This window comes from Streptomyces albidicamelliae (assembly GCF_025642175.1).
GTDB classification, from domain to species: domain Bacteria; phylum Actinomycetota; class Actinomycetes; order Streptomycetales; family Streptomycetaceae; genus Streptomyces; species Streptomyces albidocamelliae.
Genome location: NZ_CP106795.1, coordinates 4516385 through 4628480, shown reverse-complemented (window position 1 = coordinate 4628480; position 112096 = coordinate 4516385). Strand labels below are relative to the sequence as shown.

General features: G+C 71.2%; 104 protein-coding genes, 2 tRNA genes and 4 pseudogenes (1 of these 110 only partly in view). 48 read left to right on the top strand and 62 right to left on the bottom strand.

Translation table 11 applies throughout. The features are described 5' to 3' along the window. Window positions 1–564, top strand: the 3' portion of a protein-coding gene (locus tag N8I86_RS21325; RefSeq protein ID WP_020940795.1) for a TerD family protein. The gene continues 12 nt to the left of window position 1, outside the view; only the last 564 of its 576 coding nucleotides appear in the window; the start codon falls outside the window, past its left edge; it ends in the stop codon at window positions 562–564. 89 nt (window positions 565–653) lie between these two features. Here the strand turns inward: N8I86_RS21325 and N8I86_RS21320 are convergent, their stop codons facing one another. Then, window positions 654–2045, bottom strand: a complete 1392-nt coding sequence (locus N8I86_RS21320) for a M1 family metallopeptidase (protein ID WP_263278458.1) — start codon at window positions 2043–2045, stop codon at window positions 654–656. A 69-nt stretch (window positions 2046–2114) separates the two neighbouring features. Here N8I86_RS21320 and N8I86_RS21315 point away from each other — a divergent pair, with 69 nt between their 5' ends. Further along, the gene (locus N8I86_RS21315) at window positions 2115–2615 is read left to right on the top strand and encodes a hypothetical protein (protein ID WP_073887964.1); all 501 of its coding nucleotides are present in this window, start codon (window positions 2115–2117) and stop codon (window positions 2613–2615) included. A gap of 14 nt (window positions 2616–2629) precedes the next feature. On the opposite strand, the gene N8I86_RS21310 is transcribed toward N8I86_RS21315, so the two are convergent. Next, window positions 2630–3319 (bottom strand): pentapeptide repeat-containing protein, encoded by a 690-nt coding sequence (locus N8I86_RS21310; protein WP_185091290.1) that lies wholly within the window; start codon window positions 3317–3319, stop codon window positions 2630–2632. A gap of 112 nt (window positions 3320–3431) precedes the next feature. Here N8I86_RS21310 and N8I86_RS21305 point away from each other — a divergent pair, with 112 nt between their 5' ends. Both N8I86_RS21305 and N8I86_RS21300 read left to right on the top strand, forming a co-directional pair. After that, window positions 3432–4403, top strand: a complete 972-nt coding sequence (locus N8I86_RS21305) for a zinc-binding dehydrogenase (RefSeq protein ID WP_263278457.1) — start codon at window positions 3432–3434, stop codon at window positions 4401–4403. A gap of 83 nt (window positions 4404–4486) precedes the next feature. Further along, complete coding sequence (locus N8I86_RS21300; RefSeq protein WP_263278456.1) at window positions 4487–6004, top strand: MFS transporter; 1518 nt, start codon at window positions 4487–4489, stop codon at window positions 6002–6004. A 53-nt stretch (window positions 6005–6057) separates the two neighbouring features. Here the strand turns inward: N8I86_RS21300 and N8I86_RS21295 are convergent, their stop codons facing one another. The 3 genes and pseudogenes from N8I86_RS21295 to N8I86_RS21285 all read right to left on the bottom strand — a co-directional run bounded on the left by N8I86_RS21295 (window position 6058) and on the right by N8I86_RS21285 (window position 8320). Then, on the bottom strand, window positions 6058–7464 hold the full coding sequence (locus N8I86_RS21295; protein WP_123437178.1) for an NAD(P)/FAD-dependent oxidoreductase: 1407 nt from the start codon (window positions 7462–7464) through the stop codon (window positions 6058–6060). A 10-nt stretch (window positions 7465–7474) separates the two neighbouring features. Further along, window positions 7475–8129, bottom strand: a pseudogene (locus N8I86_RS21290) (rhomboid-like protein). Between the two features lie 117 nt (window positions 8130–8246). Beyond that, a tRNA-Thr gene (locus tag N8I86_RS21285) sits at window positions 8247–8320 on the bottom strand. A gap of 218 nt (window positions 8321–8538) precedes the next feature. Between N8I86_RS21285 and msiK the strand changes: the two genes are divergently transcribed. From msiK to N8I86_RS21270, 3 genes are all read left to right on the top strand, one after another. Then, entirely contained in the window at window positions 8539–9675 is a 1137-nt protein-coding gene (msiK, locus tag N8I86_RS21280; RefSeq protein WP_263278454.1) for a diacetylchitobiose ABC transporter ATP-binding protein MsiK, read from the top strand. 206 nt (window positions 9676–9881) lie between these two features. Beyond that, complete coding sequence (locus tag N8I86_RS21275; protein ID WP_073887952.1) at window positions 9882–10340, top strand: hypothetical protein; 459 nt, start codon at window positions 9882–9884, stop codon at window positions 10338–10340. Window positions 10341–10407: 67 nt separating this feature from the next. After that, a complete protein-coding gene (locus N8I86_RS21270; RefSeq protein ID WP_073887951.1) occupies window positions 10408–11139 on the top strand; it encodes a nucleotidyltransferase family protein in 732 nt (243 codons plus the stop codon). 92 nt (window positions 11140–11231) lie between these two features. Here N8I86_RS21270 and N8I86_RS21265 read toward each other — a convergent pair whose 3' ends face one another. The 7 genes from N8I86_RS21265 to N8I86_RS21235 all read right to left on the bottom strand — a co-directional run bounded on the left by N8I86_RS21265 (window position 11232) and on the right by N8I86_RS21235 (window position 18156). Then, on the bottom strand, window positions 11232–12962 hold the full coding sequence (locus N8I86_RS21265) for a DoxX family protein (RefSeq protein WP_263278453.1): 1731 nt from the start codon (window positions 12960–12962) through the stop codon (window positions 11232–11234). Window positions 12963–13090: 128 nt separating this feature from the next. Beyond that, window positions 13091–14032, bottom strand: coding sequence for a 23S rRNA (guanosine(2251)-2'-O)-methyltransferase RlmB (gene rlmB, locus N8I86_RS21260; protein ID WP_073887947.1), 942 nt, complete (start codon window positions 14030–14032; stop codon window positions 13091–13093). A 99-nt stretch (window positions 14033–14131) separates the two neighbouring features. Beyond that, window positions 14132–15532 carry a cysteine--tRNA ligase gene (gene cysS / locus N8I86_RS21255; protein WP_263278452.1) on the bottom strand — a complete coding sequence of 467 codons (1401 nt, stop codon included), beginning with the start codon at window positions 15530–15532 and terminating at the stop codon, window positions 14132–14134. 60 nt (window positions 15533–15592) lie between these two features. Further along, a complete protein-coding gene (locus tag N8I86_RS21250) occupies window positions 15593–15997 on the bottom strand; it encodes a PPOX class F420-dependent oxidoreductase (protein ID WP_073887944.1) in 405 nt (134 codons plus the stop codon). A 118-nt stretch (window positions 15998–16115) separates the two neighbouring features. Beyond that, complete coding sequence (ispF, locus tag N8I86_RS21245) at window positions 16116–16610, bottom strand: 2-C-methyl-D-erythritol 2,4-cyclodiphosphate synthase (RefSeq protein ID WP_263278451.1); 495 nt, start codon at window positions 16608–16610, stop codon at window positions 16116–16118. Beyond that, complete coding sequence (gene ispD, locus N8I86_RS21240; RefSeq protein ID WP_073887941.1) at window positions 16600–17352, bottom strand: 2-C-methyl-D-erythritol 4-phosphate cytidylyltransferase; 753 nt, start codon at window positions 17350–17352, stop codon at window positions 16600–16602. The genes ispF and ispD overlap by 11 nt, the downstream gene beginning before the upstream one ends. Before the next feature lie 321 nt (window positions 17353–17673). After that, entirely contained in the window at window positions 17674–18156 is a 483-nt protein-coding gene (locus N8I86_RS21235; RefSeq protein WP_003953493.1) for a CarD family transcriptional regulator, read from the bottom strand. 638 nt (window positions 18157–18794) lie between these two features. On the opposite strand from N8I86_RS21235, the gene N8I86_RS21230 reads away from it, so the two are divergent. After that, window positions 18795–19460, top strand: coding sequence for a copper chaperone PCu(A)C (locus N8I86_RS21230; protein WP_263278450.1), 666 nt, complete (start codon window positions 18795–18797; stop codon window positions 19458–19460). A gap of 102 nt (window positions 19461–19562) precedes the next feature. Here N8I86_RS21230 and N8I86_RS21225 read toward each other — a convergent pair whose 3' ends face one another. Both N8I86_RS21225 and N8I86_RS21220 read right to left on the bottom strand, forming a co-directional pair. Next, window positions 19563–20243, bottom strand: coding sequence for a two-component system response regulator PhoP (locus N8I86_RS21225; RefSeq protein WP_030342036.1), 681 nt, complete (start codon window positions 20241–20243; stop codon window positions 19563–19565). Continuing rightward, a complete protein-coding gene (locus N8I86_RS21220) occupies window positions 20240–21490 on the bottom strand; it encodes a two-component system sensor histidine kinase PhoR (protein WP_073887935.1) in 1251 nt (416 codons plus the stop codon). Before N8I86_RS21220 ends, N8I86_RS21225 begins: the two co-directional genes overlap by 4 nt. Window positions 21491–21732: 242 nt before the next feature. Between N8I86_RS21220 and phoU the strand changes: the two genes are divergently transcribed. Further along, entirely contained in the window at window positions 21733–22422 is a 690-nt protein-coding gene (phoU, locus tag N8I86_RS21215) for a phosphate signaling complex protein PhoU (RefSeq protein WP_073887933.1), read from the top strand. A 105-nt stretch (window positions 22423–22527) separates the two neighbouring features. Here phoU and N8I86_RS21210 read toward each other — a convergent pair whose 3' ends face one another. The 5 genes from N8I86_RS21210 to N8I86_RS21190 form a co-directional block, all read right to left on the bottom strand. Further along, the gene (locus tag N8I86_RS21210) at window positions 22528–22683 is read right to left on the bottom strand and encodes a hypothetical protein (RefSeq protein ID WP_185091292.1); all 156 of its coding nucleotides are present in this window, start codon (window positions 22681–22683) and stop codon (window positions 22528–22530) included. Between the two features lie 167 nt (window positions 22684–22850). Next, the gene (locus N8I86_RS21205) at window positions 22851–23309 is read right to left on the bottom strand and encodes a GAF domain-containing protein (protein ID WP_263280134.1); all 459 of its coding nucleotides are present in this window, start codon (window positions 23307–23309) and stop codon (window positions 22851–22853) included. Further along, on the bottom strand, window positions 23276–24049 hold the full coding sequence (locus N8I86_RS21200) for an STAS domain-containing protein (protein WP_263278449.1): 774 nt from the start codon (window positions 24047–24049) through the stop codon (window positions 23276–23278). The genes N8I86_RS21205 and N8I86_RS21200 overlap by 34 nt, the downstream gene beginning before the upstream one ends. A 284-nt stretch (window positions 24050–24333) precedes the next feature. Continuing rightward, entirely contained in the window at window positions 24334–25071 is a 738-nt protein-coding gene (locus tag N8I86_RS21195) for a GAF and ANTAR domain-containing protein (RefSeq protein WP_073887930.1), read from the bottom strand. Beyond that, window positions 25071–26081 carry a GAF and ANTAR domain-containing protein gene (locus tag N8I86_RS21190; RefSeq protein ID WP_263278448.1) on the bottom strand — a complete coding sequence of 337 codons (1011 nt, stop codon included), beginning with the start codon at window positions 26079–26081 and terminating at the stop codon, window positions 25071–25073. Before N8I86_RS21190 ends, N8I86_RS21195 begins: the two co-directional genes overlap by 1 nt. A gap of 189 nt (window positions 26082–26270) precedes the next feature. Between N8I86_RS21190 and N8I86_RS21185 the strand changes: the two genes are divergently transcribed. Then, window positions 26271–27017, top strand: coding sequence for an FG-GAP repeat domain-containing protein (locus tag N8I86_RS21185; RefSeq protein WP_263278447.1), 747 nt, complete (start codon window positions 26271–26273; stop codon window positions 27015–27017). A gap of 108 nt (window positions 27018–27125) precedes the next feature. After that, window positions 27126–27341 carry a hypothetical protein gene (locus N8I86_RS21180; RefSeq protein ID WP_073887905.1) on the top strand — a complete coding sequence of 72 codons (216 nt, stop codon included), beginning with the start codon at window positions 27126–27128 and terminating at the stop codon, window positions 27339–27341. A 290-nt stretch (window positions 27342–27631) separates the two neighbouring features. On the opposite strand, the gene N8I86_RS21175 is transcribed toward N8I86_RS21180, so the two are convergent. From N8I86_RS21175 to N8I86_RS21145, 7 genes are all read right to left on the bottom strand, one after another. Further along, window positions 27632–29146 carry a restriction endonuclease gene (locus tag N8I86_RS21175; RefSeq protein ID WP_263278446.1) on the bottom strand — a complete coding sequence of 505 codons (1515 nt, stop codon included), beginning with the start codon at window positions 29144–29146 and terminating at the stop codon, window positions 27632–27634. Window positions 29147–29691: 545 nt separating this feature from the next. Continuing rightward, window positions 29692–30048 carry a hypothetical protein gene (locus N8I86_RS21170; protein ID WP_263278445.1) on the bottom strand — a complete coding sequence of 119 codons (357 nt, stop codon included), beginning with the start codon at window positions 30046–30048 and terminating at the stop codon, window positions 29692–29694. A gap of 1442 nt (window positions 30049–31490) precedes the next feature. Beyond that, a complete protein-coding gene (locus N8I86_RS21165) occupies window positions 31491–32153 on the bottom strand; it encodes an MAE_28990/MAE_18760 family HEPN-like nuclease (protein WP_263278444.1) in 663 nt (220 codons plus the stop codon). Further along, the gene (locus tag N8I86_RS21160; RefSeq protein ID WP_263278443.1) at window positions 32154–33323 is read right to left on the bottom strand and encodes a DUF262 domain-containing protein; all 1170 of its coding nucleotides are present in this window, start codon (window positions 33321–33323) and stop codon (window positions 32154–32156) included. A 293-nt stretch (window positions 33324–33616) separates the two neighbouring features. Then, window positions 33617–33994 (bottom strand): hypothetical protein, encoded by a 378-nt coding sequence (locus N8I86_RS21155; RefSeq protein ID WP_263278442.1) that lies wholly within the window; start codon window positions 33992–33994, stop codon window positions 33617–33619. Continuing rightward, window positions 33994–34422: an ATP-binding protein gene (locus tag N8I86_RS21150; protein WP_263278441.1), complete on the bottom strand. Its 429-nt coding sequence runs from the start codon at window positions 34420–34422 to the stop codon at window positions 33994–33996. The genes N8I86_RS21155 and N8I86_RS21150 overlap by 1 nt, the downstream gene beginning before the upstream one ends. A 46-nt stretch (window positions 34423–34468) precedes the next feature. After that, window positions 34469–34876: an NUDIX hydrolase gene (locus N8I86_RS21145; RefSeq protein WP_263280133.1), complete on the bottom strand. Its 408-nt coding sequence runs from the start codon at window positions 34874–34876 to the stop codon at window positions 34469–34471. Between the two features lie 109 nt (window positions 34877–34985). Between N8I86_RS21145 and N8I86_RS21140 the strand changes: the two genes are divergently transcribed. From N8I86_RS21140 to N8I86_RS21130, 3 genes and pseudogenes are all read left to right on the top strand, one after another. After that, complete coding sequence (locus N8I86_RS21140) at window positions 34986–35774, top strand: GntR family transcriptional regulator (RefSeq protein WP_020940620.1); 789 nt, start codon at window positions 34986–34988, stop codon at window positions 35772–35774. Between the two features lie 161 nt (window positions 35775–35935). Continuing rightward, a pseudogene (locus N8I86_RS21135) lies at window positions 35936–36255 on the top strand (SCO3933 family regulatory protein). After that, window positions 36255–36685 (top strand): annotated as a pseudogene (locus N8I86_RS21130) (FtsK/SpoIIIE domain-containing protein); the annotation flags it as partial. The pseudogenes N8I86_RS21135 and N8I86_RS21130, both read left to right, overlap by 1 nt. 662 nt (window positions 36686–37347) lie before the next feature. Here the strand turns inward: N8I86_RS21130 and N8I86_RS21125 are convergent. Beyond that, a complete protein-coding gene (locus N8I86_RS21125) occupies window positions 37348–38109 on the bottom strand; it encodes a phosphoglyceromutase (RefSeq protein WP_073887903.1) in 762 nt (253 codons plus the stop codon). A 216-nt stretch (window positions 38110–38325) separates the two neighbouring features. On the opposite strand from N8I86_RS21125, the gene N8I86_RS21120 reads away from it, so the two are divergent. The 4 genes from N8I86_RS21120 (at window position 38326) to N8I86_RS21105 (ending at window position 43800) form a co-directional block, all read left to right on the top strand. Further along, window positions 38326–40023 carry a stealth family protein gene (locus tag N8I86_RS21120; RefSeq protein ID WP_263278440.1) on the top strand — a complete coding sequence of 566 codons (1698 nt, stop codon included), beginning with the start codon at window positions 38326–38328 and terminating at the stop codon, window positions 40021–40023. A 13-nt stretch (window positions 40024–40036) separates the two neighbouring features. After that, window positions 40037–41893 (top strand): stealth family protein, encoded by a 1857-nt coding sequence (locus N8I86_RS21115; RefSeq protein WP_263278439.1) that lies wholly within the window; start codon window positions 40037–40039, stop codon window positions 41891–41893. 90 nt (window positions 41894–41983) lie between these two features. Then, window positions 41984–43240, top strand: coding sequence for an MDR family MFS transporter (locus N8I86_RS21110; RefSeq protein WP_263278438.1), 1257 nt, complete (start codon window positions 41984–41986; stop codon window positions 43238–43240). Window positions 43241–43326: 86 nt separating this feature from the next. Further along, window positions 43327–43800: a carboxymuconolactone decarboxylase family protein gene (locus N8I86_RS21105; protein ID WP_073887899.1), complete on the top strand. Its 474-nt coding sequence runs from the start codon at window positions 43327–43329 to the stop codon at window positions 43798–43800. Window positions 43801–43827: 27 nt separating this feature from the next. Here N8I86_RS21105 and N8I86_RS21100 read toward each other — a convergent pair whose 3' ends face one another. After that, complete coding sequence (locus N8I86_RS21100; RefSeq protein ID WP_073887897.1) at window positions 43828–44253, bottom strand: DUF2000 domain-containing protein; 426 nt, start codon at window positions 44251–44253, stop codon at window positions 43828–43830. 49 nt (window positions 44254–44302) lie between these two features. On the opposite strand from N8I86_RS21100, the gene N8I86_RS21095 reads away from it, so the two are divergent. Further along, window positions 44303–45097: an AraC family transcriptional regulator gene (locus N8I86_RS21095; protein WP_263278437.1), complete on the top strand. Its 795-nt coding sequence runs from the start codon at window positions 44303–44305 to the stop codon at window positions 45095–45097. Here N8I86_RS21095 and N8I86_RS21090 read toward each other — a convergent pair. The 3 genes from N8I86_RS21090 to mshA all read right to left on the bottom strand — a co-directional run bounded on the left by N8I86_RS21090 (window position 45079) and on the right by mshA (window position 48700). Further along, complete coding sequence (locus N8I86_RS21090) at window positions 45079–46725, bottom strand: glycoside hydrolase family 55 protein (protein ID WP_263278436.1); 1647 nt, start codon at window positions 46723–46725, stop codon at window positions 45079–45081. The two genes, N8I86_RS21095 and N8I86_RS21090, sit on opposite strands and share 19 nt — an antisense overlap. A 144-nt stretch (window positions 46726–46869) precedes the next feature. After that, window positions 46870–47370, bottom strand: a complete 501-nt coding sequence (locus N8I86_RS21085) for a type III secretion system chaperone family protein (RefSeq protein WP_123437196.1) — start codon at window positions 47368–47370, stop codon at window positions 46870–46872. Further along, complete coding sequence (gene mshA / locus N8I86_RS21080; protein ID WP_073887890.1) at window positions 47363–48700, bottom strand: D-inositol-3-phosphate glycosyltransferase; 1338 nt, start codon at window positions 48698–48700, stop codon at window positions 47363–47365. Before mshA ends, N8I86_RS21085 begins: the two co-directional genes overlap by 8 nt. Before the next feature lie 276 nt (window positions 48701–48976). Between mshA and N8I86_RS21075 the strand changes: the two genes are divergently transcribed. From N8I86_RS21075 to N8I86_RS21065, 3 genes are all read left to right on the top strand, one after another. Next, entirely contained in the window at window positions 48977–49762 is a 786-nt protein-coding gene (locus tag N8I86_RS21075; protein WP_198960335.1) for a class I SAM-dependent methyltransferase, read from the top strand. Window positions 49763–49987: 225 nt separating this feature from the next. Further along, entirely contained in the window at window positions 49988–51082 is a 1095-nt protein-coding gene (locus tag N8I86_RS21070) for a C40 family peptidase (RefSeq protein WP_263278435.1), read from the top strand. A 295-nt stretch (window positions 51083–51377) separates the two neighbouring features. Further along, entirely contained in the window at window positions 51378–52679 is a 1302-nt protein-coding gene (locus tag N8I86_RS21065) for a PP2C family protein-serine/threonine phosphatase (RefSeq protein ID WP_073887885.1), read from the top strand. 88 nt (window positions 52680–52767) lie between these two features. Here the strand turns inward: N8I86_RS21065 and N8I86_RS21060 are convergent, their stop codons facing one another. The 3 genes from N8I86_RS21060 to N8I86_RS21050 all read right to left on the bottom strand — a co-directional run bounded on the left by N8I86_RS21060 (window position 52768) and on the right by N8I86_RS21050 (window position 54378). Then, on the bottom strand, window positions 52768–53106 hold the full coding sequence (locus N8I86_RS21060; RefSeq protein ID WP_382985681.1) for a DUF2516 family protein: 339 nt from the start codon (window positions 53104–53106) through the stop codon (window positions 52768–52770). 108 nt (window positions 53107–53214) lie between these two features. Then, entirely contained in the window at window positions 53215–53817 is a 603-nt protein-coding gene (locus tag N8I86_RS21055) for a hypothetical protein (protein ID WP_073887883.1), read from the bottom strand. Between the two features lie 75 nt (window positions 53818–53892). Continuing rightward, complete coding sequence (locus tag N8I86_RS21050; protein ID WP_073887881.1) at window positions 53893–54378, bottom strand: helix-turn-helix domain-containing protein; 486 nt, start codon at window positions 54376–54378, stop codon at window positions 53893–53895. Window positions 54379–54534: 156 nt separating this feature from the next. Between N8I86_RS21050 and N8I86_RS21045 the strand changes: the two genes are divergently transcribed. Further along, window positions 54535–56934, top strand: a complete 2400-nt coding sequence (locus N8I86_RS21045) for an excinuclease ABC subunit UvrA (protein ID WP_263278434.1) — start codon at window positions 54535–54537, stop codon at window positions 56932–56934. Between the two features lie 25 nt (window positions 56935–56959). On the opposite strand, the gene N8I86_RS21040 is transcribed toward N8I86_RS21045, so the two are convergent. The 6 genes from N8I86_RS21040 to N8I86_RS21015 form a co-directional block, all read right to left on the bottom strand. Then, window positions 56960–57445, bottom strand: coding sequence for an HAD domain-containing protein (locus N8I86_RS21040; RefSeq protein WP_198960290.1), 486 nt, complete (start codon window positions 57443–57445; stop codon window positions 56960–56962). 40 nt (window positions 57446–57485) lie between these two features. Next, window positions 57486–59516, bottom strand: coding sequence for a HelD family protein (locus N8I86_RS21035; RefSeq protein ID WP_263278433.1), 2031 nt, complete (start codon window positions 59514–59516; stop codon window positions 57486–57488). A gap of 50 nt (window positions 59517–59566) precedes the next feature. After that, complete coding sequence (locus N8I86_RS21030) at window positions 59567–60199, bottom strand: TetR family transcriptional regulator (protein WP_263278432.1); 633 nt, start codon at window positions 60197–60199, stop codon at window positions 59567–59569. A gap of 10 nt (window positions 60200–60209) precedes the next feature. Continuing rightward, window positions 60210–62441, bottom strand: coding sequence for an aminoglycoside phosphotransferase family protein (locus N8I86_RS21025; RefSeq protein WP_263278431.1), 2232 nt, complete (start codon window positions 62439–62441; stop codon window positions 60210–60212). A 220-nt stretch (window positions 62442–62661) separates the two neighbouring features. Beyond that, window positions 62662–63327: an HAD family hydrolase gene (locus N8I86_RS21020; RefSeq protein WP_241840720.1), complete on the bottom strand. Its 666-nt coding sequence runs from the start codon at window positions 63325–63327 to the stop codon at window positions 62662–62664. Between the two features lie 83 nt (window positions 63328–63410). After that, on the bottom strand, window positions 63411–64289 hold the full coding sequence (locus tag N8I86_RS21015; protein ID WP_263278430.1) for a FadR/GntR family transcriptional regulator: 879 nt from the start codon (window positions 64287–64289) through the stop codon (window positions 63411–63413). Between the two features lie 160 nt (window positions 64290–64449). Here N8I86_RS21015 and N8I86_RS21010 point away from each other — a divergent pair, with 160 nt between their 5' ends. Then, window positions 64450–64638, top strand: a complete 189-nt coding sequence (locus N8I86_RS21010) for a hypothetical protein (protein ID WP_073887869.1) — start codon at window positions 64450–64452, stop codon at window positions 64636–64638. Here N8I86_RS21010 and N8I86_RS21005 read toward each other — a convergent pair. The 3 genes from N8I86_RS21005 to N8I86_RS20995 form a co-directional block, all read right to left on the bottom strand. Continuing rightward, window positions 64633–65547 (bottom strand): winged helix-turn-helix domain-containing protein, encoded by a 915-nt coding sequence (locus tag N8I86_RS21005; RefSeq protein ID WP_263278429.1) that lies wholly within the window; start codon window positions 65545–65547, stop codon window positions 64633–64635. The two genes, N8I86_RS21010 and N8I86_RS21005, sit on opposite strands and share 6 nt — an antisense overlap. Window positions 65548–65889: 342 nt before the next feature. Then, on the bottom strand, window positions 65890–67122 hold the full coding sequence (locus N8I86_RS21000) for a GNAT family N-acetyltransferase (protein ID WP_263278428.1): 1233 nt from the start codon (window positions 67120–67122) through the stop codon (window positions 65890–65892). Window positions 67123–67205: 83 nt separating this feature from the next. Beyond that, window positions 67206–67838, bottom strand: coding sequence for an RsiG family protein (locus tag N8I86_RS20995; protein WP_073887864.1), 633 nt, complete (start codon window positions 67836–67838; stop codon window positions 67206–67208). Window positions 67839–67998: 160 nt separating this feature from the next. Between N8I86_RS20995 and dtd the strand changes: the two genes are divergently transcribed. Continuing rightward, window positions 67999–68424 (top strand): D-aminoacyl-tRNA deacylase, encoded by a 426-nt coding sequence (gene dtd / locus N8I86_RS20990; protein WP_123439624.1) that lies wholly within the window; start codon window positions 67999–68001, stop codon window positions 68422–68424. A gap of 215 nt (window positions 68425–68639) precedes the next feature. Here dtd and ygfZ read toward each other — a convergent pair whose 3' ends face one another. The 3 genes from ygfZ to N8I86_RS20975 are packed head-to-tail and all read right to left on the bottom strand — an operon-like array spanning window position 68640 to window position 70643. Beyond that, on the bottom strand, window positions 68640–69605 hold the full coding sequence (gene ygfZ, locus N8I86_RS20985) for a CAF17-like 4Fe-4S cluster assembly/insertion protein YgfZ (RefSeq protein ID WP_073887862.1): 966 nt from the start codon (window positions 69603–69605) through the stop codon (window positions 68640–68642). 9 nt (window positions 69606–69614) lie between these two features. Continuing rightward, window positions 69615–70052 (bottom strand): Fur family transcriptional regulator, encoded by a 438-nt coding sequence (locus N8I86_RS20980; protein WP_073887860.1) that lies wholly within the window; start codon window positions 70050–70052, stop codon window positions 69615–69617. A 15-nt stretch (window positions 70053–70067) separates the two neighbouring features. Then, complete coding sequence (locus N8I86_RS20975; protein ID WP_073887858.1) at window positions 70068–70643, bottom strand: heme-binding beta-barrel domain-containing protein; 576 nt, start codon at window positions 70641–70643, stop codon at window positions 70068–70070. A gap of 280 nt (window positions 70644–70923) precedes the next feature. On the opposite strand from N8I86_RS20975, the gene N8I86_RS20970 reads away from it, so the two are divergent. Then, complete coding sequence (locus N8I86_RS20970; RefSeq protein WP_123437209.1) at window positions 70924–71286, top strand: DsrE family protein; 363 nt, start codon at window positions 70924–70926, stop codon at window positions 71284–71286. Window positions 71287–71302: 16 nt separating this feature from the next. On the opposite strand, the gene N8I86_RS20965 is transcribed toward N8I86_RS20970, so the two are convergent. Beyond that, window positions 71303–71566 (bottom strand): DUF3099 domain-containing protein, encoded by a 264-nt coding sequence (locus N8I86_RS20965; RefSeq protein ID WP_073887854.1) that lies wholly within the window; start codon window positions 71564–71566, stop codon window positions 71303–71305. A 131-nt stretch (window positions 71567–71697) separates the two neighbouring features. On the opposite strand from N8I86_RS20965, the gene N8I86_RS20960 reads away from it, so the two are divergent. The 4 genes from N8I86_RS20960 (at window position 71698) to N8I86_RS20950 (ending at window position 74037) form a co-directional block, all read left to right on the top strand. Next, the gene (locus N8I86_RS20960; protein ID WP_263278427.1) at window positions 71698–72444 is read left to right on the top strand and encodes an LmeA family phospholipid-binding protein; all 747 of its coding nucleotides are present in this window, start codon (window positions 71698–71700) and stop codon (window positions 72442–72444) included. A 197-nt stretch (window positions 72445–72641) separates the two neighbouring features. Then, window positions 72642–72722, top strand: a complete 81-nt coding sequence (locus N8I86_RS39390; protein WP_350751515.1) for an Ms5788A family Cys-rich leader peptide — start codon at window positions 72642–72644, stop codon at window positions 72720–72722. A 126-nt stretch (window positions 72723–72848) separates the two neighbouring features. Continuing rightward, window positions 72849–73694, top strand: coding sequence for a sulfurtransferase (locus tag N8I86_RS20955; protein WP_073887850.1), 846 nt, complete (start codon window positions 72849–72851; stop codon window positions 73692–73694). 55 nt (window positions 73695–73749) lie between these two features. Continuing rightward, a complete protein-coding gene (locus N8I86_RS20950; protein WP_073887848.1) occupies window positions 73750–74037 on the top strand; it encodes a DUF1416 domain-containing protein in 288 nt (95 codons plus the stop codon). An 88-nt stretch (window positions 74038–74125) separates the two neighbouring features. Here N8I86_RS20950 and N8I86_RS20945 read toward each other — a convergent pair whose 3' ends face one another. Genes N8I86_RS20945 through N8I86_RS20935 form a run of 3 tightly spaced genes read right to left on the bottom strand, consistent with a single transcriptional unit; the run spans window position 74126 to window position 76490 of the window. Further along, entirely contained in the window at window positions 74126–75328 is a 1203-nt protein-coding gene (locus N8I86_RS20945; RefSeq protein ID WP_263278426.1) for a hypothetical protein, read from the bottom strand. A gap of 4 nt (window positions 75329–75332) precedes the next feature. Next, complete coding sequence (locus N8I86_RS20940) at window positions 75333–75587, bottom strand: MoaD/ThiS family protein (RefSeq protein ID WP_263278425.1); 255 nt, start codon at window positions 75585–75587, stop codon at window positions 75333–75335. A gap of 51 nt (window positions 75588–75638) precedes the next feature. Further along, a complete protein-coding gene (locus N8I86_RS20935) occupies window positions 75639–76490 on the bottom strand; it encodes an alpha/beta hydrolase family protein (protein ID WP_263278424.1) in 852 nt (283 codons plus the stop codon). Window positions 76491–76670: 180 nt separating this feature from the next. Here N8I86_RS20935 and N8I86_RS20930 point away from each other — a divergent pair, with 180 nt between their 5' ends. From N8I86_RS20930 to N8I86_RS20905, 6 genes are all read left to right on the top strand, one after another. Then, window positions 76671–77450: a winged helix-turn-helix transcriptional regulator gene (locus tag N8I86_RS20930; protein ID WP_073887840.1), complete on the top strand. Its 780-nt coding sequence runs from the start codon at window positions 76671–76673 to the stop codon at window positions 77448–77450. Between the two features lie 106 nt (window positions 77451–77556). Then, entirely contained in the window at window positions 77557–78582 is a 1026-nt protein-coding gene (locus N8I86_RS20925; protein ID WP_073887838.1) for a LacI family DNA-binding transcriptional regulator, read from the top strand. A gap of 120 nt (window positions 78583–78702) precedes the next feature. Next, window positions 78703–79791, top strand: a complete 1089-nt coding sequence (locus N8I86_RS20920; protein ID WP_263278423.1) for a S1C family serine protease — start codon at window positions 78703–78705, stop codon at window positions 79789–79791. Window positions 79792–79807: 16 nt separating this feature from the next. After that, the gene (locus N8I86_RS20915; RefSeq protein ID WP_073887836.1) at window positions 79808–80050 is read left to right on the top strand and encodes a hypothetical protein; all 243 of its coding nucleotides are present in this window, start codon (window positions 79808–79810) and stop codon (window positions 80048–80050) included. Window positions 80051–80140: 90 nt separating this feature from the next. Beyond that, the gene (locus tag N8I86_RS20910) at window positions 80141–80875 is read left to right on the top strand and encodes a response regulator transcription factor (protein WP_073887834.1); all 735 of its coding nucleotides are present in this window, start codon (window positions 80141–80143) and stop codon (window positions 80873–80875) included. Further along, window positions 80872–82488 (top strand): sensor histidine kinase, encoded by a 1617-nt coding sequence (locus N8I86_RS20905; protein ID WP_263278422.1) that lies wholly within the window; start codon window positions 80872–80874, stop codon window positions 82486–82488. Before N8I86_RS20910 ends, N8I86_RS20905 begins: the two co-directional genes overlap by 4 nt. A 6-nt stretch (window positions 82489–82494) precedes the next feature. Here the strand turns inward: N8I86_RS20905 and N8I86_RS20900 are convergent, their stop codons facing one another. Beyond that, the gene (locus N8I86_RS20900) at window positions 82495–82974 is read right to left on the bottom strand and encodes a MarR family winged helix-turn-helix transcriptional regulator (RefSeq protein WP_263278421.1); all 480 of its coding nucleotides are present in this window, start codon (window positions 82972–82974) and stop codon (window positions 82495–82497) included. Window positions 82975–83078: 104 nt separating this feature from the next. Here N8I86_RS20900 and N8I86_RS20895 point away from each other — a divergent pair, with 104 nt between their 5' ends. From N8I86_RS20895 to N8I86_RS20885, 3 genes are all read left to right on the top strand, one after another. After that, entirely contained in the window at window positions 83079–83948 is an 870-nt protein-coding gene (locus N8I86_RS20895; protein WP_263278420.1) for an NmrA/HSCARG family protein, read from the top strand. 364 nt (window positions 83949–84312) lie between these two features. Continuing rightward, window positions 84313–84987 carry a Crp/Fnr family transcriptional regulator gene (locus N8I86_RS20890; protein ID WP_073887802.1) on the top strand — a complete coding sequence of 225 codons (675 nt, stop codon included), beginning with the start codon at window positions 84313–84315 and terminating at the stop codon, window positions 84985–84987. Between the two features lie 184 nt (window positions 84988–85171). Then, on the top strand, window positions 85172–85993 hold the full coding sequence (locus N8I86_RS20885; RefSeq protein WP_263278419.1) for a nucleotidyltransferase domain-containing protein: 822 nt from the start codon (window positions 85172–85174) through the stop codon (window positions 85991–85993). A gap of 67 nt (window positions 85994–86060) precedes the next feature. Here the strand turns inward: N8I86_RS20885 and N8I86_RS20880 are convergent, their stop codons facing one another. From N8I86_RS20880 to N8I86_RS20865, 4 genes are all read right to left on the bottom strand, one after another. Beyond that, window positions 86061–86891 carry an MBL fold metallo-hydrolase gene (locus N8I86_RS20880; protein WP_263278418.1) on the bottom strand — a complete coding sequence of 277 codons (831 nt, stop codon included), beginning with the start codon at window positions 86889–86891 and terminating at the stop codon, window positions 86061–86063. Beyond that, a complete protein-coding gene (locus tag N8I86_RS20875) occupies window positions 86888–87817 on the bottom strand; it encodes an NUDIX hydrolase (protein WP_263278417.1) in 930 nt (309 codons plus the stop codon). Before N8I86_RS20875 ends, N8I86_RS20880 begins: the two co-directional genes overlap by 4 nt. Window positions 87818–87883: 66 nt before the next feature. Beyond that, entirely contained in the window at window positions 87884–88348 is a 465-nt protein-coding gene (locus N8I86_RS20870) for a RidA family protein (RefSeq protein ID WP_093475967.1), read from the bottom strand. After that, on the bottom strand, window positions 88345–88503 hold the full coding sequence (locus tag N8I86_RS20865; protein WP_009189813.1) for a DUF4177 domain-containing protein: 159 nt from the start codon (window positions 88501–88503) through the stop codon (window positions 88345–88347). The genes N8I86_RS20870 and N8I86_RS20865 overlap by 4 nt, the downstream gene beginning before the upstream one ends. A 254-nt stretch (window positions 88504–88757) precedes the next feature. Here N8I86_RS20865 and N8I86_RS20860 point away from each other — a divergent pair, with 254 nt between their 5' ends. Beyond that, window positions 88758–89735 (top strand): ArsA family ATPase, encoded by a 978-nt coding sequence (locus N8I86_RS20860; RefSeq protein ID WP_073887794.1) that lies wholly within the window; start codon window positions 88758–88760, stop codon window positions 89733–89735. Then, window positions 89732–91099 carry an ArsA family ATPase gene (locus tag N8I86_RS20855; RefSeq protein ID WP_073887793.1) on the top strand — a complete coding sequence of 456 codons (1368 nt, stop codon included), beginning with the start codon at window positions 89732–89734 and terminating at the stop codon, window positions 91097–91099. Before N8I86_RS20860 ends, N8I86_RS20855 begins: the two co-directional genes overlap by 4 nt. Window positions 91100–91551: 452 nt before the next feature. On the opposite strand, the gene wblA is transcribed toward N8I86_RS20855, so the two are convergent. Then, window positions 91552–91890, bottom strand: coding sequence for a transcriptional regulator WblA (wblA, locus tag N8I86_RS20850; RefSeq protein ID WP_185091300.1), 339 nt, complete (start codon window positions 91888–91890; stop codon window positions 91552–91554). Between the two features lie 542 nt (window positions 91891–92432). On the opposite strand from wblA, the gene N8I86_RS20845 reads away from it, so the two are divergent. Beyond that, the gene (locus N8I86_RS20845) at window positions 92433–94772 is read left to right on the top strand and encodes a transglycosylase domain-containing protein (protein ID WP_073887790.1); all 2340 of its coding nucleotides are present in this window, start codon (window positions 92433–92435) and stop codon (window positions 94770–94772) included. A 240-nt stretch (window positions 94773–95012) separates the two neighbouring features. Here the strand turns inward: N8I86_RS20845 and N8I86_RS20840 are convergent, their stop codons facing one another. After that, window positions 95013–95480 carry a GatB/YqeY domain-containing protein gene (locus N8I86_RS20840; protein WP_123437219.1) on the bottom strand — a complete coding sequence of 156 codons (468 nt, stop codon included), beginning with the start codon at window positions 95478–95480 and terminating at the stop codon, window positions 95013–95015. A 94-nt stretch (window positions 95481–95574) separates the two neighbouring features. Here N8I86_RS20840 and N8I86_RS20835 point away from each other — a divergent pair, with 94 nt between their 5' ends. The 3 genes from N8I86_RS20835 to N8I86_RS20825 all read left to right on the top strand — a co-directional run bounded on the left by N8I86_RS20835 (window position 95575) and on the right by N8I86_RS20825 (window position 97626). After that, a complete protein-coding gene (locus tag N8I86_RS20835; RefSeq protein WP_123437220.1) occupies window positions 95575–96501 on the top strand; it encodes a metallophosphoesterase in 927 nt (308 codons plus the stop codon). Window positions 96502–96728: 227 nt separating this feature from the next. Further along, the gene (locus tag N8I86_RS20830) at window positions 96729–97487 is read left to right on the top strand and encodes a Pr6Pr family membrane protein (RefSeq protein WP_263278416.1); all 759 of its coding nucleotides are present in this window, start codon (window positions 96729–96731) and stop codon (window positions 97485–97487) included. A 65-nt stretch (window positions 97488–97552) separates the two neighbouring features. Then, window positions 97553–97626 (top strand) — tRNA-Pro (locus tag N8I86_RS20825). 551 nt (window positions 97627–98177) lie between these two features. On the opposite strand, the gene N8I86_RS20820 is transcribed toward N8I86_RS20825, so the two are convergent. Beyond that, window positions 98178–98393, bottom strand: a complete 216-nt coding sequence (locus tag N8I86_RS20820) for a hypothetical protein (protein WP_263278415.1) — start codon at window positions 98391–98393, stop codon at window positions 98178–98180. 356 nt (window positions 98394–98749) lie between these two features. After that, window positions 98750–99307 (bottom strand): hypothetical protein, encoded by a 558-nt coding sequence (locus tag N8I86_RS20815; protein ID WP_263278414.1) that lies wholly within the window; start codon window positions 99305–99307, stop codon window positions 98750–98752. Window positions 99308–102986: 3679 nt separating this feature from the next. Here N8I86_RS20815 and N8I86_RS20810 point away from each other — a divergent pair. Further along, a pseudogene (locus N8I86_RS20810) lies at window positions 102987–103860 on the top strand (IS110 family transposase); the annotation flags it as partial. A 574-nt stretch (window positions 103861–104434) separates the two neighbouring features. Next, window positions 104435–104800, top strand: coding sequence for a hypothetical protein (locus N8I86_RS20805; RefSeq protein ID WP_263278413.1), 366 nt, complete (start codon window positions 104435–104437; stop codon window positions 104798–104800). 165 nt (window positions 104801–104965) lie between these two features. Here the strand turns inward: N8I86_RS20805 and N8I86_RS20800 are convergent, their stop codons facing one another. From N8I86_RS20800 to N8I86_RS20790, 3 genes are read right to left on the bottom strand one after another with little or no spacing between them, the layout of a single operon-like run. Beyond that, window positions 104966–105424 carry a hypothetical protein gene (locus N8I86_RS20800; RefSeq protein WP_263278412.1) on the bottom strand — a complete coding sequence of 153 codons (459 nt, stop codon included), beginning with the start codon at window positions 105422–105424 and terminating at the stop codon, window positions 104966–104968. Then, entirely contained in the window at window positions 105421–109704 is a 4284-nt protein-coding gene (locus N8I86_RS20795) for a DUF6531 domain-containing protein (RefSeq protein WP_263278411.1), read from the bottom strand. The genes N8I86_RS20800 and N8I86_RS20795 overlap by 4 nt, the downstream gene beginning before the upstream one ends. Beyond that, window positions 109694–110059, bottom strand: coding sequence for a hypothetical protein (locus N8I86_RS20790; RefSeq protein WP_073887779.1), 366 nt, complete (start codon window positions 110057–110059; stop codon window positions 109694–109696). The genes N8I86_RS20795 and N8I86_RS20790 overlap by 11 nt, the downstream gene beginning before the upstream one ends. Before the next feature lie 216 nt (window positions 110060–110275). Between N8I86_RS20790 and N8I86_RS20785 the strand changes: the two genes are divergently transcribed. Further along, window positions 110276–111736: an FG-GAP-like repeat-containing protein gene (locus N8I86_RS20785; RefSeq protein WP_263278410.1), complete on the top strand. Its 1461-nt coding sequence runs from the start codon at window positions 110276–110278 to the stop codon at window positions 111734–111736. The last annotated feature ends 360 nt before the right edge of the window (window positions 111737–112096 follow it).

Sequence of the window (112096 nt, the reverse complement as noted above, 5' to 3'; positions counted from 1 at the left end):
CTGTCCAAGGGTGGCAACGTCTCGCTCACCAAGGAGGCTCCGGGCCTGACCGCCGTCACCGTGGGCCTCGGCTGGGACGTCCGCACCACCACCGGCACGGACTTCGACCTGGACGCGTCCGCCATCGCGGTCAACACGCAGGGCAAGGTCTACTCGGACGCGCACTTCGTCTTCTTCAACAACAAGCAGACCCCGGACAACTCCATCGTCCACACCGGTGACAACCGCACGGGTGAGGGCGCGGGCGACGACGAGGCGATCAACGTCAACCTGGCCGCGCTCCCGGCCGACATCGACAAGATCGTCTTCCCGGTCTCCATCTACGACGCGGAGAACCGCGGCCAGAACTTCGGCCAGGTCCGCAACGCCTACATCCGCATCGTCAACCAGGCCGGCGGCGCCGAGATCGCGCGGTACGACCTCTCCGAGGACGCCGCGACCGAGACGGCCATGGTCTTCGGCGAGCTGTACCGCAACGGCGCGGAGTGGAAGTTCCGCGCGGTGGGCCAGGGCTACGCCTCGGGCCTGGTCGGCATCGCCCAGGACTTCGGCGTGAACGTCTGAGCCCCACCCGGCTCTACGCCGAGGGGGACACCCCGGCACCGACGGAAGCCCCGGCCACACGTTCCACGGCCGGGGCTCCCGGCGTTCCCTCACGGGTGGGCCGGCTTGCCGTCCCCGTACAGCCAGTCCCGCCAGATCCCGCGGAAGTCGTGGCCCGGCGCCCGCTTCTCCACGTACGCGGTGAAGTCGGCGGTGCTGACGCTGCCGTGGCGGTGGGCGGCCGCCCAGCCCTTGAGGAGGTCCCAGAACGCGTCGTCGCCGATCTCCTGCCGGATCTTCTGCAGGACCATGGCCCCGCGCTGGTAGACGGGGCTGTCGGAGATGTGCGCGGCGCTGGACGGCTTCGCCGGCGGGAAGGCCCAGACTTCCTCGTGGTCACCCTCGTAGTACTCGTCGAAGGTCTCCTGGACGCTCTTGCCGCCGAAGTCCTCCCGGTACAGCCACTCCGCGTAGGTCGCGAAGCCCTCGTTGAGCCACATGTCCCGCCAGCTCCTCGGGGTGACCGAGTCGCCGTACCACTGGTGGGCGAGTTCGTGTACGAGGGTGGAGGTGTCGGGGGCGCCCGGGAAGACCGGACGGGTCTGGGTCTCCAGGGCGTACTGCGCGTCCTCCGGGCGGTCGACGACGGCACCGGTGGAGGAGAACGGGTACGGCCCGAAGTTGTACTCCTCCCACTTGATGATCGCGGGGATCTTCGCGAGCACCTTCTCGCTCGCCTTCGCCTGGGTCGGGTCCACGGCCGTGAGGACCGGCAGCCCGTGCGGGCCCTCGGTCCTGGTCATCGTGAAGTGCCCGACGGCGACGGTCGCGAGATAGCTCGCCATCGGCTGCGCCATGTGCCAGGCGTACGTCGTGCGGCCCCCCTTGGTGCTCCGGCTCGTCAACTCCCCGTTGGACACCGCCTGGAGGCCCTTCGGGACGGTGACCGTGATGTCGTAGGCCGCCTTGTCGGACGGATGGTGGTCACCGGGGAACCAGGTCATGGAGCCGACGGGTTCACCGAGGCCGAGGGCGCCGTCGGCGGTGGGCAGCCAGCCCTCCGCGGAGCCGTCGGGGTCGGTGAGGGTGCGCGGGGTGCCCGAGTAGCGCACGGTCGTGCGGAACGTCTCGCCCTCGCTCAGGTCGTCGCGGGGCCGGACGGTGAGTTCCTGCCCGGCGCGGCTGAAGCGGGCCTTCCTGCCCTCGACGGTGACCGACTCGACGCGCAGCCCGACGAGATCGAGGTCGAAGGCGGACAGGTCCTCGGTGGCGCGGGCGGTGATGACGGCCGTACCGGTGAGGTGCCGGCTCGCGGGGGTGTAGTCCAGAGTGAGGGCGTAGTGGCCGACGTCGTAACCGCCGTTGCCCGCCTTCGGGAAGTACGGATCGCGTACGCCGGAACCGCCCGGGGTGCCGTGCACACCGCCGTCGCACGCCGTGCCGGTGAGGGCGAGGGCCAGCAGTGCCGAGACGGCCGGGACCAGCCGTAAGGATCTGGACATGTCAGAGATCCTATAGATCCGCGGGCACCGGACCGGGGCCGCGGTGGCGGCCGTGACACCATTCCTGTCGTGCTCGACATCGGCTACGCCCTCTCCAACCGATTCCCCGACCCGCCGCAGACCGACTACCGCCGCGCGGACGTCCACGCGCTGCGGCACGACCTGTTCTGCGGAGACGTCTACCTCGCGGACACCACAACCGACCGGGAGCTGTCCACAGCCTGGGGATGGGTGCCGGTGCTCGACTTCGCGTGGGCGCTGTGCGACATCGCGGAGCGGCTGGACCGGGACCCGATGGGCTCCCGCGCCGCCCGCCCGCAGCGGGCGGAGCTGGACTTCACCGAGTCCTCCGACCGCATGCTCTTCGAGCGCCGCTTCGGCTGGGTCGACATCACCTCCGACTGGAGTCCGGCCGAGGAGTCCCCGCTGTCCTTCTCCCACGCCGAACTCCGCCGTGAGGCGCGCGACTTCCTTCAGGACCTCGTCGCGGACCTCACCGACCTCCACGACGACCTCGCGGAGAACCCGGCGATCTGGACCCTCCAGGCCCGCTTCCCCCGGGTGAAGTGAGCGCGGCACGTCCCTCACTCCACCCGGATCCCCAGCTCGGCCGCCAGGAACGGGGCCAGGTCGAGCAGCTGCCCGGTACTGATCACCGCCCCGGACAGCCGGTCGAGACCGCGCACGATCTCCAGCGGGACGGCCCCGCGCAGATCCACGTCCGTCAGCGCCGCGCCGCCGAAGTCGGCCCCCTTCAGGGCGCAGTCGACGAACTCCACCCGCTCCAGACTCGCGCCCGCGAAGTCCGGCTCGACCAGCACGCAGGAGTCGAAGACGACGTCCCGCAGACGGGCCTCGCGCAGGTTGAGGTAGTCCAGCTTGCCGCCCCGGACCACGACCCGCTCCAGCACCGCCCCGTGCAACTGCGTCCCGCCGAGGCGGGCGTCGACCAGCTCGACGTCCCGGAACGTGGACTCGGCGAGATGCGTACCGACCCCCCGCAGCCCGGTCAGCACCGAGTCCAGTACCCGGGCCCGGCCCAGCGCCGTCTCGTCCACCACGCACCCGGTCAGCGCGCAGTCCATGAACCGGGCGCCCACCCCGTCGTGCCCGGCCAGGTCCGCCTCACGGAACTCCAGCCCGTCGTAGTCGCCGTCGGGCTCCAGCCCACCCCCGGCCCAGGGCCGAAGGGGCGGCAGCCTCAGCTCCGGCCGTCGCGCACCCTTCACCCCTGCACGGGCCGCCGGCCCGCCGCTCGTCGCTCTCCTCGCCATGCCCTCATGCTGCACCCCGCCACCGACAACGCCCGGGCCCGCCCTTGACCTCAAGTGCGCTCGAGGTCGGAGGGTGGCCGGTGGAAACGCAGCCACCTCACCGGGGGGTCCCATGCACGCCGTCCGTCTCCACGCCTTCGGCCCGGCCGAGAACCTGATCCACGAAGAGGTCGCGGACCCCGTCCCCGGCCCCGGGCAGGTGCGCGTCGCGGTCGCCGCGGCCGGGGTGCACCTGCTGGACGCGGCCCTGCGGGAGGGCCACCCGGGTCCGCTGCCCGCGCCGCCGGTCCTGCCGACCGTGCCCGGCCGCGAGATCGCGGGCACCGTGGACGCCCTCGGCGACGGCACCGACGCCGGCTGGCTGGGCCGGCGGGTGGTGGCCCACCTGGGCACCGTCCCCGGGGGCTACGCCGAGCTCGCCGTCACCGCGGCCGACCGCCTCCACGAGATCCCGGAGGGCCTGGACCCCGCCGCCGCCGTGGCCATGATCGGCACCGGGCGCACGGCCCTGGGGATCACGGGGTTCGCGGAACCGGGACCGGACGACGTGGTGGTCGTACCGGCCGCGGCGGGCGGCATCGGCACGCTGCTGGTGCAGTACGCCAAGAACGCCGGGGCGACGGTCGTCGGGCTCGCGGGCGGAGCGGACAAGACCGCCCGCGTCCACGCGAACGGCGCCGACCTCGCCGTGGACTACACCGCCCCCGGCTGGCCCGCCGAGGTCCGCGCCCGCCTCGCCGGACGGCCGGCCACCCTCGTCTACGACGGCGTCGGCGGCACGGTCGCCGAAGAGGCGGTCGCCCTGCTCGGCCCCGGCGGCCGGCACCTCCTCTTCGGCTGGTCCGCGGAAGGCGTCGGTACCGGCCGGGGCCATGTCGTCGACGGCCTGACCGAGAGCGTCCTCGGCCCCCGCATGCTCCGGCGGGCGGGCGGCCTGCGCGCGCTCGAACGGCGCGCCCTCGACGAGGCCGCCCGCGGCCGGCTCCGCCCGGCCGTCACCCGCTTCCCGCTCGCCGAGGCCGCCGCCGCGCACCGGGCGCTGGAGAACCGCCGTACGACGGGAAAGGTGGTGCTGGAGCCATGAGGCACCGGCCCCCGCCCGGCACCCCCGCGCACCACGTCCTCCACCCGGATGCGACACGCCCCGATCCGTGGTCTTCTGGCCGGATGAGTACCGGCCGAACGGGTGAGACCGGAGACCCCTCCGCGACCACGGCGAGCGGCACCGATCCGCACCGGTGGTGGGGCCTCGTGGTCATCGCCCTCGCCCAGCTGATGGTGGTCCTCGACGCGACGATCGTGAACATCGCGCTCCCCTCCGCCCAGCACGCCCTGCACATGTCCGACGGCAACCGGCAGTGGGTCATCACCGCCTACACCCTGGCCTTCGGCGGCCTGCTCCTCCTCGGCGGCCGCATCGCCGACCTCGCCGGACGCAAACGCACCTTCGTCGTCGGGCTCATCGGCTTCGCCGCCGCCTCCGCACTCGGCGGCGCCGCCACCGGCTCCGGCATGCTCTTCGGCGCCCGCGCCCTCCAGGGCGCCTTCGCCGCCGTCCTCGCCCCCTCCGCGCTCAGCCTGCTGACCACGACCTTCACCGACCCCCGCGAACGCGGCAAGGCCTTCGGCATCTACGGCGCCCTCGCCGGCAGCGGCTCCGCGATCGGCTTCATCGTCGGCGGCCTGCTCACCGAATACCTCAACTGGCGCTGGTGCCTCTACGTCAACGTGCCCATCGCCGTCGCCGCCGTCCTCGGCGCCTCCGCCCTGCTCCACGACCGCCCCGGCCACACCGGCGCCCGCCTCGACATACCCGGCGCGGTCCTCGGCTGCGGCGGCCTCGTCGCCATCGTCTACGGCTTCAGCGAGGCCGAACCGCGCGGCTGGACCGACCCGCTCGTCCTCACCCTGTTCGCGTCCGGCGCCGTCCTGCTGACCGCGTTCACCTGGTGGCAGAGCCGGGCCCCCCATCCCCTCCTGCCGCTGCACATCGTCCGCGACCGCAACCGCGCCGGCTGCTTCCTGACGATGATGCTCGCCGTCATCGGGATGTTCGGGCTGTTCCTGTTCATGACCTACTACCTGCAGGTCATCCTCGGCTACTCCCCCGTCAAGGCCGGCCTGGCGTTCCTGCCGCTCACCGCCGCCATCATCACCGGGTCCACCCAGATCTCCGCACGCCTGCTCGGTCACGTGGCCCCGCGCGTGCTGATGGTCCCCGGCCAGCTCCTCGCCGCCTCCGGCCTGCTGCTGCTGACCCGGATGACCGTCCACTCGTCCTACGCCGGCGAGATCCTGCCCGCGCTCGTCCTGCTCGGCCTCGGCATGGGCCTGACCTTCATGCCGGTCTTCGCCACGGCCACCGCCGGCGTCGCCCCGCGCGACGCCGGAGTCACCTCCGCGACCGTCAACACCTCCCAGCAGGTCGGCGGCTCCATCGGCACCGCCCTGCTGAACACCGTCGCCACCACCAGCAGCGCCGCCTACCTCACCGCCCATCTGCACGACCCTGCCCGCAGGGCCGCCGTGGTCCCCGAGGGCGTGGTGCACGGCTACACCGTCGCCATCTGGTGGGCGGCCGGCGTGATGCTCCTCGCCGGACTGGTCGCCGGCCTGATGGTCACCGCCAGGGCCCCCGGGCACGGCGCGCCGGCCGAGGCGCCCCTCCCCGAATCGGTGACCTGAGAATCGGTGCCTGACCCGCCGTCCGCCCCGGAACGCCTTCCCGGGGGGCGCCGTCAGCCGCGGCCCGCCACCCGGTCCGCGAACCTCGCGAGCCGGGACGACTCCACCGCCGGACGCAGCCGCTCCCGCCGGTCGGCGGTGCGGTAGGTGGCGTACATGCCGTGCACCCCGAGCCAGCGGAACGGCTCCGGCTCCCACCGGCGCACCTTGTGGTTCACCCACGGCAGCTCCGTCAGCTCCGTGCGGCCGCCCTGCCCGGAGTCCTGCTGCACCAGGTCGCGCAGGGTGCGGGCCGCCAGGTTCGCGGTGGCGACGCCCGAACCGACGTAGCCGCCCGCCCAGCCCAGACCCGTCGAGCGGTCCAGGGTCACCGTGGCGCACCAGTCCCGCGGCACCCCCAGCACCCCCGACCAGGCGTGCTCGACCCGCGCCCCCACCAGCGACGGGAAGAAGCGGGTCAGGATCTCCCGCAGCGCCTCGACCGTCGCCGCCTGCGTACGCCCGTCGTTGTCCGTCCGCGAACCGAAGCGGTACGGCACCCCGCGCCCACCGAGCGCGATCCGCCCGTCGGCCGTGCGCTGGGCGTACATGTAGGCGTGCGCCATGTCCCCCAGCGTCTCCCGCCCGTCCCAGCCGATCGCCGCCCACTGCTCCTCGGTCAGGGGCTCGGTCGCGATCATCGACGAGTTCATCGGCAGCCACGTCCGCCGCTGTCCCTTCAGCGACGCGGTGAAGCCCTCCGTGCAGCGCAGCACGTACGCGGCCCGCACCGTGCCGTACGGGGTGACGGCGTGCCGGGGGCGGATCTCGGTCACCGGCGTCGACTCGTGGATCGTCACCCCGAGCCCCTCCACGACGGACGCGAGCCCCTTCACCAGCTTCACCGGATGCAGCCGCGCACCGTGCGGCGTCCACGACGAGCCGACCGCGTCCGCCACCCTGATCCGCGCCGCCGTCTCCCGCGCGCCGAACAGCTCCCGGTCCTTCTCGCCGTACGACAGCTCGTGCTCGTGGAACTCCCTCAGCCGCGCCAGCTGGGCCGGCGTCGTGGCCACCTCGAGCACACCGCCCCGGTGCACGTCCGCCTCGACGCCCTCCGCGGCGGCGACCGCGATCACCTCGCCGACGGTGTCGTTCATCGCCCTCTGCAGCCGCACGGCCGCGTCCCGGCCGTGCAGGCGCGCGTACCGGTCACGGCCGGCGATGCCGTTGTACAGCCAGCCGCCGTTACGGCCCGAGGCGCCGTACCCGCAGAACTTCTGCTCCAGCACCGTGATCCGCAGGAAGGGGGCCGCCTTCTTCAGGTAGTACGCGGTCCACAGACCCGTGTATCCGCCGCCCACGACGACCACGTCCGCCGACGCGTCCCCGGACAGCGGCTCCCGCACCGCCGGAAGACCGTCGTCCGCGTACCAGAAGGAGACCCCGCCGTTGACGACACCGCTTGCCGAGCTGCTCATGCCCGGGACGCTAACCCGTCGGACCGACCGGTGTCTCCTTCGGATTCCGTGCTTTTCCGCCGCCCCCGGACCAGCGGAAAGCAGCCCAGCCCGATCAGCACCGCGACGAAATGACCGAAGTCCGTGAAACTCGGCTCCGCGGCCAGCGGCAGCCCGAAGAACACCAGGACCGCCGCCAGGTACGCGTACCGCCAGGGCGCGGGAATCCGGTACGTGAGCACCGCGATCACCCCCGCCAGCGCGTAACTCACCCCGATGTCCAGGGTGTTGACCGCCGAGCGCGGAGCCACGCCGTCCCGGATCGCCATCAGCAGCACCCCCTCGCTGATCAGCGTCGCGAGCACGTGCGACAGCGCGCACACCGCCAGCCACCGGGGCGTGCCCAGCCAGCGCTCGGCCGGCGCGTGGAACACCGAGTACAGCACCGCGTACGGGATCCAGTGCCCGCTGTCGATCCACATCGCGCTCGCCACCAGCACCCGCACCGGGGTGCGCGACAGTTCGTGGATGTTGGTCGAGCGCTGCCGCAGGAAGTGCTCCTCGAACTCCGGCGACATGTGGTGCAGCGCGACCGTCGTGAGGAACAGGATCCCCAGCCACACGTACGTGCCGGGAGCACCGCGGACGTAGGCCCACACCCTGCTCATACGCCGGTGAATTCGCATGAGCCGATTCACGCACGCCGGTGTCGCCCGGCTCGTCATTGACATCCCCGGCACCCCGCCCGAGCGCACCGGCCACAAAAAAGCCCAGGTGAGAAGGCATCCCACCTGGACCACTCGAGCCCCCTGTCGGATTCGAACCGACGACCTTCGCTTTACAAGAGCGGCGCTCTGACCAGCTGAGCTAAGGAGGCCTGCACGGGCCTGAGCGGCCGTGCCTGTGCAGTCTACCCACGTCCCGCTGCGGCCCCGTCGGAAAATCTCGGTGAACTTCACAGGGGTGCGGGTGCTGACAGACCTGGTGGGCGGCAGGTACCGTCCTGACCCAGTTCACGCGTGTGGACTACACCAACCACCTTCCTACAACGGATCGTCCGGCACGTTCCTGCCGGTAGAAGGGGGCCCATTCACCATGGCCACTGTCACGTTCGACAAGGCGACCCGGATCTACCCGGGTTCCACCAAGCCCGCCGTCGACGGTCTCGACATCGCGATCGAGGACGGCGAGTTCCTCGTCCTGGTCGGCCCGTCGGGCTGCGGCAAGTCCACCTCGCTCCGGATGCTCGCGGGGCTCGAGGACGTCAACGGCGGAGCCATCCGCATCGGTGACCGCGACGTCACGCACCTGCCGCCCAAGGACCGGGACATCGCCATGGTGTTCCAGAACTACGCGCTCTACCCGCACATGTCGGTCGCGGACAACATGGGCTTCGCGCTGAAGATCGCCGGTGTCAACAAGGCGGAGATCCGGCAGAAGGTCGAGGAGGCCGCGAAGATCCTCGACCTCACCGAGTACCTGGACCGCAAGCCGAAGGCGCTCTCCGGCGGTCAGCGCCAGCGTGTCGCGATGGGCCGCGCGATCGTCCGCGAGCCGCAGGTCTTCCTCATGGACGAGCCGCTGTCCAACCTGGACGCCAAGCTCCGTGTCTCCACCCGCACGCAGATCGCGTCGCTCCAGCGCCGGCTCGGCATCACCACCGTCTACGTCACCCACGACCAGGTCGAGGCCATGACGATGGGCGACCGCGTGGCGGTCCTCAAGGACGGTCTGCTCCAGCAGGTCGACTCGCCGCGCAACATGTACGACAGGCCCGCGAACCTGTTCGTCGCCGGCTTCATCGGCTCCCCGGCCATGAACCTGGTCGAGGTCCCGATCACCGACGGCGGCGTGAAGTTCGGCAACAGCGTGGTCCCGGTGAACCGCGAGGCGCTGACGGCCGCCGCCGACAAGGGCGACCGCACGGTCACCGTCGGCGTCCGCCCCGAGCACTTCGACGTGGTCGAGCTGGGCGGCGGGGTCGCGGCCACCCTCTCCAAGGACGCCGCGGACGCCCCGGCGGGTCTCGCGGTCTCCGTGAACGTCGTCGAGGAGCTGGGCGCCGACGGCTACGTCTACGGCACCGCCGAGGTCGGCGGCGAGGTCAAGGACCTCGTCGTCCGCGTCAACGGCCGTCAGGTGCCGGAGAAGGGCTCCACGCTGCACGTCGTGCCGCGGCCGGGCGAGATCCACGTGTTCTCCACGTCCACGGGCGAGCGACTCTCCGACTGACCTTCCGGGCGGCGCGTCGGCGCCGGCACCGGCCGAAGGGGCCCCGCGGATCACCGCGGGGCCCCTTCGCGGTCGCGACATACCCCGGCGCAGCGATCATTTCGGACGGGCCGCGTCAACCCCTTACCCGGAAAGAAGCGCCTTCTCATCCCCCGAAGGGGTGACTAAATGTCGCCAAATCATTACCCCGCGCTACCCTCACACGCGTGAAGCACTCCACCACCCCTCAGACGCGACGCGGCCACCGGGGCGGCCCTGCCCGCCGGATCGGCCGCACTCTCGCCCTCGTCCTGCCCGTCGTCATGGTGCTCTCCGGAACCCTCGCGGTCACCCGGGTCAACTGGTCGGGGAGCCCCTCCAGCTCGGTGCTGGCCGCCTCGGACGTCTCCGCGGCGGCGCCCGTCAAGGCCGTCTCCCACGCCCCCCAGGACGTGCTCCGCGACCGGCTGATGTCCGAACTCCAGGACAAGAACCCGGGGGTGGTCCTCACCCACCTCCAGCAGGCGGTCAACGGACACCCCTCCCTCGCCCGGCACTGCTCCTCCATCGCCCGCGCGCTGGGCCAGGCCGCGGTGCGCATCTACGGCGCCTCGCGCGCCCAGTCGTACGCCCGCCCGGTGTGCGACACGGCCTTCGCCTCGGGTGTGCTGACCGCGCACAGCTGAGCCCCGGCTCCCCGGGGAGCGGGTCACCACCGGCGTACGGCGGTGGGGCGCCACGTACAGTGCGGTCATGACCCATCCGAACGCCGCGTCGCGCCCCACTCAAGCCGTGGTCCTGGCCGGTGGCCAGGGCTCCCGGCTGCGTCCGTACACCGACGACCGGCCCAAGCCGATGGTCGAGATCCCCGGTACGGGGACTCCGATCATCGGCCATCAGCTGTCCTGGCTCGCCGAGGAAGGCGTGACGGACGTGGTGGTCTCCTGCGGCCACCTCGCCGAGGTCCTGCAGAAGTGGCTGGACTCGGCCGACCTGCCGGTCTCCGTCACCACCGTCGTGGAGAGCGAGCCCCTCGGCCGCGGCGGCGGCCTCAAGTACGCCGCCGCACACCTCCCCCACCCGGACCGGCCCTGGTACGCCACCAACGGCGACATCTGGACCCGCTTCTCCCTGCGGGACATGGCCGACTTCCACACCGAGCGGGACGCCGTCGCCACCCTGGCGCTGGCTCGTCCGCGCCTGCCCTGGGGCGCGGTGAAGACCGACGGCTTCGGGCACATCACCGACTTCATCGAGGCACCGCCGTCGACGTTCGAGATCAACGCCGGCGTCTACGTGTTCTCCCCCGAGTTCGCCTCCCTGCTCCCGGAGCGGGGCGATCACGAGCGGACGACGTTCCCCCGGCTGGCCCGGGAGCAGCGGCTGGCCGGGTTCCCCCTTCCCCAGGGTGCCTACTGGCGGGCCATCGACACGGCGAAGGATCTGACGGAGGCGGCCAAGGAGCTGGCGGCGCTGGGACGCTGAGAGCGGTCGAGCCGAGAGCGATCGCGCCGGGAGCGGTCGCAGAGGGCCCCGTACCTGTCCGGTACGGGGCCCTTCGCGGTGTTCCGGTGCTGTCAGCCCAGCAGGCCGCCCACCAGGCCCGGCTGGCCCGTGGAGGAGCTGCCGCCGGAGGTGCCGGTACCGCCGGTCGAGGAGGTACCGCCGGAGGTGCTGGTGCCGCCGGTGCTGGTCGGGCCGGCCGTGGTGCTCGGGACGCCGCCCGTGGGGGAGGTCGGGCGCGGCGGGGTCTGGCCCGTGGTGCCCTGGGTCTGGCTCGGGGCGGCCGTCGTACCGCCCGCGGTCCGGGTGGCGCCCGGGGTCGTCGCCGCGCCCGAGGGGCTGGCACCGGCCGTCGCGCCGCCGGTGGGCGAGCTGGACGCGGACGGCGCCTTGCTGTGCCCCTTGCCGGGTTCCTCCGGGAGCGTGGCGCCGGGCAGGTTGTTGCGCGGGGCCTCGCCGGGGCCGGGGACGACGACCCGGCTGGAGTCCCGGACCGCGCCGCCGAGCAGGGAGCCGAGGAGCAGGGTGAGTCCGACGGTGACGGCAGTGATCAGCGCGCCGCGCCGCAGGACGAAGCGGCGCAGGTCCCAGATGTCGGCGCGGGGCCCGAGGCGTCGCCAGGCGCTGCCCGCCAGGCGGCCGTCCACGGAGTAGACGGGGGCGCCGGCGATGATCAGCGGCGACCAGGCGGCGAGGTAGATGATGTCGGGGGCGTCGTACGCGGGGACCGTCTTCCAGCTGACGGTGACGATCAGGGCGGCGGAGAGCAGGACGCCGAGCACCGCGGCCACGCGCTGCCAGCAGCCGAGGATGGTGAGGACGCCGACCACGACCTGCAGGAAGGCGATCACCAGCCCGGAGCCGACCGGGTGGTGCAGGGCGAACTGGCGCAGCGGCTCGGCGACGTCCCAGGGGTGCAGGGTGTTGAGCCAGGTGACCATGGAGCCGCGCTTGCCGCCGTCGAAGTAGACGGGGTCGCACAGCTTGCCCATGCCGGCGTAGATGGAGATGAAGCCGAGGAAGATGCGCAGCGGGAGCAGGACGACGCCGAGGTTGAGGCGGCGGCCGGGGTAGTAGGCGTGCCGGGCCGGGTCGTCCCCGTGGCGCCTGGTGGTGGCCGGGGCGTCGGTGTCGGTGTCGGTGTCGGAGTGGCCGGTACCGTCGTCGTACCCCTCGTAGCCCTCGTACCCGTCGTAGCCGCCGTGGTCGCCGTAACCCTCGTAGCCGTCGTAGGGCCCGAAGTCGTCGGCCGCGTGGGGAGGTTGGTCGTAGGCGCCGCCGACGGTGCGCATGTGCGGCAGGAGGCGGGTGCCGTCGGCGTCGGGGGCCGTGCGCTGATGGCCGACGACGGGGGTCTCGACGGTCTGGTCGAGGGTGTCGTAGGCGTCGGCGTAGCCGGTTCCGAGGCGCGGGATGACCTGGGTGGCGCCGGCTTCCGGTTCCTCGGCGTGGCGGACGCTGCTGCCTCGCACGGCCTGGAGGAGCCGGTGGGCGCCGGTGTCGTCGGGGGCGGACTTGCCGCTCCACACGACGGGACGGCGGCGGCCGGCGGCTGCGCCCGGCCGGGCCGCCGCGCCCATGGCGGGCATCCGGGCGGAGTCCTGGGTGGCGCTCAGCTGCCGGGCGATCCGCGGGGATTGGCTGCGCCTCGCCGATGCGCCCAGCTGCACGCGGAAGCTGGCGTGATTGACGATGACCTGCGCCGGATCGCTCGGCACCTTCACCATGCTCAGCGCGGGAGCGTCGTCGAATCCCGACGAGCGGTCCCCCGTGGGTGTGCGGGGTGTTCTGGTGTCCACACTCATCTAACCGAGTGACGTGGAGATAGGACACTGCTTTGACCGCCCGGATGTGTCCGGACCCCGTCAAAGCCGTCCCGAACACCACAGGGACACCGTAATTACCCCGCACAGGTGAACTTCCGGACGGGTGTTCAGCTCCGCCTGCGCGCCGCCTCGTACAGCACGATGCCCGCGGCCACACCGGCGTTGAGCGACTCGGCGCCGCCCGGCATCGCGATGCGCACCCGGTGGTCACAGGTCTCGCCGACCAGCCGGGACAGGCCCTTGCCCTCGCTGCCGACGACGATGACGACGGGACCGTCCAGGGCCTGGAGGTCGCCGAGTTCGACCTCGCCGTCCGCGGCCAGGCCGACCACGGTGATGCCGGCCTTCTTGTACGCCTCCAGGGCGCGGGTCAGGTTGGTGGCGCGGGCGACCGGCGTACGGGCGGCCGTACCCGCGGAGGTCTTCCAGGCTCCGGCGGTCATGCCGGCCGAGCGGCGCTCGGGCACGACGACGCCGTGGCCGCCGAAGGCGGAGACGGACCGGACGACGGCGCCGAGGTTGCGCGGGTCGGTCACGCCGTCGAGGGCGACGACGAGCGGGTCGGCGCCCTCGTCGTAGGCGGCCGCCACGAGGTCCTCGGGGTGCGCGTACTCGTACGGCGGGACCTGCAGGACCAGGCCCTGGTGGTTCAGGTTGTTCGTCATGCGGTCCAGCTCGGGGCGCGGGGCCTCCATGAGGTTGATGCCGCCGCGCTCGGCGGCGAGCTGGAGGGCCTCGCGGACACGCTCGTCGTTGTCGATGAACTGCTGGACGTAGAGCGTCGACGCGGGCACGCCCTCGCGCAGCGCCTCGACCACCGGGTTGCGGCCGACGACCAGCTCGGAGGCGGACCTGCCGCCCCGGCCGCGCACCACGGGGCGGCGCGTGGTCTGCTTCGCCTTGGCGTTGGCGATGCGGTTCTTCTTGTGTCCCTTGCGCATCTCGGCGGGCGGGGTGGGGCCCTTGCCCTCCAGGCCCTTGCGCCGCTGGCCGCCACTGCCGACCTGCGCGCCCTTCTTGCCGGACATGCGACGGTTGTTCGCGGCCATGATCTACCTGTCTCTGTGGTGCGTGCGGATGTCTACGTCTATGCAGTGTGCCGCCCGGAGGTCCGGGCGGCACAATCGATCACCGGATCGACGACGGTCTCAGCGCGGCCCGAGGGTCCAGCGCGGGCCCTGCGGGCCGTCCTCGATGACCACTCCGGACTGGTTGAGCTGGTCGCGGATGGCGTCGGCGGTGGCCCAGTCCTTGCGGGCGCGGGCGGACTCGCGCTGGTCGAGGACGAGGCGTACGAGGCTGTCGACCACGCCGTGCAGGTCCTCGCCCCGGTCGGCCTCGCCGGCCCAGTGCGGGTCGAGCGGGTCGAGTCCGAGGACGCCGAGCATGGCCCGCACCTCGGCGAGCCGGGCCACGGCGGCGTCCTTGTCGTCCGCGGCCAGCGCGCTGTTACCCTGCCGGACGGTGGTGTGCACGACGGCGAGCGCCTGCGGGACGCCCAGGTCGTCGTCCATCGCCTCCGCGAAGGCGGGCGGGACCTCGGCGGCGGGCTCGACGACGCCGCCGGCCTTCTCCATCACACGCTGCACGAAGCCCTCGATGCGCGCGAACGCCGACTCGGCCTCGCGCAGCGACTCCTCGCTGTACTCGATCATCGAGCGGTAGTGCGGGGTGCCGAGGTAGTAGCGCAGCACGATGGGACGCCACTGCTTGACCATCTCGCTGACGAGCACGCTGTTGCCGAGCGACTTGGACATCTTGTCGCCGGCCATGGTGACCCACGCGTTGTGCACCCAGTACCGGGCGAACTCGTCGCCGTAGGCCTTGGCCTGGGCGATCTCGTTCTCGTGGTGCGGGAAGATCAGGTCGAGGCCGCCGCCGTGGATGTCGAAGGCGCTGCCCAGGTACTTGTGCGCCATCGCCGAGCACTCCAGGTGCCAGCCGGGGCGGCCGGGACCCCACGGGGTCGGCCAGGTCGGCTCACCGGGCTTGGCGGACTTCCACATGGCGAAGTCGCGCGGGTCGCGCTTGCCGGTCTCGCCCTCGCCGGAGGGCTGGAGCAGGTTGTCCAGCTCCTGCCGGGACAGCTCCAGGTACTGCGGGAAGGAGCGCACGTCGAAGTAGACGTTGCCGTCCGCCGCGTAGGCGTGGCCGCGCTCGATGAGGCCCTGCATCATCTCGGTCATCTCGGTGATGTGGCCGGTCGCGCGGGGCTCGTAGGTGGGCGGGAGGCAGCCGAGGGCGGAGTAGCCGTCGTTGAAGGCGCGTTCGTTCTCGTAGCCGATCGACCACCAGGGCCGGTTCTGCTCCTGGGCCTTCTTGATGATCTTGTCGTCGATGTCGGTGACGTTGCGGACGAACGTCACGTCGTAGCCGCGGTGGGCGAACCAGCGGCGCATGATGTCGAAGTTGAGGCCCGAGCGGATGTGCCCGATGTGAGGTGCCGCCTGCACGGTGGCACCACAGAGGTAGATCGAGACACAACCCGGCTTGATCGGGGTGAAGTCACGGATCTGCCGGGCGTTGGTGTCGTACAGGCGAATGGTCACCACTCCAGGGTAGTGGGCGCGGGGCCGTGCCATGTGCCCACTACCGCGGAATGCCGCGCCTCACATCATGCCGACGACCTTGCGCGGGGTGATGCGGACGACCACGCGCTCGGCGTCGTCGGCCGACGCCGGATTGAAGTCCGCGTACTTCTGGCCCGTGTACTTCTGGCTCAGCTCGTCGATGAGCGCCTGGCCGCCCTCGGTCGTCATCTCGGCCGTGCCCCGGATCTCGGCGTACTCGTAGGGCTGCTCGGGGTTCATGACGACGACCGTCACCCGGGGGTCGCGGTCGAGGTTCTTCTTCTTGCGGCGGTCGGCCGTGGTGGAGAACAGGAGGGCGTCACCGTCGCGCTTGACCCAGACCGGGGACATCTGCGGGCTGCCGTCGGGCTGGATGGTGCCGACGACGATGAACACCTTTTCGTCGAGCAGGGACTTGAGCCGGTCGGAGAGGGCGGCGGACATGGGTACCTCCGGTAAGCCTCGGGTCATCGGTGACTCGTCGGTGACTCTCCGGGTACCCTCGCACGCTCCCGGCTCACCCGCACCACAGACACCGGGCCGGCCGCCCCTCCCGACGCCGTCAGCCGGTGCGGACCACCAGTGCGGTCGCCACCGCCATCAGGCCCTCGTCGCGGCCGGGGAAGCCGAGGCCGTCCGTGGTGGCGCCGGACACCGACACCGGGGCGCCCGCCGCCTCGGAAAGGATCTTCTGGGCCTCGTCGCGCCGCTTGCCGATCTTCGGGCGGGGTCCGACGACCTGGACGGCGACGTTGCCGATGGTGTAGCCCGCCGCGCGGACGATCCGGGCCGCCTCGGTGAGCAGGGTGGTCCCCGGCGCGCCGGACCACTCGGGGCGGCCGGTGCCGAAGTGCTGTCCCAGGTCGCCGAGCCCGGCGGCGGAGAAGAGGGCGTTGCAGGCGGCGTGGGCGACGACGTCCGCGTCGGAGTGGCCGGCCAGCCCCGGTCCCTCGCCCTCCCACTTCAGGCCCGCGCACCACAGCTCGCGGCCCTCCTCGAAGGCGTGGATGTCGGTGCCGATGCCGACCTGCGGCAGGAGCGGCCGGTCAGAAGCCATCGTTGAGCCTCCTGCGGGCGAGGACCGCCTCGGCGAGGACCAGGTCGAGCGGGCGGGTGACCTTGAAGGCCTCCTCGTGGCCGGGGACGGCCACGACCGTCAGCCCGAGCTGCTCCACCATGCTCGCGTCGTCGGTGACGTCCTCGGTGACGGTCTCGTGGGCGCGCAGCAGCGTCGCCCGGTCGAAGCCCTGGGGCGTCTGCACCGCGCGCAGCCGGGCCCGCTCGGGGGTCGCGACCACGGGTTCCGGGTCGCCGGCCGTGGCCGCGGGCGCGACCTCCTTGACGGTGTCGGCGAGCGGCAGCGCGGGGACCACGGCGGGAGCGCCGGCGCGGACGGCCTCGACGACCGCGTCGACGGTGTCGACGGGGACGAGCGGGCGGGCCGCGTCGTGGACGAGGACGACGCCGTACTCGGGCGGCAGGGCGTCCAGGCCCAGCCGGACCGACTCCTGGCGGGACTCCCCGCCGGGGACGACCAGGAAGTCCGTCCGCTCGGGCAGGGCGTGCGCGTCGAGCAGGGACTTGACCTCGGCGGCGCCGTCCGGCGGGGCGACGACGATCACCAGGGAGACGTGGCGGGACGCGGCGAGCGCGCGGACCGCGTGGATGAGCATGGGCGTGCCGTTGAGGGCACGCAGCGCCTTGGGGGCGCCCGGGCCGAGGCGTACGCCCCGCCCCGCGGCGGGAATCACGGCGGCGACGGCGGTCTGCGCGGGCGAAGGGCGCGATTCGTCAGACATCGGTTCCTGTCAGGTTTGTGTGCTCGACCCAGGTGGGTATGGCCTGGAGGAGTGCCGGGCGCCAGGCCTTGACCGGACCCTTTCCGTGACTCTGGTCGAGCCGTCCGCCCGGGCCCGGCACGTCAAGTATCGGGGGACTTCCCCCGAGGTGTACGGCGGCTCGGTGCACGGATGTGCGGCGTGCCCGGCCGGACCCGGCGAGAAGGCCGTGCGCCGGGTACGAACATGCCGCAGCGCCCGGCGACATTTCCGTGTCATCGGGCACCGCGGCATTTCACTGTGCTGAGCGTGCTGCCGGCGACGGGTCGCCGACGCCGCGCGTCAGGAGGCGAGCACCTCGTCGAGCAGGGCCTCGGCCTTGTCCTCGTTGGTGTTCTCCGCGAGGGCCAGCTCGCTCACCAGGATCTGGCGGGCCTTGGCGAGCATGCGCTTCTCACCGGCGGAGAGTCCGCGCTCGCGCTCGCGACGCCACAGGTCACGCACGACTTCCGCGACCTTGATGACATCGCCGGAGGCGAGCTTCTCCAGGTTTGCCTTGTAGCGACGGGACCAGTTCGTGGGCTCCTCGGCGTACGGCGCGCGCAGCACCTCGAAGACCCGGTCCAGCCCGTCCTGACCGACCACATCACGCACGCCGACGAACTCCGCATTGTCCGCTGGCACACGTACCGTCAGGTCACCCTGGGCGACCTTCAGCACCAAGTAGGTCTTGTCCACGCCTTTGATCTGGCGAGTTTCGATAGCCTCGATCAGCGCGGCCCCGTGATGGGGATAGACCACGGTGTCGCCAACCTTGAACGTCATGTGACAGGTACCCCTTCCGTGGCTATCCAGGGTAACACGGATACGGCGTCTTCTGAATGGCGTTTTCGCAGGTCAGGGCATATCTCGGGGCTTGACAACAACAACCGGAACGTGCTGCGAGGGGCTTGCGGAAGCGGGTATTCGCAGGTCGGAGGGGCTCTCCGGGCGGGGTGAAACGCGTACGTTACACACGTCGGGAGCCGGCCCCAAGTGGCTGAACATCCCGTTTTGTCCGGTTCCACACGTGCGACTTCCGCTACTCCGTTCGGTGACGGGAGGTGGATGTGAGACGAATCCAGAATTGATCAACGGCTGCCGGCCGGGTGGCGCGTGATCGATATCGGGGCGGTCGCGCATTCCTTCACCGGCGGTTTTTGCGCGCCGGATCGGAAGCCGACTCGCGGGGCCTTTGTGAGAGATCGCCGTCGCGTTATGTGAATGAAGGACGAGCGGCCCGCAATGTGACTGGAGAGTCACTTGAGGCCCGTGGGGTACCCCCACCCGGAGGGAAGCCCCGTGCTTGGGGGAGGGTCGGGTGCCGTCGCCCCGGAACGGCTCGGTAACCTAAGGCCCGCTGACAGACACTTAGGGTGGCTTTATCAGGAAGCCGCCCGCGCGTTCAAGGAGTTGCCGCCGCCGTGAGCAGCAGCCTTCGACGCGGCGCCCTCGCCGCCTCCGCCATCGTCTTCTCGATCGCCTCGCTCGCCGCCTGCGGTGCCGGCAACGACGCCCAGACCCTGGAGATCAAGCCGGACAACGCGGCGACCAGCGTCGGCGACATCAAGATCCAGAACGCCACGATCATCACGCAGCCCGATCTGAAGTCGACGGGTCCGGCCGTGATCTCGGCGACCGTGTTCAACTCGGGCACCACCAGCCAGACCCTCGAGTCGATCGCGATCCCCGGCTCCGGCGAGACCGTGAAGCTCACCCCGGCCAAGGGGCAGAGCCTGACCGTCCCGGCCGGCGGCTCGCTGGTCCTCGGCGGCAAGGACAACGCCTCCGCGGTGATCCCCAGCGGCCGTGAGGCCGTGCAGGACGGCAACGCCCAGAAGGTGACCTTCACCCTCAGCAAGACCGGCGAGGTCGGCCTGGAGGCCTTCGTGGTCCCGGCCACCAGCTACTTCGACAAGTGGGGCCCGAGCGAGATCCCGTCCGCCTCGGCGACCGCCGGCGCCCCGGGCGCGACCGCGTCCGGCAGCGCCAAGCCCGGCAAGGGCGGCAAGACGACCCCGTCGTCCTCCGCCACCGGCACCGCCGTGACCCCGAGCGACTCGGCGTCCCAGTCGTCCGCCGGCAACTGAGCGGCCGTACCCGTACGACGGAGGCGGCACCCCGACCGGGGTGCCGCCCTCCGTCGTACGACCGTGCGCGCGGGCTCGGGAGCGCCGGCGCCCGCCCGCGGCCTACGGCTCGAACTTGTAGCCCAGGCCGCGGACCGTGACCAGGTAGCGCGGGGCGCCCGGGTCCGGCTCGATCTTGGCCCGCAGACGCTTGACGTGGACGTCGAGGGTCTTGGTGTCGCCCACGTAGTCGGCGCCCCAGACCCGGTCGATGAGCTGCATGCGGGTGAGGACGCGGCCCGCGTTGCGCAGCAGCATCTCCAGCAGGTCGAACTCCTTGAGGGGCAGGTCGACCTTGGAGCCGGCGACCGTCACCACGTGCCGGTCGACGTCCATGCGGACCGGGCCGGCCTCCAGGGCGGCCGGGGTGACCTCCTCCGGCTCGCCCCGGCGGCGCAGCACCGCGCGGATGCGGGCGACCAGCTCGCGGGAGGAGAAGGGCTTGGTGACGTAGTCGTCGGCTCCTATTTCGAGACCGACCACCTTGTCGATCTCGCTGTCCTTCGCGGTCACCATGATCACGGGGACGTTGGAGCGGCCGCGCAGCTGACGGCACACCTCGGTGCCGGGCAGCCCCGGCAGCATCAGGTCGAGGAGGACGAGGTCGGCGCCGTTGCGCTCGAACTCGTCGAGTCCGTCGGGGCCCGTGGCCGCGACGGCGACCTCGAAGCCCTCCTTGCGGAGCATGTACGACAGGGCGTCGGAGAAGGACTCCTCGTCCTCGACGACGAGCACTCGGGTCACGGAAGGACCTCCGGGGCGGGAAGCGGTTCGTACGGGGATGACTCGGTGGTGCCGGCCTCGTCGTCGAGGTCCGGATGCTGCTGGGCACGGTCGCGGGCGGCACCCGCCTCCGGCAGCTTGAGGGTGAAGGTGGAACCCTGGCCCTCGGCGCTCCAGACCGTGACCTCCCCGCCGTGCGAGGCGACCACGTGCTTGACGATCGCGAGACCCAGACCGGTGCCGCCGGTGGCGCGGGAGCGGGCCGGGTCCACGCGGTAGAAGCGCTCGAAGACGCGCTCCTTGTCCTTCTCGGAGATGCCGATGCCCTGGTCGGTGACCGCGAGCTCGATCATGTCGCCGCCGCGAGCGGTGACCCGGCGGGCCGCTATGCCGACCCGGGTGCGGGCCGGGGAGTAGTTCACGGCGTTCTCGACCAGATTGCCGAGGGCCGCGGCCAGCTGGCCCCGGTTCCCCCAGACATGCAGGTCGGCCGTGCCCCCGGCGGCCATGGTGATCTGCTTGGTGCCCGCCTGGTGGCGGCAGCGGTCCATGGCCTCGGCGACCAGTTCGTCCACGCGGACGGGTTCGGCGTCCTCCAGGGGGTCGTCGTTCTGGACCCGCGACAGATCGATGAGCTCCTGGACCAGGTTGGTCAGCCGGGTCGCCTCGATCTGCATCCGGCCCGCGAAGCGCTGCACGGCCTCGGGGTCGTCGGAGGCGTCCATGACGGCCTCGGAGAGCAGGGAGAGCGCGCCGACCGGGGTCTTGAGCTCGTGGCTGACGTTCGCGACGAAGTCGCGTCGTACCGCCTCGATGCGGCGGGCCTCCGTCAGGTCCTCGACCAGCAGCAGGACCAGGCGGGAGCCGAGCGGGGCCACGCGGGCGGAGACGGCGAGGGCATCGCCGCGTCCGGTGCCCCGGCGGGGCAGGTCCAGCTCGACCTGGCGTATCTCACCGTCCCGCCTGGTGTCCCGGGCCATCTGGAGCATGGGCTCCACGGCGAGCTTGCCGCCGCGGACCAGCCCGAGGGCGTAGGCGGCGGAGCTGGCTTTGACTACGGCGTCGGCCTCGTCGAGGACGACGGCAGAGGAGCGGAGCACGGACAGTACGGTGTCCACGCCGGGCGGGAGTACGGGATCGGTGTGCAAGGAAGTCCTGGTGGGTCGCTTCTGGTCGCGTTCGCTCCAGCGGAACGCCAGCACGGCGATGACACCGGTGAGCACCCCGGCGATCGCTGCCGCTGCGGCGACCGCCGCGTTCACGTCCATGCCTCAAGGTTAGGCATGCCGTACGACCTGGCCACAGCCATGGGAGTGCGACCTCGAACACTCGTCGCCCAGAGTTCACCTTGGAGCCAGTACCGGTTCATTTGCGGTGGCAGAAACGGACGCGTCCGGGGCAGAACGTGGGAGCGTGGGGATCGTGGGGGTTCGCACCGCCGGTCTCAGCACGGGCGCGCGAGGTGCCACGGCCCCGGCACCCCGGAACACACGTAGGAGAGGGAACCCTGATGCGGGACGCGTACCACGAGGAACTGGACTCGATCGGCGACGGACTGGTGGAGATGGCCCGGCTGGTCGGGTCGGCGATCGGGCGCGCCACGACCGCCATCCTCGACGCCGACCTCAAGCTCGCCGAGAGCGTCATCGAGGCGGACCAGAAGGTCGACGAACTCCACCACGACCTGGAGGCGCGGGCGATAGCCCTGCTCGCACGCCAGCAGCCGGTGGCGACGGACCTCCGTATCGTCGTCACGTCGCTGCGCATGTCCGCCGACCTGGAGCGCTCCGGCGACCTCGCCCAGCACGTGGCGAAGCTGGCCCGGCTGCGCTTCCCCGCCCGGGCCGTGCCGCAGGACCTGCACGCCACCATCCTGGAGATGGGCCAGCTCGCGCAGCGTCTGATGGCCAAGGCCGCCGAGGTGATCATCACGAAGGACGTCGATCTCGCGCTCCAGCTGGAGCAGGACGACGACGAGATGGACCTCCTGCACCGCACCCTCTTCCAGCACCTGATCGACGACCGCTGGAAGCACGGCATCGAGACGGCCGTGGACGTCACCCTGCTCGGCCGCTACTACGAGCGGTACGCCGACCACGCCGTGGCCGTCGCCAAGCGCGTCGTCTACCTGGTCACGGGCGAGCACGCGGACGAGCTCCAGGCGGACATCAAGCCGGCCACGGGCGTCGAGGGCGCCTAACCCTCCGGGGGCCGGGGCGGGTCTCCTCCCGTGCGGGGCACGACGAAGGGCCGGTGCGAAGCGTGTTCGCACCGGCCCTCGCGGACGGTCGTACCGGTCGTTCGGTCAGCCGCACTGGCACGGGTTGCCGGACTGGCACCCGCAGCCGCAACCCGAGCCGCAGCCGCACGCGCCGAACAGCGGCAGGCTCTTGATCTCGGCGGGCTGCTGGGTCTCGCGCTCCTGCGTGGGGTCCGGGTTGGTGCTGGGGGATTCGGCCATGGGTCCCTCCTGGACGCTGGGGCAGGGATGCCCTCGCTCATTCCATGCCCGCTCCCCTGGGCGCATCAACGGCGCACAGAGGCGCCCACGCCTCTCCCCTTCGAGCCCCCACCGCCGAAAGCTCCGGCTCCCGGTGGCGCCGAAGGCGCGGTGGCGCGGTGGCGCGGTCAGGCCGGCGGCGACTGCGCACGCCGGTGCAGATCCTCCAGCGCGTCCTCCAGCCTGCTCCCGCGGTACCAGTCCAGCCACTCCCCCGCCTCCCGCGCGACTCCGTCCAGCGCGTCGAGTTCCCCCGGGGTGTAGGTGTGGCCCGGGCGGGTGTGGTGGGTGGACACCATGCCTTGCGGACCGCCGGCGACACCCGGGATGGGCGTGCACTGCACGGAACGGATGTGCACGGCGAGCACCGCGGCCCGGGAGGGTTCGTCGAAGACCGAGGCGGTCGCCACGTCGTCCACCACCACGCGCGCGCTCTTGCGGGCCGCCTGACCGCAGGCGGTGGTGGTGTCGTCGACCACCGCGAAGAAGCGCACGAACTCGGCGGGGTATCCGCAGTGCGACTCCATCCGCAGGGTGTGGTCGTCGGCGTCGATCAACTGCACGTTGGCCATGTCGGTGTGCGTGATCCCGCAGACCGCGTCCCGCAGCGCGTCGAGGAAGGCGGACAGCGACAGCGTCCGGTCCCGCGGCCCGCTGACGAAGCGGACTGCGGGCGGGGCGGCGGGGCCGTCGCCGGGGAACCACTTCTCGCCGGGTCGCGGCGGTGGCGTGTGCGCGACGGCGGCCGCGAGCTCGACGGTGCCAGCCCGTGCTCCCGGGCGACGGACCGCAGCAGCCCGCGGGCACGGGTCGGGCCGCGCAGGCCGTAACGCTCCGTCAGCACGCCCTCGGCCCGGGCGTCCAGGGCCCGGCCGTGTACGGCGTGCCGCAGCCGCAGGGCGTCGGCGCGCAGGTACCGGTCGGTGAGGTCCGGGTCGGTCCCGGCGGGCGCGGCGACCGCGGCGGCGATCACCGCGGCGAGTGCGGCGGCCACCGACGCGTACTGCTCCGGCGCCGCCCGGTCCTCGGCGGCGCGGGCGAGTACGGCGGCGGCCTGCGCCGGACACCCGGCGAGGCGCAGGGCGCGGCCGTGCGCGGCGCCCGTCCGCGCGGCACCGCACAGGACCTCGGCACCGGCGGACGACAGCAGGCGCAGTCCGCTGAGGTCGACGACGAGCTGCGCGGGGCCCGCGGCGGCGAGCGCGGCGGCGAGTCCGTCACGGGAGGCGGCGTCCACGACACCGCTGAGCGCCAGGACCGTCAGCCGGCCACCGGCGAGTCCGGGAACGGCGAGGTCGGCCACGGTGTCACAGGTGAAATGCTGCATGACCGCGCTCCCCGCGTCGGGAGGCCGCGTGATCCGGCGGATCTCGGTGGACCGGGCACATCGTCCCGGCCCTTCTCAGCGTAGTACCGGTGGGCGGGTTCGGAACGGGCCGTCCGGCCCACAAGCGGCTGGGCGGACGGGGACCGGGCAGGCGCCGTCCCTCCTCGCGGACGCGCTGTCACCTCGCGCGGGCGGGCCGTCACTTCCTGCGGGCGGGCCGTCACTTCATCGCGGGCGTGCCGTCACCTCGCGGGGGCGTGCCGTCACCTCGCGCGGGCGGGGCGTCACTTCTCGCGTGCGAAGGTCAGGATGTCCGCGGCGGGGAGTGCGCGCCGGACCACGGAGTGCGCGGCGTCGACGAGGCGCCGGTGGTAGCGGTCGGCGTAGCGGCGCAGCGCGGCACGCGCCTCGGCCATGGAGAGGTCACCGGATTCGGCGAGCATGCCGGTGGCCATGTCGACGGCCGCCTTCGCGGCGAGAGCGCCCTGGACGCGGTTGCTGACGTCGGAGGGCCGCAGCCGCTCCGCGCTCCAGTTGACCAGGGCGAAGGCCGTGACGTCGGCGAGCGCCTGGGCCACCTTCAGGTCGGTCCCGGGCAGCCCGCCGGGCCGGCGCAGCAGGAGGTTGACGGCGCCGACGGTCTGCCGGTGGACGCGCAGGGGCAGCCCGTGCACGGACCGGTAACCCTGCCGGACGGCGTACGGGGCGACCTGCGGCCACCGGTCGTGGCTGTCCTCCAGGTCCGGGACGTCGATGCGGCGGCCCTCGCGGAAGGCGTCCACGCACGGGCCCTCGTCGGCCTGGAGCTGGAAGAACTCCAGGAAGGCGGCCTGGTCCTCGGTGACGGCCAGCGGTCGCAGGTCGCCGCGTGCGGAGACCACCATGACGCCGGCCGCGTCCGCGCCGGTGAGACCGACGCAGCTCCCTGCGAGGCGCTCGACGAGCACCACCGGGTCGATGTCGTCGGCGAGGGTGTCGGCCAGCCCGACGAGCGCCTCGGCGAGCTGTTGTTCACGGCCCATCACCGTTCACCGTCCCTTCCCTCGTCCTCGCCGTCACGCCCGCTCCCACCGCCGTGCTGCCCGCCCCCGCCGGTGTCCCGGCCTTCGTCACCGGCGTACGGTCCGCCGTCGCCGGCCACGCGCCATTCGTCACCGGCGTACGGCTCACCGGCGTACGACCGGCCGTCACCGGCTGCCCGTCCGTGGCCGCCGGCGCCGTCCCCGCTCGGACCCGGGCCGTCCGGCTCCGGACGGAAGCGGAGCTTGCGGGCGAGGACTTCACGGGCCAGCTGGCTGACCGTACGTCCCTCGGCGAAGGCACGGGCCCGCAGGCGGTCCAGCGCCTGCTCGGGGTCCACGTCGAGCTGCACCATCACCATGCCGACCGCCTGGTAGACCTCGGTGTGGTCGGCCTCGGAGGCCGCCACCCAGGACGCTACCTCGTCCTCCGCCTCGTCCTCGGCGTCGGCGTGCGTCGCTGCCTGCAGGCTCATCAGCGCGTAGGTGACCGCGTCCCGCACCCACAGCGCGGTCCGCAGATCCTGCTCCAGCAGTCCGCCCACGCGGTCGCTGTACAGGTCGAGCGTGCCGACGGCGGCGCCGCTCACGCCGAGCGGCAGGGAGAACACGGCGCGGACGCCGAGGCCCACGGCCTCGTGCGCGAAGATCGGCCAGCGGCGGGCGTCGGGGCCCTGGGTGAGGTCGGCAGCGACGACCGGGGCGCCCTGTTCGAGGGCGGTCTGGCAGGGGCCGTCGCCCACGGTGTACTGGAGCTCGGCCAGCCGGGCGGCCACCCGGTCACTGGCGCACCAGGTGATGCGTACGCCCTTGCCGCCGGAGATCGACACCGACGAACCGGTGATCGGCAGCAGCCGGACGCACGCCTGGCACAGGGCGCCCGGCACCCGTCCGGGGTCGTCCGCGCCGCGGGCGGCGGCGCCCAGCGTCTCGCTGACCCGGAGCCAGGCCTCCGTCTCGGGCGGCAGACCACCCCCGGCCGGGAAGGAGGACTCCTCGGGCGGCATGGTCATCACCCCCCTCGCGGCTCACGATCAGCAGACATGATCCACCAGTATCCCGTCCGGCCCGCCGGTTCCGGGGCCATCCGCACACCGAGTTCCCAGCCCACGGGAATTAACAGTGCGGTTCCACCGTCGCGCACGTTCGAGGCGGCCCCTAGGATCTGCTCGATTCCGGCTCCGGGGAAAGGCGGGCACATCGTGCGTGGTGGGGGACGAACCGCCTGGCGGGCCTGCCGGGTGCCGGCACTCGCCGTGTCGCTGGCCCTGCTGGCCGGCTGCGGCGACGGCCGGGGCGATCCGCCCGCGCGCCCGGACGCCGGGCACCAGACGGGGAGCTGCGTGACCGCGACCGGGGTCCTGGTGGCCGACCTGGACGGTGACGGCACCACCGACCGCGTCTCTTCCTCTTATACCGGCGCGGACCTGACCGTCACCTTCGGCGCCGGGGGCGGCCGGGGCACCGAGGTGGGGCCGCGGGACCTGGTCGGGGACCGCGGCGAGGACGCGGAGGACGTGGTGGCGGTCGTGGCCGACTTCGACCGGGACGGCTGGAACGACCTCTTCATCGCCGCCACGGACGCCTTCAGCGGCGACAGCCCGATCGAGCCCGCCGTCTCGGAGGTGCGGCTCGGACCGTTCTCGGCACGCGGCAGGGGACAGAGCGATCACCACGTCGACCTGACCGAGCCGCGCGCGGCCGCCGTCGCCGACTACGACCACGACCGCTACCCGGACCTCGCGGCCTACGGCCACGCGGGCGACGGCGTCTACGCGACGACGGCCCGCCTGGGTGGCGCGCAGGGGCTCGACCGGACGTCGGACGACACCAACGGGAAGTACCTGAAGGAAGCCGAACAGACCGACCGGCAGACCCCCGCCTACATGCCCAAGGCCGACCTGAAGACCTTCTACCCGACCTGCACGGGCACGACCGGCGAGGACTGACCGGCCCGCGCCCGGCGGCACTGCCGCCCGAATGGCGCGTGCCACCCATCTGGGTGAAGATCAAGGTGACCAGTGCCCGATCGAGGCAATCCGCGAAAGGGGAACCACATGGGCATTCGACGAATCCTCGCAGCCGTCTTCGCCACGGCAGCCCTCGCCGGACTCGGCCTCACCGGCGCCGCCACCGCAACCGCAGCCACCGCGCAGGGCGCCCCGTCCTACGTCACCCCTTCCCAGTGCCGGGACGGCGGCGGAACACCCGCGATCAACGAGATGGGCAACTACTGCAAGGGCGGAACACACAACGGGGAGCAGGTCGACTGAACCACCGAGGCGCCCCGCGACCCACGTCGCGGGGCGCCACCACGCGAGGCCGGGGAATCCCCGCCCGGGCGCTCCACGCGGAGGACGCAGACCAGGGTCATGATCGCGCAGGCTACTTCTCCTTGCCCTGGGTCTTGTCGGGGATCTTGACGACCTGCGTTTTCGCTGCTCAGAAGCGGTGGGCACGTGCGCCTGATGGTCGTCGTTGGTCGTCGTTGGCCACTGCCGAGCGGCCTCGGACGGCCCAGGGACGGCCCAGCTCCTCGGGCTGTGTGGGCGGCCCGCCGGCCTCAGCGTGAGGGGCGCCTCTTCGGGGGAACCGGGCCCGGGATCACATCCTTGCCAAGGTGTTCCTTGATTAGGTACTTGAGTTCCGGTCCTTCGATGAGCTGGAGCCGGCCATGTTGGCGGGCAAAGTCGTGGCTGGCCCTTCCGAACCACGATGTGGTGATCAGGACCCCCTTGGCGGCCCGTTTGTGCTCGACCACTCCGGCGAGCGCCTGGACGGACTCCACGCCCACGAGCTTGCTGTAGCGCTTCGCCTGAATGATGCACTCACCGTTGAAGACGGGGTCTTTGCTGACGGCCACCGCGTCAACGCCCTCGTCTTTGGACGCCTGGGTGTTCCAGGCCTCCATGCCGATCGCCTCGAACAGTTGGCGAATCAGGTGCTCGAACTCGGTGGGCGCCAGCTTCACCAGCACGGGCCTGCTGTCCAAGCCAGCGACTACGTCCATGCTGTCCATGAGCCGGTACTTCGACAGGTCGAACTCGACGATGGGGCGAATCGGTTCGAGATCGTAAGGGTTGGGAGACACCAAAGCGTTGAGTCCCCTGAGGCACTGCGCTGGATCAACCTGACTGAGGCGGAGCTTCCCGAACTGCTCCCTGCTGGCGCTGAGCGTCACTAGACAGGGTGAGACCTCCTGACCGGTGGCCCGGTCGATGGTTCTCACATGGCCGTTCAGGATCACGCCATTGATGATCCGGTCTGGATCGCTCGTCAGGACCTCGTGAACTGTCCTCAGGGCGACTTGGGCTAGGACGGAGGCGTAGATCTCCTTGCGCTCCTTCTCCGGACGAGGCAGCACGGTCGTCTCGTCTCGATTCTTCACGTACCGGTAGCCCCGCGCCGTAGGAACGATTTCCTCAGGGGGCAAGTGGATCTCAACGAGTACGTCACCGGTGGCTGGCCGGAAGGCGATCCGATGCTCGTGGGGGAAGCCCACTGGATACTCCGACGCATCCAGAACCGCCCCCAGATGAGCCTCGACCGCCGCGGGCTCCCCGAGCCTGTACGCCTCGCGCTCCTCGTCCAGCTTCGAGTTGAAGGCCGCCACCTCGTCAAGGGCCTGCGCTTCGGCCTGGCGATGCTCGGCACGCTTCCGCTCCAGCGTTGCCAGCCGCTTCTGCTCGGCTCGCCTGTGGCGATCTTGTGCCTCGGTGAACCGCACACGCGCCTCGGCAACCTCAGCTTCGTAGCGCTTCCTGCCAAGACCTAGGACAGCGGCCAGACCGCCAGGCTCCGGTGGTGCGAACTCCTCCCAGCGCGGTGAGGGCTCCGGACGAGACCACGGACGCTCGTCTAACTTCTTCGGCGTGTAGGTCCTCCGCCGGCGCTCAAAGGTCGTTGGCGGATCACCCACCAACGCGTCGCGGAGCAACTGCCCGAGCTGCTCGACCTCGTGCTCGACTCCGATTGTGCGCACCTGCGCCTGCTCGGCCTGCTGCTCCTGATACGCGGCCTTCCGCTCGCGTTCCTGCCGCTTGCTGGCCGTTTCAGCGGCCTTCCGTTGCCGCTCCACTCGCCGGGCCTTTTGCTCCTGGGCACGTCGTAACGCTTGCTGCTGCCGCTGATAGTCGGTGCCTCGGCCGCTACCCCGTTGCGCCACCTGCTTACCCCTCCCCTGGCCCTACTCCGCCACAGGGCTGCATTCCCCTTCCACATCGCAGAATCACGCAGGGCAAGGGCGTCACCTCAGACCGACCGCTCGGTGCATCGCTGACTCAGGTCGTCTGTAACTCGACCGACGACGGTCAGCCACGATGGCGAGTCTGCCGACCGACCGGGCGCGCGTGTGCCTCGCTGCACCCCCACCGGCCTCAGCCACGCTATTGGTGCCGTCGACCACAGCAATCCGCGACGGCGGCGGCCTGGTGATGAGACCTTGGGACCGTGACTTCTTCGTCCCGAAGCAACTTGGGCTACGCCTTTGCCTGGGCCTGGTGCAGCTCTCACCTGCGCTGATGGTCCGCTGACGTCCGCGCTCGTCCGCCGTTGTTCGCTGGCGTTGTCACGCAGTTAGACACTCACCTTGGACGTGACTTGGCTGCGGCATGGCCATACTCGTCAGCTCTGCAAGTGGCTGGCCCACAGCGCCTTAATCTGCTCTCCCTGCTCGGCAGTGATGATGCCGTCGTCCATCGCCACGGCCACGAGATCGGTGCCAGCCGCCAGCTTGAGGGAGGTGAAGGCATCGTTCATGCGGTCGGAGTTCCGGGGTGTCCCGACATGCCCAAGGTCCAGGTCACCGGGGAGAAAGTTCGCCACCTCTCCGTCGTGGCCCTCGAAGGCGGCCCTGTCCATCCTCACGTGGACCCGTTTGGTGCCTATGGTGACGACGGTCCCGTGTGACCCATGGTGGTACAAGGGCCTGTCGCTTGGCACTCTCACCGTGACCTTGTCTCCGACCTTGAAGCTGCTCAAGGTCTTACCACTGGTGAACATGAACGTCCCCCCTAGGACAAGTGAATCAAGGGGCACTTCATACCGCTCCTCTGCCCTACTTGTACACCTCGGTCTCCTGCCCCCCTACCAGCCCGCCGTTTTCCGCCCCATGCCATGAACGACGGCGGAAGCACCGCTTTAGGAGAGAGGCAGGGTGATCTCGGGCCTGAGCTGCGGCTTCGTCGGCCGAGAAACTCGGCGGCTACTCGACCGCGGGGCACCGGTGTTGACCGTGGCTGACCCTTGCATCTGGCACGGCTGTGGCACGAGGGCTGCTCTGCGCCAAGCTGCGTGCAGCCCTTTAACTGAGGGCTTGCCCTGGACCGTCGTTGACTCAGCACGGTCCTTCGCCCCCTCCACTGATAACCCTACGCATGCGCTGTGTTGCGGTACGCTAGAGCTGCATCGGCTCGCCGCCAAGGGACCGATGTGGTTGGAAAGTGAAGTAGGAAACCCGTCCCGGCAGGCGATGGCTGCCGTCAGTAGGACGGGTCCGAGCGGGCGTCTGGCAGCGCTACCCCGTTCGATAAGTGCGTCTCTGTGCACGCACAGGCTGCCGCTGGTGCCATCTTGAGTTCTGCCACCATCGGGCAGTCTCAACCGAAGCAACCCGTACAAGTTGTGGGGTAGCTCGGTTGAGAGCTGCCACACAGACCTCTCGGCTGACTCCCCATCCTCGGATGAAGGGGCAGAAGCCGTCGTGGAGAACAGGACCAGCCCTCGCGAGAAGATTCGGACGATAGTCACGGTCCTAATGGCAGCAGTGATCGGGGCCTTTCTCGCCGGCCTGTTGGGACACTGGCTTCGTCGAGATGCTGTCGGGTGGGGCGCTTGGACGTTTACAACCTTCGCCACCCTCGGTGTCGCGATCTGCGGTGTTCTTTGGGCTACTGAGACACCCTGAGCCGATGTCTTGTGACCTGAGCGACAAGGTGGTCGACAGGAGGACTGTGGCTTCGCTTGCTGAGCGGCCACTCGCGGTAATCTGCCGTTCCATCCGATGGGGGGAGGAGCCCGGACGCGAGGTTCGGGCTGCCTCTCCTTGCCCTGGGTCCTTGTCGGGGATCTTGGTGAACTGCGCTTTTACTGTTCGGGGGCGGTGGACACGTGCGCCTGGTCGTCGCCGTTGGTCGTCATTGGCCACTGTTGAGCGACCTCGGACGGCCCAGCTTCGCGCGCTCGACTGACGGCCGACCCTTCGACGCGACCCGTCTGAGCCTCAGCCGACGACAGTCAGCCACGACGGCGGGCGCGCCAGGCGGCCAGGCGCGCGTGTGCCTCGATGCACCCCCACTGGCCTCAGCCACGCTGCTGATGCCGTCGATCAGAGCAAGCTGCGCCGGAAGGACCGGGCACCACATGGCGGCCACTCACGCGTACTGGTTTCCCGTAATTCCTGCCCCAAGGAAACGGTGGCAGATTTAACTTTCAAGCGGCTTGGGCCGCTCGCGTTTATAGGCTCCGTTCTCCGCTGCGGCTGAAACAGTATTGCGAACGAATTCTAGGATCATCAAGACTTCTTGGTGCAATTCTTCATATGCTACTGCGTCGACGCTCAGGTATTGGCCGTGGGCGATCTCATTCCTGACTCTCAGCAATTCATAGTCGATGAGTCTAGCCTTCAGTTGAATCGGAGACGAATCGAGACCGACCAATGCGAACAAATCAAAACAGCGTTCACTGTTCAAATTGGACTGAGTGTCTACCCCCTTCCTCCAGGGGATGGGGGCTCGCTCACCATGCTTGGCCAACAACGCCTGTGCGCGCCAGATCATTTTTCGAGTAGCCGACATTCCCGATTGGGAGTCAACCTCAGCTTCCAGCCCGATCGCAACAAATCCCGGGTGCAACTCACCGTAGGTAAGACGCCGGCGCCCTACGAATTGAATATAAGCGGAAAGGCAGTGCTTCGCATACCCTTCCCAGTGCGCGTAGAGCAACGGTACTCCGGCGCGACAAAGAGAGCGTTGTGCCGTGCTGTCCTGGTTAGATCGGCGCACACTTCCTAGGTAGCTATGGAGCTCACTGCGGCGCCAGGCAAGGTCTGCATCTAGAGAATCCTGGAGCTCGCTTATCGTCCTCATCTACTCCCCTAGAGAGAAGATTCTGCGGCCGACTTCGACCATGTAGGGAATCCGGAGACTTGCGGGCTTTCCGGCACCCGTACGAGCTTGGAATACAGGATCCTGCCAGACGGATTTAACGCGCTCGGCGATGAGGACACTTCTTTCGCTCGATTGCAATGCGCTCCAATCTGAATAGTGCAGACCGAGACCGGTCGTGATGGCTTCGAAGGCCGACACGGTGAACCTGCCGCCGAAGGATCCCTTGTAGACATCGAAGCGCTTAAAAGCGGCATCGCCAAGCGCTTCGTTAAGCCATGCGAAGACATTTTCGAATCGCTCCTTTTCAAAGGAGCGGTCGTATGTATCCGATGCGATAAAAGCGCGCATCCTCGTAGTGAGGAACTCGCCTACGTCCTTCAATCCGGTAAGATCGGACGGTTGGGCGGTGACCATCCCGAGGTAGCGCAATGCAATCTCGGTGCCGTACGCTTCCTCTTCCTGACGTTCACTAATATTCGTGGACTGGGCGAAGTTGCTGTTCGCGGTCAGAGATTGCAGCCACCTGTAGAACGTGGGATCAAGCATAACCGCAAGGCAATTTCTTGCCTCTTGCTCGGATAGGTGAGTTCCGCTGTTCAATCTTTGAAAGAGGTCAAACTTGGACTGGCTATCACTGGTATGCTCGACGATCTGAAAATCGAGGCGAGCGCGCTTGAAGAAGCGCTTCTGTGCATCCGACAATTCAACACTAAAGGTGGCACCTGGGGCGACCTTGGCTTCATCCCACACGACTCCCTCAAGACTTTTCAGGTAATCACCTTGAGTGAGTGGCTCTGGCAAGTCTAGAGCCCCATCTTCCTTCTTCAGGGCTGCCATGAAACGAAATAGTGTCGAAAGTCGTTGGACACCGTCAACAACATCCCAGACTCCGTCTTCGCGCGCTGCAACAAAGATTGGAGGAATCGGGATTCCGAGAAAAACACTTTCAATAAGGCGGGACTGCTGTTGCATTCTCCATCGGAAGATCCTTTGGAACTCTGGGTGAATCTCAAGATCTCCATTTTCATACATGGAGAGGGCTTCGTTAATCGCCATACTGTAGCGGTCCGTGTGAATCTCGCGTGACCGTTGCACAATTTCTTCTTGCAGGCCCACTGGCTTCTCCTCGTGCGGTGCTGTGCCCGTCACGCTACCCCCACCTGCTTCGCCGCGATCGTGTCCCACGGCCATTATGGGCTTCGTGTGTGGCTGCGTCCGCTGGTTCCGTGAAGTCGACTGCAGGTCAGGTACGGTTATGGAGTTGATCGGCCACAGCCTCCGACTCACTGCCTCTCAAGCTCAGGGAGGGGATTATGCGCGCGCGGCACGGGCGCCGGCCGGGCTGGAGCGGGGCGGAGACATGAGCGCAGGCCCGGCCGGGGGCCGGGCCGCGCGCGGGGAGCGGAGCGAGCCGCCCTTGAACCAGTAGAGAAAGTTGTAACTCAGTCGGTCGCGTGGGCCTTGAAACGGTATGTGCACGCCGGTAGTTCGGCGTCCTGGCGGTGGGCCAGCGGCAGGAAGAGCACCGGTCGGATCGTCCACGTGATCCGGGTCCTGGCGTGGGTGACAGACACCGTGCACGGCTCCGCCCGCAACAGGGCTCGTCGGGTCTCGATGCGGCCCTCGTACAGCCACTCCCACGCCGCATCCGATGCGTCCGCGTCAAGTGCCGGTGAGATCGTGCGGAGTACGACCGCTACCCAACGGTCCGCCTGCGGCGCGGAGTAGGCGTCGAAGGATGCCAGCAGTGCCGGCGGCCACTCCTCGGTCAGGTCCTCGGTCCAGCACTCGCACCAGTAGCCCCGCTGTGGTGGATTCATCAGCACAGGTGGTCTCCCCGCCGTGGGTCCGCGTACAGCTCCGCGGTGACCGTGTGGCCCTGGTCGCTGTCGTGGACGACGACCCGGTGAGCGATGACGCTCACCATGCCCAGGCCCCGGCCGTGCTCGGCGTTCTGGTCCTGGTGCTCGGCCTTCGGGGCCGTCCCCGTACCGCCGTCGTCTGTGACCGAGACCGCCACCACCTGGGCGGAGACCGCGACGGCCAAGTGGAAGCTGCCGTGCTCCCGGCCGCTCGCCGTGTGAAGGATCGCGTTCGCACTCAGCTCGCTCACGATCAGTTCGGCGTCGTCGGCTAAAGGGGAGCCGCGCAGGATGTCACGGGTCCATCGGCGGGCCCGGCTCACCTCTTCCGGGAATCCTGGGCAACTCAGCCCCCAGACCCGAGCTGTACTCGTATACTCGTGCATACAAGTTCCTTTACGCTGGTAGGCCGCCATGTGCAGCGGGTTCGGGCTAGACGAGTTTCACGCCGTCGTGGGCGCGGATGGCCGGCGGGGTCGTCGCGTCGAGTGCGTCCAGGACGCGGATCGAGTACGCCTCGTCGGCAAGCTCGGTGACCTCTTCGCGGGTGGCCCAGCGCAGCGCGCGGGTCTCGTCACCGGTGGTGGGCACACCGTCGGCGGCTTCACAGCGGAAAACCAGCGAGACGATCAAGCCCGTCATGTTCTTGTAGACGCCGGTCAGAGTCGCGGGAAGCGCGATCTTGATGCCGGTCTCTTCGAGGACTTCGCGCTGAAGAGCCTCCGGGATGGTCTCCTCGCGTTCGAGGATGCCGCCCGGCGGCTCCCAGTGGCCGTTGTCCCGGCGCTGGATCAGGAGGGCCCGGCCCTGGTCGTCCACGACGACCCCGGCGACGCTCACGGAGTGCGGGCGTTCAGTGCTCACGTTCCTCGGCCCTCTCGGCTGGCTAGGCTCTCCACCGTAGCAACAGAACTCGCCCACTCGTCTAGATACCTAAAGGAGTACTCACGTGAGCCCTCTTCCTTCGGGCCTCCTCGGTGATCTCGACCCCACGAGCGATCGTGCGGTCTTCCGGCAGATCGCCGACCAGCTGCGCGAAGCCATCGACCGTGGGCGATTCCGAGAGGGCGAGAAGCTGCCCTCCGAAGCCGAGCTGGTCGAGCACTACGGCGTCTCCCGGATGACCGTCCGGAACTCCTTCTCCGTCCTCACGGGTGAGGGCCTGGTGCACGCCGAGCACGGCAAGGGTGTCTTCGTCCGGCCGCGTCCCCCGGTGCGCCGGCTCGCCTCCGACCGGTTCGCCCGGCGCCACCGCGAGCAGGGCAAGTCCGCCTTCATCGTGGAGGCCGACGCTGCAGGGAGCCATCCGACGGTCGACAGCCTGGAGGTCAAGGAGGAGAAGCCCAGTCAGGACATCTCCACCCGGCTCGGGTCGGTGCGGCGCGTCCTCGCTCGTCGGCGTCGGTATCTCCTCGACGGGCGGCCGGTCGAGTTTGCGACCTCTTACCTCCCGCTCGACATCGCCCGCGGCACTCCTATCGCCGAGCCCAACCCCGGCCCTGGCGGCATCTACGCCCGTCTCGAAGAGCTGGGTCACCACCTCGACCACTTCGAGGAAGAGATTCGCGCCCGCATGCCCTCGCCCGCAGAGGTGAAGCTCCTGCACCTGGCGGCCGGCGTGCCTGTCATCCACCTGATCCGGACCGCCTTCGACACCGAAGGACGTGCCGTCGAGGTCTGCGACACGGTCATGGCGGCGGACGCGTACGTCCTGTCGTACCAGCTCCCGGCGACCTGATCCCGGGAGCGGCGGTAGTGGGCGGGGACGCTTCCCCGAACTCGTACACACCGACACGCTTACACGTATAGACGAGTAGGCGAGCTGTGTCCCAAGGAGATCTACGTGATCCCGGAGATCGGGCTCGCAGAGCGACTCTTGTATAGACCTCCGCCGCGACGATCCTCCTCACGGAGGCTCCCGAGCCAAGGTCCGTGACCGGCAGACTGGCGAGATCGCCAAGGTCGCGACCAGCGGCGAGGCGCTGATGACCATCGGCGTCGTCTACATCCAGGACGGTGAGTCCTCGCTCAATAAGGTCGCCGTTCCCGAGGGTGGCGCCTCCGAGGGCCTGATCCTCGGTTCACCGGTGTCCCTGCCCGGCCTCATCGCCCGGCCGTGGGAGTCCGTCTTCAGCGGCCAGAAACACCACGGCATCGCCTACCGGGCCGCCGCCGTGACCCCGGCCGCCTTCCCGGCCGCCACCGGGGCCGCCGCCTGATGTCCGACCTGACGACGCTCCTCGAAGTAGGTGGTCCGGTCGCCGCACTCGGCGGCGGGGCCGCCTACGCCCGAGCCAAACACCCGGCGGCGTACTGGTCCACGGTCGGCCTCCCGGCCTCCACGGTCCGGCTGCTCAGCTCATACGGCTCGGTCATGGATGCATGCGGCCTGACCGTGGCGCCCTCCCGGCTGCGAGTCCTCGCCGTCAAGGCCATGACTCAGCGCGAAGTGCGGCCTGTACCGCCGCGCCGGGGCATCATCAGACCCACCACGACCGGACTGTGGGTCCGTCTCCGCCTGGCGCCGGGCCAGGGCCCGCGGACTTCGCGGCTTCTGCCGAGCGACTGCGGCACGCCTGGGGCGTTCACGCCGTCTACGTCACCACCGTGAAGGCTGGGGTCGTCGACCTGCGGCTTGTCGGCTACGACAGCAATACATGCGCCGGGGTCACAGGCCGGTATTGCTTCAGCCGCACGGACATTGCGGTGGAGAGGTTCGCTGACAAAGCAAGCGAGCAAAGTTCGCGGACAACGCGCACAAAGTTGATTCGTGATTTCACGCGTGAGAGATTGGAGCGTAGAAGGACTGCGGACCTGGATCCGGTTGCCGCCGGACCCAGGCCCTGATGCAGTCAACGAGCCCGGTCGCCTACGAGCAGACCGGGCTCGCTGCATGTACAGCTCCCGGTCGCGACCGTCCTCGCGCGTGACTCGCTCATCGAGCGAGCTGCATCACGCTGATAGCGGTGGTCACCAGCAGGCTGACTCCCGCAAGCCAGACCTGCCACTTCTCAGCGCCGGTCCACCTACGAGGCCTGTCCTTCTCAAGGCTCACCTCTACCGCCTCCCTTCTCCTCCAGCCGGCCCGCTTCTCAGGCCGGGGCCTTGGAACTCACGTGCGTCTAGACGGAGTTCAGGGGAGGTTCAGATGAGGCGCGACCAGCATACCGGGCACATCGCTTTTCACCGAGGCACACGGGAACGCTTGACAGCGGCCCCGGATCCCGTTCACGGCCCAGCGACGGCCCCAGTACAGAAACAAGCCCCCTACTCGCGATAAAACCGCAGGTAGGGGGCTTGATCGTGCGGGCTTACTTCTTCTTGCCCTGGTTCTTGACCGCCTCGATCGCTGCCGCGGCCGCCTGCGGGTCGAGGTACTTGCCGCCCGGGGTGACCGGGCGGAAGTCGGCGTCGAGGTCGTAGGCGAGGGGGATGCCCGTCGGGATGTTCAGGCCCGCGATGTCGGCGTCGGAGATGCCGTCGAGGTGCTTGACCAGCGCGCGCAGGCTGTTGCCGTGGGCCGCGACCAGGACCGTGCGGCCGGTCAGCAGGTCGGGGACGATCGAGTCGTACCAGTACGGGAGCATCCGGATGACGACGTCCTTGAGGCACTCCGTCCGCGGGCGCAGCTCCGGCGGGAGCGTGGCGTAGCGCGCGTCGTCGAACTGGGAGAACTCGGAGTCGTCCGGCAGCGGCGGGGGCGGGGTGTCGTACGAGCGGCGCCAGAGCATGAACTGCTCCTCGCCGAACTCGGCCAGCGTCGCCGCCTTGTCCTTGCCCTGGAGGGCGCCGTAGTGGCGCTCGTTCAGGCGCCAGCTGCGGTGGACCGGGATCCAGTGGCGGTCGGCGGCCTCCAGCGCGAGCTGGGCGGTGCGGATCGCGCGCTTCTGGAGGGACGTGTGGACCACGTCGGGGAGCAGGCCGGCGTCCTTGAGCAGCTCACCGCCGCGGACCGCCTCCTTCTCGCCCTTCTCGTTCAGGTTGACGTCCACCCAGCCGGTGAACAGGTTCTTCGCGTTCCACTCGCTCTCGCCGTGGCGGAGGAGGATCAGCTTGTACGGTGCGTCGGCCATGCCGTCGAGCCTACCCAAGGTGTTTCGGGGCCGTGGTTCGCCGTCACTCCGTGGACAACGGGCACGGCGGGGACTGTGTCGCGCCTCACTTTCCAAAGGCCGGGTTAACTGTCGTACAACCTTTCGCCACAACCATCTGTCTGCATATCGCCAGGTTGGTTGAGGGGTTCAGGAAGAGGAGCACAGAGCGTGACCGTGCGTTCTTTTGCCCGCCGCATGCGGCCGAGGGTAGAGCGGAAGGCCGCCGAGCGGGTCTGGCAGCTGCGCACCATGCGCCGCCGTCGCCGGGCCGCGGTCACGGATCCGGTGCTGCGCCCGGTGCGGGTGCGCGGCCAGGAGCTGTACGGGCGGGTCGTGGACCGGTTCAGCGCCGCGGAAGCGGCCGCCGCCAACCTCGACCTGGTCGTGGCCGCGCTGGAGCAGGAGGGCGTGCCGTACTTCGTCGTCGCGTCCCGCACCCGCCACGTCCTCGGCGTGAACGTCGTCGACCGGGAGCGCTTCCTCGACGCCCTGGAGGCGCGGAACGCGGGGAAGGCGGTGTTCATCGGCAGGCCGCTGCCCGGCGGACAGCTCAAGCACCCGGCGATGTTCCTGGACGGCGTGCTGCCGGCCCCGCTGCGCACCGCCCCCGTGCTGCGGATCGGCGAGAACCACCTCGGACCGGCCGGCCAGCTGCTCGCCGGGCCGGAGCTCGCCTGCGACGTGGAGTTCTGGGAGGACGGCGGGCAGCTGCTGGAGTCCGCCGACGGCCCGCGGCGCCTGGCCAAGGTGCAGCCGCAGGCGTCCGCCGACGTCTTCGCCGAGTCCCTGATCGCCCCGCGCAACAACGGTGTCACGGACGTGCTGCCCGCGGCCGAGCAGAAGCCGGTGACCGTGCGGGTGGGCGAGCGGGAGCTGCCGGCCTTCGCCCCGCTCACCCTGCCGACGGTGAACCAGGTGACGTTCCCCGTGGACGTCGTCTACACCTGGGTGGACGGCGAGGAGCCCGCGATGCGGGCCAAGCGGGCCCGGTACCAGGAGCGCGGCACGGCCGAGATCCTGGACAAGGAGACCAACGCCTCCCGCTACACCAGCCACGACGAGCTGAAGTACTCCCTGCGCTCGCTGGCCATGTACGCCGACTTCGTCCGGCACATCTACATCGTGACCGACGGCCAGAAGCCGCACTGGCTCGACGACACCGCCCCCGGGATCACGGTCGTCGACCACCGCGACATCTTCCCGGCGGACGTGCTGCCGGTGTTCAACTCGCACGCGATCGAGACCCGGCTGCACCACATCCCGGGTCTGTCGGACCACTACCTGTACTTCAACGACGACGTGTTCGTCGGCCGCCGCATCACCCCGGAGCACTTCTTCCACGGCAGCGGCCTGATGAAGATCCCGGTGTCCCCGCTGAAGATCGGCGTCGGCAAGCCGCACGCCGAGGAGACGGCCACCAACTCCGCCAGCAAGAACGTACGGCGGCTGCTGCTGGAGAAGTTCGGGCGGATGACGACGAACAACTTCATGCACACCCCGCTGCCGCAGCAGCGCGAGACGCTGCGCACGCTGGAGGAGCTGTTCGCCGAGGAGATCGGCCGGACCACGGCGTCCCGGTTCCGCTCGCCGTCGGACATCGCCATGACGGCCCCGCTGCTGTACCAGTACGCGCTGATGACCGGCAGCGGTGTGGCGGGCCGGTTCAGCTTCCGCTACGTCAACATCAGCCGCCCCGACGCCGACCGGCGGCTGACCGACCTGCGCCGCAACCGCCGTTTCGACTTCTTCTGCCTCAACGACGTCGACGTGCCGCCGGAGGAGCGCGAGCAGGTCAGCGTCCGGATGCACGAGTTCCTGGAGGACTACTTCCCGTTCCCGAGCCCCTACGAGAAGCCCGCGCCGTCCGCGAACCCCGCCGAGAAGCAGAGCTGACGGGGCCGCGGCCATGGACCTCCGTCACCGCTTCGCGCCGGCCCCGGGCATCCGGGCCGTACGGGACCTGATGGTGCGCCTGCGGCTCTGGCTGTCGGCCCGGCTGTGGGCCCTGCGGGCCGCCCCCGCCCGGCGGCGGCTGAGAGCCGCCGTCCCCGGGGTGCGCCGGATCTCCGCCGGGCCGCTGCGGCTGTACGGCCGTACGGTCGCCTGGTACACCGCGGCGGGCGCGGGCGCCGCGGACCTGGAGCTGATGTGCTCCCTGCTGCAGACGGCGGGCGTGCCGTACTTCCTGGTCCCCGCCGAGCAGGGGTCCACCGCGCCGCGGCAGGTGATCGGGGTCGAGGCGACGTACCGCGAGGTGGTGCTCGCCCGGGCCGCGCAGCGGTTCGCCCGCACCGCCCGGTACGTCGGCGCGGTGGGCGCGGACGGCTCGGTGACCCACGCGGCGCTGTGGGCCGACGGCCGGCTGCCGCGGGCGCTGCGGCAGGCCGACGTGCTGCGCACCGGCGTGGTGCGGCTCGGCCCGTCGGGGCAGGTGCTCGGCGGTCTGGAGGCGGGCTGCGACATCGAGTTCTGGCACCGCGGCCGGGACCTCGGCACCGCGGGCCCGGACCCGTCCTGGCTGACCGTGCCCGGCAACCGGCTGCCGGACGTCTTCCCCGCGGCGCTCGTCGCCCCGCGCGGCAACCCGGTGGCGGAGGTGCTGCCGGTGTCGGCGCGGCAGCCGGCGACGGCGGCGGGCAGCGGCCGGAAGGTGCCGACGTTCGCCCCGTTCGCCGCGGCCGGCATCGACGAGGTGCTGTTCCCCGTCGACGCCGTGTACACCTGGGTCGACGGTGACGACCCGGCGCTGGCCGCGAAGCGCCGCGCCCACCAGGAGCGTTCGGCGGGCGCCATCGCCCCGCGCGAGACCGGCGCCTCCCGCTACACCAGTCATGACGAACTGCGGTACGCGCTGCGGTCGCTGGAGATGTACGCCGGGTTCGTCCGGCACGTCTACCTGGTGACCGACTCGCAGGTCCCGTCCTGGCTGGACCCGGAGGCGGAGGGCCTGACCGTGGTGGACCACCGGGACATCCTCCCGGCCGACGCGCTGCCCGTGTTCAACTCGCACGCCATAGAGAGCCGGCTGCACCACATCCCGGGGCTGTCGGAGCACTACCTCTACTTCAACGACGACGTGTTCATCAACCGCCCGGTGCGGGCCGAGCACTTCTTCCACGGCAACGGCATCGCCCGGATCCCGCTGTCCCCGCTGAAGCTGGGCGTCGGGGATCCGCACCCGCTGGAGCCGGCGCCGAACTCCGCGGGCAAGAACACCCGCGAGGTGATCCGGCGCTTCCACGGCCGGCAGATCACCCACAAGTCGCTGCACACCCCGCACCCCCAACTGCTTTCGGTGATGCGGGAGATGGAGCGACTGGAGATCGAGGAGCTGGAGCGGACGTCGTACTCGCGCTTCCGCTCGACCTCGGACGTCGCCCCCGCCTCCACCCTCCACCACCACTGGGCGATCGCGACGGGCCGGGGCGTCCCGGCGGACTACCTCTTCCGTTACGTGCAGCTGGGCACCCCGGACATGCGGCGGCGGCTGGCGCGCCTCGCGGCCGGTGAGGACGTGGACTTCTTCTGCCTCAACGACGTGGACACCGCCCCGGCGGACCGGGCCGCGGCGCAGGCCGCCCTCCGAGGTTTCCTGGAGCGCAAGTTCCCCTTCCCCAGCCGCTTCGAGCGGGTGCCCGGCGCCGCGTCGCACCTGGTCGCCGCGCACACGGGCCTGCGCGTCCCGGCCGGGCGGGGGCTGCCGCGGCGCGCCGTACGGCCGCGGCGGCCGGCGGCGCTGGAGGACGCCCGGCGCGTCGATTGACGCTTCCCGCTAATCGAGTGGTGCTCCGGCGGCCTCCGTCGGTAACTTGTGCCTGCCGCCGGAGCCACTTACCACCCCTGGGGGGAAACGATGTCGCCAGCCACCCTGAGACGCGCCGCCCGGGAGACCGTCTCCGGGCTGCCCCGCGAGTTCTGGTGGCTGTGGACCAGCACTCTCGTCAACCGGCTCGGCGCGTTCGTGGCCACCTTCATGGCCCTCTATCTCACCCTCGACCGCGGGTACTCGGCGTCGTACGCCGGTCTCGTCGCCTCGCTGCACGGTCTCGGCGGTGTCGTCTCGGCGCTCGGCGGCGGGGTCATGGCGGACCGGCTGGGCCGCCGGCCGACCCTCCTCGTCGCGCAGACCGCCACGGCCGCCTCGGTCGCGCTGCTCGGGTTCATGACCGACCCTGCCGCCATCGCCGCGGTCGCCTTCCTCGTCGGCATGGCCTCCAACGCCTCCCGGCCGGCGGTGCAGGCGATGATGGCCGACATCGTCCGCCCGGAGGACCGCGTCCGCGCCTTCTCCCTGAACTACTGGGCCATCAACCTCGGCTTCGCCGTCTCCTCCGCGGCCGCCGGGTTCATCGCCGAGTTCAGCTACCTCGCCGGGTTCCTGATCGAGGCCGGCATGACCCTGGCCTGTGCGCTCGTCGTCTTCCTCAAGGTGCCCGAGTCCCGGCCGGCGGTCGTGGGCGCCAAGGGGGCGGCGGACAGCGTCCGGCTCGGCACCGTGCTGCGGGACGGCCGGTACATGGCCGTCGTCGGCCTGTCCTTCCTCGTCGCCCTGGTCTTCCAGCAGGGCTCGGTGGGCCTGCCGGTGGCCATGGGCCGGGCCGGCTTCTCGCCCGCCGACTACGGCCTCGCCATCGCCGTCAACGGTGTCCTGATCGTCGCCCTGCAGATCCCGGTCACCCGGCTCATCGAGCACCGCGACCCGCGCACCCTGCTGATCGTCTCCTCCGTCCTGGCGGGCTACGGCTTCGGGCTGACCGCCTTCGCCGGGTCGGTCGGCGTCTTCATGCTCACGGTGTGCGTGTGGACCCTCGCCGAGATCGTCAACGCCCCGACCCAGACCGGGCTGGTCGTCCGGCTGTCCCCGGTGCACGGCCGCGGCCGCTACCAGGGCATGTACACCCTGTCCTGGTCCGTGGCGGCGCTGGTGGCGCCGCTGATGTCCGGCGCGGTCATCGACCGGTTCGGCGCCGAGTGGCTGTGGGCGATGTGCGCCGCGGTGGGCACGGCGGCCGGCGTCGGGTACGGCATGCTGATGCGCCGCCTGCCCCCGGAACGGCCGGTGCCGGCCGTGGTCCCGGCGGAGGCGGTGGCCGAGGCGCCCGCCGTGTGACGTGCCTCACGGCCGGGCCTGTCACATCCCGGTGCGCCGCCGCGTCAGAGAGGTGCAAGCAGCGGCAACCACAACGGGAGCAGACCATGGACGCTCGACTGAACCTTCTCACCGACCCGCTGGCCGGCAAGGTCTTCAAGCACTTCAACGCGGCGGGCCGGGCGGTCGCCGACTCGTCCCTGCCGGCGGCCGTGCAGGAGCTGGTGAAGATCCGCGCCAGCCAGATCAACGGGTGTGCGTTCTGCACCGACATGCACACCAAGGACGCCACCGCGGCCGGGGAGACGGCCACGCGCCTGCACCTGGTCGCCGCCTGGCGGGAGGCCACGGTGTTCACCGAGGCCGAGCGGGCCGCGCTGGAGCTGACCGAGCAGGGCACCCGGATCGCCGACGCGGCGGGCGGGGTCACGGACGAGGCCTGGGCGAACGCCGCCCTGCACTACGACGAGGAGCAGCTGGCCGCCCTGGTGGCGCTCATCGCCGTGATCAACGCCTACAACCGGGCGAACGTCATCGTCCGGCAGCCCGCCGGCGACTACGTGCCGGGCATGTTCGGCTGAGCGGCGCCCGGTGGGCCGAGGGGGGCGTCAGGGATGCATCCGCGCCCCCTTCAGCACCTTGTCCACGCCGTTGCGCGGGCCGTACACGGCGAGCCCGACCACGTCGAGTCCGGCGGTGGTGACGGCACGGACCGCCGCGCGGTTGTCGCGGTCGTTGCCCGTGGCGAACAGGTCGGCGGTGAAGACGGCGCGGGGCAGGGCCCGGCTCAGTGCCCGCTCGTGCGCCGCCTTCAGGACCTCCTTGGTGCCCTCGAAGACCAGCACCGGCTGCCGGAACATCGGCAGGTAGGCCACCCCGTCCGCGTCCTCGTACGGCTCCCCGACCACCTCGGGGATCGTCGCGCCCAGGCCGCTGACCAGGAACGCGGTCACGTTCAGGCGCTGCCAGGGCTCCAGGTCCTCGCGCAGCAGCACGGCGATCTTCGTGTCGAATCGGATGGGTTCAGTGCTCATGGAATGAGACTGCCGATCGCCGTACGCCCCGGTCTTGTACGTTCTTTGCATGGCCGCCCGGCAGGAAGTCACCGCGTGGCGCCCCCGTGTACCGGGTGTCACGGAGGTCTTCCACGCCCGCTTCACCGAGTACGCCTATCCGATGCACGTCCATGACGCCTGGACGCTGCTCATCGTCGACGACGGCGCCGTCCGCTACGACCTCGACCGGCACGAGCACGGCACCCCGCTCGACACCGTGACGCTGCTGCCGCCGCACGTGCCGCACAACGGCGCCCCCGCCACCCCGGACGGCTTCCGCAAGCGCGTGGTGTACCTGGACAGCAGCCGGCTGGGCGAGGAACTGATCGGTGCGGCGGTGGACGGGCCCGACCTGCGGGACCCGCTGCTGCGGCGGCGCGTGGGCCAGTTGCACGCGGCGCTCGCCCGCCCCGGCGACGAGCTGGAGGCGGAGAGCCGGCTGACCCTCGTCGGCGAGCGGCTGCGTGACCATCTGCGGCGCCGGCCGGAGCGGGCGCCGGCGCCTACGGACCCGGCCCTGGCCCGTGGGCTGCGGGAGCTGCTCGACGCACGCGTCGTCGAGGGCGTCGCGCTGGCGGAGGCGGCGCGGCTGCTGCACGCCCACCCCGCCCATCTGGTACGGGCGTTCAGCGCCGCGTACGGCATCGCCCCGCACCGGTACCTGATGTCCCGCCGGATCGGCCGGGCCCGGCGGCTGCTGCTGGACGGGCTGCCGCCGGGCGAGGTGGCGCCGGCGGCCGGCTTCTACGACCAGGCGCACCTCACCCGGCACTTCAGGAAGCTGGTCGGGGTGACGCCGGGGCGCTACCGCAGCGTGCGCTGAGCCTCGTACAGGTTGCGCGGGCGGACGGCGTCCGTGGTGCCGTACAGCTCCAGGCGGGAGTGGAGATCGCCGGTGAAGTCGGGGACGTCGGTCTGGTCGAACTCGGTGACCTCGTTGATGCCGACCGTCGCCGAGTACGGTGCCAGGCCGTCGATCCTCATCAGGCCCGCGCGGCCGTTGGTGACCCGGATGTTCCAGTGGGTGAAGCGGGCGCCGAAGAGCGGTCCGGCACTGGCGTCCCCGCCGTGGCGGCCGTCGTTGTCCACGGTGATGTCGGTGCGGACGTTCGCGAAGGGCAGTCCGCGGTGGCTGTCGAAGGTGCCCATCCGCATGTCGCCGCGCGACCAGACGTTGTGGGAGGACAGGCCCTCCACGTTGATGCCGTGCAGCTGGGTGCCCGCGGGCGCGGGGACGGTGCGCTCCTCGACGGTGAAGTCCTCGACCAGGTTGTCGTGGGAGCCCTCGCGGCAGAAGTAGGGGTGGTGCGAGCCGCGTCCGGCGACCCGGGTGCGGCGCAGGGTGCAGGCGGAGGCGGCGACGAGGCCGAACCCGTTGTCGACGTCCCGCACGGTGACGTCGTCCACCCAGCAGTCGTAGGCGCACTGCAGGACGACACCGTTGTAGCCCTTGTCGAGGAGGTGCGGGGACTGCGGGGTCCGGACCGCACGAAGGGTGAGGCCCTCGACGCCGGAGCCGGTCAGCTCGGTCACGTGCGTGGTCAGCCGGGGGTCCCACTCCGGGCGCACGTCGAGCGGGAGCGGGCGTTCGAGGGTGACGCGGCGGCCGTGGACGCGGGTGACGCGCACGGGCCACTCGTAGGGGACGTAGGAGGTCAGTTTCGTCTTGTCGGCCCAGGAGTAGGCGGCCGGGCCGGGGCCGCCGCCGGCCATGTGCTGGAGCAGGGTGTGGCCGGGGTCGTCGGCGAGGCGGAGCAGGACGAGCCGGCCGGGGCGCAGCCGGGCCGGGTCGGCGACCGTGATCGTCCACTCGCCCCGCCGGGCCGGTTCGACGGCGGTGAGGGTGGTCCACTCGTCCCGCCGGTTGCCGGTCCAGCCCTCGAAGGGCCAGGCGCGGGACCTGATGGCGGCGACGAGCGAGTCCCAACGGGCGCTCGGGGCGAGCCAGATGAGGCCCCCGGCCCAGGACCAGGAGGATTTGTCACCGCCGTAGCGGGAGCCGTAGGCGCCGATCAGCTCGGTGAGGTTCTTCGTGGCGTACAGGGTCGTACGGCCGCTGCCGGCGCCGCGCAGGACGACGTTCGAGGCGCCGACGCGGATGACGTCGTCGATGCGGAAGGTGCCGGGCGGGATGGTGACCGTGCCCCCGCCGGCCCTTCCGGCGGCGGCGAGGGCACGGTTGATCGCGGGGGCGCAGTCGGTGCTGCCGTCGGCGACGGCGCCGAAGTCGGTGACGTCCGCGACGACGCGGGGGCGGGGGAAGCGGCGGGCCCCGGCGCGGCACCCGGCCCGGCCCACGTAGGGGATCTGCGGGTGGGTGAACGGGGTGCGCCGGAACTCCCTCCAGATCGAGGGCACTTCGGCCGCCCGGGCGGTTCCGGTCGCGGCGCCGAGGGCCACCGCCGTCGCGCCCGCGAGGAGAGTCCGTCTGGTGAGGTGCGCGTTGCTCATGTCCACCCGCCCCTTCTCATTCATCCTTGTGAACGATGTTCAGGAATGCGTCGGCGGTGAGCATGCCATCGGACCCGCCGGGCGGGAAAGGGGGCGTACGCAACAAAGAGCGTGAGAGAAAGGGAAAAGGGAGGAGAGGGCCCGTCAGTCCGTCGAGCGCTCGATCAGATGCTTGAACGCGTCCAGGTTCCGGGTCGATTCCCCGCGGGAGACGCGCCAGGCGTACTCCTTGCGGATGGAGGAGGCGAAGCCCATCTCCAGCAGGGTGTTGAAGGCGCCGTCGGCGGCCTCCAGGATCTGGCCGAGGAGGCGGTCGATCTCGTCGGGGGTGACCGAGGCGAGCGGGAGGCGGGCGGTGACGTAGACGTCGCCAAGCCGGTCGACGGCGTAACTCACCCCGTACAGCTTGAGGTTGCGCTCCAGGAGCCAGCGGTGGACGCCGGCCTCGTTCTCGTCGGGGTGGCGGACGACGAAGGCGTTGAGGGAGAGGGAGTGCCTGCCGACGAGGAGGGAGACCGTGGTGGAGAGCTTGCGCGTGCCGGGCAGTTTGACCACGTAATTGCCGGACTCGGGGCTCTCCCACTCCAGTTCGGCGTCCTTCAGGAACGCCTCCAGGACCTGTCCGGTCTTCTCGACATCACCCATGGTGGGAGCGTACGCGACGGCGGTGGGACTGGGTCGCGGCCGTGTAGACGTCGGCGGTGGCGGCGGCCGCCGTGTCCCAGCCGAAGGACTCGGCGTGCCGGGCGGCGGCCTCGCCCATGGTGGTGCAGAGCGAGGGCTGGTCGGCGAAACGGCGCAGCACGCGGGCGTACTCGGCCGGGTCGTGGCCGCCCACGAGGAAGCCGGTGCCGCCGTCGCGCACGGCCACCGGCAGACCGCCGACCGCCGCCGCGAGGACCGGGGTGCCGGCCGCCTGCGCCTCTATCGCCACCAGGCCGAAGGACTCGCTGTAGGAGGGCATGACGAGCAGCGACGCCGCCCGGAACCAGTCGGCGAGCTGCTCCTGGCCGACCGGCGGCTGGAACCGTACGACGTCCGCGATGCCGAGCCGCGCGGCGAGCTTCTGCAGCCCCTCCGGCTTCGCGAGCCCGCTGCCGCTGGGACCGCCGACGACCGGGACGACGATGCGGGAGCGCAGCTCCGGACGCTCGTCGAGCAGCACGGCCACCGCCCGCAGCAGCACGTCCGGCGCCTTCAGCGGCTGTATGCGGCCCGCGAACAGCGGGATCAGGGCGTCCTGCGGGAGGCCGAGGCGGGCGCGGGCCGCGGCGCGGCCGTCGGCGGGGCGGAAGCGGTCGAGGTTCACCCCGGGGTGGACGACGGCGACCTTGGCGGGGTCGGCCCCGTAGTGCCGGACCAGTTCGCCGGCCTCCTCCGTGGTGTTGGCGATGAGCCGGTCGGAGGCGGCCACGATCTGCGTCTCGCCGATGACCCGGGCGGCGGGCTCGGGGGTGTCGCCGTCGGCCAGGTTGGCGTTCTTGACCTTGGCCATGGTGTGCATGGCGTGCACCAGGGGAACCCCCCAGCGCTGTGCGGCGAGCCAGCCGACGTGGCCGGAGAGCCAGTAGTGGGAGTGCACGAGGTCGTAGTGGCCGGGGCGGTGGCCGGCCCAGGCCTGCATCACCCCGTGGGTGAAGGCGCACAGCTGGGCCGGCAGGTCCTCCTTGGCCAGACCCTCGTAGGGGCCCGCGTCCACGTGCCGGACGAGGACCCCGGGCGCCAGCTCGACCGTGGGGTCGAGGCCGCCGGCCGTGGCCCGGGTGAAGATCTCGACCTCGATGTTGATCGCGGCCAGCCGCTGGGCCAGCTCCACGATGTAGACGTTCATGCCGCCGGCGTCGCCGGTGCCGGGCTGGTGGAGCGGGGAGGTGTGCACCGAGAGCATGGCGACCCGGCGCGGCCGGCGGTACAGCCGGAGCCGGGAGGCGGCGGCCGGGGAGCGTCGCCCGAGCCTGCTGACGTACTGGCTCACGTGGCGTTCCTCCTCGCTGTGGGCATGCCGGGCACCGGGGCGGACCCCGCCCTCCGACTGGGTCCAACAGCCGACGGGTGCCCTGCCATTTCCCGATCACCTGGCTTTGCCCAATCATTACCCTCACTCGCTCAACCGTTCGAACGACGGCGACGTCTCGCGCGGGCCGCGGCACGGCACCGGGCCCCGCCGCGCCCACTTACCCTGTGGGATATGACAGCCCGCGCAGCCACCCACTCCCGCTCCCGGCTCCGCCCGGGCGCGGGCGGAGCCGTCGTGGGAACGGTGACGCGCGGGACGACCAACCCCAACCGGCTGCGCCGCATGGACCGCTGGATAGCGGCCGTGCACGGCGCGGAACTGCGCCGGGCGAGCGCCCCGGTCGCCGTCGACCTCGGCTACGGAGCCGCGCCCTGGACCGCCGTGGAACTGCTGGCCCGGCTCCGGGCGGCGGCGCCCCGCACCCGGGTGGTCGGCGTCGAGATCGAACCGGACCGGGTGGCGGCGGCCCGGCCGTACGAGCGGGAGGGCCTGGCCTTCCGGCACGGCGGCTTCGAGGTGCCGGTGCCCGGGCGGCCGGCCCTGATCCGCGCCGCCAACGTGCTGCGGCAGTACGACGAGGCCCAGGTCGCCGCCGTGTGGGAGCGGCTGTGCGCCCGGCTCGCCCCGGCCGGCGACGGCTCGCGCGGCGGACTGCTCGTGGAGGGGACGTGCGACGAGATCGGCCGGCGGCACGTCTGGGTGGCGCTCGGCCCGGAGGGCCCCCGCACGGTCACCTTCGCCACCCGGCTGGGCTCCCTGGAGCGCCCCTCCGACCTCGCCGAGCGGCTGCCCAAGGCACTGATCCACCGCAATGTCCCCGGTGAGCCCGTGCACGCCTTCCTCCGCGACTTCGACCGCGCCTGGGCCGCCGCCGCGCCCTACGCCTCCTACGGCGCCCGCCAGCGCTGGCTGCGCGCGGTGGGGGACCTGACGGCCGACTGGCCGGTGACGGACCGGCCCGCCCGCTGGCGCCAGGGCGAAGTGACGGTGGCCTGGGAGGCGTTGGCCCCGCGGGGCTGACAACAGCCCGTCGGCGGACGCCTGCACACCGGACATACCGGGCCCCTGGCGTCACGGGAACCCATCCCACGCGTCGTACGTCACACCGGCGGGGAGATCGCCGTACGCGGCGGCCGACGGGGGAAATCCGACGTCCGACGACCTCTGTCGCTTTGCGCGCGGCCGTGGCACGATCCCTCAGGCGACCGTAAGTTACTGACGGTAAATCAGTTTGGGGGAACAGGTATGGGTCCGGGCAAGCGCGGCCTGCTCACGGCCGCCCTGACCGTGGTCTGCACGGTGACCGTCCTCGCGGCACCCGGAACGGCCTTCGCGGCTCCCACCCCGACACCCGCGCCCACCCCCAAGGCGAGCGGTACCCCCACCGCCCCGACTCCGCCGCCCGACAAGGACCTCGAGCGGGTCCGCCAGAAGCTCGACGGGCTCTACCACGACGCGGCCGTCGCCACCGACGCCTACAACGCGGCCGAGGAGAAGGCGGAGAAGCAGTCCGCCGAGATCGTCGCGCTGGCCAAGAAGATCGTCGAGGGGCAGCAGCGGCTGAAGAGACTCAAGAACCAGGCGGGCGCCGCCGCCCGCTCCCAGTACCGCACCGGCGGCCTGCCCCCCACCGCCCAGTTCCTGCTCAGCGACGACCCGGGACAGTTCCTGGACGGCGCCGGACTGGTCCTGCAGGGACAGTCGGCGACGAAGAAGCTGCTCGGCGAAGTCACCCGCACCCAGAAGGAGTTGCGGGAGTACGCCGACGACGCCTCCGCGCAGTGGAAGAAGCTGGAGGCGGGCCGCAAGGCCAAGGCCGCCGCGAAGAAGAGGATCGAGCGGCAGATCGACGCCGCCGAGAAGCTCGAGTCGCAGCTGGAGAAGAAGGAGAAGGAGCGGCTCGCCAAGCTGGAGGAGGCGGCCGCCCTCAAGGCCCAGACCGCCTGGCTGGACACCGGCGTCCTCAAGGACGTCGACGGCAAGGCCTCCGCGCGGGGCAAGAAGGCCGTCGCGTTCGCCACCGCCCAGCTCGGCAAGCCGTACGTGTGGGGCGCCGAGGGACCGGACTCCTTCGACTGCTCGGGCCTGACCTCCCAGGCCTGGGCGGCGGCCGGCCACCCCGTCCCGCGCACCTCGCAGGAGCAGTGGAAGCAGCTGCGGCACGTCGACGTCAAGGACATGCGCCCCGGCGACCTCGTCATCTACTTCGGTGACGCCAGCCACGTCGCGATGTACATCGGCGACGGCGCGATCATCCACGCCCCGCGCCCGGGGCGCTCGGTGACGGTCGCGGGCGCCGGCTCGATGCCCATCCTGGGCGTCGTACGCCCCGACGCGTGAGGCGCACCACGGGCCGCACGGGCCCGCCGTCATCTCCCCGGTGACGCACGTCATGTGACCCACCGCACGGCCAGCCTCCGCCCGAACCGGGCCCGGGAGTGAGCTTCGTCATCCCCGCCCGGGTGGCGGCCTGTCCAACTGCGGTACGGAACGCGGCATATGACAGCGGCCTGCACGGGAGCGACCCGGCTCACACCATTCCATCGGGGTGGGCAATGCCGCTAGGGTCACCCGTCGGTGGGCCGAGACCCCTCGGCGCCACCGTGCCCTCGGGGGGAGGGAAGGAACCCAGACGATGCCCGTACCCGTACCGCGGCAGAGAGCGATCCCGGCCGTGGAGAGTGGTCAGGCGCCGGCCGCCTCCGCAATCGGCGGCCCCCTCAAGGAAGAGGCCCACCGCGACGCCACGCCCGTGCCCAGCAACGGCGCCACTCTCACCCTGCTGCTGATCGAGGACGACCCGGCGGGTTCGCCGATCGTGCCCGATCTGCTGGACCCGGCCGGAAAGCCGATGCGCGTCCGCACCGCCCGCAACCTCACCGAGGCCGAGCGGCTGCTCACCGACGACGTCCACTGCATCCTGCTGGACCTGGCGCTCCCGGCCCCCGGAGGCTCCGGCGCGGACGACGAGCTGGCCGTGCTCAAGCACGTCCTCCAGCTCGCGCCCCGGCACGCCGTGCTCGCGCTGACCGCCTCCGGCGACGCCGAGCGCGGCACGGAGGCCGTGCGCGTGGGCGCCCAGGACTACCTCTTCCGGGACGAGCTGGACGGGCGTCTGCTCAGCCGTGCCATCCGGTACGCGGTGGAGCGCAAGCGGTCCGACACCGCCGAGCGCCGGCTCGCCGAGGGCAGGCTGCGCGCGCAGGAGAACCGCCGCCTGGAGCGCGGCCTGCTCCCCACCCCGCTGCTGGAGGGCTCCTCGCTGCGGTTCGCCGCCCGCTACCGCCCCGGCCGGTCCCGGGCCCTGCTCGGCGGTGACTTCTACGACGCCGTGCGCACCCCCGACGGCACGGTGCACGCCATGATCGGCGACGTCTGCGGCCACGGCCCGGACGAGGCCGCGCTCGGTGTGGAGCTGCGCATCGCCTGGCGGGCGCTGACCCTGGCCGGGCTGTGCGGGGACGAGCTGCTGGGCACGCTCCAGGAGGTGCTGGAGCACGAGCGCGCGGACGAGGAGATCTTCGCGACGCTGTGCACGGTGGACATCGCCCCCGACGGGCGCCGGGCCGGTCTGTGCCTGGCCGGCCACCCGGCACCGCTGATCGCCCGCCCCGGCCGGCCCGCGCGCCTGTTGCCGTACGACAACAACGGCCCCGCCCTCGGTCTGCTGCCGGGCGCCCGCTGGCCGCGCATGCAGGTGGAGCTGGGCGCCGAGTGGAGCCTGATGCTCTACACCGACGGCCTGATCGAGGGCCGGGTCGGCGCGGACGGGGACCGGCTCGGCCAGGACGGCATGGTGGCGATGATCCGCCGCCAGCTCTCCGAGGGGCTGCGCGGCGAGGAGCTGCTGCGGGCCGCGGTGAGCGAGGTGCGCGACATGAACGGCGGTGAGCTGACGGACGACGTCGCCGTGGTGCTGCTCGACCGGGCGCCGTAGGCGTCGCCCGTCGGCGCGGGTGCCGGCGGACCGTGGCCGCACGCACGGATCCCCGCACCCTTTGGGCGCGGGGATCCGGGGGACGCCGCTAGCGGCCGCCGTTGTACGGCCCGTACGGACCGTCGCTGCTGCTGCCCCCGCGGCGGCGGCCGAAGCCCCGGCCGCCGGAGACCTGCACGAGGGCCGGGCGGACGTCCACGAAGAAGACGATCGTCGCCACCAGGCCCGCGAGCTGCAGGAACAGCATCGGGACGAAGAGGTTCACCGCGACCGCGACGCCCAGGATGATCAGCCAGAAGCCCTTGTTCTGCTTGTCCGCCGCGCGATAGGCGTCGTCCCGGAACAGCGCGGCCATCACCAGGGCCACCACCGCCATCGCCAGCATGGCGGTGAAGAGCAGCCACATGAAGCCGCCGAATGCCGTCATCAGCACAGAGCCCACCACCCCGGTCGAGTCGTCAGTACAGCCACCGTACCCATACAACGGGCCGGACACCGCGAAGGTGCCCGGCCCGAGCCCGTCCCGGCCGTCGTGTCACTTGGCCGGCGGGGGCGTCTTCTTCGTGGCGGCCGGGGTGCTCTTGCGCGGGGCCGGGGCCTTCTTCGCCACGGGCTTCCTCTCCGCGGCGGCACCGGCCGGCGCCTCGGCGGGCTTCGGCTCGTCCTTGACCTCGACCGGCTCGGCCTTGCCCTCGACGGCGATGGCCAGGTCCTCGATCTCCTCCGCGGCCTCGCCGCGCCAGGTCTTCACGGTCGCCTCGCCGTGCTCGGCCACCTTCTCGTAGGCCTCACGGGCCTTGACCGCGTACTCGGCGGCGACACCGACACCGCGCAGGGCGAGGTCCTGAGCGGTCTCGCCGAGCTTCTTCAGGTCGACGTCGATGGTGCCCAGCAGCTCGTTGACCCTGGTCTGCAGGGTCTCCTGCGCCTCCTTGGCCCGGGCGGCCGCCTTCTCCTGCACGGCCTTCGGGTCGGTGTTGCGCACGGCCTCGATGCGGGCCGGGGCCTCGGCGCGCAGCTGCTCGACCAGGCCGGGCACCTTCTTGGCCTGCTGGAGCGCCAGGTCGGCGGTGCCGGCGGCGAAGTAGAGCGGCTTCGGGTCGCTGAGGGTCTTGCGCAGGTCGTCGCTGATCGCCATGGTGAGGGTCCTCCCGGATTCGCGTTCGGCTGAGGTTGGTGTGGTCCGCGGTGGGGGGCCGGTGCCCTGGTCCGGTTACCCGGCCGTCCGCCGCGGGCCCGCATCGTCTGCGCCGGCCGTGCGGGTGCCGCGCACGGCGGTGTCGCCGGTGTCCTGGTCCGTGAACCCCGCGCCGTCCTCGTCGTCCTCGACCACCGCGGGCTCGCCGATCCCGAATCCGTTCTCCTTGCGGAAGGACTCGTAGATCTGGAGCAGCACCTGCTTCTGCCGCTCGTTGAGCGAGGGATCGGCGAGGATGACGGCGCGCGTCTCCACCTCGTCCCGGTCCCTCTCCGCGTCGAGGATCCCGGCGCGGACGTACAGCGTCTCGGCGGAGATCCGCAGGGCCTTGGCGACCTGCTGGAGCACCTCCGCGCTGGGCTTGCGCAGCCCGCGCTCGATCTGGCTCAGGTACGGATTGGACACCCCGGCGGCATCGGCGAGCTGCCGCAGCGACAGCTGGGCGTTGCGCCGCTGCTCGCGCAGGTAGTCACCGAGATTGCCGACGTTGAGCGATGCCATGCCTCCACCTTGCCCCACTGTCGCTAACAATTGCAAGCACCCGCTTGCAAAAGTGCGCCCGCGCGTCGCGCCCCGGCGCCATCGGTCAGGAATCGAGAAGCCGGGACGGCCGGGCCGCGGTTAGTGTCGGCTGCGGCCCCGACGGACGGAGACACGATGACCACGCCCCCGATGACGGACGCGGCGGACGCGGCGGCGTCCGCGCCGCACCTCGCCGACAGTCACGATCTGATCCGGGTGCACGGCGCGCGGGAGAACAACCTCAAGGACGTCAGCGTCGAGATCCCCAAGCGCCGGCTGACCGTGTTCACCGGTGTCTCCGGCTCGGGCAAGAGCTCGCTCGTGTTCGACACCGTCGCCGCCGAGTCGCAGCGGCTGATCAACGAGACCTACAGCGCCTTCGTGCAGGGCTTCATGCCGACGCTGGCGCGTCCCGACGTCGACGTCCTGGACGGGCTGACCACCGCGATCATCGTCGACCAGCAGCGGATGGGCGCCGACCCCCGCTCCACCGTCGGCACCGCCACCGACGCCAACGCGATGCTGCGCATCCTCTTCAGCCGGCTCGGCGAGCCGCACATCGGCTCGCCCAAGGCGTACTCCTTCAACGTGGCCTCGATCAGCGGGGCCGGCGCGGTCACCGTGCAGCGCGCCGGGCAGACGGTGAAGGAGCGGCGCGAGTTCAGCATCACGGGCGGCATGTGCCCGCGCTGCGAGGGCCGGGGCTCGGTCACCGACATCGACCTCACTCAGCTCTTCGACGAGTCCAAGTCCCTATCCGAGGGCGCGCTCACGGTCCCCGGGTACAAGGCCGGCGGCTGGAACCACCGCCTCTACACCGAGTCCGGCCTGTACGACCCGGACACCCCGATCCGCGCGTTCACCAAGAGGCAGCTGCAGGACTTCCTGTACCGCGAGCCCACCAGGATGAAGATCGCGGGCATCAACATGACGTACGAAGGCCTCGTCCCGCGGATCCAGAAGTCGATGCTCGCCAAGGACCGGGAGGCGATGCAGCCGCACATCCGGGAGTTCGTGGACCGGGCGGTCACCTTCACCACCTGTCCCGACTGCGCGGGCACCCGGCTGAGCGAGGCGGCCCGGTCCTCGAAGATCGGGGGGATCAGCATCGCCGACGCCTGCGCGATGCAGATCAGCGACCTCGCCGAGTGGGTGCGGGGGCTGGCCGAACCGTCGGTGGGGCCGCTGCTCACCGCGCTGGGCGACACCCTCGACTCGTTCGTGGAGATCGGCCTCGGCTACCTCTCGCTCGACCGGCCGGCGGGCACGCTGTCGGGCGGCGAGGCGCAGCGCGTGAAGATGATCCGCCACCTCGGCTCCTCCCTCACCGACGTCACCTACGTCTTCGACGAGCCCACCATCGGCCTGCACCCGCACGACATCCGGCGGATGAACGACCTGCTGCTGCGCCTGCGCGACAAGGGCAACACCGTGCTGGTCGTGGAGCACAAGCCGGAGGCGATCGCGATCGCCGACCACGTGGTCGACCTCGGCCCCGGCGCCGGCACGGCGGGCGGGACGGTCTGCTTCGAGGGCACCGTCGAGCAGCTACGGGCGAGCGGCACCCTCACCGGCCGGCACCTGGACGACCGGGCCCGGCTCAAGGAGACGGTGCGCAAGCCGGCCGGCGCCCTGGAGATCCGCGGCGCCTCGACGCACAACCTGCGGGACGTCGACGTGGACATCCCGCTCGGGGTGCTGACCGTCGTCACCGGAGTCGCCGGCTCCGGCAAGAGCTCCCTCGTGCACGGCTCGATCCCGGCCGGCGAGAACGTGGTCTCCGTCGACCAGAGCCCGATCCGCGGCTCGCGCCGCAGCAACCCGGCGACGTACACCGGGCTGCTGGAGCCGATCCGCAAGGCGTTCGCCAAGGCCAACGGCGTGAAGCCGGCGTTGTTCAGCGCCAACTCCGAGGGCGCCTGCCCGAACTGCAACGGCGCGGGCGTCGTCTACACCGACCTCGCGATGATGGCCGGCGTCGCCACCACCTGCGAGGAGTGCGAGGGCAAGCGGTTCGACGCGTCGGTGCTGGAGTACCACCTCGGCGGCCGGGACATCAGCGAGGTGCTGGCGATGTCGGTGACCGAGGCCGGGGAGTTCTTCGGCGCCGGTGAGGCCCGCACCCCCGCCGCGCACCGGATCCTCACGCACATGGCCGACGTGGGCCTCGGCTACCTCACCCTCGGCCAGCCGCTCACCACGCTGTCCGGCGGCGAGCGGCAGCGGCTGAAGCTGGCCACGCACATGTCCGACAAGGGCGGGATCTACGTCCTGGACGAGCCGACGACCGGTCTCCACCTCGCCGACGTGGAGCAGCTGCTCGGCCTGCTGGACCGGCTGGTGGAGGCGGGCAAGTCGGTGATCGTCATCGAGCACCACCAGGCGGTCATGGCCCACGCCGACTGGATCATCGACCTGGGTCCCGGCGCCGGCCACGACGGCGGCCGTGTCGTCTTCGAGGGCACCCCCGCCGACCTGGTCGCCGCGCGGTCCACCCTGACGGGCGAACACCTCGCGGACTACGTCGGCACCTGACCCGCCGCGCCGGCCGTTCCCCGGCTCAGCGGGGCACGGCCGCCAGCCACTCCTCCAGCGCGGTGAAATCCGCGTCCGTGAGGCCGTGCCGGTGGTCGATCCGGTGGAGGAGGGCCGGGCCGGGGTGGTGGACGGCGGTCCAGGCGCGATCGGCCTCGGTGATCTCGTCGTCCACCCAGACGAAGGGTCGGCCCGCCGCCCAGGCGACCAGCGGCCGGGTCTTCCAGTGCAGGGGGCCGGGCGGCTCGTCCTCGTCCGGCCACCGCACGACCGGCAGCGCGGGCAGGCCCAGCCGGGGCGCGAGGCCGGTGTTGGCGTCGTCCAGCCAGGTGGTGGCCCACACCAGGACGCAGCCCAGCGCGAGAAGCCGGGGTCCGAGGGCCGGGTCGACGCGGGTGAGCAGCGGGTGCTCCGGGCCGGGCACCCGCGGACCCGGGTACACCGGGTACGGGCGGTCCGCCGCCCCGAAGGGGATGAGCGGGCCGTCGACGTCGAGGAAGAGCAGGGTCACGGTCCAAGGATGGCCCCCGGCGGCCCGGCCCGGCCCCGGCTCAGAACGGCAGGGGCCGGGCGTGCACCACGTCCAGCCGGGAGACCGCCCGGGTCAGCACGACGTACAGCCGGTGCGCGCCGCGCTCCTCCGCCTCGGCGACGGCGGCCGGCTCCACCGCGACGACGTGGTCGTACTCCAGTCCCTTGACCAGGCTCGCCGGTACGAGGGTCACGCGGGCGCCGAGTGTCTCGGGCCCGGCCGCCGTGATCCCCGCGGCGGCGAGCGCCTCCCGTACGGCGGCCACGTCCGCGTCCGCCGCGACGACCCCGACCGAGCCCTCCCGCGCGAGTGCCTCCCGTACGGCGGTCACGGTCGTGCCGGGGACGTCGTCGGTCGGGCGGACGGTCAGCTCGCCGTCGGCCCGCAGGGACCGGGCGGCGGGGACGGCCACGTCGAGCCGGCCGAGCAGCCGGTTGGCCAGCTCGACGACCGCGGCGGGCACCCGGAACCCGATGGTGAGCGGCACCACGGCGGCGCCCGGCCGGCCGAGGTGGCGCAGCTGCGCGGACCAGTCGCGGGCGGCCCACGGCGTGGTGCCCTGGGCGAGGTCGCCGAGGACGGTGAGCGAGCCGAAGACGGCCCGGCGGGCGATCGCCCGGCACTCCATGGGCGACAGGTCCTGCGCCTCGTCGACGACGAGGTGGCCGTAGCCCTCGGGGTGTTCGGCGAGTCCGGACAGCTCGTCGAGGAGGACGAGGTCGGCGGCCGACCAGCGGGCGGACTTGAAGGAGCGCGGCGGGCGCGGCCACAGCAGCGCCGCCCGCTCGTCGGGGTCCAGCAGCCCGTCGGCCGCGCGGGCCAGCACCGCGCCGTCGGTGAGGAGGGCGGTGAGGACCTCCTCGGGGCGGACGCGGGGCCAGACGGCGTCGAGGTGGGCGGTGAGCGGCCGGGACCGCTCGATCCGGCGGACCCAGGAGGCGGGCAGCACCCCGGAGCGCCGCTCGGCCTGCTCCCGCAGCCGCCGGACCAGCCGGGTGCGCACCCGTTCCCGGCCGACGGAGTACGGCGGCTCCTCGGCCCTCACCTGCTCGACCACGGCGGCCAGTTCGGCGGCGGGCACCCGCCAGCGGTGCGAGCCGTCCGGTACGGCGAGGTCGGTGACCCCCTCCGCGCTCACATGCGCCCAGAGCGCCCGGCGCAGCACCTCGGCCATGCGGGGATCGTGCTTGACGGTGGCCGTCGCGACGGGGTCGGTGCCGGAGACGGGGTGGCGGGCGATCTCCTCCAGGAGGGTGGACTGGCGTACGCCCGTCTCGCCGAGGGCGGGCAGCACCTCCGCGATGTAGCCGAGGAAGGTGCGGTTCGGGCCGAGGATGAGCAGGCCGGAGCGCCGGAGCCGCTTGGGGTGGGTGTAGAGCAGATAGGCGGCGCGGTGCAGTCCGACGGCGGTCTTGCCGGTGCCGGGGGCGCCCTGCACGCACACGGAGTCGGCGAGGGCGGCCCGTACGAGGTCGTCCTGTTCGGGCTGGATGGTGGCCGCGATGTCCCGCATGGGACCGACGCGGGGCCGCGCGATCTCGCGGGCGAGGATGTCGCCGGCCCGCGACTCGCCCCGGCCCAGGCGCTCGTCCTCCAGCCCGGTGAGGTCGGCGGAGTCGCCCCGGCTGCCGGGTGCCCAGCCGAACCGGCGCCGGGTGCCGACGCCCTGCGGATCGCGGGCGCTCGCCTGGTAGAAGGCGCGGGAGACGGGGGCCCGCCAGTCCACCACCAGGGGCGGGGCGGCCGGGTCCTCGGTGATCCGGAGCCGGCCGAGGTGGTAGCTCTGCCCGCCGTGCCCGGGGGCGTCGTCGGCGAAGTCCAGGCGGCCGAAGAACAGCGGGCCGGGCGGGAGTGCGCGCATCTCCGCGGCCCGGCTGCGCAGGCGGTACCCGAGGACTTCGGCGTCGGCGCCGGAGGCGGAGACGTCCTCGCCCACGACGACCTGCTCGGCCGCGCCCTCGACCATCGCGGCGAGGGCCTCCCGGCAGGTGTCGTGGTAGGCGCGCTCGGCATTGAGGGAGTCGGCGAGGGCGGGGTGGAGTGACGTCATGACGCCACCGTACGGGAAAAATGTAACCGAGTTAAGTTTTTAACCTGGTCTCAGAACGTTGACCCGGCGGAGGTCAGCCCGGACACCCCCGGCAGCCCGGCCGCCAGCCGCCCGAAGGCCCGCTCGGCGGCCCGCACCGCCTCCGGCGCCACCCGCTCGACGCTCTCCCCCGCCGCGATCCGCCGCCAGTTGTCCTGCGCGAGGATCCGCTGGACGGCGATGATCTGTCCCGCCGCCAGCCGGGCGTCCAGCCCGCCGCCCAGGGCCGCGGCGAGCGCCGCCTCCGACCGCTCCAGATGCCCGTGCGCCCGCGCCACCAGGGACGGCGTGCCGTACAGCAGCGTGTGGAAGGCGAGCACCTGCGGATGGTCGTTCAGCCCCGTGACCGGGTCGCGCCGCTCCAGCCCGGCGAGGAAGTTCCGGCGCAGCGCGTCCACCGGATCGGCCGACCCGGCGACCACCCGCGCCGCCTCCGTCTCATGGTCCGCGATCCGGTGCAGGACCAGGTCCTCCTTGGCCGGGAAGTACCGGAAGAGGGTCGGCTTGGAGATCCCGGCCGCGGCGGCGACCTCCGCGACCGACACCGCGTCGAAGCCCCGCTCCAGGAACAGCCGTACGGCGATGTCCGACACGTCCTGGTACATCCGCTGCTTCTTGCGCTCGCGCAGGCCCATCTCTTCCATGAGGGGGAGCCTACGCAGCGCCGCCCGGACCGGTCGGCCAGGCCAGACCCGGAGTGAGCCGGGGGACGCGGCGCGGGCGCGCCGACAGGCCAAGCGAGGCCGTGGCCGCGGCGAGGGTCATGGCGTACGACTCCAGCGCCCGGCGGACGTTGGGGGCGTCCAGGCTCGTGCCGGTGACCAGACGGTCGAGGTCGACGTAGGCGGAACGGACGATCTCGATCCAGCGGTAGACCCGCCAGTCCTCCTGCCAGCCCTCGGTGAACCGCGCGGCGAGCCGGGCGTCCCAGCGGCGGAACATGCGGTCGCGGATCTCCGGCCGGGTCGGGGTGAGGTGCATGTGCCGGACCAGTTCGTACAGCGGGTCCCCGACCAGGGCCATCTCCCAGTCGATGAGGGTGAGCGCGGGGCGGTCCTCGCGGCGCACCAGGTTCCAGGGGTTCAGATCGCCGTGCAGCAGCGCGTTGTCACGCGCGGTGACACGGTGCCGGGCGAGGATCTCGCGCAGCCGGGGGGCGTCGGGCAGGCCGAGGAGGCGGGCCACCTGCCGGGACTTGCGGGGCAGTCCGGCGACCAGCGCCACGAGCTGGTCGCTGAGCCAGTCGTAGAAGCGCGGCCGGCCGGCGAGCGGGTCGATCGGGGCGCAGTCGACCTCGGTCAGCGCGGCGAGCTGGTCGACCAGGCAGTCGGCCTCGTGCGGGCGCAGCCCGTGCACCGGGTGCTCCGGGCTCCGGCCGAGGTCGCCGGCGCCTTCGTAGGTGTGGACGGCGAAGCGGTCCCCGGCGTAGCGGTGCTCGGGGTCCGTGGCGTGGCTCGTGCCCAGTGCCAGCACCCGGGGCGCGGCCACGGGCACCCCGGAGCGGGCAATGGCGCCGAGCACGGCGTGCTCGCTGAGGAAGCTGCGTTCGCGCCGCAGCACGACGGCCGCCACCCGGCGGACGACCACGGGGAAGCCGGTACCGGGCACCCGGAGCACCGTGTTCAGGTGCGCGGCGCCCTTGAAGACCCGGTCGGCCGGGGCCGCGCCCTCCAGGAACAGCGCATCGGCGACCGCGGAGTGCGGGAAGCCGGGGTGCTCGGGGACGCGGCGGTCCGGCGTCCAGCCGATGCCCCGGACGCGCGGCCGCGCGCCACCGGCGGACGCGCCGCGGCGGAAGAGGACCCGCTCGATCTCGCTCTCCCGCGGCACCCGGCCGAGCCGCAGCGGTTCGGCGGCGGCCGCCAGCGCGCCGTGCACGACGGCCGTGGCCTCCTCCAGCCGCCGCGGGCCGAAGGAGTCCTCCAGCGACCGCGCGGCCCGCACGACGTCGGCGTACAGCGACTGGGCCCGCTCGAAGGCGACGTAGTGGGGCAGGTCCCGGGCCAGGCCGGCCACCGCGGCGGGCCGCACCCGGTGCACGGCCCCGGCCCAGGCGTCGACGGCCTCCTGCCACTGGTGGTCCGGGTAGCGCATCCGCACCAGGTGCACGGCGAGATCGTGCAACGGGTCGCCGTAGCCCGCCAGTTCCCAGTCCAGGCAATGCAGCGGCGGGTCACCCGCGGACGGCAGCACCAGATTGCCGCGGTGCAGGTCGCCGTGGAGCAGGCCGTAGGGGCGCCGGGTCAGCGCCGGCACCCGGTCGGCGAACCGGAGCAGGGCGTCCTCGGGCACGCCGAGGGCGACGAACAGCCCGCCGTACCGACGCCAGTTGGGCCGCCGGATCTGGCGGTCGGCGAGCTGGGCCAGGGTGCGCAGGAACCCCTGGGAGTCGGTGTGGTTGCGGGGCCGGTCGGCCGGCAGCGGCGGCAGGGCCGGACCGCGCACCTGGACGATCGCGGCGAACAGCTCCGCGAGGTCCGTCAGCAGCGGCCCCGACACCGGTTTGCCCGGGCCGCAGACGTCCGCGAGGACGTCCCCGGCCACATAGCTGTGGACGGCGTACCCCTCCCCCGACGCCAGGCATCGCGGGACGGGCAGCACACCGCTGAGGGCGTGCAGGATCTCCGGCTCGTTCGGCCAGGTGCGCACGACCACGGGCACCACGTCCGGCCGCGGCACCCGGACGGTCACCGGTGTACCGGGGGCCAGGCCCAGCAGTCCGGCGAGGGGGCCGGTGAGCGGCAGGACGTGGTTGCGGTGGTGGTAGCCGTCCGTCGCCGGCCCGGCCGCGACCGCACGGGCGACGAAGGCTCGGACGACGGCGTCCCGGCGGATTCTGCCGGCGTGCCCCCCGGCCGCGGCTCGGGGAACAGGCGGTGCGCCCACGGGCCGCTCCGGGTAGATCGCGCCAAAAGGAAGGGGCGGAACAGCGTCGGCGGACACGGCCGGGAGAACACTGTTCCCAGGTGGTGGCCGTCACGGCTCCCGGCCCAGTCGAGCAGCCCGACGGGTGGTCCGCCACTCACCGTGCCGGGCCGACGGCCGAGGACCGGCTCGTTGCCCTTCCCCACGCACACGTCCGGGCGGTGGCCCGGATTGGCGCATGCTAGCGCACGGCGTGCCCGCTCCGGAGCAGACGCAGCAACGGTTCGAGCGACCGTACGACGTGTCCGGCGCCCGCCGCCCGCAGGCGTTTCTCCTTGTCCTCGCCGCCCGCGTAGCCGAGGAACGGCACCCCGGCCTCGCGGGCCGCGTCCAGGTCGGAGGCGGAGTCGCCGATCATCAGCGCGTCCGCGGGGGCGGCGCCCATCGCGCTCAGGGCGCGGTTGAGGCAGTGCGGATGCGGCTTGAGATGCTGGAGCGCCTGCGTGCGGCCGTACAGGTGAGGCGTGAAGCAGCCGGTGAGGCCGCGGCTCTCGAGATAGGTGCGGGCCGCCCGGGGCGAGTTGTTGGTGGTGACGGCGAGCCGGGCGCCGACGGCGGTCCAGGTGCGGATCAGCGGGTCGGCGTACGCGGTCGGCAGCGCGGAGCCGGCGGCCCGCTCCTCCTCCTGGGTGAGCCGCTCCTCCAGGGCGGCGACGAGATCGCTGCCCGGGTGCCGGCGGCCCACGGCGCGCAGCACCACCTGCGGGTCCAGCGTCTCCCGTTCGGTGTCCGTGAGCAGGCCGTGCAGGCCCTGCAGCGCCAGCCACTCCACCAGGTCCGCGGCCACCCGTTCCGCCTTGTGCCCGGCGAAGAGGCGGCAGATGGGCCCGTCGAAGTCCCACAGCACGACCCGGGCGGATGTGATCAGTTCCCGTAGCTTCCCGATCTCATTCGCACCAGACGTGGCATCAGAAGTCGCATCAGAAGTCACTAGGAGAGTGTCAGGTCCGTGGTGATGGTTTCCCAGAGGGCGTCGAACCACTTCTGCGATTGCTCCACGAACGCCGCGTCCCGCTGCCCCGACCGCTGCTCGAAGGAGAACAGGAGGGATTCGGAGCCGAGGGTGTCGTACATCTCCAGCATCCCGCTCTCGGTGGGCTCCGCGCGGCGCGTGACCATGTAGTACGCGTAGAGCGCCTCCACCCCGTTGAGCAGGTACAGCTTCGCCGGCGGGGTGAACGGCAGCGCGCGGAAGGTGACGTGGACGTCGATGTCGTGGGTGCCGCGCAGGGCCTGGAGGTTGTACTGGAGCACCTGCCCCTGGGCGTTGCGCATCGCCAGCCAGCGCCGGTGGACGGCGTCGTCGTCGCGGCCGGCCTCGACCGAGACCGGGAAGGCGAGGTCGATGTGCCGGGACGGGAGCAGGACGCGCGCGTCGATCCGCTCGGGGCGGATACGGCCCTCGTGGATCAGGCGCAGCGGCTCGCCGAGGGCCGGGATCAGGCTCTGCGCGGTCAGGCAGACCGCGTCGATGCGCACGTGCGGTGCCTCGAAGGCCGCCGTCAGCCGGGGAGCGAGGGCCACCATGGTCGGCTGGGGCTCCTCGCGGGCAGGCGGCGGCTCGGCGACCCTCGGCGGGCTGCCCTTGCTGACGTTGCTGAGCAGCCCGGCCAGTTGCAGTGTCCGCAGGGCCTGGCGCACGGCACCGCGCTCCACCCCGAACTCCTCGGCGAGTTCGGCCTGCGTGGGCAGTCGCTCGCCCGACCGGAGGACACCGCTGCGGATGCGTTCGCGCAGGGTGTCGGCGATCTCCTGGGGCGTGAGCCTTCTGCTGCCGTTCACTGCCACGTTCTCCTGGGTCACGACCAAACGCTACAACTCTGATCCATCTAAGGGGAGTTGCCGGAAAGTTGTTTATGAACACCGACCAAGTGGGGACAACTTAAGTGAAGTTGGTTGCCAACTTTTCCAAGTTGGCGGAGCTTTTGCTTCCCGTACGTCCCACCGGCAGCCCGAAGGGGGAATCACCGTGCCTGCCCTCGCCTTCTTCTCCGCCCTGTTCATCGTCGGCTTCGAACAGCTCGTCCAGTGGAAGTACGGTGCCGCCGGCATCGTCGGCATGCTGTTGCTCTCCGTCGGCATCAAGGCCAAGAGCCCCGCGGTCAGCTCCGCCGGCGCGGTACTGCTCGCGCTGCTGCTCGCCGGCCCCGCGCTATGACGCCAGCACCAGGTCCGAACTGATCGTCTCCCACAGCGCGTCGAACCATTTCTGCGACTGCTCCACGAACGCCGCGTCCCGCTGCCCGGCCCGCCGCTCGAAGGCGAACAGCATCGACCGGGTGCCGTCGGCGTCGTACAGCTCCACGTGCTCGTGCTCGATCTCCCGCTCACGGCGCCCCAGCGTGTAGTACGCGAAGAGCGCCTCGGCGCCGTTGAGCAGATACAGCTTGACCGGCGGGGTGAACGGCAGGGCGCGGAAGCAGACCTCCACGTCGATGCCGTGGGTGGTGCGCAGGGCCAGCAGGTTCTGCCGCAGCACCATGCCCTGGGCGTTGCGCTGGGCCAGCCAGCGCCGGTGCAGCAGACCGCCGTCGGATGCGTCCACCGGCGCCGGGAAGGCCAGCTCGATGTCCCGGCTCGGCAGCAGCACCCGGACGTCGATCTTGGCCGGTTTCGCATGGCCGGCGTGGATCTGCCGCAGCGGCTCACCGATGGCCAGAGTCAGCGAGACGGAGGTCAGGCACAGCGCGTCGATCCGCACGTGCGGCGCGGCGAAGGCCGCCGCCACGCGCGGGACGAGCCCCACCATCGTCGGCTGCGGCGGCGCCCCGGGACCCGCAGGGTGCCGGACCGTACCCGGCACCGCGGCCACCGTGGCCGGTCTGCCCTTGGAGACGTTGGTCAGCAGCTGCTCCGCCTCCAGGACGCGCAGCGCCTGCCGCACGACCCCGCGCTCGACACCGAACTCGTCGGCCAGCCTCGCCTGGGTGGGCATGCGCTCGCCCGGCCGCAGCTCGCCGGACCTGATCCGGCCGCGCAGCTCGTCGGCGATCTCGCGGTGTGACGGGTGGGGCCGCTGTGACCTCGTCCGTCCACTGGCGGAGACGTGCTCCGGGTCCACGAACAAACACTACAACTTCTTGCCATCTTGGGGCAGTTCGTCGGCTGCTGGTTATGAGACGGTTCTCAGCGGAGATAAGTACAGTGAAGTTGGCAGCCAACTCGCCCAACATGGTCGAGCTTCCCAGTGGTTGGCCGAACGGGCTCCCTTCCGGAGGGGAGCCGGGAGCCCGGGCAGGGGGCGGCCACCGGAGCGCGCGCCACAGCGCACGACCCGCACAGCCACAACTGAAGATCCCGCACAGTCACAACTGAACGCGCAGCCACAACCGAACATCGTCAGCACACAGTCACCACCGAACAGCTCGCTACGGATGAACAGTCGGTGTGTCGCCGGGAGAAGGGAGCCTCAGAAGAGGTCCGGGCACCAGGGGCGCCCGGGCGAGCGGAACAGGGCGTCGGCCTTCCGGGCGGCGCCCTCTCGTTCTTCCTGGACCAGGCCGAGGGCGGCGAGCCGCAGCGCCGACTCGTCACCGAGCCACAGCCGCGCCAACTCCCCTATCTCCAGCGTCAGATCGGCTCCCTCCGCGGCCGCGGGGGTGCACGACGCCCCCTCGGGAGAGGCCGTCAGCCGGAACCGGCCCCCGCCGAACCCGCCCTCGTCGACGACCTCCAGCACCAGCGTGCCCTCACGGTCGTACGTCCGCGCCTCCAGGGCCCGTACGACGTCCAGGATCCGCACCCACAGCCAGTCCGCGTGCTCGGTGACCCGGGCGGCCCGCGGATCGGGCAGGTGGAGGGGCAGCAGGTCGTCGGGCCCGCGCCAGCCGGACCTGACCTTCGTGATCCAGTCGATCGAGCACAGATACCGCCACAGGGCGCGCCCGGCCGCCGGGGTCGTGGTGAGCAGCCAGTTGACGTCGGCGGTGTTCTGCGGCTGCTTGCCGTGCCACTTGTCGTCGGACTCGTAGCTCACCAGGCCCTCGACCTCGCCGGCGGCCGACCGGTAGACGGCGAAGAACGGCTCGGTCCAGGCGCCGCCGAGGCGCAGGGCACCGGTGTTCGTCTGCCACCACAGCTCGTGCCGGCTGACCGCGCCCGGCTGGGCCCGGCGGAACCGCTCGTGCAGTTCGGGACCGAGCTTGCGCACGTCCTCGGCGTCCACCAGGTCGATCCGGCCGCCGTCGGCCGGCCCGGACCAGCGCGGGTCGAGGCCGGCCCGGGGCACGTCGACGGTCCACTCGGTCGTCGAGGTCGCGGGCCCGAAGCCGTACCGGCCGTAGATCGGGTACTCGGCGGCGATCAGGGTGGCCACGACGTCGCCGCGGTCCCGCGCCGCCGCGAGGTCCGCGCGCATCATCCGGGACAGCAGGCCCCGGCGCCGGTGCGTCGGGCTGACGGTGACGTTGGAGATCGCGTCCGCGGGCACGGGTGCGCCGCCGACCGCGGTCAGTTCCTGGTCGAAGGAGCGGAAGGTGGCCACGCACCGGTCGCCGTCGAAGGCGCCGAGCCTGCGGCCCGGCAGCAGGCGCCGGGCCGCCAGCTGCTCCGGGGTCATGACCGGCGGCCTCAGGAAACCCGTGTTCAGGGCGCGCTGCCAGTCCTCGAATGCGGCGTCGGTGACGGTGCGGACGTCGGTCATGGGGCCCACGGTAGGCGGCCGTTCCCGGGGTGTCGCCCGCTTTTTCCGGGCCCCGCGCCCCGCTCGGGTCAGGACGGGTCAGGTCAGGACGGGTCAGGACAGCTCGGGTCGGGTCGGGTCAGCAGGTCGTCCACCTGCGCCTCGCCCATCCGGTACCGGCGCGCGATCTCCCCACTGCAGTCGTCGGCCGTGCGCTGGAGCCGCTGGCGGCGCCGGGACACCTCCTGCTCGTAACGGACCAGCCGGCCCATGGCGCTGGTCAGCTCCAGGTCCGTGCGCGCGCCGAGGTCGGACAGCTCCACCTCGCCGAGCATCTCGGCCGCCAGCTGCCGGTACTCCTCGTTGTGCGGGGTGCCCAGCGTCACGTGGCGGGCGGAGGAACGGTGCCGGGCGGGGGCGTCCTTGAGGATCTCCGGGAGCCGGTCGACCACGGAGCCGTCCGCGGGCGCCGGCACGGAGGCCCGGCCGCGCCGGCACAGCTCCGCGCGCAGGATGTCGATCCGGCCCTGCAACAGCCGCCGCACATAGCTGAGGTCCGCCTCGTCGCGCTGGGCGTCCCGGCGCAGGGCGCGCAGTTCGGGCAGTGTCAGCAGGGCCAGATCGGGCTCGGGCGGTTCGGCGGGCAGGGACGGGCCCGTGGTGCCGTCGCCGCGCTGTGCGGGCGGCCGGTACGTCCCCTGCGTTCCCAGCCGCCCACTGGTGCTCGGTGTGCTCATGTGCGTCTGACCGTCCCCTCGACCGGCGTGTGGAAGCATGGTGCCACCCCAAGTGGCCACAATGTGACCGAGTGCCCCCGAAACAGCCCCAGATGGGCGGTAAGAGATCCATAATGGGCCCCCCGCGGCGCCTGGCGGGAGACCCGGCATGATGGTCCGCATGCGTGCGGTGGTGCAGAGGGTGGACGGCGCGAGCGTCGTCGTGGACGGCGAGACGGTGGGCGCGATCGAGGGCGAGGGGCTGTGCGTCCTCGTCGGGGTGACCCATGAGGACACCAGGGAGAAGGCCGCCCAGCTGGCCCGCAAGCTGTGGTCGATCCGGATGCTCCAGGACGAGAAGTCCTGCAGCGACCTCGCCGCACCGCTGCTCGTGATCAGCCAGTTCACGCTCTACGGCGACGCCCGCAAGGGCCGCCGGCCCACCTGGAACGCGGCGGCCCCGGGCGAGGTCGCCGAGCCGCTGGTGGACGAGGTGGTGGCCCAGCTGCGGGGGCTGGGCGCGACGGTGGCGACCGGCCGGTTCGGCGCGCAGATGCGGGTGTCGCTGACGAACGACGGCCCGTTCACGGTGCTGCTGGAGATCTAGGGTCTGTCGTTTGGATCAGGCCGCCCTGGCCCACGGTGCCTTGTCGGCCGACCCGAGCGGGGCGTGGTGCGTGCAGCTGCAAGGCGGAGGAGGGCGGCGACGCGGAGCGTCGACAACCGACGACAACGCCGCAGATGCGCGTGCCACGCCCCGCGACGCCGGCATGATCCAAACGACAGGCCCTAGCCGCGGGCGGGGCCCGCGGCCCGGGCCGGCTACGGCTCGACCACGGTCTCCTGCGCGGCCGCCGTGTCGCCGGCCAGGAGCCGCGCGTCGACGGGCACGTTCCGCTTCACCAGGGCCAGGGCCACCGGGCCCAGCTCGAAGTGGCGCGCCGAGGTCGTCACGAAACCGATCTTGCGGCCGTCGGGGCCCTCGTCCGCGAGGCGGAGCTCGGTACCGGCCGCCGGCAGGTGGACGTCGCTGCCGTCCAGGTGCAGGAAGACCAGCCGGCGGGGCGGCTTGCCCAGGTTCTGCACACGGGCGACCGTCTCCTGGCCCCGGTAGCAGCCCTTCTGCAGGTGCACCGCCGTGCCGATCCAGCCCAGCTCGTGCGGGATCGTGCGGTGGTCGGTCTCGAAGCCGAGGCGCGGCCGGTGGTGCTCGACGCGCAGGGCCTCGTACGCGAGGAGCCCGGCGGCCGGGCCGTACGCGGCGGCGAACTCCTCCAGCCCGGCACGCGGCAGGAAGAGGTCGCGTCCGTAGGCCGTCTCACGGACGACGACGTCCTCGGGGACCTCCGCGATGGATCCGGCCGGCAGGTGGACGACCGCGAAGTCCCCGGTGCGGTCGGCGACCTCCACCCGGTAGAAGAACTTCATCGACTCCAGGTACGCGATCAGCGCCTCCTGGGTGCCGGGCTCCACGTGCGCCCAGACCGTCGTGCCGTCGTCCACCAGGTACAGCGCGTGCTCGATGTGGCCGTGCGCGGAGAGGATCAGCGCCTCGGTCGCCTCGCCCGCCGGCAGCTCGCTGACGTGCTGGGTGAGCAGCAGGTGCAGCCAGCTCAGCCGGTCCTCGCCGGTGACGGCGACGACACCGCGGTGCGAGAGGTCGACGAATCCGGTGCCGTCGGCCAGGGCGCGCTGCTCGCGGAACAGGTCGCCGTAGTGGGCGGCGACGCCTTCGTCGGCTCCTTCGGCGGGGACGGCGCCGGGCAGGGACAGCAGAGGGCTCTTCATACGGCAAGCCTACGATGTGGTAGTTGAACTCTTCAGCGAACAGTCCCGGCAGCGGCCGAAGATCGCGAAGTGCTTCATGTCCGTGTCGAAGCCGAACTGCGCGCGCAGCTTGGCCGTGAAGTCGGCCGCCACCTCGACGTCCGCCTCGATGACGTTCTCGCAGTCCCGGCACACCAGGTGCAGATGGTGGTGGCGGTCGGCGAGGTGGTAGGTGGGCGCGCCGTGCCCGAGGTGGGCGTGGCTGACCAGACCCAGCTCCTCCAGCAGCTCCAGCGTCCGGTAGACGGTGGAAATGTTGACCCCCGACGCCGTCTTCCTCACTTCCACGAGGATGGCGTCGGGGGTCGCGTGCTCAAGGGTGTCCACGGCTTCGAGGACAAGCTGGCGCTGCGGCGTCAGCCGGTAGCCGCGCTGCCTGAGGTCGCTCTTCCAGTCGGTGCTCACCACACCGAAAGTGTAGGACTACTTGAAAAAGGCGATGCCGTCGTCGGGCATGTCGTCCGGCAGGGCCTTCGCCCAGCGCTCGACGTCCTCGGGGGTGACGACCTTCTTCAGGTGCGCCGACATGTAGGGGCGCAGCTCGACCTCGGGGGTCTGCTTCTCACCGACCCACATCAGGTCGCTCTTGACGTAGCCGTACAGCCGCTTGCCGCCGGAGTAGGGCTGGGCGGCGGCGGTGCGCGCGACGGCATCCGTGACCAGGTCGATCTGCGGCTTCTTGTCGGCCATCTCGCCGTACCAGATCTCCACCGTGCCGTCGTCGCGGGTCATGGTGACCTCGACCTTGCGGCTCGCGTCGATCCGCCAGTAGCCGGACTCCGACTCCAGGGGACGGACCTTGTTGCCGTCGTTGTCCAGGACCCAGGTGTGGGAGTGGTACTCCAGGAAGTCCCGGCCGTCGTGGGTGAAGCTGACCTCCTGCCCGAAGTTGCACTTCTCCGAGCCGGGGAAGTCGTGCACGCCCGCGCCGGCCCAGTTGCCGAGCAGGAAGGCGAGCGGGACCAGGTCCTTGTGGAGGTCGGACGGGATCTCGATCATGAGGATGCTTTCCTAGGGGTGGATCAGCGCTGGCCCTGGTACAGCTTCTTCACGGTCAGACCGGCGAAGGCGAGAACGCCGACGCAGACCAGGACCAGCAGGGTTTCGAAGAAGATCTCCACGGGTGCTCCTTGAGCGAGGGTGGGCGTACGACAGAGCCGGGGCCCAGCTTACGCGGCCGGGCTCCGGCCCTCCTGACGAGGTGCGCGGCTCGCTGCCGCGTGCGCCGCGAGGACCGGCGTGCGCGGGTCGCCGCGGGCGGCCGAACTACGATGCGGGCATGGCGAAGAAGCTTGTGATCAAGGTGACGGCCGGGGCCGACGCTCCCGAGCGCTGCTCGCAGGCCTTCACGGTGGCGGCGGTGGCCGTGGCCAGTGGGGTCGACGTCTCGCTGTGGCTGACCGGGGAGTCGTCCTGGTTCGCGCTGCCGGGCCGGGCCGCCGAGTTCGAGCTGCCGCACGCCGCTCCGCTGCCCGACCTGATCGACTCGATCCTCGCGGCCGGCCGGGTGACGCTGTGCACGCAGTGCGCCGCCCGCCGGGAGATCACCGAGAAGGACGTCCTCGACGGGGTCCGGATCGCGGGCGCGCAGGTCTTCGTGCAGGAGGCCCTGGCGGACGGCACCCAGGCGCTCGTGTACTGACGCCGCCCACCGCGCCTCAGGGGCGCGGGCGCTTCTTGCCGTCCAGTTCGTCCCACCACTCGTCGGACTTGGGGTCGCCGGACGGGTCGTCCCACCAGCGGTCGTCGGGACCCCGGCGGTTGGCGATCATCGCGGCGACCGGCGGGATGACCATGGCCACGACGCACATGCCCACGGCCGCGGGCACCGACCAGATGCGCACGACTCCCCAGGCCAGGACGAAGAGCCCGATGCACGTCCCCATCATGGCGAAGTAGATGTGGCGCCGGCGCGCGTACATGGTTCCAGAGTAGGTCCGACCGCCCGCTGTCACAGGTGATCGACGATCGGGGCCCGGTGCCCGCGGGCGGGGTTACGGTGGCGTGGTCGTACCGGATTCCGCACCCTGTCACCGACCCGGGGGGACACCACATGCGCGGCCTGCGAATACTGCTGATCCTCGTCGTGGTCCTGGGCGTGCTCTTCGTGGTCGTGGACCGGGTCGCCGCGTACTTCGCCGAGGGCGAGGCGGCGGACCGGATCAGGGCGACGGAGAACCTGGCCGCCACCCCGGACGTGGACATCAGGGGCTTCCCCTTCCTCACCCAGCTCGCGGGCGGCTCCCTGGACGACGTCCGGGTCGGCATCGACGACTACGAGGCGGACACCGGCGAGTCCGGCCGGACCCTCCGCATCGACCGGCTGACGGCCGACATGAAGGGCGTCGAGTTCTCCGGCGACTACAGCTCCGCCACGGCGGACAGCGCCACCGGCACCGCCACGATCGCCTACGACGAACTGCTGAGGGCCGCCAAGGCCGCGCCGAGCGACGTCGGTCTCGGCGTCAAGGCCCAGCTCGTGGGCCTCTCCGACGGCGGCGACGGCAAGATCAAGGTCGCCGTCCGGATCCAGGGCGCGATCGCGGGGGCCGTCCACATCGACAAGACCGTCTCGGTGCGCAGCTCGGTGACCGTCGAGCACAACCGGGTGCAGGTCCACGCGGACTCCCTGCCCGTGATCGGCGGACTGGCGCTCGCCGAGAACCGCGTCCGCTCGATCACCGACTTCCGGCAGGCCGTGGACCGGCTGCCCGGCGGCATCGAGCTGGACAAGGTGCAGGCCGCGCCGGACGGGGTGGAGATCACCGTCAAGGGTTCGGACGTCAGGCTGGCGGGGTAGGAACTCCGCCGGTGGACAGCGGACGTCCGACTGGCGAGACGGCCGCGTCCGTACCGTAGATGCGTGACGCCCCGGAGCGCCCGGACGCCGTCCGCCGTACGCCCGGACAGCTCCACCTTCTCACCATGCGGACGATCGCGTCTCGGGATATGACACGCCGGTGACATGCCCGCCCGGACGTCCCTACGATCGACCGCATGAAGCGACAGGCGGACCTCACGAAGCGGCGGGCAGTCGACCTGTGCCGCGTTGCCGCCATGCTCTGTCGCCCCTTCTGAGCGAAAGTCCCCGACTTCCGCATCTCACCCTCGCCCTGCTGGTAGGGCACCCGTGCGCCGCCCGCATGCCGGCGCGCCCCCTCGCACTCGCACGCCTCGCCGTAACTGCCCCGGAGGAGAAAGAGCATGAGCCGCAGCGACGTCCTCGTCGACGCCGACTGGGTCCAGGACCACCTGGACGACGCCGACATCGCGATCGTCGAGGTGGACGAGGACACGTCCGCCTACGAGAAGAACCACATCAAGAACGCGATCCGCATCGACTGGACCAAGGACCTGCAGGACCCGGTCCGTCGTGACTTCATCGACCAGGAGGGCTTCGAGAAGCTCCTGTCGAAGAAGGGCATCGCGAACGACACCCTCGTGATCCTCTACGGCGGCAACAACAACTGGTTCGCGTCCTACGCGTACTGGTACTTCAAGCTGTACGGCCACGAGAACGTCAAGCTCCTCGACGGCGGCCGCAAGAAGTGGGAGCTGGACGCCCGCGAGCTGGTCGACGGCTCCGAGGTGCCCGAGCGCGCCACGACGGACTACAAGGCCAAGCCGCAGGACACCTCGATCCGCGCCTTCCGCGACGACGTGGTCGCCGCGATCGGCGCGCAGAACCTGGTCGACGTCCGCTCGCCCGACGAGTTCTCCGGCAAGCTGCTCGCGCCGGCGCACCTGCCGCAGGAGCAGTCGCAGCGCCCGGGCCACGTCCCGAGCGCCCGGAACATCCCGTGGTCGAAGAACGCCAACGACGACGGCACCTTCAAGTCGGACGACGAGCTGAAGGAGCTCTACGCCGCGGAGAGCGTCGACCTCGCCAAGGACACGATCGCCTACTGCCGCATCGGTGAGCGCTCGGCCCTGACCTGGTTCGTCCTGCACGAGCTGCTCGGCGTGCAGAACGTCAAGAACTACGACGGTTCCTGGACCGAGTACGGCTCCCTCGTCGGCGTGCCGATCGAGCTCGGCGCCAACAAGTAAGCCCTCACCAACCCACCCGACCGACCTCCCGGTCAGACCCCTCTGGAGAAACAGCATGTGTGGAGCGAAGGCCGGCGGCCCGGACGCCTCGACGATCAAGCCCGGTGAGACCACGATCCAGGGTCAGGTGACCCGCGACGGCGAGCCGGTGACGGGCTACGTCCGTCTGCTGGACTCGACCGGCGAGTTCACCGCCGAGGTGCCCACCTCCGCCACGGGTCAGTTCCGTTTCTACGCGGCCGAGGGCACGTGGACGGTGCGCGCGCTGGTGCCGGGCGGCACGGCCGACCGCACGGTGGTGGCTCAGCACGGCGGTCTGGCCGAGGTGGCCATCGCGGTCTGATCGGGTTCCGTGACGGACCGAAGGGCCGTACTCCCTGGGTTGGACGCCAGTGGGAGTACGGCCCTTCGGTGCGCCGTGGCGTGGATGCCTAGCCCAGCGTGCGGCCCAGGATCCAGACGACGGGAGCCGCCGCCGACAGCGGCAGCGCCACGCCCGCCGTGAAGTGCACGAACCGCGACGGGTAGTCGTAGGCGGCGACCCGGTGGCCGATCAGCGCGCAGACGCCCGCCGCGGCCCCGAGGACGGCGCCCTTCGCGCCGAGACCGGTCATGCCGCCCACGGCGATGCCGGCGCCCGCGGCGGCCAGCAGCGCGACCACGACCGACGCCGGGGTCGGCAGGGGCAGCGCGCGGGCGAGGACGGCCACGGCGACCGCCGCGGCGCCCACGGACACCGCGTCCGGGTCGGCGCCCAGGTAGCCGGTGGCGAGGATGGCCAGGGCCGCCGAGGCGACCGTCGCCATCAGGCCGTACATGCGCTCGTCCGGCGAGGCGTGCGAGCGCAGCTGCATGACCAGCGAGAGCAGGACCCAGATGCCGAGCGGGCCGAGGATCGCCGCCGGGGCGTGCTCGCGGCCCGCGACCAGGACCGCCGCGTCGGCCGCGAGGCCGCCCGCGAAGGCCAGGGCGATGCCCTGGCGGGCCGGCCACATGCCGTTCAGCCGGAACCAGCCCGCCGCCGTGACGGCCTGGAGCAGCACCAGCGGAACGAGCAGGGCCCAGGACCCGACGGGCGCCGCGACCGCCAGCAGCAGGCCGAGCAGCGCGGTGAGCGCCGCCGGCTGCATGCCCGGGTCGATGATCGGGGAGCGGCCCTCCAGGCGCGCCCGCTGGGCGTCCGTGATCTGGGCGTTCCCGCCGAGCGTGGCGGGCCCGTAGGCCGGCCCGGAGACCTCCGATGGCTCCGGTGCCGCCGCCTCGGGTGCCGGCGCGGGCCGCGGAGCGGTGGGGGCGGCAGGGGTGTAGTGCTGCTGCGCCTGCGGCCCGTGGGACTGCGCGTACGGCTCGGCGTACGGCTGCGCCTGCTGGGGCTGCTGGTACTGCTGGTAGGGCTGCTGCTGTTCCTGGAGCGGCGGCAGGTACGCCGTCTCCGCCGCCTGCACCGGCGCGTGGGTCTGCGTCTCCCAGGTCTGCCCCTGCCACTGCTGCGTCGACTGGGGGTCGTACCCGGCCTGCCGGCCGTACTGCTCGTGACCGGGCCACGCCTGCGGGGCGGGCTGCTGCTGCTCGGGATGCTGCTGGTAGGGGTCGTGTCCCTCGTAGGGGCCGCCCTGGTACGGCTGGTCGCTCATCGCCTCACCCTCCTGCGAACGGCGGGAGCACCTCGACCGTGCCGCCGTCGGCCAGCCGTACCGTCTCATGCGCGCGGGTCCCGACGGGGTCGCCGTCGACGAGGAAGGAGCACCGCAGCAGCACGCGCGTGAGTTCGCCGGGGTGCCGCTCGCGCACGCCGGACAGCGCTTCGGCGAGCGTGTCCGCGTCGTACGGCTCCTCGGCGACCCCGGCCGCGGCCTTGGCGGCGGCCCAGTAGCGGACCGTGACCTTGGGCATCTGATTCCTTTGTCGACGGCAGGAAAAGATTCGAAGACAGATGGTCTCAGGCTAGCCCGCCGCGGTCGCGGCCCAGTCCCCGATCCGCGCCAGCAGGGCGTCGTCCGCCGCGTTCTCGGCGTGGCCCATGCCCGGCTCGATCCAGAGTTCTCCGTGCTCACCGGCCGCTCCGGCCAGCATGCGGGGGTGGTCGAGGGGGAAGTAGCCGTCGCGGTCGCCGTGCACGATCAGCAGCGGGGCCGGGGCGATCCCCGGGACGGCCTCGGCCGGGGAGAGCGGCACCGGGTCCCACGCGCGGTGGTGGATGCGGGTGCGCAGGCCGTAGCGGCCGACCAGGCGGCCCGCCGGGCGGGTGACCAGCCAGTGCAGGCGGCGCATGGGAGCCGTGCCCCGGTAGTACCAGCGGGCCGGCGCACTGACCGAGACCACCGCGTCCACCGTCCCCGGGTACAGGGCCGCGTGCCGCAGGACGACCGAGCCGCCCATGGAGAAACCGACGGTCACCACGCGCGCGTGGCCGAACCCGCGGGCCCACGCCACGGCGGCGGCGAGGTCCAGCACCTCCTTGTCGCCGACCGTGGACCGCCCGCCGGAGCGGCCGTGGCCGCGGAAGGAGAAGGTGACGACCGCGCCGCGGCGGCGCAGCACGCGCGCCACCCTTCGTACATGTGGCCGGTCGGCCTCGCCGGTGAATCCGTGGGCGATCACGAACACGAGGTCGCGTGCGGCCGTCCGCACGGTGTCCGGAAGGGATTCGTATACGACGGCGCCCGGATCGTATACGGAATCGATCGGAATTCCGTCCGCGCTGTGCAGAAACGTCCGGATAGGGGCGCGTCTGCTTGTCTCGGAATTCGGACGAACGGTGGAACGTGCCACATGACCTGCCGGACCGTTGCTCATGTGGGCTATTCTGCTGGGCAGAGGACTCGGGCAGCGTAGCCCCCGGGTCCTTTTGTGCTTTCGGAAGCGTTGTATACGCAGCGGGAATCCCAAGGTGACCGCAGGTGTACGGGGCCTTCGGGATCGCAGAGCATGGCCCGTCCGCACAGTCCTCGCAGGGACCGAGGAGGAACCAGACGTATGAGTTCTCTGCTGCTCCTGACCAACGCCCTCCAGCCGTCGACGGAGGTGCTGCCCGCCCTCGGCCTGCTGCTGCACAACGTGCGGGTGGCCCCGGCCGAGGGGCCCGCCCTCGTCGACACCCCCGGCGCCGACGTCATCCTCGTCGACGGCCGCCGCGACCTGCCGCAGGTGCGCAGCCTGTGCCAGCTGCTGCGCTCCACCGGCCCCGGCTGTCCCCTCCTCCTCGTCGTCACCGAGGGCGGCCTCGCCGCCGTGACCGCCGACTGGGGCATCGACGACGTCCTGCTGGACACCGCCGGTCCCGCTGAGGTCGAGGCGCGGCTGCGGCTCGCCATGGGCCGCCAGCAGATCGTGAACGACGACTCCCCGATGGAGATCCGCAACGGCGATCTCTCGGTGGACGAGGCCACGTACAGCGCGAAGCTCAAGGGGCGGGTCCTCGACCTCACCTTCAAGGAGTTCGAGCTGCTCAAGTACCTCGCCCAGCACCCGGGCCGGGTCTTCACCCGCGCGCAGCTGCTGCAGGAGGTGTGGGGCTACGACTACTTCGGCGGCACCCGCACCGTGGACGTGCACGTACGGCGGCTGCGCGCCAAGCTCGGCCCCGAGCACGAGTCGCTGATCGGAACCGTCCGGAACGTCGGTTATCGATTCGTTACGCCCGAGAAGGGCGACCGGGCCGCCGAGGAGGCCAAGACCAAGGCGGCCCGGGCGAAAGCGGACGAGACGGACACCTCTGCCGCCCTGGACGCGGCCGAACTCCACGCGGACGCGTAGATCGTCCGGCGCGGGCGTGACGGACGCTCGCGCCGGCCGTTGCGCGCGCCCATCCAAGCGGTGATACGCCCTGCCCGGAGCGGGTCAATCCGCGTAGACTCCGCGCGTGGCCAAGGTGACTCGGGATGATGTGGCACGGCTGGCTGGGACCTCCACCGCCGTCGTCAGTTATGTCATCAACAACGGACCCCGGCCGGTCGCCCCGGCCACGCGCGAGCGTGTCCTCGCCGCGATCAAGGAACTGGGGTACCGCCCGGACCGGGTCGCCCAGGCCATGGCGTCCCGCCGCACCGACCTGATAGGGCTGATCATCCCGGACGCCCGCCAGCCCTTCTTCGGGGAGATGGCGCACGCGGTCGAGCAGGCCGCCTCCGAGCGGGGAAAGATGGTCCTCGTCGGCAACACCGACTACATCGGCGAACGCGAGGTCCACTACCTGCGCGCCTTCCTCGGCATGCGGGTCTCCGGACTGATCCTGGTCAGCCACGCCCTCAACGACCTCGCCGCCGCCGAGATCGACGCCTGGGACGCCCGGGTGGTGCTGCTGCACGAGCGCCCCGAGGCCATCGACGACGTCGCCGTGGTCACGGACGACCTCGGCGGTGCCCAGCTCGCCGTGCGCCACCTGCTGGAGCACGGCTACGAGTACGTCGCCTGCATGGGCGGCACGGCGGACACCCCGGCCGTCGGCGACCCGGTCTCCGACCACGTGGAGGGCTGGAAGCGGGCCATGGCCGAGGCGGGCCTGTCCACCGAGGGCCGGCTCTTCGAGGCGCCGTACAACCGCTACGACGCCTACCGCGTGGCCCTGGAGGTGCTCGCCGGCCCGAACCGGCCGCCCGCGGTCTTCTGCTCCACCGACGACCAGGCGATCGGCCTGCTGCGGGCCGCCCGGGAACTGCGCATCGACGTGCCCGGACAGCTGGCGGTGGCCGGTTTCGACGACATCAAGGAAGCCGCGCTCGCCGACCCGCCGCTGACCACGGTCGCCTCCGACCGCTCGGCGATGGCCCGGGCGGCGGTGGACCTCGTCCTGGACGACGGGCTGCGGATCGCCGGGTCCCGGCGGGAGCGGCTGAAGACGTTCCCGTCCCGGCTGGTGGTCCGCGCCTCCTGCGGCTGCCTGGACTGACCGCCCGGACCGGCTCCCCCGCCTTCCCGTCCCGGGTCCTTATATCGGGCGAACGAGGTTCTGCCGGGCTTCTCAGGGAGCACTCAGGAAGCTCTCATCGACGCGGGGGACTCTTTCGTCATGACCGAGAGCATCCGCCGCAGCGGCGAAAGCGAGTACGGAACCCCGCAGGACGACGCCCACCCGGCCCCCTACGCACAGCAGGACGCGTACGGCAGGCCGCACCCCTACTCCGCTCCCGTGAACCCCGAGTGGCCGCCCCCGCCGCCGTACGAGCCCCCGACGGCGCCGGTCACCGCGGCGGCCCCCGAGGCCGTGATCCCCGCACCGCGCAGGAAGCGCACCCGGGGCCCGGTCCCGCTCCTCGCCGCGGTGGCGATCGTCGCGGCGGCGGTCGGCGGCGGCACGGCCTACGGCTTCCAGGCACTCACCGGCGAGGACACGGCCGCCTCCGCGGGCACGACCACCAACGTGGTGCCCACGGGCAAGAAGGGCGACGTCGCCGCGATCGCCGCCGCGGTCAGCCCGAGCGTGGTCGAGGTGAACGCCACCCTGGACAACGGCTCCTCCACCGGCTCCGGCGTGATCGTCACCTCCGGCGGCGAGATCGTCACCAACAACCACGTCGTCTCCGGCGCCACCTCGGTCAAGGTGCGCACCAGCGACGGCAAGAGCTACTCCGCCGAGGTCGTCGGCACCGACAGCTCCAAGGACCTCGCGCTGCTCAAGGCCGAGGGCGCCTCGGGCCTGAAGGCGGCGGGCCTCGGCGACTCCGACGGCGTCCAGGTCGGTGACACGGTCGTCGCGATCGGCTCCCCCGAGGGGCTGACCGGCACGGTCACCAGCGGCATCGTCTCCGCCCTCGACCGGGACGTCACCGTCCCCACCGAGGAGAGCCAGGGACAGGGCCAGGGCGGCGACGGACAGTGGCCGTTCCAGTTCGGCGGCCGCGAGTTCAACGGCGACACCGGTTCGTCGACCACCACGTACAAGGCGATACAGACGGACGCGTCCCTCAACCCCGGCAACTCCGGCGGCGCGCTCATCGACGCCGGCGGCAACGTCATCGGGATCAACTCCGCGATGTACTCGTCGAGTTCGCAGGCCTCCTCGTCCTCGGACGCGGGCAGCGTCGGCCTCGGCTTCGCCATCCCCGTCAACACCGTCAAGTCCGACCTGGCCAAGCTCCGGGCGGGCTCGAACAGCTAGCAGCAGGGAGCACGTCATGATCAAGATGGTTTCCCACCGCAACGCCGAGCGGGGACCCGCCGGCCTCACCCTCGCCCTCGCGGTCGCCCACGAGCTGCACGCGTCCGCCCCCACCACGACACCCCGCGCGCCTGAGGTGGCCCCGACCCCGGTCCCCGAGATGATGGGCCTGCGCACCTCCGCCGCCCGGCCGCACCGCCGGAAGGTGCCGCTGAACCGCTTGAGCACCATGCGCAGCCTGACCGCCCTCGGGGTCTGACTCACCGCCTCCCCGCCTCCCGGCCCGGGAACGTGCGAGGCTGAAGAGGACCCCGACCACACGACCCCGCACCCCGAGGAACCGCGAGCGATGAGCCCCGCCGAAGGCGACCGTGACCCCCAGCGCATCCTGATCGTCGACGACGAGCCGGCCGTACGCGAGGCCCTGCAGCGCAGCCTCGCCTTCGAGGGGTACGACACGGAGGTGGCCGTCGACGGGGCGGACGCCCTGGACAAGGCGACGGCCTACCGGCCGGACCTGGTCGTCCTGGACATCCAGATGCCCCGCATGGACGGCCTGACGGCGGCCCGGCGCATCCGCGGTGCGGGCGAGACGACCCCCATCCTGATGCTGACGGCCCGGGACACGGTCGGGGACCGGGTGACCGGGCTGGACGCCGGCGCCGACGACTACCTGGTCAAGCCCTTCGAGCTGGACGAGCTGTTCGCCCGTATCCGCGCGCTGCTGCGGCGCAGTTCGTACGCGGTCGCCGTGTCGGCCGAGGCCCAGGAGGACGAGGCGCTGACCTTCGGGGACCTGCGCATGGACCTCGCCACCAGGGAGGTCACCCGCGCCGGCCGCCAGGTCGAACTGACCCGCACGGAGTTCACCCTGCTGGAGATGTTCATGGCCCACCCGCGTCAGGTGCTCACCCGGGAGCAGATCCTCAAGGCGGTGTGGGGCTTCGACTTCGAGCCCTCGTCCAACTCCCTCGACGTCTACGTCATGTACCTGCGCCGCAAGACCGAGGCCGGCGGCGAGCCGCGCCTCGTCCACACGGTGCGGGGCGTGGGGTACGTCCTGCGGCAGGGCGGCGCCGAGTGAGGAAGCTGGCACGCCGGTACCGGGCACTGCCGATCCGGGCCCGCCTCGCCATGCTGGTGGCGGCGGCGGTGGCCTTCGCGGTCGCGGCGGTCTCGGTGACGTGCTGGTTCATCGTCCAGCAGCGGCTCTACTCGCAGGTGGACGAGGACCTGAAGAAGGCCCTGCGCGGCTCCGCGCAGATGGACATGATCAACACCGCCCTGCACACGTGCTCCGAGACACCGCAGCGCGAGGGCCTCTTCCGCAACTACTCCCAGGTGGTCACGGAGAGCGGCAAGACCTGCGTCTTCGACAACTCGGTGGGCACCGTCAAGGTCACCTCGGCCGACAAGGACGAGATCAAGGACGCCGACCTGCAGAAGATCTACTTCCGCAACGGCACCGACAACGAGGGCAACGAGGTGCGTGTCCTGACGCGTCCCCTCGGCGCGACGACCACCGACGCCGGACAGCCCGGGCCGAACGTCGGGCTGATCGTGGCCGTCCCCCTGAGGAGCACCGAGAACATCCTCGACCAGCTCGCCCTCATCCTCCTGCTGGTCTCCGGCGTCGGAGTCGTCGGAGCGGGCGCCGCGGGCCTCGCGGTGGCCCGCGCGGGCCTGCGTCCCGTCGACAAGCTCACCGACGCCGTGGAGCACGTGGCCCGCACCGAGGACCTGACCATCCGCATCCCGGTGGAGGACGACAGCGACGACGAGGTGGCCCGCCTCTCCCGCTCCTTCAACTCGATGACGGCCTCCCTGGCCAGCTCCCGCGACCTCCAGCAGCAGCTGATCGCGGACGCCGGCCACGAGCTGCGCACGCCCCTCACCTCCCTGCGGACGAACATCGAACTGCTCACCCGCAGCGAGGAGACGGGCCGCCCGATCCCCCCGGAGGACCGCAAGGCGCTGCTCGCCTCCGTGAAGGCGCAGATGACCGAACTCGCCTCCCTGATCGGCGACCTCCAGGAGCTGTCGCGTTCGGAGGGGCAGCGCGGCGAGCGCGTCCAGGTCGTCTCGCTGCAGGACACGGTCGAGGCGGCCCTGGACCGGGCCCGGCTGCGCGGGCCGGAGCTGACCGTGACGGCGGACGTGGAGCCCTGGTTCGTCCGGGCGGAACCCTCCGCCCTGGAACGGGCGATCGTCAACGTCCTGGACAACGCGGTGAAGTTCAGCCCGGAGGGCGGCACCGTGGAGGTCCGGCTGACCGGCGGCGTGCTGACGGTGCGGGACCACGGCCCCGGCATTGCCGAGGACGAACTCCCGCACGTCTTCGACCGCTTCTGGCGCTCCCCGAGCGCCCGTGCGCTGCCCGGTTCGGGCCTCGGCCTGTCCATCGTGGCGCGAACGGTCCAGCAGGCGGGCGGCGAGGTGTCCCTGGCCCCGGCCGAGGGCGGCGGCACGGTGGCGACCGTACGGCTGCCGGGTGCGCCGACGCCTCCGCCGGACGCGACCGACACGCCCGGCGCTCCGGGGGCACCCGAGACGCCGGGGGCGCCGGGGTCGCCCGGGTCGCCCGGGTCGCCCGGGTCGCCCGGGTCGCCCGGGTCGCCCGGGTCGCCCGGGTCGCCCGGGTCGCCCGGGTCGCCGGAGGACCGGGAGTCCGAGTCCGCGCCGACGGCGGCAGGCTGACCGGGTTCAGTCCGGCTTGCGCAGGGAGCGCAGGCGCTCGATCTGGCTGTGGCTGAGCTCGTTGCCCCGGCGCATGTGCCGGATGATCGCCTCCAGCTCGTCCTCGCTGTGGTCGTCGAGGATCGTCCGCCAGGTCCGGCCGAGGTCGTCCCAGAGCGCGGTGACGCGGGCGACGCGCTCCGGGACGGGGGTGACCAGCACCCGGCGGCGGTCCGTCGGGTCGGGCGTGCGGGCCACGTAGCCGCCCCGTTCGAGCCGGTCCACCAGCCGGGTGGCCGAGCCGGTGGTGAGCCCCGTCATGTCGGCAATCTGCCGGACGGTGAGCGGGTCCGGCTCGGCGGTCAGCAGGCTCAGGCACTGCACATCGGTCGGGTGCAGGCCCAGGTGGTCGGCGACCGCCTGGTTGAAGAGGACGTACGCCGCCAGGTAGCGGCGGGACTCCGCCGACAGCTCCTCGTACAGCCGGGCACGGCGCGGGTCGGTCACGTGACTCCCCTCAGAATTCACTGCGCGGCGCAGCGATAAGCGCTATTCTCCTGCGTGGCGCAGCCATTGCGTCACACAGCAATGCTACCGACCGGGGGAGAACCATGCTCACCGTCGCCGTCACCGGCGCCACCGGCGCCCAGGGCGGAGCCACCGCCCGTGCCCTGCTCGCCGCGGGCCACCGCGTCCGCGCCCTGACCCGCCGTCCCGACGCACCGCCCGCCCGCACCCTGCTGGACCTCGGCGCCGAGGTCCGGTACGCCGACTTCGACGACCGCACCTCCCTGGACGCCGCCCTCGCCGGCGCCGACGCGCTCTTCGCCGTCACCACCCCGTTCGAGACCGACACCGGCACGGAGACCCGGCAGGGCACGGCCCTCGTGGACGCGGCGGCGGCCGCCCGGCTCGGCCACGTCGTGCTCACCTCCGCCGCCCACGCCGACCGCGGCACCGCGGTCCCGCACTACGAGAGCAAGCACGCGGTCGAGCGGCACCTGCGCGCGTCCGGCCTCACCTGGACGGTGATCGCCCCGGCGGCCTTCATGGAGAACTACACCTCCGGCTGGACCCTGGAGGGACTGCGCGACGGCGCCTTCGCCTGGCCCATGCCGGCCGACCGGCCCCTCACCCTCGTCCCGGCCGCCGACATCGGCGCGTTCGCCGCGCTCACACTGGAGCGCCGCGCGGAGTTCGCCGGCCGCCGCGTCGACATCGCCTCCGACGCGTGCACACCTGCGCACATGGCGGCCGTCCTCGCCTCGGCCACCGGCCGCCCGGTCACCCATCACGAGGTGCCGCTCGACCAGGTGCGCGCCCGGTCCGCCGACCTCGCGGCCATGTTCGCGTACTTCGCCACCACCGGCCTCGACGTCGACGTCGCGGGACTGCGCCGCGCGTACCCCGAGGTCGGCTGGCACACCTTCACCGACTGGGCCGCCGCCCAGGACTGGGGGTCCCTGCTGGGCACCGCCTGAGGACCGGCGGGGCCCGGGGCACCCGGGACGCGCCAGCCCGACTTGCACCATTCATCACATATTCGGGTTGCTGTTCGCCCACAGCGGAATCATCCGGCACCGGCCCCCGGGCCGCCCCGGACAGGCCGCCACTGCGCCGGTCCCACCGGCGATTTGGACCTCCGGGCGGCCACCGTCCACGCCCCGCGCGGTGCTCCGGACGCGACCGGGTGGCCCCCGATTGGACCCCTGCCGCTTACCTCCGGACACCTGTGCGGCATCCTTGTGACAGATCACACTGTTTGGACCGTCCGGCAAAATGGGGAACACGGTCCCCTGGCACGTGGGGCAAGATCCCCTGAGCAGGTCGACAAGGAGAGAACTCGTGGACGACGTTCTGCGGCGCAACCCGCTCTTCGCGGCTCTCGACGACGAGCAGGCCGCGGAGCTTCGCGCCTCCATGAGTGAGGTGACCCTCGCACGCGGCGACTCACTCTTCCATGAGGGCGACCCCGGCGACCGGCTGTACGTCGTCACCGAGGGCAAGGTCAAGCTGCACCGCACCTCCCCCGACGGCCGCGAGAACATGCTCGCCGTCGTGGGACCCGGCGAGCTGATCGGCGAGCTGTCGCTGTTCGACCCGGGCCCGCGTACGGCGACCGCCAGCGCGCTGACCGAGGTGAAGATGCTCGGCCTGGGCCACGGCGACCTCCAGCCCTGGCTGAACGTGCGGCCCGAGGTGGCCGGCGCCCTGCTGCGCGCCGTCGCCCGTCGGCTGCGCAAGACCAACGACGCCATGTCCGACCTGGTCTTCTCGGACGTACCCGGCCGTGTGGCGCGCGCACTCCTGGACCTCTCCCGCCGCTTCGGCGTGCAGTCCGAGGAGGGCATCCACGTCGTCCACGACCTCACCCAGGAGGAGCTGGCCCAGCTGGTCGGTGCCTCCCGCGAGACCGTGAACAAGGCCCTCGCGGACTTCGCCCAGCGCGGCTGGCTGCGCCTGGAGGCGCGGGCCGTGATCCTGCTGGACGTCGAGCGCCTGGCCAAGCGGTCCCGCTGACGCTCTTTCGCCCGTACGGCCGTGGGCCCGGTTTCCTTCCCGGAAGCCGGGCCCCACGGCCGTACCCGGGCCCGGACCCGCTCCGGTGGCCGGCGCCGCGTCCCCGAGCGCCGTACGGGCTGTTCTCGCCGCCTCGCGCCGGAAATCGGGTGCCGCGGGGACGGACGCACGGCACAGTGGCCCCATGGCCGAACCACCCGCCCCCCACGGTCTCGACGCCCTGGGGTGCATCGCCCGCGAAGGCTCCCTCGCGCGCGTGCCCGACGCGTTCCGCCCGGTCGTGGCCTCGGCCCGCGACCGGCTCCTGGACGCCTTCGGCGCCCGCCTGCACAGCGCCTACCTCTACGGATCGGTACCGCGCGGCACCGCGCGCGTGGGCCGCAGCGACCTGGACCTGCTCGTGGCCCTCACCGCGACGCCGGGAGAGGCCGACCACGAGACGGCCCGCGTTCTCGGCGAGGCGGTCGACAAGGAGTTCGACCAGATCGACGGCGTCGGCACGCTGCTGTACGGCCGGGACCGGCTGCTGAGCGACCCGGAACGGTACGACCTGGGCTGGTTCGTCGCCTGCCTGTGCACCCCGCTGCTCGGTGACGACCTCGCCGAGTACCTGCCCCGCTACCGCCCCGACTCCCTGCTCGCCCGCGAGACCAACGGGGACCTCGCCGTGCTGCTGCCGCGCTGGCGGGAGCGGATCGGGGCCGCGGCGGACACCGAGGAGGCCCGGCGGCCGCTCGTGCGCTTCATGTCCCGGCATCTGGTCCGCACCGGCTTCACGCTCGTCATGCCGCGCTGGCGGGGCTGGACGAGCGACCTGCGGGAGATGGCCGAGGTGTTCGCCGCGTACCACCCCGAGCGGGCCGGAGAGATGCGTACGGCGGCGGAACACGGTCTCGAACCGGTCGGCGACCCGCGCGTCCTGCGGGCGTACACCGAGGACCTCGGCCCCTGGCTCGCCGACGAGTACGCGCGCGTGCACGGCGTGAAGGCTCCCCGCCCCGACTAGCGCAGGGTTCGGGCGTCGGGCACCGGGTTCGGGCGCTTGGCGGGGGCGTCGGGCGCGGGCGTCGGGGCTAGATCAGGCCATGCCCGGTCAGGTACTCCATCTGGGCGCGCACCGAGAGCTCCGCCGCCGGCCACAGCGACTGGTCCACGTCGGCGTACACATGGGCGACGACCTCGGCCGGGGTGCGGAACCCGTCCTCGACCGCCGTCTCCACCTGGGCCAGCCGGTGGGCGCGGTGGGCCAGGTAGAACTCGACGACGCCCTGGGCGTCCTCCAGGACCGGCCCGTGGCCCGGCAGGACGGTGTGCACGCCGTCGTCCACCGTGAGGGACCGCAGCCGCCGCAGCGAGTCCAGGTAGTCGCCGAGACGCCCGTCGGGGTGCGCCACGACCGTCGTGCCCCGCCCGAGGACGGTGTCACCGGTCAGCACCGCCCGGTCGGCCGGCAGATGGAAGCACAGCGAGTCCGCGGTGTGCCCGGGCGTCGGCACGACCCTCAGCTCCAAGCCGCCGACGGTGATCACGTCCCCGGCGGCCAGGCCCTCCTCACCGAGGCGCAGCGCCGGATCGAGGGCACGCACGCGCGTACCGGTCAGCTCGGCGAACCGGCCGGCGCCCTCGGCGTGGTCGGGATGGCCGTGGGTCAGCAGGGTCAGGGCTATGCGCTTGCCGGCCTTCTCGGCGGTGTCCACGACGGTGCGCAGATGGCCGTCGTCGAGCGGGCCCGGGTCGATCACCACGGCCAGGTCCGAGTCGGGCTCGGCGACGATCCAGGTGTTGGTGCCGTCCAGGGTCATCGCGGAGGCGTTCGGCGCGAGGACGTTGACGGCACGGTCGGTGGCCGGTCCCGAGAGGACTCCGCCCCGGGGCCGGCCCGGCAGGGCTGCTGGGTCGGTCATGCGGAGCCTCCTCCGGCGCTCGGGGCGGACGTCGGCCGTGCCGTACCGGGTGCCCCGGCGGCGGGGATCCCGGACGTCGGGACGTGCTTGGTGAACTCGTCGTGTCCCGGCCAGGACAGGACGATCTCCCCGTCCCTGAGGCGGGCGCTCGCCAGTATCGGCGTCATGTCCCGCGCGGGGGCGGCCGTCAGCGCCTCGGCGGCGGTCGCGTACGGGAGCAGCTGGCGCAGGGTGGCGATGGTGGGCGGCATCATCAGCAGCTCGCCCCTGTCGTAGCCGGCGGCGGCCTCCCCGGGGCGGATCCACACCGTGCGGTCGGCCTCCGTGGAGGCGTTCCGGGTGCGCTGCCCGGCCGGGAGGGCGGCCACGAAGAACCAGGTGTCGTAGCGGCGCGCCTCGAACTCGGGGGTGATCCAGCGGGTCCAGGCGCCCAGCAGGTCCGAGCGCAGCACCAGGCCGCGCCGGTCGAGGAACTCGGCGAAGGACAGCTCGCGCGCGACGAGGGCGGCCCGGTCGGCCTCCCAGTCGTCGCCGGTGGTGTCGCCGACCACGGACTCCGCGTCGGGCCCGGCGAGCAGCACGCCCGCCTCCTCGTACGTCTCCCGTACGGCCGCGCAGACGATCGCCTGGGCACCGCTCTCGTCCGTCCCCAGCCGCTCGGCCCACCACGCGCGCGTGGGGCCCGCCCAGCGGACGTGACGGTCGTCGTCCCGGGGGTCGACGCCGCCGCCGGGATACGCGTACGCGCCTCCGGCGAAGGCCATGGAGGCGCGTCTGCGCAGCATGTGGACGGCCGGGCCGTCCGGGGTGTCCTTCAGCAGCAGCACCGTCGCCGCGCGCCTGGGGGTCACCGGGGTGAGGGTGCCGTCCGCGAGCGCGCGGATCCGGTCGGGCCACTCCGGGGGGTACCACTGACCGTTCGCCATGGCCGGAGGCTATCCCGTATAGGGCGAATGTTCGAGAGGTGCCCGAGGTCAGCGGGGTGGGAGGGGCTACGGGACGAGCTCGACCTGGATCTCCACCTCGACCGGCGCGTCCAGCGGCAGCACCGCGACACCGACGGCGCTGCGGGCGTGCACGCCCTTGTCGCCGAGGACCTCGCCGAGCAGTTCGCTGGCGCCGTTGAGGACACCGGGCTGCCCGGTGAAGTCGGGCGCCGAGGCGACGAAGCCGACCACCTTCACCACGCGCGCGACGCGGTCCAGGTCGCCCGCGACGGACTTCACGGCGGCCAGCGCGTTCAGCGCGCAGGTGCGGGCCAGCTCCTTGGCCTCCTCCGGCGTGACCTCGGCACCCACCTTGCCGGTGACCGGCAGCTTGCCCTCGACCATCGGCAGCTGGCCGGCGGTGTAGACGTACACGCCGGACCGCACGGCCGGCTGGTACGCGGCCAGCGGCGGTACGACCGCCGGCAGGGTCAGACCCAGTTCGGCCAGCTTGGCCTCGACCGCGCTCACGCCTGCTTCTCCCGCTTCAGGTAGGCCACGAGCTGTTCGGGGTTGGGCCCGGGCACGACCTGGACGAGCTCCCAGCCGTCCTCGCCCCAGGTGTCCAGAATCTGCTTCGTGGCATGGACGAGCAGCGGCACGGTTGCGTATTCCCACTTGGTCATGGGCCGACTGTAGCCGCTGTGACCGCGACGGCCCGCGGCCGACCGCCCGCCCTGCCGCGGACCGCCCGCCTCCCGCCCCCGGACCGCCCGTGTCCCGGCCGCGACCGCTTCCGGCGCCGGCCCCCGCAGCCCCGCCCGGACCGGACCCCGGCCCCCGCGCGGACCTTCCGGTGGCCGAACGACCGGCCGACTGTGACCACCGTTATCCACAGCCTCACGCGTGACCGTCGGCCGGACTGGTTAGGCTCGAAGACGTGAGCAGGCTCCAGGTCGTCAGCGGCAAGGGCGGGACCGGAAAGACGACGGTCGCCGCCGCCCTCGCGCTGGCCCTCGCCACCGAGGGGAAGCGGACGCTTCTCGTGGAGGTCGAGGGCCGGCAGGGCATCGCACAGCTCTTCGAGACGGACGCGTTGCCGTACGAGGAGCGCAAAATCGCGGTGGCACCGGGCGGCGGGGAGGTGTACGCCCTGGCCATAGACGCCGAACTGGCCCTTCTGGACTACCTCCAGATGTTCTACAAGCTGGGCGGGGCCGGCCGGGCCCTGAAAAAGCTCGGGGCCATCGACTTCGCCACCACCATCGCCCCCGGCATCCGGGACGTCCTGCTGACCGGCAAGGCGTGCGAGGCGGTGCGGCGCAAGGACAAGCGCGGACGGTTCGTGTACGACTACGTCGTCATGGACGCCCCGCCGACGGGCCGCATCACCCGCTTCCTGAACGTCAACGACGAGGTGGCGGGCCTCGCGAAGATCGGCCCGATACACAATCAGGCGCAGGCGGTGATGCGGGTGCTGAAGTCGCCGGAGACGGCGGTGCACCTGGTCACGCTGCTGGAGGAGATGCCCGTCCAGGAGACCGCCGACGGCATCGCCGAACTCCGCGCGGCCGGTCTGCCGGTGGGCCGGGTCATCGTGAACATGGTCCGCCCGCAGGTGTTGGACGCGGAGGACCTGGAACTCGTACGGACCGTGGAGCGTTCCTCAGTGGCACAGGCGCTCTCGTCCGCGGGGCTCGGCGGGGCCCGGCGGGGCGGGAACGCCGAGAAGCTGGTGGACCCGCTGCTGGGCCAGGCGTCCGAGTACGCCGAGCGGTACGCGCTGGAGGAGGACCAGCGCGCGGTCCTCGGCGAGCTGGACCTGCCGTTGCACGAACTGCCGCTGCTCGTCGAGGGCATGGACCTCGCGGGCCTGTACGAACTCGCCACCGAGCTGCGAAAGCAGGAGTTGTCATGAGTCCGGACCCGGCCGAGGCGAAGAAGGCCGCCGCGGGGCGGAGGACGGCCGAGGCGCAGGAGAGCGCCCGGCGTCTGTCCCCCACGCGCGCGCTCGACGTCGACCGGCTGCTGGACGACCCCGGGACCAGGATCGTGGTCTGCTGCGGCTCGGGCGGCGTCGGCAAGACGACGACCGCGGCCGCCCTCGGACTCCGGGCGGCCGAGCGGGGCCGCAAGGTGGTCGTGCTCACCATCGACCCGGCCAGGCGGCTCGCCCAGTCGATGGGCATCGACTCCCTGGACAACGTGCCGCGCCGGGTGAAGGGCACCGACGGCGACGGCGAGCTGCACGCCATGATGCTGGACATGAAGCGCACCTTCGACGAGGTCGTGGAGGCGCACGCGGACCCCGACCGGGCGGCCGTGATCCTGTCGAACCCCTTCTACCAGTCGCTCTCCGCGGGCTTCGCCGGCACGCAGGAGTACATGGCGATGGAGAAGCTGGGCCAACTGCGGGCGAAGGACGAGTGGGACCTGATCGTCGTCGACACGCCGCCGTCCCGGTCCGCGCTGGACTTCCTGGACGCGCCCAAGCGGCTCGGCTCCTTCCTGGACGGCCGGCTGATCCGCCTGCTGACCGCGCCCGCCAAACTGGGCGGCCGGGCCGGGATGGCCTTCCTCAACGTCGGCATGTCGATGATGACCGGCACGCTGGGCAAGCTGCTGGGCGGTCAGCTGCTGAAGGACGTCCAGACGTTCGTGGCCGCGATGGACACCACCTTCGGCGGTTTCCGCACGCGCGCGGACGCCACGTACAAGCTGCTCCAGGCGCCCGGTACGGCCTTCCTGGTGGTGGCGGCCCCGGAGCGGGACGCGCTGCGCGAGGCCGCGTACTTCGTGCAGCGGCTGGCCGCGGAGGACATGCCGCTGGTCGGGCTGGTGCTGAACCGCGTCCATGGCAGCGACGCCGTCCGGCTGTCGGCCGAGCGGGCGCTGGCCGCCGCGGAAAATCTTGAGGAGCCCCGCATTGTCGATCAGGGGGACGGGAAAGCTGGACTTCGTAACTCTCCCGACCCGTACGGCAGTTCACACACTTCCGCATCCGGGACCGCAGCCGGTGACACCGCTTCCGAGGAAGGCTCCCCCGCCGAAACGGAGCGCCCCGTCGACCGGCTCACCGCGGGCCTGCTGAGGCTGCACGCCGAGCGCATGCAGCTGCTCTCGCGCGAGCAGCGCACGCGCGACCGGTTCACCGCGCGCCACCCGGAGGTGGCGGTGGTCGACGTGCCCGCACTGCCCGGCGACGTCCACGACCTCACGGGACTGCGGGAGATCGGCACCAGGCTGGCCACGGGCACGGAAGAACAGACGCAGCCGTCGTAGCACCCGCCCACGCACCTGTGCGAACCCGCGCAGGCGTCGGCGGGCACAGGGCGCCTGCCGACGCGGCCGGTCCCGACCGTCTCCGGCCGGGCACAGGCAGGATCGGCGGTCTCCGCGCGCACGGCGTCGCCGCGCGCGGGCGTCCACGGCAGGACGGGCGTCCGCGGCGCACAGGGCACGCGTCCGTCGTGCCTGCGCTTCGGCCGTGTCCCGCCCGAGCCGTTCGCCCCGCCCCTGGCGCTTCCCAGGCCCGGTGGCAGGTGCCGGCGCTCCCTGTGGGCGTACCCGGCCGATGACGTGCGGCCGGCGGGTGACTCCTAGAACGTGCGCCGTCCGGCGTCTCCCCGCGCGGGTGCTCGGCCCGTACGTCCCCGGCGTACGCCTGATGCCGTTTCACGTGGCGTACGCGGGTCGGAGCGCATGCCCCGGGGATGTGCCGGAGGGGGCTGCCCTCAGCTCACCGCCGCGTAGTTCTCGTACACCTCGTCGTTGTCGAGGGGCACGATGCCCATGCCGCGCTCGTACTCCGAGCGGGCCGTCTCCAGCAGCCTGCGCCAAGAGGTCACGGTGGGCCGGCGGCGCAGCAGTGCGCGGCGCTCCCTCTCCGTCATTCCTCCCCACACGCCGAATTCGACGCGGTTGTCCAGCGCGTCGGCCAGGCACTCGGTGCGTACCGGGCATCCGGTGCACACCGCCTTGGCCCTGTTCTGCGCTGCTCCCTGAACGAACAGTTCATCCGGATCGGTAGTGCGGCAGGCGGCCTGCGCACTCCAGTCGGTAACCCAGCCCATACCGGCGCCGTCCTCTCCCGAATCGAGGCTCCCCCACGGCGGCAGCGGCATATTCACCGCCGCCAGTTGAGGACGTTACGGAAGGTGGGCACAGCGCAACACCCCCTTCGGGCCCAATCTTGAATGGCCCGAACGGACTATGGGTAAGCGGCAGATCACCCGCGGGAGTGAGCTGGCGACATGCGCGACCATCCCGGCAAACCGGGACAGCTGTGGTGCGTCACACCGGGCGCCAGGTGACACACGAGGCGGATTCGGACACGTTCCCCTCAGAAATTCGGGGCACGTCCGCAACGATTCGGGGTCGCCGGACGTATTGATACGTGGCCGCGGTGCTGTGACAGTTGAGAGCAGCTTAGGCCAAGGCCTGCGCGCGTGTCCGGGAAATGAGAAGGTAGGCGCCCGGCTTTGCCGTGCCGTGCCGTGACGCGGGCCACTGCCGCCAGGCCGCTCGGCGCCGGAACGTCACGATCCGGCACCCGAACATCCCGACGGGGAGCCGGTCCCTCGGAACGCTCAGAGGTGGGGATTAGGCTGCCCCCATGCCAAAGAAGCGCTCGGGCGGTGGTCTGTCGGCGACGCAGCAGGCCGCGAAGTTCCTCGGTGTCAGTGTGCTCGCGGGAGCCGTCATGGCGGGCATCGCGCTGCCCGCGGCCGGCGCGCTGGGCCTCGCGGCCAAGGGCTCGGTCAAGAGCTTCGACGAGATCCCGGACAACCTCAAGAGTCCCCAGCTGAGTCAGCGCACGACGATCCTGGACAACCAGGGCCACCAGATCGCCGCCGTGTACTCGCGCGACCGCACGGTGGTCGACCTGAAGGACATCTCGCCGTACATGCAGAAGTCGATCGTCGCGATCGAGGACTCGCGCTTCTACAAGCACGGCGCCATCGACCTCAAGGGCGTGCTGCGCGCGCTGAACAAGAACGCGCAGGAAGGCGGTGTCGCCCAGGGCGCCTCCACGCTCACCCAGCAGCTGGTGAAGAACTACTTCATCGAGGAGGCCGGCGACGACCCGACGAAGGTCGCCCAGGCCACCCAGCAGACCCTCGGCCGCAAGATCCGTGAGCTGAAGTACGCGATCCAGATCGAGGACAAGCTCGGCAAGAAGAAGATCCTCGAGAACTACCTCAACATCACCTTCTTCGGTGAGCAGGCCTACGGGGTCGAGGCCGCCGCCCAGCGCTACTTCTCCAAGCACGCCAAGAACCTGAACGTGCAGGAGTCCGCGCTGCTGGCCGGCATCGTGCAGTCCCCGAGCCGCTACGACCCCGTCAACGACGAGGCCGAGGCCACCAAGCGGCGCAACATCGTGCTCCAGCGCATGGCCGAACTGGGCGACATCTCCCAGAAGGAGGCCGACGAGGCCAAGGAGAAGCCGCTCGGGCTCCACCCGAGCCAGCCCAAGAACGGCTGCATCACCGCCGTTCAGGGCGCCGGCTTCTTCTGCGACTACGTGCGCGAGGTCTTCCTGACCGACCCGGCCTTCGGCAGGACCAAGGAGGTCCGGTCGAAGCTGTGGAACCAGGGCGGTCTGACGATCCGTACGACCCTCGACCCGCAGTCGCAGCAGTCCATGCAGAAGTCCATCAAGGAGCACGTCTACAAGAGCGACGGTGTCGCGACGGCCGCGAGCATCGTCGAGCCCGGCACCGGCAGGATCCTGGCCATGGGCCAGTCCCGCCCGTACGGCTTCGGCAAGAACGAGACGCAGATCAACCTGTCCGTCAACCAGGGCATGGGCGGCGGCGCGGGCTACCAGCCCGGTTCGACGTTCAAGCCGATCGTGGCCGCGGCCGCCATCGAGGGCGGCAAGTCCGCGACGCAGGAGTACTCGTCGCCGTACCAGATGCCGTACCCGACCTCGGTGTCCGCGTGCGACGGCAAGACCTGGCGCAACGACCCCCGCAAGCCGGCCAAGCTGCAGAACGAGAACGAGTCGGAACACGGCCCGTACGGCATGAAGGAAGCGACCGCCAAGTCGGTCAACACCTACTACGTGCAGCTGATCAGCGACATCGGCATCTGCCCGGTCGTCGACATGGCCAAGAAGATGGGCGTGGCGCGCGCCGACGGCCGCAAGATCGACCAGGCCCCGTCCATCGCGCTCGGCACCCAGGAGATGTCGCCGCTGACGATGGCGAGCGCGTACGCCACCTTCGCCTCGCGCGGCATGTACTGCACGCCGGTCGCGATCGAGTCGATCACCCGGAAGATCGGCAGCGAGCAGAAGTCCATGAGCGTGCCGAAGTCGACCTGCTCGCGCGCGATGTCGGAGAAGACCGCCGACACCGTGAGCACCCTGCTGAAGGGCGTGGTCGAGGACGGTACCGGCCAGGAGGCCGGTCTGGGCGACCGCGCGAGCGCCGGCAAGACCGGTACGACGGACGAGCGCTTCGCCGCCTGGTTCGTCGGCTACACCCCGAACATGGCGGGCGCGGTCTGGGTCGGCGACCCGACCCATAAGCGGCGCATGATCAACATCACCATCGGCGGCATCCCGCACGACAAGGTCTTCGGTGGTGAGGTCCCCGGCCCGATCTGGCGCGACATGATGGCCGGCGCCCTCGAGGGCAAGCCCGCTCCCGACTTCAACCTGGTGGACATCCCCGATGACACCGACGAGGACGGCCAGGGAAAAGGCGACAGGGGGGAGAACGGGGGAAACAACGGGAACAACACGGCGGGACAGGTGATCGGCGGACTGATCGGCGGCCTGACGGGCGGGGGCGCCACTGACGGCGGCACCACCGGCGGCGACGCCGACGCCGGCACGACCGGCGGGCCGCTCCCGAAGCCGACGTTCTCCTTCCCGGACAACTTCATCGAGGGCCAGACCAACGGGGGCGCCCGTGGGAACGGCAACGGCGGCCGGCGCGGGTAGCTCCGCGGGACACGCCGGGTGAGTCCGTGCGTACGGCGGCGGGGCCGCACCCTTCGACCAGGGGTGCGGCCCCGCCGCCGTTCAGCTCTGCCTCTGCCTTTGCCGTCGGCGATCCGAGCCGACTGTGGCCGGCCGGGGCGGCTTCACCGCCGGGATGGTCCCGGACGCCGTGTGATCCCGGACGCCGTGTGATCCCGGACGCTGTGCTGATCCCGGACGCCTGCCGCGGGCGGCCGTCGGTCAGCCCTGCAGGAGCTTCTTCACCGCGGCGGCGACGCGGCCGCCCTCGGCCTGCCCGGCCACCTTCGGGTTCACGATCTTCATGACGGCACCCATGGCCCGCGGACCCTCGGCGCCGCCCGCCTTCGCCTCTTCCACGGCCTGGGCGACGATCGCGTGCAGCTCGTCGTCGGACATCTGCTTGGGCAGGTACTCGGCGAGCACCTCGCCCTCCGCCTTCTCCCGCTCGGCCGACTCGGCACGGCCACCCTGCGCGAAGGCGTCCGCGGCCTCCCGGCGCTTCTTCGCCTCGCGGGTGATCACCTTGAGGACCTCGTCGTCGGAGAGCTCCCGCTTCTCCTTGCCCGCGACCTCCTCCTTGGTGATCGCGGCGAGGGTCAGCCGGAGCGTGGAGGAGCGGAGCTCGTCGCGCTCCTTGATCGCGGCGTTGAGGTCGTCGTGCAGCTTCGACTTGAGCGTGGTGGTCATGCGGTCGATTGTCGCAGGTGCACCACCGCCAACGCCCGCCCATTTAAGGGGCAGCCGGTCTTGGCGGCCCGCCGGTGTCTGACACGATGGACGTATGCGCGCGCGATACGGAGTACCCCTGGGAATCATGGCGGCAGGCGCCGCCGGACTGGCGTACGCGGCGGGCTTCGAGGCCCGCTCCTTCCGCCTGCGGCGGGTGACGGTCCCGGTCCTTCCGCCCGGCATGCGCCCGCTGCGCATGCTTCAGGTCTCCGACATCCACATGGTGAGCGGCCAGCGCAAGAAGCAGCGCTGGCTCCAGTCGCTGGCGGGCCTGCGCCCCGACTTCGTGATCAACACCGGGGACAACCTGTCGGACCCCGAGGGCGTGCCGGAGGTGCTGGACGCGCTCGGTCCCCTGATGGACTTCCCCGGCGCGTACGTCTTCGGCTCGAACGACTACTACGGTCCCCGGCTCCGCAACCCCGCCCGCTACCTGTTGGAGAAGGCCAGCGGCCGGCACGGCCTGAACGGCAACCCGCCGGCCGTGGGCGTGATCCACAACCCGTGGGAGGAGCTGCGGGACGGATTCGACGCGGCGGGCTGGCTGAACCTGACGAACACGCGGGGCGTGCTCAAGGTCGAGGGCGTGTCGATCGAGCTGACCGGCGTGGACGACCCGCACATCAAGCGTGACCGCTACGCCCAGGTGGCGGGCGGCCCGTCGGGGACGTACGACTTCTCCCTCGGCGTGGCCCACGCGCCGTACCTGCGCACCCTGGACGCCTTCACGGCGGACGGCTATCCGCTGATCCTGGCCGGCCACACCCACGGCGGCCAGCTGTGCATCCCCTTCTACGGCGCCCTGGTCACCAACTGCGACCTGGACACGGACCGGGTGAAGGGCCTGTCCCGGCACACGGCCGAGGGCCACACGTCCTACCTCCACGTCTCGGCGGGCTGCGGCACCAACCGCTACACCCCGGTCCGCTTCGCCTGCCCACCGGAGGCGACGCTGCTGACGCTGGTGGGACGGGAGTAGGCCCGGCGGGCGCCGGTGTCACCGGGGGCGGGGTCCTCGGAGGCGGCCGGGGGGAGGCGGCCCGGCGGAGGCCGCCCGGGAAGGGCGACTCGGGGAGGACGACCTGGGGAAGGCCAGCCGGGGAAGGCGAGCCGGGATGGACGACCCGGGACTGATGGCCGATGGGCGGTAACCCACTCGGCCCAATCCACATGGCCGGCCCCCTCGCCCACTCCTAGCGTGAGGGCATGACCGCCCCGATACCCAGGGACATCCCGGACCTGCCCGCGATCCCGGGCCCGCCCCTGCTGGTGCCCGCCCCGGTGCCGGCCACGGCGGTGGTGGCCCCGGTCCGCCGCCCCATGGCAGCGCTGTTCCGCCTGCTGATCGCCGCCGCGGCGGCCGCCGGTGTCGCCCTGGAACTCCTCATCGGCACCCCGGCACGCACCCTGAGCTACTTCAGCGTCCAGGCCAACATCCTGCTGGCCCTGGTCATGCTCCTGTCGGCGGCCAGGGCCTCCCGGGCCCGGCGCCCGCTCCCGTCCGGCCTGACGGGGGCCACGCTCCTCTACGTCGTGACCGGCGCGCTGGTCTACCACCTGCTGCTGGCCCGCACGACGCCCCCGTTCTCCATGACCGGCGGCACGGCGGTGCCGGAGCGCTGGCACGCCCAGTGGGCGGTCCTCCAGTTCCTCCACGTGCTGGTGCCGGCGGCGGCCGTGTGCGACTGGCTGTTCCTCACCCCCGCGGGCCGCCTGCACCTGCGCCAGACCGCGACCTGGCTCCTCTACCCCCTGGCCTACCTGGCCTTCTCCTTCACCCGGGCCGCCTTCCTCCCGCCCGGCGACCCGGCCCGCTACCTCTACCCCTTCCTGGACGTCACCGCCCACGGCTACCGCAGCACCCTGGCCAACGCCCTCCTCCTGGGCCTCGCGATGTACGCCCTGGCAGTCGTCCTGGTGGCCCTGGACCACACCCGCCCGACCCCGGTACGCCACCGGTGCTAAACCGGATTTCGTCTACGGCCACCGGTGGGCTAAAGTAAACGTCGTCGCCGCGAGAGCAGTGACATCGGGGTGTAGCGCAGCTTGGCAGCGCGCTTCGTTCGGGACGAAGAGGTCGTGGGTTCAAATCCCGCCACCCCGACAGCTGAAACACCAGTTCAGGGCCGGTCTTCCTTCACAGGAAACCGGCCCTGACTCGTTCCCTGGGGCTTCTGGGGAGTGAACGGGGAGTGGATCAAGGAATCCACTCCCCGAGCGTCCCTCCTGGCGGGCTCTCAGCAAGGCATCGAGCGCCGGCACAGGGGACCGAGGATGCATGGCCAACCGGGCCTCCGACGACTCCTCCCACTGCTCGGTCAGTTCGCCCATGAGTCGGTTTCTCATCCGTGTGGTGATGTGCGAGTACAGCCCCTGAGGGATACCTGCACCTCGGGTGATCGGGCCGCTCTCTGTCACAGCACGGCCTGAAAAGCGGAAGGTCGCCGGTTCGCCCCCGGCCCCAGCCATCGCAGCCCTGAACAGGGCTTGAGCCCCTCTCCGGAGTCACCGGAGAGGGGCGCTTTCGTGTCCCTACGCCAACCATTACGCCGACGCCACCCACATGGGTCGGCCCCGCGCGACCGCCCGGGGCGGCGACCTGCCGCACCCGGCTCTGACCTGATGTACCGCTGGCTGCGTTGGTCTTGGTGGTGGTCAGGGCCCAACGTTTCCCAGGGTGCCGCCTTGGCCGTTGCTGTGGTAGCCCGCGCCTCCCTCGTTGTTCCCGTCGTGGCTGGTGGAGTATGCGGCCGCTTGGTGCTGCACCATGGGTGCGGCTTCGGCGCTGGCCACGCCGATCGTTCCGGCGGCGAGGGCGGCGATGCAGGAGATCCCGGCGATGCGGGCCATGTGACGTCGAGTGTTGATCATGAGAGAACCTCGTGCTTTCCAGGTTTCGGGGTGGATGCAGTTCCCCTCCGGCGACTGCGGGTTTTCAGTGCAGCTTTCGGGGTGGCTGGGGTGTGTCCGCTGGTCGGTGGACCGGCCGGTTGACGCCGGCTGTCGGCCGCCTGTCCGGGCGCACCGTCATCCGTGGCCTGGGTGCCTCGAAGGTCGAGGCGAGTGACCCCACCGATCGGCGGTGGCAGAGCGACGCGAGCATCCCGCTCCCCTTGGCCGCACACTGTGGAACGTCGAGGATGACGTCTGAATCGCCTCTCAGCCCCCCGCATGACGACGGCCCCGCCGGCACGGATCCGGAGCGGGGCCGCGTTGAGTCTGGCGCGTTATCCCATCTTCGTGACGTCGGTGATCTTGATGGTGACCTCCGTCCCAGACGAGACAGTCTGGATCAGCGACGGCGTGTAGTTCAGACTCGTCTGATCCGACAGCTCAGCCGTATCGATGACCGGCCCCGACTCGTCACCCTTGATCTCGTAAGTGATCTCGTACGTCGCGTCCGGATCAACGCTCGAACTGTCGACCATCAACGTCAGGTCCGGCTCGACCGTCACGTTGCAGCCCGCCGACCCAAAGCACTGCCGCGACTTCGTCTTCAGGTCAATCGAGAAGCTGTCGGCATCCAGGTCGGCGTACGTCGCCGCCGAGTCCTCAGTGGTCTCGGACACGGTCTCGGCAGTCGAGGCGCTCGCCTTAGGAGTTGCGGCCGGCTTGCTGTCGCCGTTGCTGGACTGCACGACCACAATGCCCGTTCCGACGACCGCGGCGATGACGGCTGCTGCGGCGCCGACGATGACGAGGTTGGTCCGGCTCTTCTTGGCCGGGGCGGGCTGCTCGGGTGGGAGCGGCGGCGAGGCGGGCGGTGGTGGCGTGTCGGTGCTCATGGTCCCCCCATGACTGGTGGCTAGTGCACGCATGATGCGCCCGTGTGGAGATGGTGTGGAGAGCAAGTCACCGATCCGTGACCCGAAATGGGGACGGCCTGTCACGACGAGGAGGTACGCCTGCGCGGTCGCGACGGCATGCCACCCACTGCCGCATCAGCCCAGGACGGAGCTTGAGAGTTGCCACATGTGGGGGCCAAACAGGGGGCCACACGCGGCAGCCCCGTCAGGACCGTCCCAGACGGTAATGGACGGAGACGCAGCCGAACGAGCAAGTCACTGACCGCGCGGCAGGGTCATCAGGGGGTCCGAGTCGCGTTCGGGACGAAGAGGTCGTGGGTTCAAATCCCGCCACCCCGACAGTGAAACACCAGGCCAGGCCTGACCTCTCTATTTGAGAGGCCCTCTGGAGAAATCCTGGAGAAGATCTTGGTAATCGTCTCCAGACCAGCGCCCTACCGCCACGCCCTCAGCAACGCGTCCGAGACAGCCACGAACGGGCCGGGGCCGATCGTCCGGCCTGCGTAACGCCTCCTCTCCCTCCCGGTGAGTGGCATCCTTATGCGGTGTCAGCCCTGGAGGGTTAGCGCTCCGGTCGCCGTATCCATGGCTTTCCGGCCGCTGCTACGCAGGATCACACCCCACCACGCCGGGCGGTGCAGGCAGGCGTGCTGGATCTCGCCGACCCTCCCGGATGGGAGACGGGCGGAAATCACCCTGCAGCGGTACCTCTTCGGCTGCCCAGGCGTCGCATCCCTGCGGACACGGCTGTTCGGGGCGAACGGCTACAACCACACCCACACGGCCAACAGCCATCAGGCAGATGATGCCCACTCGAGGCGAAGCACCTCTCGGAGATCCCGGCCTCGAATACGTGCGGCTACTCCCCGGATGATTCTGACTGCGAACCACCCTCATGGCCTCCGGAATCCCCTCCCCGACCAGAACCCTGCTCAGCTTCCTGCCGTCCAGTCCCTTGGCTCTGAGTGTGACCTTCTTGCTGTCCAGTGCCCTCACCCTGAGTGTGGCCTTCCCGCTGACCCGTGCCCTGGTGCTGTGGATTCACCTGCTGACCAGGATCCTGCCGTTCGGTGGTACCTTCGCGGTGGCCAGTGCCTTGGCCCTGAGGAGTCCTATTCTCATCAGTTTGATGCCCAGGATCCTGCCGCTGCTCTATGTAACGGCCCCTTTCGCCACATTTGGCGTCCGCTTTGCCTTGGCCATATCCGGCGCTCCAATTTCTATTGTATCTGGCCAGTGCATCCCCCTTCAGGCCGGGCGGGGTTTTGTGGAATGCATCGCTGCATCGCGCGCCCTCGGTATAGCCGTCGGTATAGCCGTAACCACGGTTGTCGTCCGGCGACGGGGCCGCCACCGCTACCTGCGCCGGGGCTGGGACGGCCGCGGCCTGCATGGCCAGGCCCGACGTGAGTGCCAGAGAAGCCAAGAGCCCCGGGCCGAGCAGGATGATTGGTCGCTTGACGCTCACGACAACCTCCCATTCGTGCATCATCGAAGGCAGTGCGTTGAGCAAAACACAAGTGTTGGGATCTCGCTTAGGGTGTCCCCATGTGGCTTGTGTGGCGAATAGAGAGCGAGCGACTTCTTATTTGACAGCCACAACACCAGATCCCGCACTGCCGAGCCGCTACTCGCCCTCACCAGCCGCCCGGTTACATATCCTGCCATCCACCCTTGCGCGCGACAGCCCGAGATGCAAGACCGAATCGCCTGCGCCCGTCGGTGACTCCTCGGGGCGAGCGCCCTAAGGAATGGCGGATGGGAGCCGGCAAAGAAGGCAAAGAGCGAGCCAGCTCGCCGACCTCGAACGCGCCCGTCCTGAATCGTTCACCGCGGCTGTGTTGTGATCGCCTGGGTCCCCGGTTCCGGACGGCTATGTGTACACCGCCGTCAACAAGGGCGGCTGCGGCTCGTTAGTCAAACCGCATCAACAAGGCTGCCAACGGTGTGTGGGCCTGCCTGGGCTCACCGATTCCGGCCGGTTACGTCTTCACCGGCATCAACAAGCGCGGCTGCGGCTCGCTGTCCAACCCGCATCGAGATAGCCAGGGCTGGCCTGTGGGTCTGCCTCGGCTCCCCGCTTCCACCGGCCGGGTTCGTCCTACTCGCACGAACCCCGACGGCTGCGGTTGGGGCTCGCCGGCAAGCCCGCTCGGAAAAGGCGTGAAGCTTTAGGGAGCCAAACGGGGGCCAGGCGAAGCAGCCAAGGCAGGACGCTGCCGGACAGTTGCGGACTGCACGAGTGGCGGGCGAGCTGATCAGGCGCCGCCAAGCCGAGTCTGCAGCGGACTAAAACGCGTTCGGGACGAAGAGGTCGTGGGTTCAAATCCCGCCACCCCGACAGAGAAACACCAGGTCAGGCCCGGTGCTGAGAGATCAGCACCGGGCCTGATTTGCTCTGCTGGGAGACCCTCTGGAGCTGCGGTGGTCCGGTCTGTCATGGGGTCGATGCGTCTGGGCGCCTGGAAGTACGCGCCACGCACCGCTCCAGACCGGTCGCCGCAGCGGCTGCACACTGCAACTGAGCACCACGGGTGGCCGTCAGTTTGCGTCGCCTCCAGAGTTGTTCTGGTGCTGCGAGTCAGACTCATGCCCTCCAGAGTTACTCTGCTGCTGCGAGTCAGACTCATGCCCTCCAGAGTTACTCTGCTGCTGCGAGTGAGACTCATGGCCCTCAGCCGGCAACTCGGGCTGCTCCTTATGCAGCGGCCCGATCCGGACTCCTTCGGATTCCCGTTCGTCCGCTTGCCGCTGCCCCTGCCGTCCAATTTCCTGGATTGTGGTCCTTACCGCGTCGGGTCCAGTTGATTCATTTGTCGCCGCACTGTTCCACCCCTCTCGCCACCCCTGGTAATACCGGAGAGCCGCCGTGGAGTGGCCTTGGGCAGAGGGCACCGGAGCGGCACTGGGGGGCTTGCCGGCATGGAATGCCGCACGCCCCTCGGAAAAACCGTCGTACCAGGCGCTGAGCAGCCGGTCATCGTCATAGGGGTTGGGAGGTGGTGGCTTGGTGGGGACAGAGATGCTTTGGGTTGCTGCCGGTGCCGGGGCGGCGGAGGCCGCTCCGGCCAAGCCGGGCGAGAGCACCAGCGGGGCTATGAGACCGGGGCCCAGCAGCAAGAACGCGCGCTTGGCATGCACGATGGTTCCCCTTCCCACGGACGTACGTCCGTCGGGACGGCATGCGCGGCCAAACCCCAGCGTTGCCAGTGTCACAGCTGAATACCTTGCGGTCTACATGCATGGTGAAAAGTGCGGCTTTCAAATAAACTAGCCGTAACCTGCAATAACGCGCCGCGCATCTATTAAGTCGCTGCTCAGTCTCACCAGACATTGTTTTAATCGTGAGGAAGATGTACTTCACAGTCTTGCACGTGACAGCGTGCTGGACAAGATATTCATCCGGGGCCAGCGCGGCACGGGAAGAACGGACGCTGGAGGCTCTCCCGAAAGCTCCGGAAGCCCGGATTTCCGCCGTGGCGGCTGTCGTGGTGCTCTATGCCTGGCGGGTGTCCTGGCCATCACGACCGAACGGCCGGCCCGTGCCACGGCAGCGGGGGGTACCCTCTGCCTCCGCCGCTGTGGGGCTCCGGAGCCCGGCACGGAATAGCACTGGCCCGTTTCGGCGGCACGGTGCGTGACCTCACCACCTCCGAGAGATGCGGCCCGGACGATGCCTCACACTCTGCGGTCGCTGGAGCTGACCGACGAGATCACCGCCGAGCTCACGGTGCTGACCGGCTTCGACCAAGACCTCGCGGCCGAGGCGACCCGCACCAGCAACCGGATCCGCGGCCTGCTCACCCAGTTCCACCCCTCGCTGGAACGCGTACTCGGACCGCGACTGGACCACTCGGCGGTCACCTGGCTCCTCGAGCGATACGGCTCCCCGGCCGCTCTGCGGAAAGCTGGCCGCCGCAGACTGGTCGAGGTGATCCGCCCCAAGGCCCCCCGCATGGCCGCCCGGCTGATCGACGACGTCTTCGACGCCCTCGACGAGCAGACTGTCGTGGTCCCGGGCACGGGCACTCTCGACGTGGTCATCCCGTCGCTGGCCCGCTCGCTCGCCGCGGTCCACGAACAGCGCCGGGCCCTGGAAGCCCAGATCAGCACCCTGCTGGAGCGACCCTCTTCACCCGGTCCTGACCTCGATGCCGGGAGTCGGAGTCAGGACCGCAGCCGTCCTGCTGGTCACCGTCGGCGACGGCACCGGCTTCCCCAGCGCCGCCCACCTCGCCGCCTACGCCGGCCTCGCCCCCACGACCAGGTCGTCCGGGACCTCCATCCACGGCGAACACGCACCACGGGGCGGAAACCGGCAACTCAAACGCGCGATGTTCCTCTCCGCCTTCGCCTGCATGAACGCCGACCCCGCCTCACGCACCTACTACGACCGGCAAAGAGCCCGAGGCAAAACCCACACCCAAGCCCTCCTCCGCCTCGCCCGCCAACGCATCAGCGTCCTGTTCGCCATGCTCCGCGACGGCACCTTCTACGAATCCCGGACCCCCTGCGTCACCCTCGCCGCATGACCATCCCGAACAGCCTCAGACCCGACGCCACGTCCTTGACCAAGGACATAGAGACCCCCCGCATGACGACGGCCCCGCCCGCACGGATCCGGAGCGGGGCCGCGGTGAGTCTGGCGTGCTATCCCATCTTCGTGACGTCGGTGATCTTGATGGTGACCTTCGTCCCAGATGAGACAGTCTGGATCACGACGGTGTGTAGTTCAGACTCGTCTGATCCGACAGCTCAGCCGTGTCGATGACCGGCCCCGACTCGTCGCCCTTGATCTCGTAAGTGATCTCGTACGTCGCGTCCGGATCAACGCTCGAACTGTCGACGTCTTCAGGTCAATCGAGAAGCTGTCGGCATCCAGGTCGGCGTACGTCGCCGCCGAGTCCTCGGTGGTCTCGGATACGGGCTCGGCAGTCGAGGCGCTCGCCTTAGGGGTTGGGGCCGGCTTGCTGTCGTCGTTGCTGGACTGCACGACCGCGACGCCCGTTCCGACGACCGCGGCGATGACGGCTGCTGCGGCGCCGATGACGACGAGGTTGGTCCGGCTCTTCCTGGCCGGGGCGGGGGTCCGAGGGGGAGCACGACATGCGTGCGCTGAGCGTGCTGTTGGAGTCCCGGCCCATCCCGCCGCAGGCGCTCGCCAAGCTGTACCGCGCGCTGGCCGCGGTCCCCGGCGCCGAGGTCACCGACCATCTCGTACGGGACCTCGCGGGCCGGGACGCCCTCGCCGTCGGGCACGACGAGAAGGGCCGGAAGGTCCGCCGCGAGATCCTGATCGACCCGCACACGTACCAGTACCTCGGCGACCGATGGATCATCGTCAAGGACTACAAGGAATCGTTCCCGGGCGTCGGCGACACCCCTGACCGGCCCTGGAAGGCGGGCGACCTCATGTTCCAGAACGCGCTCCCGGCCACGGGGGTCGTCGACCACGAGGGCGACCGCCCCTGACATCCGACGGGGGCGACGACAAGCAAGCCGAAGCAAGGCGACCGAGGAGAAATCCAGGGCCTGGTGTGCATGGTGCACACCAGGCCCTCTGTCATGCCCAGGAGGCCGAAGCGGGAGAGCGGGTGGACCTCCGCCTGCCGTGGCCGGGGCGGCACGGGGTCGTTCTCAGCTCGCGTCCCCCCACACCGCTTGCAGGTCCTCGCACTGGACGATGACCGTCGCGTCGGTGAGCGCGATCTCGTGCCGGCAGCCGCCGTTGTCCGTGGGAAGGATCTCGTCGAGGAGCACGGTGTCGACGCTCATCCAGTCGATCGAGTGTTCGTAGTCGATGGAAAAGTGCGTCACGCCCGAGTAGCTGATGCGCAGACCGGCATCGTGCTTGAACCGGTTGGGCGCGAAGTCCAGGAGCAGCCCGCCGCTCTTGTCGGTGGCGAGATGGACTCCGGCCAGTTCCAGGTCCTTCACGCAGCGGGTGGCGCCCGCGAAGTCGTAGTGGCCGGGGTCGGTGGCGAAGGACGCGGCGCCCGGAGGCAGGTCGGCGCGCAGACGCGGCAGCTCGGCCAGATAGGCACTCGGGTCCACGTCGAACCCGCCGTCGTCCCAGACCGCCGTGACGTACTTCATTTGCAACCTTCCGCGGCGAGAGGCGGACGCCTCCATTTTTCCCCTGTGATGTCCTCGGTCCCCTTGGGCTTGATGCGGCCCACCTTGCGCAGCTCGTGGATCATCCGGCCCTTGATCGCGTTCTCCACGCCCGGCGGCACCGAGACGTCCGAGGCTTTGATGCCGTGCTTATTGAACCAGCCCTGGCTGTTGTACAGCCCGACCTCGCGTCCGGCCTTGTCGTAGACGTGGATCTCCACGTCCCTTCCCTTGTTGCCCACGGGGAAGATGTCGCGCCGGCCCGTGTAACCCTGGCCGAAGTCCAGGGGGTTCTTCGGTCCCGAGGGCCCCTTTCCGGCGAGACCGAGCGGGTCGCTCCAGGTCAGCGGGTTCGGAACGTAGGCGTGGTGGTCGGGAGCGGGGACGAGACCCAGTGGATCGGCGCTGATGTACCGCGAAGTCTCCGGGTCGTAGTACCGGTGCAGGTTGTAGTGCAGGCCCGACTCCGGGTCGGCGTACTGGCCCGGAAAACGCAGCGGACAGTCCACCGGCGACGAGGTTCCCTCCGGCGCGGGGAAGCCGGTGCCCCACAGGCTGGTACGGCGCTGCCAGACCAGTTCTCCCGTCGTGGTGACCAGTTCCGTGGGCGTGCCCACCGCGTCGGTGACGATTGCGTGGAACCGGGCCTCGTGCTCCGGGTCCGACTCCTCCGCCAGCTGCGCCAGGAACGACGTACGGGCGGCGGCCGTGGACGGTCTGTGGTTCGTCTGGGCGACCGGGCGGGCACCGTCCGGCGCGTAGTCCCAGGTGGTGACCCAGCCGTCGGACGTGGTCCGCTCGGCCAGGCTCAGGTCGTCCCAGGCGTAGTCCGTACGGCCGGTCACCGTGCCGTCGTCGGCCACGCGTTGCTTGGAGAGCCGTCGGCCGAGCGGATCGTACGTGTATCGCCAGTGGTCGCCGTCCGGGGCGATCACATCCGTGAGACGGTCCTCGGCGTTCCACGCGTAAGTCCACACGCGTGTCTGGCCGTTCAGGAGCCTGCGGGTCCTGCGGGTCAGGCGGCCTTCCGCGTCGTACTCGTACGAGGTGCGGCCCGCCGTGCGGACGAGCGTGCCGTCGAACCGGCGTGCACCGCCCGCCTCATGGTTCGGCGAGGTGGCGTGCACGAGGTTGCCCGCCGGATCGTACGCGTAGGTCTCGCTCCAGCCATGGGCGCGGACGCCGGTGACCCGGCCCGTGCCGTCCAGGTCGAAGCGGCGGGTGCCGGACGTCAGCTCCCGGATCTCGGTCACCTGACCGTCGGCCCGGTGGGCGTACGTCCGGTGCTGCAGGAGCCTGTCCTGGGTGGCTGTCAGGCTCTGCCCGGTCAGCAGCCCCGTCGCGCTCCAGCGCTGTGCCAGCGACACCTCCGCACCGAGGCCTCGCCGGGTCTCGCGACCGGCCGCGTCGTGGGCGAAGTCCAGCGCACCCGCGGGCGACCGCAGGGCCAGCGGGCGCCCTGCCGGATCGTAGGTCCACTCCGAGGCCAACCCGGACGGGGTCACCCGTCGGATGCGGCGGCCGGCGGCATCGTGGGCATAGGTGGTCCTGCCGCCGTTGACGGTCTCCGACAGGACCCTGCCGAGCGCGTCCCGCTCGTAGACGACTTCGGCGTCCGCGTTCGCCGCACGGCACAGTTCGCCGTCGGCGCCGTAGGCGAACATCGTCACGGCGCCCGTCTCCGAGCGCTGCTCCACGACCCGCCCGAGCTGGTCCCTGGTGAAGCGCAGCGCTTCCCCGGCACCGTTGGTGCGGCCGGCCAGTCGCCCCTCGGCGTCGTGCGTGTAGGTGAGCGTGCGGCCGTTGAAGTCCGTCTCGCTGGTCGGCCGACCTGCTTCGTCGTAGGTGTACGACCAGGTCAGGCCCTGCGGGTTCGTGACAGCCGTCAGACGCAACTCGGTGTCGTGGACGAACTCGTACCGCGCTCCGTCCGGGTCCGTGCGGGTGACCGGCACCCCGAAGTGGCCCGTCGTGTGGTGGGTGGTGTTGCCGGCGGGATCCGTGTGGGTGAGCAGGCCGCCCTCGGGATCCCAGGTCCAGGACTCCCTGCTGCTGTCGGGGTGTTCGCGCCAGGCGGGCTTGCCCTCCGTCGTCCAGCCCAGCCGGGTGGTGTGGCCGAGGGGGTCGGTCACCTCGACGACCCGGCCGAAGGCGTCGCGGCGGACCGTGGTCGTGTGCCCCAGTTCGTCCGTCAGGGAGAGGGGCAGACCCGTCGCGTCGTACGTCGCCGTGCGGGTGTGGCCGAGGGCGTCGGTGATCGTCGTGGGCCTGCCGGCGTCGTCGTACGCGTAGCGGTTCTCGGCGCCGAGCGGGTCGACGGTCGTCAGCAGGTTGCCTCGCTCGTCGTACGTGTGCCGCCAGAGAGCTCCGCCCGGTTCGACGACCTCGGTCGGCAGACCGAGAGCGTTGTACACCGCCCGTGCCTCCGACCCGTCCGGCAGGGTGAGCTCGGTGACGTTGCCGGTGTCGTCGTAGGCGTACCGGGTGGTGTGGCCCGTCGGACCGGTGATCGCCACGGGCTGGAAGCCGTACTCGTCCCACTCGGTGCGGGTGACGTGACCGAGCGGGTCCGCCTCCTCCACCACCAGGCCCTCGGCGTTGTACCGGTGGACCGAGGTGCGGCCCTGGGAGTCGGTGTACGTCGTCGTACGTGCCGCCTCGTCGTACGTGAGCGTCCCGGAAAGGACACCGTCGACGCCTTCGGTGCGGACGACTCGGCCGCTGTCGTCGTAGACGTAGGAGAACCAGGTGCCGTTGCGGTCCGTCCAGCGGGTGACGCGGCCCTCCGTGTCGTAGGCGAAGCGCAGCGGCTCACCGCTGGAGTTGATGACCTCCGTGAGGTTGCCGGAAGCGTCGTAGCCGTAGCGCATGACGACGGTGCCCTCGTCGGGCCCGGTGTCCGGGCGGTAGCGGGAGGGCGGCTCGTCCAGGAGGCGCAGGGCCGTGACGCGCGGGCCCCGGGTGTCGACGGCGACGTAGTACCCGCCGGAGTGGCGGATGCCGAACGGGACGCCGTCGTCGTCGCGTTCGACGTCGACGCGGTTGCCGTTGCGGTCGGTCCAGGAGTCGAGGGCCAGGTGGAACACGCCGAAGGTGGGGGACGGGACCGGGGCGGCGAAGGTGCGGACCACGCCCGTCGCCGGGTCCGTGACCGTCATCGCGCTGTCCGGCTTGCCGTCCCATTCCAACGGCCACCGGGCGCCCTTCACCGGCATCACGGGTACGCCCGGCTCCGGCACCGGGTACACCAGGCGCATACCGTCCGCCGCGGCGAAGACGACGCCTTCGCCGTCGATCTGGAGGCACTCGTCCAGGGGGGACGTCCAGGTCGGGCCGAAGCTCACGCCTCCGCGGTACGAGGAGAGGTGGGTGCGGGTGAATTCCAGGGGCAGGCTGCCCGGCAGGGACAGGTCCGTCTGGGTCATCAGCATCGCGCCGGTAGCCACGTCGATCGGCTCGCCCACGCAAGGGGTGCGCTCGGCGTTGCGCGCCGCCGGGCCCAGCTCCACCAGGTCGGGGCGGAGCGTCGGCGGACGCAGCAGCAGCGGGGTGGTGTTGCTGAGCCCACCCTCCATGCTCGCCTTCAGCAGGCCGCCGCCCGCTCCGAGCGCGCCGCCGAAGATCATGCCGTCCTTGGCGGCCTGGTTCACCTCGTCCAGACTGAAGCCGTGCTGCAGGCCGGTCGCCATCTTCAGCGGCTGGGCCACGGCGAGGTCGACAGCGACCGATTCGACCCCGCCGAACGCGGCGGCGACGAGGGTGCCCGCGGCGATCTCGGCCACCGTCGTGGTGACGGCGACGCCCATGGTGGCGCCGAACTCGATCACCGCGTCCGCCGCTGCCACGGCGGCCCCGGAGGCGAGGCCCGCGGTGAAGAAGGCCAGGGTCACCCCACCGGCGATCACCGCGGCGTCGATGCCGATCTGCGTCCAGAGTCTGTTGATGGCGTCGTCGATGGCGTCGGCGAACTTGTCGAGCGCGTTGGCCATCTCCCGTGAGGACTTGGCGAGGTCGCTCAGCCAGCCGCCGTCCTGGTCCTTGGCGTAGCGGCCCCAGAACTTGTCGAACGCCTCGATCGCCTCACCGGTGTTGTGGTGGATGATCGAGGAGGCGCTGCGGTGCACGGGGGAACGGACGTCGTCCACCGAATCGGCGAAGGCGTTCCAGGCCTTCGCCGCCGCGCGCAGTTTGCCGGAGTCGGCCTCGGGCCACCACATGCCCAGCTTCAAGAGAATGTGGCGGGCTGTGTCCTCAATGCTCACCGGTACCGTCGCTCTGCTTGTCGATCTTCACTTCGGTGAACATGCCGGCGATGAGCTGGTCGTTGTCCACGGTTCCGTCCGCCATGTCGACCATGGCCTCGTGAATGCTCGTCAGCCCGAGCACCAGGATGCCCGCCGCACTCTCGATCTTCTTCTGCTGCGGTTTGTAGGCGTTGCCGAACTTGTCGCCCTGCTCGTCATGGCCCCAGGGCTCACCCAGGCCGTCCAGAGTCTGGATGAGCGTGGTCAGCGCCTTGCTCAGATCGATGGCTCCCTGATGGAAGGCCGGTGCCGCCGCCTTGATGTCCGCGGTCTTGATGTCCAGCACCTTGCCGGGGACCTTGCCGTCACCCATCGCTGTCGTCTCCCCCGTTCGCAACTGCGGCTTCCGACCCTAGGGGAGACGGATCAAGGAGAGGTCATGGAGAAGACATGCGCAGGTAATGCGCCGACGCGGAGGGGGGCGCTTCGATGCCGGCGCGGACCAGAGTGCCGCACAACCCTCCATGGCCCCCGGATGTCCCACAGGTGAACTCGTCGGTTTGGACATCTCGAGCACCTTGGAGCCCCCGTGCGCAGACGGATACGGATGTACGCCACAGCCGCCGGCGTCGTCGCTGTGGTCATCGGGGGGCCGGCCCTTCCGGCCTCGGCCGCCGGTCCCGCGCCGACCGCCGGGGACTTCAACGGTGACGGGTACGCGGACCTCGCCGTCGGGGTGCCCGACGGTGCCGTCGGCGGCAAGGCGAAGGCCGGCTACGTCAACATCGTCTGGGGCGGGCCGAAGGGGATCGGCGCCTACGGCAGCATCCGTGTCAGCCAGTCCACCCCCGAGGTGCCCGGCAGCCCGGAGGCGGGCGACCGCTTCGGCGCGTCCGTCGCCCTGGTGGACCTGAACGGCAACGGCAGCGCGGAGCTCCTGGTCGGCGTCCCGGGCGAGGACATCACCGGCCTCGGCAAGGACGTGGGCATGGTCCTCGCGGTGGGCGGTGGCCGGAGCGCCCCGGGCTCGGGGTCCGTCGTCCTCGACGGACGGTCGGCGTCGGCGGCGTACGGGCTGTCGGTCACCGCGGCCGATCTCACCGGCGACGGCAACAAGGAGATCGTGATCGGCGGCAAGGACAAGGTCGTCGCCCGGGTCGCGCAGGGCGAGGACAGTATGGTCGCCACCGTCGTCGCCGCCCCCATGGGCGGTCACGCCCCCGTCCTCGCCACCGGCGACTTCACCGGGGACGGCGCCGCGGACCTCGCGGTCGGGTACTGGACGAGGACCCCGTTCACCCAGTCGCACGTACGCCTGTGGGCCTGGGACGCGGCCGAGCAGGCCATGGCGAACACCTGGAACACCGACAACGCCGGCGTCTCCGCCCTCGCCGCGGGCGACTTCGACGGCGACGGCCATGACGACCTGGCCCTCGGCGAGTGCCGGGAGATCGCCGACGAGAACATCGACGACCCGTGCGGCCCGGAGGAACTGGCCAAGGGCGGCGGCATCCACGTCCACTACGGCGACGCCGCGCCCGGCGGCTTCGGACACCGTCAGCAGACCCTCAACCAGGACACGACCGGCGTGGCGGGCATCGCCGAGTCCGGTGACCACTTCGGCGCCGCCCTCGCCGTCGCCGACGTCGACCGCGACGGCCGTGACGACCTCATCGCCGGCGCGCCAGGCGAGGCGATCCGCACCCGGGCTGGCGCGGGCGCCGCGACGCTCCTGTTCGGCGGTCCGGCCGGCCTCCTCGACGCCTCGGGCGAAGGCCGCTCCATCGGGTTCCAGCAGGACACCCCGCACGTGCCGGGGATCGCGGAGGCCGGCGACGCCTTCGGTACGGCCCTCGCCACCGGCGACTACGACCACGACGGCAGGCCGGACCTGGCGGTCGGCTCCCCGGGCGAGAACGCCGGTTCCGGCGGCGTGTGGCTGCTGCCCCGGGCGGGCGCCGCCGGCGCCTCCGCCTTCACGCCCGCCAAGCTGCGCCTGCCCTCCCCGAAGAGCGCGCTCGCGTACGGCGGACACCTCGGCGGCCGGTAACGGCCACACCGCCCGAAGGGCCCGGTGCGCACGTCGGCACCGGGCCCTTCGCCGTGTCCGCGCTGGTCACCCGCCGGAACGGACTAGTCCGTTCCGGCGGGTGGGCCGCTGTTACCCACTTTCAGGTGACGCCTGCCGGGGGGGCGGGGCCGCCGGTAGGTGCCGCACACCGTGCGAGCCAGTGACGGCGCGGAAATTTTCCTGACAAAGGTTCATTTTCTCCTGTTGCACTCATACATGGACGTTGCAGCGGACAGTCACAGAAATATGTTGAAGCCGTAATGGCGTGCGCATCTCCTCCACAATCCGGGCGCCCGCCTTGCAGAGTGTGAGTGCGCGGCCAGCCGGCCGCCGATCGCA

Excerpts from the sequence above, each read along its gene's own strand:
- N8I86_RS21320 (WP_263278458.1), bottom strand. The coding sequence starts at position 2,045 with ATGTCCAGATCCTTACGGCTGGTCCCGGCCGTCTCGGCACTGCTGGCC.
- N8I86_RS21310 (WP_185091290.1), bottom strand. The coding sequence starts at position 3,319 with ATGGCGAGGAGAGCGACGAGCGGCGGGCCGGCGGCCCGTGCAGGGGTG.
- N8I86_RS21305 (WP_263278457.1), top strand. The coding sequence starts at position 3,432 with ATGCACGCCGTCCGTCTCCACGCCTTCGGCCCGGCCGAGAACCTGATC.
- N8I86_RS21300 (WP_263278456.1), top strand. The coding sequence starts at position 4,487 with ATGAGTACCGGCCGAACGGGTGAGACCGGAGACCCCTCCGCGACCACG.
- N8I86_RS21295 (WP_123437178.1), bottom strand. The coding sequence starts at position 7,464 with ATGAGCAGCTCGGCAAGCGGTGTCGTCAACGGCGGGGTCTCCTTCTGG.
- msiK (WP_263278454.1), top strand. The coding sequence starts at position 8,539 with ATGGCCACTGTCACGTTCGACAAGGCGACCCGGATCTACCCGGGTTCC.
- N8I86_RS21270 (WP_073887951.1), top strand. The coding sequence starts at position 10,408 with ATGACCCATCCGAACGCCGCGTCGCGCCCCACTCAAGCCGTGGTCCTG.
- N8I86_RS21265 (WP_263278453.1), bottom strand. The coding sequence starts at position 12,962 with ATGAGTGTGGACACCAGAACACCCCGCACACCCACGGGGGACCGCTCG.
- rlmB (WP_073887947.1), bottom strand. The coding sequence starts at position 14,032 with ATGGCCGCGAACAACCGTCGCATGTCCGGCAAGAAGGGCGCGCAGGTC.
- N8I86_RS21250 (WP_073887944.1), bottom strand. The coding sequence starts at position 15,997 with ATGTCCGCCGCCCTCTCCGACCGGCTCAAGTCCCTGCTCGACGAAAAG.
- ispF (WP_263278451.1), bottom strand. The coding sequence starts at position 16,610 with ATGGCTTCTGACCGGCCGCTCCTGCCGCAGGTCGGCATCGGCACCGAC.
- ispD (WP_073887941.1), bottom strand. The coding sequence starts at position 17,352 with ATGTCTGACGAATCGCGCCCTTCGCCCGCGCAGACCGCCGTCGCCGCC.
- N8I86_RS21235 (WP_003953493.1), bottom strand. The coding sequence starts at position 18,156 with ATGACGTTCAAGGTTGGCGACACCGTGGTCTATCCCCATCACGGGGCC.
- N8I86_RS21220 (WP_073887935.1), bottom strand. The coding sequence starts at position 21,490 with ATGGACGTGAACGCGGCGGTCGCCGCAGCGGCAGCGATCGCCGGGGTG.
- phoU (WP_073887933.1), top strand. The coding sequence starts at position 21,733 with ATGCGGGACGCGTACCACGAGGAACTGGACTCGATCGGCGACGGACTG.
- N8I86_RS21210 (WP_185091292.1), bottom strand. The coding sequence starts at position 22,683 with ATGGCCGAATCCCCCAGCACCAACCCGGACCCCACGCAGGAGCGCGAG.
- N8I86_RS21200 (WP_263278449.1), bottom strand. The coding sequence starts at position 24,049 with ATGCAGCATTTCACCTGTGACACCGTGGCCGACCTCGCCGTTCCCGGA.
- N8I86_RS21195 (WP_073887930.1), bottom strand. The coding sequence starts at position 25,071 with ATGGGCCGTGAACAACAGCTCGCCGAGGCGCTCGTCGGGCTGGCCGAC.
- N8I86_RS21190 (WP_263278448.1), bottom strand. The coding sequence starts at position 26,081 with ATGACCATGCCGCCCGAGGAGTCCTCCTTCCCGGCCGGGGGTGGTCTG.
- N8I86_RS21180 (WP_073887905.1), top strand. The coding sequence starts at position 27,126 with ATGGGCATTCGACGAATCCTCGCAGCCGTCTTCGCCACGGCAGCCCTC.
- N8I86_RS21165 (WP_263278444.1), bottom strand. The coding sequence starts at position 32,153 with ATGAGGACGATAAGCGAGCTCCAGGATTCTCTAGATGCAGACCTTGCC.
- N8I86_RS21155 (WP_263278442.1), bottom strand. The coding sequence starts at position 33,994 with ATGAATCCACCACAGCGGGGCTACTGGTGCGAGTGCTGGACCGAGGAC.
- N8I86_RS21150 (WP_263278441.1), bottom strand. The coding sequence starts at position 34,422 with ATGCACGAGTATACGAGTACAGCTCGGGTCTGGGGGCTGAGTTGCCCA.
- N8I86_RS21125 (WP_073887903.1), bottom strand. The coding sequence starts at position 38,109 with ATGGCCGACGCACCGTACAAGCTGATCCTCCTCCGCCACGGCGAGAGC.
- N8I86_RS21120 (WP_263278440.1), top strand. The coding sequence starts at position 38,326 with ATGCGGCCGAGGGTAGAGCGGAAGGCCGCCGAGCGGGTCTGGCAGCTG.
- N8I86_RS21115 (WP_263278439.1), top strand. The coding sequence starts at position 40,037 with ATGGACCTCCGTCACCGCTTCGCGCCGGCCCCGGGCATCCGGGCCGTA.
- N8I86_RS21110 (WP_263278438.1), top strand. The coding sequence starts at position 41,984 with ATGTCGCCAGCCACCCTGAGACGCGCCGCCCGGGAGACCGTCTCCGGG.
- N8I86_RS21105 (WP_073887899.1), top strand. The coding sequence starts at position 43,327 with ATGGACGCTCGACTGAACCTTCTCACCGACCCGCTGGCCGGCAAGGTC.
- N8I86_RS21100 (WP_073887897.1), bottom strand. The coding sequence starts at position 44,253 with ATGAGCACTGAACCCATCCGATTCGACACGAAGATCGCCGTGCTGCTG.
- N8I86_RS21095 (WP_263278437.1), top strand. The coding sequence starts at position 44,303 with ATGGCCGCCCGGCAGGAAGTCACCGCGTGGCGCCCCCGTGTACCGGGT.
- N8I86_RS21090 (WP_263278436.1), bottom strand. The coding sequence starts at position 46,725 with ATGAGCAACGCGCACCTCACCAGACGGACTCTCCTCGCGGGCGCGACG.
- N8I86_RS21085 (WP_123437196.1), bottom strand. The coding sequence starts at position 47,370 with ATGGGTGATGTCGAGAAGACCGGACAGGTCCTGGAGGCGTTCCTGAAG.
- N8I86_RS21070 (WP_263278435.1), top strand. The coding sequence starts at position 49,988 with ATGGGTCCGGGCAAGCGCGGCCTGCTCACGGCCGCCCTGACCGTGGTC.
- N8I86_RS21065 (WP_073887885.1), top strand. The coding sequence starts at position 51,378 with ATGCCCGTACCCGTACCGCGGCAGAGAGCGATCCCGGCCGTGGAGAGT.
- N8I86_RS21060 (WP_382985681.1), bottom strand. The coding sequence starts at position 53,106 with ATGACGGCATTCGGCGGCTTCATGTGGCTGCTCTTCACCGCCATGCTG.
- N8I86_RS21055 (WP_073887883.1), bottom strand. The coding sequence starts at position 53,817 with ATGGCGATCAGCGACGACCTGCGCAAGACCCTCAGCGACCCGAAGCCG.
- N8I86_RS21050 (WP_073887881.1), bottom strand. The coding sequence starts at position 54,378 with ATGGCATCGCTCAACGTCGGCAATCTCGGTGACTACCTGCGCGAGCAG.
- N8I86_RS21045 (WP_263278434.1), top strand. The coding sequence starts at position 54,535 with ATGACCACGCCCCCGATGACGGACGCGGCGGACGCGGCGGCGTCCGCG.
- N8I86_RS21035 (WP_263278433.1), bottom strand. The coding sequence starts at position 59,516 with ATGACGTCACTCCACCCCGCCCTCGCCGACTCCCTCAATGCCGAGCGC.
- N8I86_RS21030 (WP_263278432.1), bottom strand. The coding sequence starts at position 60,199 with ATGGAAGAGATGGGCCTGCGCGAGCGCAAGAAGCAGCGGATGTACCAG.
- N8I86_RS21000 (WP_263278428.1), bottom strand. The coding sequence starts at position 67,122 with ATGACCGACGTCCGCACCGTCACCGACGCCGCATTCGAGGACTGGCAG.
- N8I86_RS20995 (WP_073887864.1), bottom strand. The coding sequence starts at position 67,838 with ATGAGCACACCGAGCACCAGTGGGCGGCTGGGAACGCAGGGGACGTAC.
- dtd (WP_123439624.1), top strand. The coding sequence starts at position 67,999 with ATGCGTGCGGTGGTGCAGAGGGTGGACGGCGCGAGCGTCGTCGTGGAC.
- ygfZ (WP_073887862.1), bottom strand. The coding sequence starts at position 69,605 with ATGAAGAGCCCTCTGCTGTCCCTGCCCGGCGCCGTCCCCGCCGAAGGA.
- N8I86_RS20975 (WP_073887858.1), bottom strand. The coding sequence starts at position 70,643 with ATGATCGAGATCCCGTCCGACCTCCACAAGGACCTGGTCCCGCTCGCC.
- N8I86_RS20970 (WP_123437209.1), top strand. The coding sequence starts at position 70,924 with ATGGCGAAGAAGCTTGTGATCAAGGTGACGGCCGGGGCCGACGCTCCC.
- N8I86_RS20965 (WP_073887854.1), bottom strand. The coding sequence starts at position 71,566 with ATGTACGCGCGCCGGCGCCACATCTACTTCGCCATGATGGGGACGTGC.
- N8I86_RS20960 (WP_263278427.1), top strand. The coding sequence starts at position 71,698 with ATGCGCGGCCTGCGAATACTGCTGATCCTCGTCGTGGTCCTGGGCGTG.
- N8I86_RS39390 (WP_350751515.1), top strand. The coding sequence starts at position 72,642 with ATGAAGCGACAGGCGGACCTCACGAAGCGGCGGGCAGTCGACCTGTGC.
- N8I86_RS20955 (WP_073887850.1), top strand. The coding sequence starts at position 72,849 with ATGAGCCGCAGCGACGTCCTCGTCGACGCCGACTGGGTCCAGGACCAC.
- N8I86_RS20950 (WP_073887848.1), top strand. The coding sequence starts at position 73,750 with ATGTGTGGAGCGAAGGCCGGCGGCCCGGACGCCTCGACGATCAAGCCC.
- N8I86_RS20945 (WP_263278426.1), bottom strand. The coding sequence starts at position 75,328 with ATGAGCGACCAGCCGTACCAGGGCGGCCCCTACGAGGGACACGACCCC.
- N8I86_RS20940 (WP_263278425.1), bottom strand. The coding sequence starts at position 75,587 with ATGCCCAAGGTCACGGTCCGCTACTGGGCCGCCGCCAAGGCCGCGGCC.
- N8I86_RS20935 (WP_263278424.1), bottom strand. The coding sequence starts at position 76,490 with ATGAGCAACGGTCCGGCAGGTCATGTGGCACGTTCCACCGTTCGTCCG.
- N8I86_RS20930 (WP_073887840.1), top strand. The coding sequence starts at position 76,671 with ATGAGTTCTCTGCTGCTCCTGACCAACGCCCTCCAGCCGTCGACGGAG.
- N8I86_RS20920 (WP_263278423.1), top strand. The coding sequence starts at position 78,703 with ATGACCGAGAGCATCCGCCGCAGCGGCGAAAGCGAGTACGGAACCCCG.
- N8I86_RS20915 (WP_073887836.1), top strand. The coding sequence starts at position 79,808 with ATGATCAAGATGGTTTCCCACCGCAACGCCGAGCGGGGACCCGCCGGC.
- N8I86_RS20910 (WP_073887834.1), top strand. The coding sequence starts at position 80,141 with ATGAGCCCCGCCGAAGGCGACCGTGACCCCCAGCGCATCCTGATCGTC.
- N8I86_RS20895 (WP_263278420.1), top strand. The coding sequence starts at position 83,079 with ATGCTCACCGTCGCCGTCACCGGCGCCACCGGCGCCCAGGGCGGAGCC.
- N8I86_RS20885 (WP_263278419.1), top strand. The coding sequence starts at position 85,172 with ATGGCCGAACCACCCGCCCCCCACGGTCTCGACGCCCTGGGGTGCATC.
- N8I86_RS20880 (WP_263278418.1), bottom strand. The coding sequence starts at position 86,891 with ATGACCGACCCAGCAGCCCTGCCGGGCCGGCCCCGGGGCGGAGTCCTC.
- N8I86_RS20875 (WP_263278417.1), bottom strand. The coding sequence starts at position 87,817 with ATGGCGAACGGTCAGTGGTACCCCCCGGAGTGGCCCGACCGGATCCGC.
- N8I86_RS20865 (WP_009189813.1), bottom strand. The coding sequence starts at position 88,503 with ATGACCAAGTGGGAATACGCAACCGTGCCGCTGCTCGTCCATGCCACG.
- N8I86_RS20855 (WP_073887793.1), top strand. The coding sequence starts at position 89,732 with ATGAGTCCGGACCCGGCCGAGGCGAAGAAGGCCGCCGCGGGGCGGAGG.
- wblA (WP_185091300.1), bottom strand. The coding sequence starts at position 91,890 with ATGGGCTGGGTTACCGACTGGAGTGCGCAGGCCGCCTGCCGCACTACC.
- N8I86_RS20845 (WP_073887790.1), top strand. The coding sequence starts at position 92,433 with ATGCCAAAGAAGCGCTCGGGCGGTGGTCTGTCGGCGACGCAGCAGGCC.
- N8I86_RS20840 (WP_123437219.1), bottom strand. The coding sequence starts at position 95,480 with ATGACCACCACGCTCAAGTCGAAGCTGCACGACGACCTCAACGCCGCG.
- N8I86_RS20835 (WP_123437220.1), top strand. The coding sequence starts at position 95,575 with ATGCGCGCGCGATACGGAGTACCCCTGGGAATCATGGCGGCAGGCGCC.
- N8I86_RS20830 (WP_263278416.1), top strand. The coding sequence starts at position 96,729 with ATGACCGCCCCGATACCCAGGGACATCCCGGACCTGCCCGCGATCCCG.
- N8I86_RS20820 (WP_263278415.1), bottom strand. The coding sequence starts at position 98,393 with ATGATCAACACTCGACGTCACATGGCCCGCATCGCCGGGATCTCCTGC.
- N8I86_RS20815 (WP_263278414.1), bottom strand. The coding sequence starts at position 99,307 with ATGAGCACCGACACGCCACCACCGCCCGCCTCGCCGCCGCTCCCACCC.
- N8I86_RS20805 (WP_263278413.1), top strand. The coding sequence starts at position 104,435 with ATGCGTGCGCTGAGCGTGCTGTTGGAGTCCCGGCCCATCCCGCCGCAG.
- N8I86_RS20800 (WP_263278412.1), bottom strand. The coding sequence starts at position 105,424 with ATGAAGTACGTCACGGCGGTCTGGGACGACGGCGGGTTCGACGTGGAC.
- N8I86_RS20790 (WP_073887779.1), bottom strand. The coding sequence starts at position 110,059 with ATGGGTGACGGCAAGGTCCCCGGCAAGGTGCTGGACATCAAGACCGCG.